This window comes from Pseudomonas sp. 273 (assembly GCF_029201425.1).
Lineage (GTDB): Bacteria > Pseudomonadota > Gammaproteobacteria > Pseudomonadales > Pseudomonadaceae > Pseudomonas > Pseudomonas delhiensis.
Genome location: NZ_CP116775.1, coordinates 2860390 through 2974377 on the forward strand (window position 1 = coordinate 2860390; position 113988 = coordinate 2974377).

Here is a 113988-nt window from a genome sequence, read left to right on the forward strand (position 1 = left end):
CTGCTGCGCCTGTGCGCCCGCGAGCCGCTGGACCACGAGGCGCACCGGGCCGCGGTGCGCCGCTCCGCCGCGTTCATGCTGCGCGGCATGCTGCCCTAGGGCGGGCGCGACGGCGCGCTTGATGCACATCAAGGGGCCGCTGGCGGTGAAGGCGCAGGCTTAGGGGCACAACCCCTGTCCCCCTCCGGAGGTCCCCATGAACGCCTACTCGCGCCTGCTGCTGATCTGTGATCCCCTGCTCCGTGACACCGCCGCCCTGGCGCGCGCCAAGGCCCTGGCCCTGGCCGGCGGCGCCCACCTGCACATGGTCACCCTGGATGCCCTGCCGGTGGGCCTGGGCGTGCTCGACAGCGTGCTGCAGACCCGCGCCCGCGAAGAGACGCGCCTGCGCCAGGAACGCTGGCTGGAGGCGCACGCCGCCGACCTGCGCGCCCAGGGCATCGAGGTCGTCGCCGAGGCAGTGTGGACGGAAGACCCGCTGAAGGAAGCGCTGCGCCTGGTGGAGCAGCACGGCATCGACCTGGTAGTGAAGGACAGCCAGTACGAACCGGCCCTGAGCCGCGCCATCATGACCCCGCTGGACTGGCAGCTGCTGCGCCAGTGCCCGGTGCCGCTGCACCTGGTCAGCACCGCCGACAACCCGTGCCCGCAGCGGGTGCTGGCCGCGCTGGACCTGTCCCAGGACGACGTGCTCGTCGACCAGTTGAACGACCATATCGTCGAGTCGGCGCAGGCCCTGGCCCACCAGTGCGGCGCCGAGCTGCACCTGCTGCAGGCCTACGACCTGGCCAGCGGCTACCTGGCCTATGCCGCGGGCCCCGTGGCCTGGTCGCCGGAAGTCGCCGAGCAGATGAGCGGCCGCTCGCGCCAGCGCATGGACCGCATCGGCGAACGCTTCGGCGTCGGCCGGCCCTACCAGCACCTGGTCAAGGGCCCGGCCACCCGCGTCATCAGCGATTTCGCCAACGAGAAGCGCATGGACGTGGTGGTCATGGGCACCCTCTACCACCCGGGCCTGGCGAAGATCATCGGCAGCACCACCGAACAGGCGCTGTACCGGGTGCATTCGGGCATTCTCGCGGTCCGGCCCTGAGGTCGGCGGCCATGAAGATGGTCGCGTTCCTCGCCCTGCTGCTGTCGATCTGGGCCATCGCTGTGGTGGCCGCGATGATGCTGCGCTACACCCCCGCCGGCGGCGACGCTCAGTACGTGTTCCTCTGGGACCGCTGGGAGAACCGCGTGTGCCTGGTGTCCATCGGCAACCCGTCGCGGGTCATCTGCGACCTGCGCTCGCTCTGGGTGGACGGGCAGCAGGGCGACGGGCCCACGGCGCGGCGGCCGTGACGGCGGCCGGTGGGTAGGGCCGCCGCGTCCGCTCAGCAGTCGCCCTGCAGGGCGGTCCTTTCCTGGCGGCGGCTGCTGGCCAGGGAGATCGACCAGAGCACGAAGCCACCGATGGCCAGCAGGCTGCCCACCCAGCCCGGCGAGGTCCAGCCGTAGCCGGCGGCCAGGGCCAGGCCGCCGAGGAACGGGCCCAGCGCGTTGGCGAAGTTGAAGGCCGAGTGGTTCAGCGCCGCGGCCAGGCCCTGGGCGTCCTCGGCCACGTCCATCAGGCGCGTCTGCAGCACCGTGCCCAGGGCGCCGCCGAAGCCGACGAAGAATACGCAGAGGGCGATGCTCCAGATATTGCCGGCGGTGAACGGGAAGATCGCCAGCACCACCGCGCTCCACACCAGCAGGCCGCCGGCGGTGGGCATCAGCGCGCGGTCGGCGAGCACCGGGATGAACATGTTGCCGAGGGTCATGCCGACGCCGAACACCGCCAGCACCAGCGGCACCACGGCGGGGGAGACGTGGGTGACCGCGCCGAGGATGTCGGCCAGGTAGGTGTACACCGCGAACAGGCCGCCGAAGCCGATGGCGCCGATGCCCAGGGTCAGCCACACCTGGCCGCGCTTCAGTGCGCCCAGCTCGCGCAGCGGGCTGGCGCCGGCCTCGGGCGGCGAGTAGGGCGCCAACAGGCGCACGCAGAGCATGGTGGTCACGCCCAGCGCTGCGACCAGGGCGAAGCTCCAACGCCAGCCCAGGGCCTGGCCCAGCCAGTTGGCCAGGGGCACGCCGACGATGGTGGCCACGGTCAGGCCGAGGAACATCCGCCCGACCGCCACCGTGCGCCGGTGCGGCGGCACCAGCGAGGCGGCCACCAGCGCGGCGATGCCGAAGTAGGCGCCATGGGGCAGGCCGCTGACGAAGCGGAACAGCAGCATCCAGTGGTAGGTCGGCGCCAGTGCGCTGAGGCCGTTGCCCAGGGCGAACAGCCCCATCAGCAGCACCAGCAGGGTACGCCGCGGCAGGCGCGCGCCGAGTACCGCCAGCAGCGGCGCGCCCACCACCACGCCCAGGGCGTAGGCGCTGATCACATGGCCCGCGGTGGGCGCATCGATGCCCAGGGCCGGGGCGAACAGCGGCAGCAGGCTCATGGTGGCGAACTCGGTGGTGCCGATGGCGAAACCGCCCACGGCGAGGGCGAATAGCACCAGGGCCGCACCGCGTCGCGGTTCGGTTGCAGAGGTAGTCATCAGGTGTCCTTGGTTCTTATGGAGTGCGCAGGCGCGCGGCTGTCATGCGGAGCACGGTCAAGGCTGGTGACCGACAGCGAAAGGACGCACAGGATAGCAGAAGGTTCCGCCGGCGTGGACGGAAGGCTCGGAATAGACGGGTAAGGCGTTGGTCGTTTGGACTGGGTAAAGCGGTATCTATGTCTGTAGGAGTGTTCCTGATAGGTGTGGCTATCAGGGCGATGGGTATCGCTTCGCTCCACCCATCCTACGTCAGGGGTTGCGCTGCTTTGCGGGCCGGAGGCTTGCTCGGGAATCGTTGGGGGAAGGGGGCTGAGCAGGGACGATACCTTGCTTGTCGGGCTGCGGGGACGGGCTGCTGGCGAGGCGATGACGGTTTTAGATACTGAGTAGTATGTTGATCGCAAGACGGGATTCCGGCTTGCCCGGGATTCGTCGTCACTTCCCGAAAACCTACTTGGTAGTATTCCCATGAGCATCATCTGGAGCCCACCGCTGACCGCTGACGAGCGCCGCTGGCAGGAGATCGCCCGGCTGCTCGGCGAGCGCCATTTCCGCCCGCTGGCCGCCGAGATCGACCGCGACCAGCGCTACCCGCTGGAACACCTGCCCGTGCTGCTGGAGAACCGCCTGAGCGGCATGTTCGTGCCCCGCGAACATGGCGGCGAAGGGGCGTCGCTGTGCGCGCTGGTGGCCGTGGTCGAGGAACTGGCGCGCGGCTGCGCTTCCACCGCCGCGATCATGGCGGCCTTGTCCCTCGGCGCGTTCCCCGTGCTGCTCGGCGGCAGCGACGCACAGAAGCGCCGGCTGCTGGGCGGCCTCGCCGAAACCGGGGCCGCGGTGAACTTCGCGCTCAGCGAGCGTGGCGCGGGCTCCGACCCCGCCGCCCTGCAGACCACCGCCACCCGCACGGGCAAGGGCTGGCGGATACGCGGCGAGAAATGCTGGCTGGGCAACGGCGGCCACTCCCGGCACTTCATCGTCTTCGCCGCCACCGGCGAGAGCGCCGGCAGGAAGGCCATCAGCGCCTTCGTCGTGGCCCGCGACGCCGAGGGCGTGGTGATCGACCACTACGAAGACAAGATGGGCATCCGTGGCACGACCACCACCAACCTGAAGCTGGATACCTACGTCGAGGGCGACGCCATCGTCGGCGAAGCCGGCAAGGGCCTTGGCCTGGCGCTGGCCACCCTCGCCGTGGGCCGCGTGGTCATCGCCGCCCAAGCCAACGGCATCGCCCTGGCGGCATTCGAGGAGGCCGCGGCCCATGCAGTGGAACGCAGCACCTTCGGGCGCCCGATCATCGACCACCAGGGCGTCGGCTTCAAACTGGCCGACGCCGTCACCTCGCTGTCCGCGGCCCGCATGCTGACCTACGAAGCCGCCCGCGCATACGACCGTGGCGACGACATAACGGCGTTGGGGGCGATGGCCAAGCTGTTCTCCAGCGAAGCTTCCCACTGCATTGTGGACGATGCCCTACAGATTCTTGGCGGCCGGGGCTACGTAAAGCCCAGCGCGATGGAACGTTATTATCGCGACCAGCGGATCACCGAAATCTACGAAGGCACTTCGGAGATCCAGCGAGTGGTCCTGGCGCGCCAGGTAAAACATTCGTTGTGTGGAAACCTGAACAAAAAGGAATGAAGTGTGGCCAATAAATCCGTCCGTTACGAAAACATGCCATTGCGCCAGTCGGCGATATTGGATGCCGCGGCAGAAGCTTTTTCCAGAATTGGTTATGAAGCGACTTCTATCGATTACGTGGCGGACCAGATACAGGCTACCAAGGGTAGTGTCTATTACTACTACCGAAGCAAGGGGACCTGTTCGCCGCTGTGCACCGGCGGGCCATGGAAATGAACCTGGAAAGCGTTGCGCCCATCGCCGCGGACGTAGCCCAGAGCGCGGACCAGCGGCTCCGGCGGATGGCGGTCGAGCATACCCGGCTGATGATGGAATACACGTCCTATCAGCGGGTGACCGTGCAGGGCGTCGAGATGCACCTCACCGGCAGCCTGACCGATGCCCAGCGCGCGGAGATGCAGCGGCTCATCGTCATGCGCGACGAATACGAAGCGTTGTTTCGCGAAGTGATAGAGGAGGGAATTGTCGCCGGCATATTCAAGTCCGTCGATTCGCACTTGTTGGTCAAGCCGCTGTTGGGGGCATTGAACTGGACGACCATGTGGTATCGCCGTCAGCCGGGCGAAACGGATATCCAGCGGATGAAAGTTGCAGAAGAGATTGCGGATTACGTCGTAGATGGTCTCAGGCAAACCTAAAACAACTAGAAGGTAGTAGAGATGAATACGGTAGTCGATAAAGAAACCAGCGAGGCATGGCATGCGGTAGCGCACTGGTACCATTCGTTCTTCACCGGCATGGTACTTTCCTCGGTGACCCGGCAAGGCACCTCCCGCGCGGCGGAACTGGTCTACCAGGTGTTCTGCCGCCAACGCTCGGAACGGTTCCTCCAGGGCCTGGCGAAACTGGGCATCGACGAGCTCCCGCCTGCGGTGGCCGCCGCGCAATATCACTACCTGTCGAACAACATCGGCGGCGTCTCGGTCGAGTACATGTACGAGAGCGACCGCAAGGCCTGGGTGCGCTACACGCCGCCGCGCTGGATCTGGTCGGGCACCGCGCTGTGCGCCATTCCCTCGGAGGTTTCCGCGGCCATGCTGCGTGGCTGGCATGCGCAGAACGGCGTCAGCCTGGGCAACCCGCGCCTGGGCTTCGTGTGCACCAAGCAGACCGCCGATGGCCAGTCCGGCCTGGAAGGCTACTACTACGAATACGACGAACCCCTGGCGCCCCACGAGCGGTTGCGCTTCGCCAGGCACGAGGACGCCCCGGACTTCGACCCGGCCGCCGCGCCCACGCTGCCCTCCAGCACCTGGCCCCAGGCGCGCATCGAGAAGGCCAGCCGCAACTATGCGATGGAATACGTCCGCTCGACCCTGCCCACCGCCGTCGACCTCTTCGGCCCCTGCGAGGCCGTGAACGTGCTGCGCCTCTCGGCGCGCCAGGTCGCCATGCAGTGCTATCACGAGACGGCGGCGCGCCTGGGGGTGGCGCAGGACAAGTCGCTGCACGCCTTCGTCGACTTCCTGGCCAGGCTGGCCCGGGCCCAGGGGGACGAAGTGTCTGTGCGGGAAACCGCCGAGGGTTACGCCATCACCCAGCGCGGCTGGACGCTGTTCGGCCAGTCCCGGGCCCTGCACCCGGCGGTCTTCGACATCTGGAACGGCCTGCTGGAAGGCGCCGCCGATGCGCACAACCACCGGCTGGCGCTGAGCGTCACGCAGAAGGACCTGGCGACCGGCCGCTTCGAGTGGCGGGTGGGCGAAGCGCCCAGGGGAGGTGCGTGATGGCCGGTGCACTGGACGGATTGCGCGTCATTGACGCCTCGCGGGTCCTCGCCGGGCCCTTCGCCGCGCAGATACTGGCGGACCACGGCGCCGACGTGGTCAAGGTGGAAGGCCCCGAGGGCGACGAATGCCGCGGATTCGGCCCGCCGTTCGTGGAGGGCAGCGCGGCCTACTTCAACGCGGTGAACCGCAACAAGCGGGCGATCACCCTGGACATGGGCTGCGAGGCCGGCCGCGAGGTGTTCTGGACGATGCTGGAAAGCGCCGACGTGCTCATCGAGAACTTCAAGGCGAGCACCCTGCGCGCCTGGGGCATCGAATCGCCGCTGGAGATCACCCGGCGCCTGCCCCGGCTCGTGCACTGCCGCATCACCGGCTTCGGCGACGACGGCCCGCTCGGCGAACTGCCCGGCTACGACGCCGTGGTGCAGGCGCTTGCCGGCCTGATGAGCATCAATGGCGAACCCGGGCGGCTGCCGGTCAGGCTGGGTTCGCCCATCGTCGACATGTGCACGGGTATGAATGCAGCGCTCGCGGCCCTGCTGGCGCTGCACGAACGCAACGGCACCGGCCGCGGGCAGATGGCCGACGTCGCCCTGTACGACAGCGGGGTGAGCATGGCGCACCCGTACCTGGCGAACTTCCTGGCCTCGAAAGTGCCGCCGAAGCCGGTCGGCAATGGCCACCCGAACATCGTGCCCTACGACCTGTTCGAGACGGCGGGCGCGCCGATATTCGTCGCTGTGGCGAACAACCGGCAGTTCCGCCTGCTCGCTCAACTGCTGGGGGCGCCCGGGCTGGCAGACGACCCGCGGTACGCCACGAACGGGTTGCGCGTCGAGAACCGGGCCGCGCTCGAAGTCGAGCTGAAAAGGCTGTTCGGGCAGGTCCGCGGCGAGGCGTTCGGCGAGGAACTGCTGCGCAAGGGCGTGCCGGCGGCGGCCATCCTCGACGTCGGGACGGTGGCGCAGGCGCCGCATACGTTGCACCGCCACATGGTCATGGACGAGGAGGGCTACAGCGGCCCGGGCATCCCGGTGAAGCTGGCGCGCACGCCGGGCGCCTTGCGCAGGCGGCCGCCCCGGCTCGACGAGCACCGCGACGAAGTACTCATGGCCTATGGCTTTTCCGCCGAGCAGATAAGGGCGCTCGCCGAGCGCGGCGTATTCGGCGCCGAACGGGAGCCTTGAGGCCTCCCGCTCCGGGCCGGCCGCGAGGCTGACCCCGCACTCACCAGCACGATCAATCGAATAGCGGCTGTCCCTCTGCGAAGAGCGGGCAAGGGCCTTTGCATGCCTTTCGCAGGCAGCCAACGGGTGGAGAACAACGATGCAATCAGCAACCCCCGCAATAACGCTGGCCGAACTGAACCCGTCGGACGTCGACGCGACCTATCGGAAACTGAACCTGAGGATCCTGCCCTTTCTCTTCATCTGCTACGTGCTCGGCTTCATCGACCGGGTGAACATCAGCTTCGCCCACCTGGAGTTCAGCGCCGACATCGGCCTCAGCGAAGCCGCCTACGGCTTCGGCGTGGGCCTGTTCTTCGTCGGCTACATCCTCTTCGAGGTGCCGAGCAACCTGTGCCTGCAGCGATTCGGCGCGCGGGTCACCATCTCCCGGATCATGATCCTCTGGGGCTGATCTCCACCTGCATGATGTTCGTGCAGACCCCCATGCAGTTCTACGTCGCGCGGATCGCCCTCGGCTGCGCGGAGGCAGGTTTCCTGCCCGGGGTGATTCTCTACCTGACGTATTGGTACCCGTCCGGGCGCCGCGCCCGCGTCACCTCCAGGTTCATCCTCGGCATCGCCGCGGCCGGCACCATCGGCGGCATCGTCTCCGGCTGGATCATGCACAACATGGGCGGCGTCTACGGGCTGAAGGCCTGGCAGTGGCTGTTCCTGCTCGAAGGCTCGCCGTCCATCGTCGCCGGCGTGATCGCCTACTTCTACCTGGCCGACAAGCCGGAGCAGGCGAAGTGGCTCAGCCCGGTGGAAAAGGCCATCGTTCAGGCGCATCTGGCCGAGGATGCCAGCGCCAAGGCCGCCGTCGAGAAGGGCCACGACTTCTCCGCGGCGCTGCGGAACCCCTGGGTCTACATCGCCGCCTTCGGCTACTTCGTCATTCCCTGGGCCGGCTCGGTGCTGAACTTCTGGGCCCCCACGCTGATCAAGCAGTCGGGCGTGACCAACGTCTGGTACATCGGCCTGCTCTCCGCACTGCCCTGGATAGTCGGCGCGATCGGCATGCTCATCGTCTGCTGGAACTCCGACCGGGTGGTGGAGCGCCGCTGGCACTTCATGGCCTGCATCCTGGTGGTGGCCGGGGCCGTCGCCGCCATCGGCTACCTGCCATCGAACTGGAGCCTGTCGATCGTCCTGCTGTCGATCATGTGCGTCGGCTATCTCTCGGTGACGGCGTTGTTCTGGACCATCCCCACCGCCTTTCTGTCCGGCACGGCGGCGGCCGGCGGTATCGCGCTGATCAGCAGCCTGGGGCAGGTGGGCGGGCTGACTGCGCCCATCGTCATCGGCTGGGTGCGTGGGGCGACGGGGAGCTTGTCGTGGGGGATGTATACGGTTGCCTTGGTATTGATCGCGGGGGGCTTGACCATTCTGCTGGGGATTCCCAGACGCATGCTGCGGGAGAACAAGGCGAAGTAGGAGCGAGCTTGCTCGCGAACGGTGTTCTGCCGGCTGGATTCGGGGCGTGTCCTGAAGAGCGCCCTCTCCCTAACCCTCTCCCTGAAGGGAGAGGGGACCGTTGGGCAGACGTTGATGTTCTGGAGTCAGCCGGCTAGCGCAGAGATTGCCGGCTGAAGCCATTCCTTCTCTCGGCACGGACTAGCCCCCTCTCCCTTCAGGGCGGGGCGCGCAGCCGAGGGCTGGGGAGAGGGAAAGGCGCTCCCCCAAAACACCGTAGCCACGGGTGAGCACCGTTCGCGAGCAAGCTCACTCCTACAGGGAGATCCCCCTCACCGCACCGGCAAATCACGCATCCGCAACTTCTGCGGCAAGGCAAACAAGACCAACGCAGCCGTAACCAGGCTGGTGACAGCAATCAGGTACAACGCCGGAGTGGTACTGCCAGTGAGATCGCGAATGCGGCCCACCAGCACCGGGCTGACGATGCCGCCCAGCTGGCCCAGGGTATTGATCAGCGCAATGCCACCGGCCGCGCCCGCTCCAGCGCCGGCCAGCAGCTTCGGCGGCAGGGCCCAGAAGCTTGGGATCGAGGCCACCACGCCGGCGCCGAGCAGGCCCAGGCTCAGGATCAGCAGCGGCGTGTGGTCGTCGAACAGGCCGGCGCAGAGGAAGCCCAGCGCGCCCAAGGCGATGAGCCCGGCGGTGAACCAGCGGCGCTCGCCGCTGGCGTCGGACAGCCGGCCACAGATGACCATGGCGATGGCCCCACAGATGTAGGGCACTGCGGTCAGCAGGCCGATCACCGAGGGGTTCTCGGTGCCGGCGCTGCGGATCAGCTGCGGCGCCCAGAAGTTCAGGCCGTAGGAGGCGACCTGGATGAGGAAGTAGATCAGCCCCAGGGTGAGGAAGCCGGAGATGCGGATCGCCTGCAGCAGCGAGCCCTGGCCGTGGGCGGCCTGGGGCGGGTCGATGCGCGACAGCAGCAGGCGCTTTTCCTCGGCGTTCAGCCAGGGCGCGTCTTCCACGCGGTCCTTCAGCAGGGCCAGCACCAGCAGGCCGAGGCCGACGCAGGGCAGGCCGCCGAGCAGGAACAGCCAGTGCCAGCCGCGCATGTCCAGCACGCCGTCGAGGTGGCCGAGCACCAGCCCGGACAGCGGCGCGCCGAACAGCCCGGAGAAGGCCGAGGCGAGGAACAGCAGCGAGGTGATGCGGCCGCGGAAGTGCCGCGGGAACCACAGCGTCAGGTAGTAGAGCACGCCGGGTGCGAAGCCGGCTTCCATGGCGCCGATGACGAAGCGCAGGCCGTAGAACTGCCATTCGCTGTTGACGAACACCATGGCCGCCGTGGCCAGGCCCCAGGAAATCATGATGCGGGCGATCCAGCGGCGCGCGCCGACCTTGTACAGCATCAGGTTGCTGGGCACCTCGAACAGCACGTAGCCGACCACGAACAGGCTGGCGCCCAGGCCGTAGGCGGTGTCGCTGAAGCCCAGGTCGGTCTGCAGCTGGAACTTGGCGAAGCTGATGTTGATGCGGTCGAAGAAGGCGAACAGGTAGCAGACCATGATCAGCGGCATCAGCCGCCAGGCTACCTTGCGGACCAGGGCTTTCTCGCTGTCGGCGCCGTCGGCGGCGCCCAGGTGCAGGGCATCGAGACTCATCGTTTTTCTCCAGTCGGGCCGCCGCGTGGGCAGCCCTGTTGTTCTTGTAGTCTGGCTGGGGCCTTGGCGCCCCGGTGTTTTTCGCCGGCTCAGGCGGGCAGGTCGGCCGGCAGCGGGTGCAGGTCGCAGTTGCGCCCGGCCTTGGCCAGTTGCCCCGGCACCTCATGGCCGAGCAGCGCCGGCAGCCGGCGCGACAGGGCCAGCAGGCCGGGCAGGTCGATGCCGGTGGGGATACCGGTTTCCTCGCAGAGGTTGACCAGGTCTTCGGTGCAGATGTTGCCCGAAGCGCCCGGTGCGAACGGGCAGCCGCCCAGGCCGCCGAGCGCGGCATCGAAGCGCCGCGCGCCGGCCTCGTAGGCCGCCAGCACGTTGCACAGGCCCAGGCCGCGGGTGTTGTGGAAGTGCAGGGTGAGCATGGCCGCCGGCAGGCGCTCCAGGCTGCGCCTGACCAGGCGCGCCACCTGATGCGGGTTGGCCATGCCGGTGGTGTCGGCCAGGGTCACGCCCTGCACGCCCAGCTCCAGGTAGGCGTCCAGCAGGCGCAGCACCAGGTCTTCATCGACCTTGCCCTCGAAGGGGCAGCCGAAGGCAGTGGCCACCGTGGCGTTGAGGCTCACCGTGCGGCCGCGCACCGCCAGGGCGATGTCGCCGAAGCCGGCCAGCGACTGCTCGCGGCGCATGCGCATGTTCGCCCGGTTGTGCGACTGGCTGGCCGAGAGCACCAGGTTCAGCTCGTCGGCGCCGGCGGCCAGGGCGCGCTCGGCGCCCTTGAGGTTGGGGATCAGCGCGACATAGACCACGCCCGGCTGGCGGCGGATGCCGCGGAACACCTCATCGCCGTCGCGCAACGCCGGAATGGCCTTGGGCGAGACGAAGGAACCCGCCTCTATGCGGCTGAAGCCAAGGCGCGAGAGGCCGTCGACCAAGTCGATCTTGTCCTGCGTGGGGACCCAGGTCGGCTCGATCTGCAGGCCGTCTCGCGGTGCGACCTCCTGGACCACCAGGAATTCGGGATTGTCGGGGATCATTGCACCACCCCCTGTTCGCGCAGGCGGGCGATCTCGCCGCCGTCCAGGCCCAGGCCGGCGAGCAGGGCGTCGGTATGCTCGCCCAACTGCGGCCCCTGCCAGTTGACCCGGCCGGGGGTGGCGGAGAGCTTGGGCACTATGCCCGGCATGCGCACCCGGGTGCCGTCCGGCAGGGCGCTGTCCAGCAGCATGCCGCGGGCCTGGTAGTGCGGGTCGGCGACGATGTCGGCCACCGAGTAGATGCGTCCGGCGGGCACCTCGGCGGTTTCCAGCGCGGCCAGCACCTGGTCGATGGAATGGCGGCGCGTCCAGGCCTCGATGGCGTCGTCCAGCAGCGCGGCCTGGGCGGCGCGGCCGTCGTTGTGGGCGAACCCGGGGGCCTCGCCCAGGTCCGGGCGGCCGATGGCCTGCATCAGGCGGCGGAAGATCGGGTCGCTGTTGCCGGCGATGACCACGAAGGCGCCGTCGGCGGTGCGATAGGTGTTCGACGGGGCGATGCCCGGCAGCGAGCCGCCGCTGCGTTCGCGCACGTGGCCGAGCAGGTCGTACTCGGGCACCAGGCTTTCCATCAGGTTGAACACGCTTTCCACCAGCGAGACGTCGACGACCTGGCCTTCGCCGCCGTTGGCGCGCACGTTGAACAGGCTGAGCAGGGCGCCCATCACCGCGTGCAGCGAGGCCAGCGAGTCGCCCAGGCTGATGCCGGCGCGCGCCGGCGCCGAGCCCGGCTCGCCGGTGGTGTAGCGGATGCCGCCCATGGCCTCGCCGATGGCGCCGAAGCCCGGGCGGTCGCGGTAGGGGCCGCTCTGGCCGTAGCCGGAGATGCGCACCAGGGTGAGCCCGGGGTTGATGGCGTGGAGCACGTCCCAGCCCAGGCCGAGCTTCTCCAGGGCGCCGGGGCGCAGGTTCTCGATCAGCACGTCGGTGCGCTGCAGCAGGCGCTTGACGATGGCCAGGCCCTCGGCGGCCTTGAGGTCCAGCGCCAGGGACTTCTTGTTGCGCGACTGCAGGTACCACCAGAGCGAGGTGCCCTGGTGCAGCTTTCGCCACTTGCGAAGGGGGTCGCCCTGGCCCAGGGCTTCGATCTTGATCACTTCGGCGCCGAACTCGCCGAGCAGGCGGGCGGCGAAGGGGGCGGCGATCAGCGTGCCTATTTCCAGGACCCTGATGCCTTCGAGCGGGGCAGTCATACCGCGGTACCTCGTTGTTCTTGGACTTTGCGCCGAGACTAGGGACCACGGGCGCCGCGCACCAACCCTGTGTCGGCAACAACCCTTCGCCAAACGCGAAGGCTCGGCGCAAAGGCCCGGGCTAGGGCGCGTCCCGCAGGTGCTCGAACAGCAGGCGGCTGACCGGCGACAGCGACTCCAGCTCGCGGGCCACCAGCAGCAGTTCGCGCTCGGCCCAGTCGTCGCTCAGCGCCACCGCGCGCAGGCCCAGGGCGCCGCCGAACAGCTCGAAGGCCTGGCGCGGCAGGATGCCCACGCCCATGTCGGCCTGCACCATGCGGCACACGGCGTCGAAGCTGGGCACGTGGATGCGCAGGCGCAGCACCTTGCCGGCGCGCCGCGGGGCCTCGTGGGTGCGCATGTTGATGGAACTGGCCGAATGCAGGCCGACGAAGTCGTTGTCCAGGGTGTCGGCGAAGGCCACCTGGCGCAGCCCGGCCAGCGGGTGCTCGGCGCGCAGCACCAGCACCAGTTGGTCGCGCTTGTAGCGCACCTTGAGCAGTTCGCGGGTGTCGCTGTCGGAGGAGCAGATGCCCAGGTCGGCCACGCCGTCGAGCACGCCCTGGACCACCCCGTTGCTGGGGCGTTCCTCCAGGTCCACCTTGATCCTCTCGTGGCGCGCGGCGAAGGCGGCGAGGTCCTCGGGCAGGAACTGGATGATCGCCGAGAGGTTGGCCAGCATGCGCACGTAGCCGCGCACGCCCTGCAGGTGCTCGCCCAGCTCCAGGCCGATCTTCTCCAGGTTGAAGAGCATGCGCCGGGCGTGGTGCAGCAGCGTTTCACCGGCCGGGGTGAGGCTCATGCCGCGTGCCTGGCGGGCGAACAGCGCGGTGCCGAGCGCGGCCTCCAGCTCGCTCAGGCGCTTGCTCGCCGCCGACATGGCGATGGCCTCGCGGGCGGCGGCGCGGGTCAGGCTGCCTTCCTCGTGGATGGCCACGAAGAGCTGCAGGGTGACCAGGTCGAGGCGGCGGATCAGGTTGTTCAGCTGCATGGGCGGTTACGCGTGGGGGATGGGGCATGGTAGAGCGGAATGGTGGGTGCTTTGAAGCTGCGCGGGGTTGCTTCTCGTAGGAGCGAGCTTGCTCGCGAACGGTGCTAGCTGGTTGCATGGGTGTTTCGGACCCACTCCGCCACCCTCTCCCCAGCCCTCTCCCGCAAGAGGGAGAGGGAGCCGTTCGGTGCGCTTGGATATTCCTGAGGCAGCCGGCGATACCGAGGGCTTCCGGTTGAAACCATCAGATTTCTCGGCACGGACTGGCTCCCTCTCCCTTCAGGGAGAGGGGGGCGTTCGGTGCGCTTGGATATTCCTGAGGCAGCCGGCAACACCGGGGGTTTCCGGCTGAAACCATCAGATTTCTCGGCACGGACTGGCTCCCTCTCCCTTCAGGGAGAGGGCTGGGGAGAGGGCGCTCTTCAGGGCGAGCACTGAACTCGCGAGTAGCTTGCTCGCGAACGGTGTAACCCGGTTGCATGGATGTTTCGGGTTGACCCCGTTCCCTCTCCCGCAAGCGGGAGAGGGAGCCGTCCCGAGCGACGCCGGATGCCGAGTCATCCTGGGCGAACGGGCACCTGTCTATCGATGTGAATTAATGATTATCATTTGCCATCTTTCGCCATGCCACCAGGAGACGACCCATGGCCATCGAGCCTGCAGCACCCGCGCCGACCCAGGGCACGCCAGGGCTGGCGCGCACCCGCGATGGCCGCGAGCTGTTCTACCAGGCGCTGCCGGGGCCGGCGGACGGGCGGGCGCCCACCGTGGTGTTCGAGAGCGGCCTGGCCGCCAGCCGTTCCTTCTGGGGGCTGGTGCAGCCGCTGGTGGCGCAGCGGGCCCGCGCGGTGGTCTACGACCGCAGCGGCCTCGGCCGCAGCCCGGCGGATGCCCAACCGCGCAGCATGCAGCGGATGGCCGACGACCTCAACGACCTGCTCGACCACCTCGACCCCGGCCCCTTCGTGCTGGTGGCGCACAGCGGCGGCGGCCCCCTGGTGCGCGCCGCCACCGCCGCGCAGCCGCAGCGCATCGCCGGGCTGGTGCTGGCGGACGTGTCCGACGAAGCCTGCGAGCTGATCTTCACCCCGGCCTTCCGCCGCCTGGAGAAGTTCGCCCATGTGGCCAGCTGGCTGCTGGCCCGCTGCGGCCTGCTGGAGCGCTGCTACCGCAAGGCGATCGCCGTGCTGCCCGAGGACGTGCTTGCCGACCTGCGCCGGGAAGGCTTCACCATGGCCGTGATGCGCACCCGCGGCGCCGAGCTGGCCGGCCTGGTGGCGGCGCTGCAGGCCTATCGCAGCCAGCCGCCGGTGCTGCCGGACATCCCGCTGACGGTCATCTCTGGCGCCCTGGCGGACTTCGGCATGAGCGCGCAGATCCGCGCGGCGGCCAACGCCGCCCATGCCCACCGTGCCCGGCAGTCGCCCCAGGGCCGCCACGTGCTGGCCGAGCGCTCCGGCCATGGGCTGATCCTCAGCGAGCCGGGGCTGGTCGCCGACGAGATCGCACGATTGCTCGACACGGCGAGCAACCGCGGCTGAGCCGTTCAGGGCCCTGGCCGCCAGACCGCCGGGGCGATGCTCACGGCGCGCGGCAGTATGCGGTTCGCGTAGAACAGGTCGGCGGTGCGTTGCTGTGCGGCGATGTCGGCATCGTTCAGCGGGCGGATCGGCGAGCTGGCCGGGCGGTGTTCGAAGGTGCGCCGGATGACGGCCTCCGGCAGGCCGGTGACGCGGGCCATGATCGCCACGCTGGCGGCCTCGTCGCTGCGGGTCAGGGCTTCGGCCTGGGTGAAGGCGTCCAGCACCTGGCGCAGGAAGGCGCCGTTGCCTTCCGCAAACGACCGCGAGGCCAGGTAGAAGGGCCCGGACAGGTCCAGGCCCTCGCCGTTGGCCAGCAGGCGCGCGCGGCCCTCCAGTTCCAGTTGCGAGTACCACGGGTCCCAGATGGCCCAGGCGTCCACCTGGCCGCTCTCGAAGGCGGCGCGGGCGTCGGCCGGGGTCAGGTACAGCGGCTGGATGTCGCGGATGCCCAGGCCGGCCTTCTGCAGCGCGCGCAGCAGGGTGTTGTGCGAGCTGGAACCCTTCTGGAAGGCCACGCGCTTGCCCTTCAGCTCGGCCACGGCGTGGATCGGGCTGCCCTGCGGCACGATGATCGTCTCCGCCTGCGGCTTGGCCGGCTCGGTGCCCACGTAGAGCAGGTCGGCGCCGGCGGCCTGGGCGAAGATCGGCGGGATGTCACCGCTGCCGCCCAGGTCGATGGCGCCCACGTTCAGCGCCTCCAGCATCTGCGGGCCGGCGGGGAACTCGACCCAGTCGATGCGGGTGTGCGGGAAGCGCTGCTCCAGCAGCTTGTGCTCCTTGGCCAGCACCTGGCTGGTGGAGGCCTTCTGGTAGCCGATGCGCAACTGGGCGGGGTCGTCGGCCCAGGCGCCGCCGGCCAGCGCGAACAGGGTGAGCAGGGCCGCCAGGCGGCCCTTCAGGTGCTTGGTCATGCGTCCTGCCAGTCGGTGGAGGGTTTTTCCCAGAGGTTGATCCCGCCTTCCACGGCGTGGCGGTCGATTTCCGCCAGCTCCTCGGTGCTGAAGGCCAGGTTGCCGAGGGCGGCGACGTTCTCGTGCAACTGGTCCGGGTGGCTGGCGCCGATCAGCGCCGAAGTCACCCGCGCATCGCGCAGAGTCCAGGCCAGGGCCAATTGGGCCAGGCTCTGGCCGCGGCGCGCGGCGATTTCGTTGAGCGCGCGGGCGCGGCGCAGGTTGTCCGTCGACAGGTGCTCGGGGCGCAGCGAGGCGCCGCCGGGGCGGTTGACCCGCGCGTCCTCGGGCACGCCGTCGAGGTACTTGCCGGTGAGCAGGCCCTGGGCCAGCGGGGTGAAGGCGATGACCCCGGCGCCGAGTTCGTCGGTGGTGGCCAGCAGGTCTTTCTCCACCCAGCGGTTGAACAGGTTGTAGGCCGGCTGGTGGATCAGCAGCGGCACCTTCCATTCGCGCAGCAGCGCCGCCAGTTCGCGGGTCTTGCCGGCGGAGTAGCTGGAGATGCCCACGTACAGTGCCTTGCCCTGCTGCACCGCGCTGGCCAGCGCGCCGGCGGTTTCCTCCAGCGGCGTGTGTGGGTCGAAGCGGTGCGAGTAGAAGATGTCCACGTAGTCCAGGCCCAGGCGCCGCAGGCTCTGGTCCAGGCTGGCCAGCAGGTACTTGCGCGAGCTGCCGCCCTGGCCGTAGGGGCCGGGCCACATGTCCCAGCCGGCCTTGGTGGAGATGATCAGTTCGTCGCGGTAGGCGTGGAAGTCCTCGCGCAGCAGGCGGCCGAAGTTGATCTCGGCGCTGCCGTAGGGCGGGCCGTAGTTGTTGGCCAGGTCGAAGTGGTTGATGCCCAGGTCGAACGCGGTGCGCAGCAGGGCGCGCTGGGTGTCCAGCGGCGTGGCGTCGCCGAAGTTGTGCCACAGTCCCAGGGACAGGGCCGGCAGCACCAGGCCGCTGCGGCCGACGCGGCGGTAGGGGATGCGCTGGTAGCGCTCGGGGGCGGCGAGGTAGGTCATGGGGTTCTCCAGAGTCAAGCGAATCGGTTGTGCGGGCGCGCCAGGCCCAGGTGCTCGCGCAGGGTGCTGCCGGCGTAGTCGCGGCGGAACAGCCCGCGGCGCTGCAACTCCGGCACCAGCAGGTTGGCGACGTCTTCCAGGCCGCCGGGCAGGTGCGGCACCAGCACGTTGAAGCCGTCGGCGGCGCCTTGTTCGAACCACGCCTGCAGCTCATCGGCGATGCGCTGCGGGGTGCCGACCCGGCTGTAGTGGCCGCGGCCACCGGCGATGCGCTTGCCGAGCTGGGCGAGGGTTAGGTTTTCCTTGCCGGCCAGTTCGGTGAGCAGCAGCTGGCGGCTGCGCTGGCCGCTGTCGGTCAGCGGCAGCTCGGGCAGCGGGCCGTCCAGCGGGTAGGCAGACAGGTCGAAGTTGCCGAGCATGCGCGAGAGCAGGGCGACGCCCACTTCCGGCTCCACCAGTTCCTGGAAGGCCTCGTGCTTCTCCTGGGCCTCGGCCTCGCTGTCGGCGACCACGACGAACACGCCGGGCATGATCTTCAGCTCGTCCGCCTGGCGGCCGTAGCGCGGCAGGCGGCCCTTGATGTCGGCGTAGAAATCGCGGGCGGCGGCCAGCGAGGTCTGCGCGGTGAACACCACTTCGGCGGTCTGCGCGGCCAGCTCGCGGCCGGTCTCGGAGGAACCGGCCTGGACCACCACCGGGCGGCCCTGGGGCGAGCGCGCCACGTTCAGTGGGCCGCGCACCTGGAAGTGTTCGCCCTCGTGGTTCAGCACGTGCAGCTTGGCCGGGTCGTAGTACTGGCCGCTGGCCTTGTCGCGCAGGAAGGCGTCGTCTTCCCAGCTGTCCCACAGGCCGGTCACCACTTCGTGGAATTCGCGGGCGCGGGCGTAGCGCTCGGCGTGGCCCAGGTGCTCGCTACGGTTGAAGTTCAGCGCTTCGGCGGCGTTGTCCGAGGTCACCAGGTTCCAGCCGGCGCGCCCACCGGACAGGTGGTCCAGCGAGGCGAACTTGCGCGCCACGTGGTAGGGCTCGTTGTAGCTGGTGGTGACGGTGGCGATCAGGCCGATGCGTTCGGTCACCGCGGCCAGCGCGCTGAGCAGGGTGAGCGGTTCGAAGTGATCGGAGCGCGCCATGCGGCTGGCGATGGGCGCGCTGGGCGCGGCCACGCTGTCGGCGACGAACACGGCGTCGAACTTCGCCGCCTCGGCCACCTGTGCCAGGTGCTTGTAGTGGCGGAAGCTCAGCCCGGCGTCGGCCGGCACGTCCGGGTGGCGCCAGGCGGCGACGTGGTGCCCGGTGGCCATGAGGAAGGCGCCGAGGGAAAGGGTGCGGTTGCTTGCGGTCATGCTGGAGTCCTCTGCGTGATGGTTGGCGCACGCCGGGCGGGACGGTTTCTTGGCAAGGGCCCCGCCAGCGAGGGCGGGGCCCGGGTTCGGCAGGTCAGAAGTCCTTGCGCAGCTCGAAGCCGAAGTAGCGGCCGTCGTCACGCGGCACCAGGCGGTACACGTAGCCGCCCCCGGTGGCCAGCAGCGGCGAGTAGGACTTGTCGGTGAGGTTCCTGGCCAGGAAGGCCACGCGCCAGCCGGCGTTGTAGTCGGCCAGGGCCACGCTGGCGTTCCAGATGCCGTAGGCACCCTGGATGGTGTCGGGGTTCTGGCTCAGGTCGTACTGCACCTTGTCCTGCCAGCTGTAGTCGGTGCCCAGTTCCACATCCAGGCCGTTGTCCAGCGGGATGTCGTAGTCGGCGCGCACGTAGCTCTTCCAGTCCGGCGAGAAGGGCAGCGGCTTGCCGTCGACGTTGCAGCTGGCGGCGGCGCCGGCCGGGCAACTGAACTTGTCGATGCGCGCGTGGGTGTAGGCCACCGAGCCGGAGAGTTTCAGCTGGCGGGTGGCCTGCCAGGCGACGTCGGCCTCGGCGCCCTCGGTCTTCACCGAGCCGGCGTTGATCAGGCGGGTCACCACCTGGTTGGCCACGGTGTCGTAGAAGTTCGCCTGGTAGTTGTCGTAGTCGGTGTGGAACACCGCGAAGTTGGCGCTCAGGCGCTTGTCCAGCGCGGTGGCCTTCAGGCCCAGCTCCCAGGAGTTGGAGGTTTCCGGCTTGAGCGCCTCGGTGTCGCGCGGCTGCATGTTGAAGAATACGTTGTAGGCTGGGCCCTTGTAGCCGCGCGAGTAGGTCAGGTAGCTGGTGAGGTTGTCGCTGAGGTCGTACTGCACGCCCAGGCGGCCGGACCAGCCGTCCTCGTCGGTGGAGCCGGAACTGCGGGTGGACGGCTGGATGCCGGTCACCGCGGTGGCCGAGGTGGATACCCGGCGGTGGTCGTACTCCAGCTCGTCGTGGGTGTAGCGCAGGCCGGCGATGCCACGCAACGCCGAGGTGAAGTTCAGGGTCGCTTCGCCGAAGGCCGAGTAGCTGTCGCTGGTGGTGCCGTAGTCGGCCACGCCGGTGTCGACAGTGCCGGTGGTGGTCAGGGTGCGGCGGTAGGTCTCGTCGTCCTTGGCGTGCATGTAGTACAGGCCGGTGACGTACTCGGCGAACTGGCCCTTGGGCGAGGCCAGGCGCAGTTCCTGGGAGTACTGGTCGTATTCCAGCTCGCCCTTGTCGTGGGAGCTGGGGAAGGCCGCGCTGACCTGCGAAAGGCGGTCGCCGTCCTGGTACTGGGTGTTGTCCCAGCCGCGCCAGGCGGTGATGGAGGTGAGGGTGTAGTCGCCCAGGTTCCAGTCGACCTGCCCGGACAGGCCCTTGTTGGTGTCGTCGACGTGGGTGCGGTAGTCGGCGTTGATCTTGTGGTTGTCGCTGTCGGCCACCACCGGGCGCAGGGCGTTGGCGAAGGCCGCGCTGCTGGTGCTGGTGATCACGCCGCTGGGGCTGTCGTCGTTGGCGTGCATGTAGTCGGCGATCAGCGTCACCTTCACGTCGTCGCTGGGCGTCAGCTCGAACTTGGCGCGCGCGCCCTGGCGGTTGTAGCCGTTGACCTGATGGCCGTTGTAGACGTTGTCGACGTTGCCTTCGTAGCTGCCCACCAGGCCGGTGACGCTGGCCTTGAGCTTGCCGGGGACGAGGGTGCCGCCGATGCCGAAGCTGGTGCGGTTCTCGTTGCCGCCGCCGAAGTGCGAGTAGTCGACGAAACCGCTGGTTTCGTCCGGCACCGCCTTGGTGATGATGTTGAGCACGCCGGCCGAGGCGTTCTTGCCGAACAGGGTACCCTGCGGGCCGCGCAGCACCTCGATGCGCTCCAGGTCCAGCAGGTCCAGGGTGGCCATGCCGGGGCGGCCGTAGACCACGCCGTCGACCACGGTGGAAACGCTGGGCTCCACGCCCGGGGAGGTGCTGATGGTGCCCACGCCGCGGACGAACAGCGAGGTGTCCTTGTTCGAGGCGCCGGCGCGGTAGTTCAGGGTGGGCACTTCGCTGACGATGGTCGAGACGTTGTTGCGGTTGTCGCGCTGCAACTGTTCGCCGCTGATCACGCTGACCGCCACCGGCACCTTCTGCAGCGATTCCTCGCGGCGGGTGGCGGTAACGGTCACGGCGTTGAGCGTGGGGGCTGCTTCCTCGGCCTGCGCCTGGTCGCCCTCGGCGGCCTGCGCCGGCAACTGCAGGCCGCCCACCAGCGCGGCGATGGCCAGCGCCAGCGCTCTGAGCCGGGGGAATTGTTCGTGGGCGTTCGCCCGGTACTGCTGAGTCATGGCCACTCCTGGATTGCCCTGGTCCGCCGCCGGCCTCTTGTGCGGGCCGCTGCGGCGCCTGTTCGCTGGAAACTTCACGAGCGCTCGCTCGTGCGAGTGGCCGATGGATGAAGAAAAAGTTGTTTGTTAGCGCTAACATCGGCGAGTATCCGGATCGCGCCTTAGAGCGTCAAATACTGAAAAATTACTTTTATATTCCTGAAGTGGAGGTCGACACTGGACAGTCCCCGCAAACGCCGCGGCGCCGGCCGCATCACCCTCAGCGCCGTGGCCGAGCGCGCCGGGGTGTCGGCCATCAGCGTGTCGCGCTACTTCAACCAGCCGGCGAGCCTTTCCGAGGTGCTGCGCGAGCGCATCGGCGAGGCGGTGGCGGCGCTGGGCTACGTGCCCAACCAGGTGGCCGGCGGGCTGGCCTCGGCGCGTGGGCGCATCGTCGGCATGGTGGTGCCGAACATCTCCGGGCCGATCTTCGCCGACACCATCCAGGCCTTCAGCGATGCCCTGGCCGCGGCGGGCTACCAGTTGCTGCTGGCCTCCAGCTACTTCGATGGCGAGAAGGAGGAAAGCGCCGTGCGCGCCTTCCTCGGCTGGAACCCGGCGGCCCTGGTGCTGACCAGCCACTTCCACACCCCGGCTTGCGAGAAGCTGCTGGAAGGCGCCGACGTGCCGCTGCTGGAGGTCTGGGACTACCAGCCTTCGCGCCGGCCCATCCAGGTCGGTTTCTCCCACTACCAGGTGGGCGTGGACGCCGCGCGCTACCTGCACGGCAAGGGTTACCGGCGCATCGCCTTCGTGCAGAACAGCGCGCCGGGCGACTACAGCGCCATGGACCGCCGCGACGGCTACGCCGATACCCTGCGCGAGCTGGGGCTGGAGCCCTGGATGTTCGTGCCCACCGCCAGCGCGCCCTTCGAGGCCGGCAAGCAGGCCATGGAGGCGCTGATGGCCCGCGCCGAGCGCCCCGACGCCATCGTCTTCGCCAACGACAACCTCGCCGCCGGCGGCCTGCTCGCCGGGCAGCGCGCCGGCCTGCGCATCCCCGGGGACTGCGCGGTGCTCGGCTTCGGCGACTACCCCTTCGCGCCCATGCTGTTGCCCAGCCTCACCACCCTCAAGCCGCCGGCCCGGGAGATCGGTGAGATCGCCGCGCAGCGGGTACTGCAGGCCATAGGCGCGCAGCCGGCGGAAGGCGGCGTGGAGCGCCTGAACCTGCTGCAGTGCCGGGTGGTGGAGCGGGAGAGCTGTTGAGCGGGGAGAATCCTTGTTCCGAGGCTCGCCGGCTTCCCGTAGGCGCGAGCCTGCTCGCGAACAAACGCGGTGCCATGCGGTTCGCGAACAAGAGCCAGGTGCCCCCTTGCGCCTACGAAAAGCGTTGTGTGCGCGAAATCGCGGACGGAGTCCGCTCCTACGGTGGTGCAACCGTAGGGCGAATAACCGTTCGCGGTTATCCGCCGTTGGCCGTGCTACCGGGGCGTTTGGCGTGGCCGGTGAATCCAATCGCGGACGGAGTCCGCTCCTACGACGGTGCTTCCTGGAACTGTTCCGTCCGCGATCATGGCGGATAACGCCGTAGGCGTTATGCGCCCTACGAAAAGCGCCGGCGGCATGTCCCTCAGCCCAACCCTTGCGCCCGCAGGTGCGCCCTCAACCCCTCGATGAACACCCGCACCTTGCGCGTGTTGCGCCGGTGCGGCAGGAACAGCACGTGGATGGTGGCGCCGAAGGCGCTCTGGTCGCGCCAGCAGTCCGGTAGCTGTTCCACCAGTTCGCCGCGTTCCAGGTAGGGCCGCGCGCTCCACTGCGGGAGGAACTGTACGCCCTGGCCGGCCAGCAGGCAGGCCAGCAGGAAGTCGTAGTTGTCGCTGGCCAGGCGCGGCACCGGCTGCTTCAGGCGGATGCGTTCGCCGTCGCGGTTCACCCACCAGAAGTTCCGGTTGAGCATGGGGTGGCGGAAGATCAGCCAGTCGTGCCCGGCGTAGTTCTCCAGGGTCACGTCCATGCCCTTGCGCGCCAGGTAGGCGGGGCTGGCGCAGAGCAGCAGGTGGTTCTCCAGCAGCGGCTGGGCGATCACCCCCGGCAGGTCGACGGGGCCGTCGCGCAGGGCCAGGTCGTAGCCGCCTTCCACCAGGTCGGCGAACTCGTCCTGCAGGTCCACCTCCAGGCGTACCTGCGGGTGCTCGTCGAGGAATTCGCGGCATACCTGGCCGAGGAAGGCCGGGGCGAAGGAGGGCGGGGCGGCGATGCGCAGGGTGCCGCGCAGGTCCTTCTGCAACTGCTCCACTTCCGCGCCGGCCACCTGCAGGTGCAGCAGCGCCTGGCGCGCGCCTTCCAGGTAGATCTGCCCGGCTTCGGTCAGCGCCATGCGCCGGGTGGTGCGCTCGAACAGCCGCGCGCCGAGTTCCGCTTCCAGCTGCGCCACGCCCTTGGTCACTGCCGAGGGCGTCTTGCCCAGGTGTTCGGCCGCGCGGCTGAAGCCGCCATGGTCGGCGGTGGCGACGAACATGGTCAGGGCGGTCATCTTGTCCATTCATCTATTCCTGTCAGGCACAGAAGTTGTGCAAAAAATCGGCGTTAAAGCCGCGCCGGGCTTTGGTTAACCTGCGTTCACACAACAAGAATCTAGGCGATCCCATGAAAATACTGATTCCGGCGCTGATGTCCATGGTCTGTGTTTTTTCCTCAGCGGAAACTATGGCCGCAGCCGACCTCATCCTCCACGGCGGCAAGGTCTACACCGCCGAACCCGGCCAGGGCCTGCAGCAGGCGGTGGCCATCGAGAACGGCAAGGTCCTGGCCGTGGGCAGCGACGAGCAGGTGTTGCGCCTGAAGGCCGCCGGCACCCGCGTCGTCGACCTGCAGGGCAGGGTGCTGATGCCCGGCTTCATCGATTCCCACAGCCACACCGTGAAGGGCGGCCTGCAGATGCTCCAGGCCAACCTCGACGGCGAGCTGCTGCCGGTGCCCGAGCTTGAGAAGAAGCTGCGCGAGTGGCGCGACGACGGCAAGGCGAAGCGTGGTGGGTTCCTTAGCGTCGGCGGCCTGCCGTCCACCTACTGGGGCGACATCCCGGCGCTGGAGAAGACCTTCAACCAGGGCGAATGGGCCCAGGTGCCGATCCTCTTCGTCGGCTGGGACCTGCACACCGGCTGGGCCAACCAGGCCATGCTGAAACTCGCCAAGGTGGATGCGGCGAAAGTCGCCTCGCTCAAGGGCGAGGAGAAAGCCACCCTCGGCGTCCACGCCGACGGCACCCCCAACGGCTTCCTGGTGGACGCCGGGCTCTACCCGCTGCAGGCCCTGCTGCCGCTGCCCAGCACCGAGGAGCTGACCCGCGGCGCCTACGCCGCGCTGAAGTACTACAACAGCCTGGGCATCACCGCCTGGATGGACCCGCTGGCCAACGAGATCCCCGGCGCCGACATCACCAACGCCTCCACCGGCGTGCTGCCGATCTACAAGGCGCTGGCCGAGAAGGGCGACCTTTCCTCCCACGTCGCCGCGCTGCTGATGGCCGATTCCAAGGCCACCCCGAAGGACCTCGACGAGCTGGACAAGGTGCGCCAGCAGTTCCTCGGCGTGCCCAACCTGACGCTGCCGGGCATCAAGGTCTTCGCCGACGGCGTGGCCGAGGTGCCGGCGCAGAGCGCGGCCATGCTCGAGCCCTACAAGAACTCGCACAAGTTCGGCGAACTGCTGATCGACCCCAAGCACTTCGGCGAGCTGGTCAGCGCCGCCGACGCCCGCGGCTGGCTGGTGCACGTGCACGCCATCGGCGACCGCGCCATCCACGAGGCGCTCAACGGCATGGCCCAGGCGCGCCGCGACCGCCACAGCGGCATCCCGCACTCCATCACCCACCTGCAGATGGTCAACCCCAAGGACTTCGACCGCTTCAGGCAGTTGGACGTGATCGCCTCCATGCAGCTTTACTGGGCCAGTGCGGATGAATCGAGCATCGACCTCGTCAAACCCTACGTGGACGCCATGGTCTTCATGTACACCTATCCGGCCCATTCCCTGCTCAAGCACGGCGCCACCATAGCCGGCGCCAGCGACTGGCCGATCACCACGCCCGATCCGTGGAAGGCCATCTACCAGGCGGTGACCCGCAAGGGCCCCAAGGGTGTGCTCAACGCCGACGAGGCCATCGACCGCCAGGTGATGTTCCAGGCCTACACCCTCAATGCCGCGCGCATGATCCGCCTGGAAGACCGCATCGGCTCGCTCAAGCCCGGCAAGCAGGCGGACATGGTGCTGCTGGACCGCGACGTGTTCACCGTGAAACCCGAAGCCTTGCGTGACACCCAGGTGCTGGCCACCTGGTTCGCCGGCCGCGAAGTCTACCGCCGGCCGCTGACGGCCCAGCGCTGATCGGCCGGGGCGGGGAAGCCCGCCCAGCGTTTTTCCAAATCGACAAAGGAGCCTTGCAGTGATCATCCATTCCTTCGTGAGCGAAACCCGCGAGCCGTTCGAGCGCGGGCGGCAGATTGGAGAGCGGTGGGCGGAACAGATTCGGCGCAGCGTGGCGCTGTACCTCGACTTCTTCCCCCGCGTGGGCGTGCCCGCCGGGCAGGCGCGCGGCATCGGCGAGGCCAGCCTGGCCGCGCTGGACGCCTGGTGCCCGGCCCTGGCCCGGGAGATCGAGGGCCTGGCCGCCGGCGTGGGGTTGCCGCTGTGGCAACTGGCGGCGCTGAATGCGCGCACCGAAATCCTCGCGGTGATGCCGGCGCAGCCGCTGGAAGGCGAGTGCTCCACCGCGGTCTACGCGCCCCATGGCGCCGCCGCGCCGCTGAGCATCCAGACCTGGGACTGGCACGACAGCCTGGTGCCCCACGGCCTGCTGCTGCAACTGGCCGCCGGCAGCGGCCTGACGGTCAAGCTGTTCACCGAGTTCGGCATGCTCGGCAAGATCGGCGTCAACAGCGCCGGCCTGGGCATGCACTTCAACATCCTCCACCACGCCGGCGACAACGCCGAGGCCGGGGTGCCGGTGCACGCCATCGCCCGCCGCGTGCTGGAAGAGGCCACCAGCGTGGCCGAGGCCATCGAACTGGTGGGTTCGGCCCGCGTCAGCGCCTCCACCGTGCTGACCTGCTTCAGCCGCGACGACGCCGAGCTGCGCGCCGCCAGCATCGAGATGAGCCCGGCGGCCACCGCCGTGGTGCCGCCGCGCGCCGATGGCTGGGTGCTGCACACCAACCACTTCGTCGACCCGCAACAGGCCAGGGGCGAGCGCACCGCCGACGTCTCCACCACCTACGCGCGCTTCGACCACCTGGCGGCCATGGCCCCGGGCATGGCCCGCGAGGACCTGGCGGCCCGCGCCGAGGCCTTCTGCGGCGACGCCGGCGAGCAGGCAGTGGTGTGCTTCCACCCGGACCTGTCGCAGCCGGACACCGAGCGCTGGGAAACCCTGCTGACCATCGGCCTGGACAGCGTCGGCTGCAACCTGGAGTACGTCGCCGGCAACCCGAAGGCCCTGGCCCGCGACGGCTTCCTGCGCTTCTGACCTAGCCCCGCGCCACCCGCGAAAGACACCCGGCGGCGGCCCCTTGGCCGCCGCACGGGCCACTGCTGCCACAAGAACAAGAGCAGACACCATGATCGATCACACCCCCGCACAGCCCGGCTCGCGCTCGGCGTTCAAAACCTTCTGCGTCTCCGGCATGGGCACCGCGCTGGAGTTCTACGACTTCGTCATCTACGGCTATGCCGCGGCACTGGTCTTCCCCAAGCTGTTCTTCCCCGGCATGGACCGCCTGACCGCGGTGCTGGTGGCCTTCGCCGCCTTCGGCGCCGGCTTCTTCGCCCGGCCCCTGGGCGGCGTGGTGTTCGGCCACCTGGGCGACCGCTACGGGCGGCAGAAGGCGCTGGTCGCCACCCTGCTGCTGATGGGCATGAGCACCCTGCTGATCGGCTTCTTGCCGGACTACGCCAGCCTCGGCGTAGCCGCGCCCATCCTGCTTGTGGGCCTGCGCCTGGTGCAGGGCTTCGCCGCGGGCGGGGAGTGGGGCGGCGCCGCGCTGTTCGGCATCGAGGTGGCGCCGCGCGGCCGCCGCGGCCTGTGGGGCAGCTTCACGAGCATGGGCATCGGCATCGGCGGCATCTTCGGTTCCGCGGTGTTCGCCCTGGTCAGCCTGGCCTTCGACGACGACCTGGGCGGCATCGCCTGGCGCATCCCGTTCTGGCTCGGCGGCGTGCTGGTGCTGGTCGGCCTCTACGCGCGCCTGCAGAACCCGGCGCCGGCGCAACCGGCCAAGGCCCGGCCCAAGGCCCGCCTGCCGCTGCTCGAAGCCCTGCGCCAGCACCCGCGCGAGCTGCTGCTGTGCACCGGCATCGCTTTCGGATACATCACAGTGGCCTACATCAGCACCTTCTTCCTCGCCTACGCCACCGACATCGGCTACAGCAGCAGCCAGGCGTTGCTGTTCGACTTCGCGCTGTCCATCGCCATCGTCATCTCGGCGCCGTTCTTCGGCCACCTGTCCGACCGCCACGGCCGCCGCACGGTGATGATCTTCGGCGCGGCCATCATGGCCCTGGGGCTGTTCGCCTTCTTCCCGCTGCTGGGCACCCACCACCTGGCGCTGGCCCTGCTGGGCTACCTGGTGGTGGGCTTCTTCATGGGCGCCACCCAGGGCCCGATCCCGGCCTTCCTCGCCGAACAGTTCCCGCGGCGGATGCGCTACTCGGGCATCTCCGCCAGCTACCAGCTGGGCGCGGCCCTGGGCGGCGGCACCGCCTCCAGCGCGGCCACCGCCATCCTCATCGCCAGCGGGCACCAGCCGGTCTACGTGGCGCTGTACGGCGCGGCGGCCATGGCCCTGGTGGCGGTCTGCTCGTTCGCCCTGCGCGAGACGGCGTATCTGGAGATGGAGGAGGTGGATAGCGGCGTGGCGCCGGTGGGGGAGGTGGCGCGTAGCTTGTCCTGAGGTGAAGGGCTTTTGTAGGAGCGAGCTTGCTCGCGAACGGTGTTCACTGGCGGCTTCGGTGTTTGGGGTGACATCGTTCCCTCTCCCCAGCCCTCTCCCTGAAGGGAGAGGGGGCTTGTCCGTGCCGAGAGAATGAATGGTTCCAGCCGGATATCACCGTGCTTGCCGGCTGACACCATGACACCAAACCCTGCCCAACGGTCCCCTCTCCCTTCAGGGAGAGGGTTAGGGAGAGGGAGCGGAGTTAATCCAAAATGCCACAACCACCGGCAAACACCATTCGCAAACAAGCTCGCCCCTACCATAACCTGAAGCCTGAAGCCTGAAGCCTGAAGTTCAACCCGCCCCCCGCCGCCGCACCCCAGGCACCAACCCCAGCACCAACGCACACCCCGCCAGGATGATCAGCGCCCCCAGCCCCTGCACCAGCGACAGCGGTTCGTGCAGCCAGAGCGCCCCCACCAGCACCGCCACCACCGTCACCACGAACTCCACGCTGATGGCGCGGGTGGCGCCGATGCGTGACACCAGGCGGAAGTACACCACGTAGTTGAAGGCGCTCATCATGCAGCCGCACAGCAGCAGGTAGAACACGTCCAGCGCCGAGGGCACGCCCGGTGGTGGCACCCAGTACAGCAGCGGCAGGGTCAGCAGCCCGCCCACCAGGAAGGCGCCGCAGGTCACCTCCCAGGAGCCCGCCGTGCGCAGGCGCAGCGCCGCGTAGTTGCTGCCGTAGGCCGCACACAGCGCGCCGAAGATGGAGCCGGCGCAGCCCAGCACGAAGGCGCGCGTCACCGGCACCGCCGGGAAGCCCACCAGCAGGAGCATGCCCAGCAGCCCCAGGGCCAGGCCGGTGAGCCCGGCCAGGGTGATGCGCTCCAGCCCCCACAGGCGGCCGATGACCATGGAGAACAGCGGGATGGCCGCCACGAAGATCGCCGCCATGGCGGTGCCGATCAGCGGGGTGGCGAAGGTCATGCCGATCAGCTGGCCGGCCACCGTGGTCGCGCCCACCACGCACAGCGGCCGCCACAGGCCGTGGAAGTCCAGCACCCGGCCGCTCAGCCGCGCCGCCGCCAGCAGGGTGAGGCTGGCGATCAGCGCGCGGAAGCTCACCGCGCCCACCCAGCCGAAGCCGGCTATCGCCTTGAGCAGCACCAGGAACGACAGGCCCCAGGCCAGCGCGAGATACAGGTAGGCGACGAGATCGCGAGGTTGCATGGGGCACCGGCAGCAAAGGGAAGGGGAGGCACGCGAAAGCGCCCCGGCGGGGCGCACCTATCTTGTCCGAACGGCCAGCTCGGCGGGAAGGGGGCTGTCGTTCCTGGCGGGTTGCATGCCGCAGCGGTGCCTGCCGGGCCTATTAGCAAAACTGATCGTGCATTCGCTGAAATCATCGGAATCGATATGGAACCCGCCCGCCCCGCGGTGCTAGAAAGGGCCCGCGTCATCCAGGTTTGGCGCGTTCGACTACCGACATGGAGACGCCACAATGCAACCCGTACTGCCCCGGATCGACCCCCGGGTCGCCACCCTGGCCCCCGGCTTCCGCGCCCTGAGCCTGACGGTGGAGGCCGCGCCCATCCTGCACCCGGCGGTGGCCGGCCAGGCCGTGGAGCGCGCCTGCCGGGTGCTGCTCGATGGCGGCCCGGCCTGGGCCGAAGCCCATATCGCCGCCTGGGCCGAGGTATTCCGCGGCTTCGGCGCCAAGCCCCAGCGCACCCCTGTTCGGTGGAGGCCCTGCGCAAGCGCGTGCTGCGCGACGGCAGCCTGCCGAGCATCGACCCGGTGGTCGACTTCTACAACGCCATCAGCATCCAGTACGCGCTGCCGGTGGGCGGCGAGAACCTGGCGGCCTACGTCGGCACGCCGCGGCTGACCCTCGCCGACGGCAGCGAGCCGTTCGACACTTTCAAGGAAGGCCAGCCGGCCAACGACCCGCCGCTGCCCGGCGAAGTCATCTGGCGCGACGACCTGGGCGCCACCTGCCGCCGCTGGAACTGGCGCCAGGGCGTGCGCACGCGCCTGAGCGTCGAGGCCCGGCAGATGTGGTTCATCCTCGAAAGCCTGCCGGCCATGCCGCTGGAGGCCCTGCACGAGGCCGGCGAGCGCCTGGCCGAGGGCCTGCGGCAGATGATGCCGGGGGTGCGGCTGGAGCGGCATCTCGTGGGCGCCGTCGAGCCGAAATGACCCGGCGATCGCCGACTTCATGAAGCCGAAGGCCGGGGCCCGCCACCTCCCGCAGGAGAAGTGCAGGCCCCGGCCTTTGGCCATGCGGGCAGGCAACCGGCGTGATCAGCCGGCGCCATGCTCGAGCCGCAGCTGGGCCAGCTCGTACAGGTGCCGCGCCTCACCGGCCAGCGGCACCAGCGCGGAAGCCAGCCGCGAAGTCTCCTGCACCAGCACGTCGTCGCCATCGTGGCACTCCAGCACGCGCAATAGGTCTTCCAGCGCCGCCAGGCGGCGCACGGCGGCATCGTACAGATGCGCCGCGGGCGCACCGGTATTCACGAACAGAACATCGTCGAAGGACTGATGGTGCAGCGGCACCAGTTTCCGATCAGCCATGGCACACCTCCAGGGCGGGGGCGCAGGGCAGGGGGGACGGCAAGGCGAACACAGCAAGGCAAGAGCGGCAGTGCATTTCCGTTGCTCCTTCTGGGAGGGAGAAACCGCCAACCCGGAAAGAGGGGCGGCGGATCGTGCGGGGGTCGCAGTACCGGGACGAAACGCGTAAAGAACCGGCCAGGCTTCGGGGCCTGCCCCGCACGACCCGCCATGACTGCACAATGCAACAGGCAAGAAAAAGCGCCTTTGCTGGTGCCGAGGCGCTTCGTGCACGCAATTCATCCGACGGGCTGCGACACCCGGCCACGGGATTGACCATGATATCGGAGGCGCTTACTGGTCTATGGACGTTTACGCGCTTCCCGTTTTTGTCCTGGCCTATACAGCCGCTGATTGGAAACTCGCACGCACGTCATATGGCCGAAGGCATCCTTCGTTGACCTGTGCAGGTCTGTGCGTTCTGGGCGTCGCCCTCTATTGGCCAGGCACCATGGCTGTTCTGTGGGGTGCCAGGTACCTCGCTTCATACGGATAGCAGTGGCTGGTCTGTCCTGTCGGCGATCGGTCTGTTCCGTGGAGCAGCCCCGTAGGATGGGTTGAGCGAAGCGATACCCATCGCCACAGCCGCGTGCGAAGTGCGCCCTGGCGCCCCTGGGGCGAGAAGTTCCGCCAGGCGGCTTGATTCGGAAAAGGCCTACAAAAGGGCGCGGGAAACCCTCAAGGCCCCACGCCATGCAGGGGAATAGAGTCCGTCGGGTCAAGGTCCACCCCCGTGCGAGCCCCCCGATATGGACATCCGTCGCCCCCTCCACCAGGCCATCGCCAGCGCCCTGGCCGGCCTCCTGTTCCTCAACCCGATAGTCGCCGCTGCCGCCCAGCTGGCGGTGGATGCGGCGGCGGGTGGCAACACCCAGCTCGGCGCGGCGGGCAACGGCGTGCCCATCGTCAACATCGCCACGCCCAATGGCGCGGGGTTGTCGCACAACAAATTCAGCGACTACTCGGTGGGCCAGCAGGGCCTGATCCTCAACAACGCCACCGGCAAGACCGCCAGTACCCAGCTGGGCGGGATCATCATCGGCAACCCCAACCTCAAGGGCCAGGCGGCGCAGAAGATCCTCAACGAAGTCACCGGCGGCAGCCCCTCGCAGCTCAAGGGCTACACCGAAGTGGCGGGGCAGGGTGCCCACGTCATCGTCGCCAACCCCAATGGCATCATCTGCAACGGCTGCGGCTTCATCAACACCCCGCGGGCCACCCTCACCACCGGCAAGCCGATCCTGGCCGGCGAACGCCTGCAGGGCTACGACGTGGACGGCGGCGAGATCGCCGTCGAAGGCGCCGGGCTCAACGCCAGCAACCTCGACCGGTTCGAGTTGATTACCCGCAGCGCCAAACTCAACGCCGACCTGTACGCCAAGCAACTGACCGTGGTGGCCGGGCGCAACCAGGTGGACGCCGAGACCCTGGCTGCCAGCGCCAAGGCCGACGACGGCCGCGCCAAGCCGCAACTGGCCATCGACAGCGCGGCATTGGGCGGCATGTACGCCAACACCATCCGCCTGGTGGGCACCGAGCAGGGCGTGGGCGTGAAGCTGGCCGGCAACATGGCCGCCAGCGCCGGCGACATCCGCATCGACGCCAACGGCAAGCTGGAACTGGCCCAGGCCGCGGCCAGCGGCGACCTCGCCCTGAAGGGCCAGGACGTGGCCCTGAACGGCCCGGCCTATGCCGGCGGCAATGCGAGCGTGCAGGCCGGTGGGGCGTTGAGCAATACGCAGAGCCTGGCCGCGGGCTCGACCCTCGAGCTGAAGGCGAACCAGCTCAGCAACAGCGGCGTGATCGAAGCCGGCGTGAATGCCGACAACAGCCGCAACGCCGCCGGCGATCTCTCGATCACTGCGCAGCACCTGCGCAACGCCGGCAGCCTGATCGCCTCGCGCAACCTGGATGCCCATGCCGCGCAGCGCCTGGACAACCGCCAGGGCAAGATCGGCGGCCAGCATGTCCGCGTCAGCGGCGGCACCCTGGACAACCGCCTCGGCCTGTTCGCCGCCGAACAGGGCCTGCGCCTGGACCTGGCCAGCCTGGACAACCGCGAGCAGGGCCTGCTGAGCAGCCAGGGGCGGCTCGAGGGGCGCGTCGGCCGGCTGGACAACCAGCACGGCGGCATCACCGCCCAGGCCGTCGAGCTGCAGGGCGATAGCCTCGACAACCGGGGCGGCCAGATATACGCCGAGGCCGGGCTGGCGCTGGACCTCGGCGCCAACCTGGACAACCGCGGCGGGCGCCTGGAAGGCAATGGCGTGCGGGTGCGCGCCACCCGCCTGGACAACTCCGCCGGCGGCGTTCTCGGCAGCGCCCGGGGCCTGCTGCAACTGACCGTCGGGCACTTCGACAACCGCGACGGCATCGCCCAGGGCGCGGCACTGCTGCTCGACGCCAACAGCGTCGCCAACACCGATGGGCACCTGGCGGCCACCCATGGCGACGCCCGGGTGAACAGCGCCGGCTTCGACAACCGCTCCGGCGGCCTCTTCGCCAGCCAGGCCCTGCGCCTGCATGGCGGCGACTTCCTCAACCACGGCGGCCAGGTCGGCGCCCAGGACATCGACTTCAGCCTGCGCGGTGCGCTGGACAACGCCCACGGCCTGATCGAGGCCGGCAACCAACTCACCCTTGCCGCCGCCGAACTGTCCAACCTGCAGGGCCGCGTACGCGCCCTCGGCCAGCAGGGTGCCACGCACCTGGGCATCGGTGGCCTGCTGGACAACAGCGACGGCCTGCTGGAAAGCGCCGCCGCCGACCTGCTGCTCGCCAGCGGCGAACTGCGCAACGACGGCGGCAGCGTGCGCCACCTGGGCAGCGGCGGATTCGGCATCGACCTGGTGCAGCTCGGCCAGGCCGGCGGCAGCTTCGTCACCAACGCCGCGCTGAGCCTGAGCGCGGCCAGCTGGAGCAACCGCAGCAGCCTGCAGGCGCGCGAACTGACCCTGGACATCGGCCAACTGCAACAGGCGGCCGGGGGACGGCTGCTGGCCAGCGAAAAGCTCGAGGGCAGCGGCGGCGACTGGAACAACGCCGGGCTGATCGCCAGCGACGGCGACCTGGCACTGCACCTGGGCGGGCGCTACAGCGGCAGCGGGCAACTGAGCAGCCTGGGCGAGCTGGGCCTCGATGCTGCCAGCCTCGCCCTGGATGGTAGCGCCAGCATCACCGGCGGCGCCGCCACCCGCATCAACGTCGGCGGCAGCCTGGACAATGCCGGCCGCATCACCGCGGCCGGCGACCTGCTGGCCCGCGCGGCGAACCTGAACAACACCGGCACCCTGGGCAGCGCCGCCAACCTGCGGATCGAAAGCGCGGAGCTGCGCAACGAAAACGGCCTGCTGTTCAGCGGCGGCGACATGGCGCTGCGCGTGCAGCGCTTCGTCAACCGCTACGCCGATGTCTACAGCCTGGGCGCCCTGGACATCGCCGCGGACGACCAGCAGGGGCGCGCCGGCGTGGTGGAGAACCGCTCGGCCACCCTGGAGGCGCAGGGCGACCTGGCGATCGCCAGCGACAGCCTGAAGAACACCCAGGACGGCTTCCGCCTCGGGCAGAAGCTGATCTCCGGGGAAATCATCGTCCGTTGCTACGACTGTTCCGGCGACCACTACAACGTCGACTACATCGCCCGGGAGGTCTACGCCAGCGAGGTGCAGGAGGCGTCCCCGGCCGCCTTCATCCAGGCCGGCGGCAACCTGCGGGTGGACGCCCAGGACTTCGAGAACACCGCGAGCACCCTGGCCGCCGGCGGCGACATCGCCATCAGCGCCGCCAGCTTCGTCAACCAGGGCATCAGCGGCGGCGAGAGCATCCGCACGCGGCTGTTCAACAGCGGGCGGGTCACCGACGGCACCATCGAGCGCTTCGTCGGCCATTACGTCCTGCCCTACAACCTGGCGAACAACGCCGACCCCTCGGTGTTCAGCTACTGGGACGACCTCATCGGCGGGCTCAACCAGGGCACGATAAGCCCCTTGGAACTGGCCAACGGCATGCTTCTGCATGTCTACCGCGACGCCAATGGCAACATCTACCGGCCGCTGCACGTGCCGGACTACCAGGCCAACCACTACGACCCGGACAACCTGCTGGAACTGCCAGCGGCGCTGTACGACCTCGGCCTGCTCAGCGACATCTGGGAATACCGGCCGGGCGGCGCCACCTCCGCCAACGCCGTCATCCAGGCGGCCGGCACGGTGGAAATCAGCGCCGGCGAGCGCCTGGACAACGGCGTCATCCACCCGGGCATCGCCTACGACGGCGGGGTGGCACGGGTCGAGGACGTGCAGGTCGACGGCCAGTCGCAACCCCTGGTGGTGGTGCTCAATCCACAGCTGCCGCCGGACCTGGCCCAGCAGGCGGTCAACCCCATCGCCCTGCCGGGCTTCCGCCTGCCCCAGGGCGAGCACGGCCTGTTCCGGCTCAACGCCCCGGACAGCGGCCACCCCTACCTGATCGAAACCAACCCGGCACTGGCCGGGCTCAAGCAGTTCCTCGGCTCCGACTACCTGCTGGCCCAGCTGGGCTACGACCCGGCCCGGGCGCAGCAGCGCCTGGGCGACGGCCTCTACGAACAGCGGCTGATCCGCCAGGCCCTGGTGGCGCGCACCGGCCAGCGCTTCATCGCCGGGCTCTCCAGCGACGAAGCGCTGTTCAGGTACCTGATGGACAACGCCATCGCCCACAAGGACAGCCTCGGGCTGAGCGTCGGCGTGGCCCTGAGCGCCGAACAGGTGGCGGCGCTGACCCACGACATCGTCTGGCTGGAAGAGGCCGAGGTGAACGGCCGGAAGGTGCTGGTGCCGGTGCTCTACCTGGCCCAGGCCGAACATCGCCTGGCGCCCAACGGCGCGCTGATCCAGGGGCAGGACCTGGCCCTGATCAGCGGCGGCGAGCTGAACAACGCCGGCACCCTGCGCGCCAGCAACGACCTCGGCGCCACCGCCGCCAACATCGGCAACAGCGGCCTGATGGAGAGCAACCGGCACCTGCAACTGCTGGCCACGCAAAGCATCCGCAACGCCGCCGGCGGCATCCTCAAAGGGCGCGACGTCAGCCTCGCCACGCTGACCGGCGACGTCGTCAACGAACGGACATTGACCCAGGTGCAGGGCCAGGCCAGGGGCGCCAGCCTGCAGACCAGCCTGCTCGACAGCGCCGCGTGCATCGAGGCCGACGACGACCTGTCGATCAGCAGCGGGCGCGACCTGCTCAACCTGGGCGGCCAGCTGCAGGCCAAGGGCGACATCCAGCTGCAGGCCGGGCGCGACGTGCTGATCGGCGCCGTCGAGTCCGTCGACGGCAATGCCCGTCGCGACAAGCGCCATCACTGGGAACAGACCGAGGTGCGCCAGCACGCCGCCGGCGTCCAGGCCGGCGGCGACCTGCAGGTCAGCGCCGGCCGCGATATCGGCGTGCAGGCCAGCCACCTGGAGGCCGGCGGCGACGCCAACCTGGCCGCCGCCGGCAACCTGCTGCTGGGCGCCGCGCAGGAGCAGAGCAACCGCGAATACCACTACCGGCGCAGCGGCAAGAAGATCGACAGCGAAGACAGCCGCGTCAGCCAGCGCGGCACGACACTGGACGCCGCCGGCGACGTCACCCTCAGCGCTGGCCAGAACCTGACCCTCGAAGCGAGCCGGGTGGACGCCGGCAAGGAAGCCTTCCTGGTGGCCGGCGACAAGCTCCAGCTGCTGGCCGGCCATGACAGCGACTACTCGCTGTACCAGAAGCAGAAGAAGGGCAGCCTCGGCAGCAAGAGCTTCAAGCGCGACGAAGTCACCGACGTGAAGGCCGTCGGCAGCCAGATCAGCGCCGGCGGCGACATCACCCTGCTCAGCGGCGGCGACCAGACCTACCAGGCCGCCAGGCTCGAAAGCGGCAACGACATCGCCATCGTCAGCGGCGGCGCGGTGACCTTCGAAGCGGTCAAGGACCTGCACCAGGAAAGCCACGAGAAGAGCAAGAGCGACCTCGCCTGGCAGTCCGCCAAGGGCAAGGGCCAGACCGACGAGACGCTACGCCAGAGCCAGTTGATCGCCCAGGGCGAACTGGCGATCAAGGCCGTGGACGGCCTGAAGATCGATATCAGGCACATCGACCAGAAGAGCGTCGGGCAGACCATCGATGCGATGGTGCAGGCCGATCCGAACCTGGCCTGGCTGAAGGAGGCCGAGGCGCGGGGGGATGTGGATTGGCGGCGGGTGAAGGAAGTGCACGATTCCTTCGATTACAGCAGTTCGGGTATTGGCACCGGGGCTGCAATTGCCATTGCCATCATCGTGGCTGCTGCAACCTACGGAGCTGCAACCAGTGCAGTAGGTTCTGCTGCAGGCGCTGGGGCCGGCTCTGGAACTACGATGGCGGCTGCAGGTAATGCCGCTCTGGTTGAAGCTGGTGCTGCGGTTGGCACTGCTGCCGCAGGTTGGGGGAACGCGATGGCGGCGACTGCTATTTCTTCTGTCGCTGGAACCGGGGCCGCCAGTTTTGTTGGGAACAAGGGCGATCTGAGGCAAACACTCAAGGACATCACCAGTGAGGACAGCCTGAAAGGTTTTGCCACTGCGGCACTTATTGCGGGATTCGGCGCTGGCTATACGGAGGGCTGGGGTAGGGAGTTGACTGCCGAGGGGAACTACAAACTGATCAGCTATGGCGACCGGATCAAGGCTTATGCTGCCAATACAGCACTAAAAGGCATCCTTAATGGGAGCGACAAGGATACGTGGCTGAGTATTGCTGCTACGGGAGCCTTGATGGAGTTGTACCAATATTCGGTTGGGCGAGGGCCAGATGCAAGGCCTGGTGTTGATCGACCTAATGGCTCGGCCTTTGATAGTGATGGTGGTTTTGTCCCGATGGTACTTGATCGAGAGGGAAAGAATATTGGGTTGAACCTGCCTCTAAATGATCTCGCTTGCTCCAGCTTTTATTCGATCTGTCATGGTACTCCTATAAGTGATGCCTTGAATCAAGTCCCAGGCTTCAATTCTTTTGCAACTTTGCATGACCAATGGATGATAAGTTTGGAAGCTCTGAAAGGGAGTAATATGAGTGTCCTTGAGAACTTGGGAAGTATGCCGCCGGCTATGCTGGTTAACTATGGGGCCTTGTATGATAAGTATCGAGAGATGATAAAGAGTATCCGAAATGCTGCCGATCATTAGTAAGTGGATGGTTGCTTCATTCTTAAGTGCCTTTTTGTTTTTAGGGCTTTCAGGGTGTCTGTCCTATGATGCTTGGGAGAAAAGCAGAGATACATTGATAGGAATGAAGTTCGATCCGAAAACATCATTGGTGGGAAAGGAGAGAGTCTATTTTGTTAGGGGGTCAATAGCAGACGGTCAATTGACTATTCAAAGGTTGAGAGTGGGGGGATTCGCTACTATATAACATATACAGTCCCATTTTGTCAGTACTCCATATTTGTATCCTCCGACGGTATTATACGCTCATGGCGTCGTGAGTCTGTCGACAGAAAAAGCTGTTATGTTTATTAGAAGGGTAAGCCTGTCCGATGGGCTGTAGAGAGTGTGCGTGATCTCTGATCGCTTTCCTTTGAGACAAGAGGGTAGCCTTCTAGATGTTTGAGGATGAAATGGGGCTGAAATGGAGCGAATTTATTTCGGTCATCCCAATTTTGGTCGGAGATAAGCTCGGTGTTCGCAACTAATCTCCCTGGCTGGCTGATTGTATGCTTTCGGGTCGCATTATTTATATGTTGTTTGGGGGCGTTACCTGGTCTTCTGAAAGCGTCGCGAAGAAGGGGCGATTTCGCTGCTGACCGGTTTCTGCTGCCAGTGAGCGATTTTCTTTCGACGCTAAACGAACGTCGAATCGGCGAGTGGGTGATATCCATCGCAGGCTGCGACAAGACCTACGACGTCTCAGCGCGCCATCTCAAGTGCCTCGCGTATTTCCTGTACGGCCAGCGCTTCGACACTTCCCTCATCTGACCCCGTCGAGAAAACTGCGCAGCAGGCGGCTGTTTCTCCAACTGCGCATCGATAGACCGCCACCACGCTTCCGGGGCCACACCCGGTATGCCCGGCCAGGGTCAGGCCGCCCTCGATCGTCCCTCGCATCAGGCCCAGGGCATATCCTGGCGTGACCCACGGCCGGCCGGGCATCGGGCCACCCAATGTCCGTGTCGCCTGCATTTCCTGAAGCAGGTTGGCAGGGAGCAGTTCTCCGGCGAGCAGGCGATCCAGGAAAAGGGCAGCCTGCGAAACAGGGCCCGTCAGCAATCCGTGGTAGACCCAGCCGGGGTCGTAATTCAACGAATTGCCGAGGTACGCCCCGTTCAGGTCTGCGCGTTCCGTTGCGAAGCGAACCGCCGAGATGCCGAGCGGGGCCAGGACTTGCTGCCTGAGCGCTTCTTCAAGCGGCAGGTCTGCGGCACGCTCGATGAGCCGGGCGACAAGCATGAAACCCACATTCGAGTAGCGCCAGCCAGCCCCAGGGCTGTAGCGGAGCCGGTGGCCATCCAGGCGCTGCATCATCTCGTCCGCGGGCCACGCCGGTTCATGATTGGCAACGGCGGCGTGGTACTCGGGAAGCTCGCCATAGTCAGCGAGGCCTGCTTCGTGGCGTAGAAGTTGACGCAAGGTGCAAGCGGTTTCAGGAAGCGCAGCATCCAGAGCGAGTCGACCGTCGCGTACCAAGGTCAGGGCGGTCGCGGCTAACACCGTTTTGGTGAAACTCCACCATGGCACACGGGGTTCGACCTTCGGGGAGGCTGTTATTGATCGACCGTTGGAAAGGGTGGAGATCAGCATCGAATACTCAAGCGATAATGGCGGGCCGGTGCGAAAGCGTAGAGGCAGCAACATACCCCATTCCCGGCGATGCAGGCCCAGTTGGCTTTCTTCTTCTACCGGGACGGGTTCGCGACGTCCGCACTTTGACGAAAGAGAACCATGGTTCGCTTATCCAGGACGAACCGTCGATCGTGACGCTTAACCTGCCCAACCCGACGCTCAAGGCGCCAGCACGATGCCGCCCCCAGGCATGGCATCACCAGCACTCCCCGCAGTGGCTGCACGCTCCAGCAGGTAGCGCGCCGGTGGCTTGCCCATCGCCTTGCGGAACATGGTCACGAAGCCGCTGGCACTTTCGTAGCCCAGGTCCAGTGCAACCGCCTGCACGCTCTCTCCATTGGTCAGGCGCCGCAGCGAAAGGATGATGTGCAGCTGCCGGCGCCACCGGCCGAAACTCATGCCGACTTCCTGCATCAGCAGGCGGCTCATGCTGCGTTCGCTCATGCCGATGCATTTGGCCCATTTAGCCATCGACGTCTTGCTCGAAGGATCGGCAAGCAGCATTTGCGCGAGCTGGCGCAGGCGCTGGTTTTGCGGCATCGGCAAATGCAGGTGCTCGATGGGCGCATCTCGCAGCTCGTCCAGCAACACGGCGATCAAGCGCGCCTCCGGGCCGTTCTCGGCGTACAGCTGCTCGAATCCCGTCGCTTTGAGCAGCAGCTCGCGCAGCAGGGGCGAGACCGAGAGGGTGCAGCACTGGGTAGGCAGGCCTTCGATCGCGTCCGGTTCGACGAACAGGCAATAGCACTCGGTTTCTCCCGAGCCCCGGGTCGAATGCGGCATGTCTCCGGGAATCCAGATTGCGCACTGTGGCGGAACGATCCACACGCCCCTGTCCACCTCGCAGTTGAGAATCCCGCGTACCGAATAGATCAACTGCGCCTTGCGATGGTGGTGAAGCGCATGTTCCCAGTCCTTGGCAACCTGCGATGCATTCAGCGCAGTGACCTGGCGCGCGATGCTATCGATGTCCCACGTGAGCGATGGGTCGTCAGCGGTAGTGGAGTCCATGACGCTTCCCCGAAGCTGTTGGCTGGAATGAGAAACAGTGTGGCTAGATTGTGCAATGACGCACTTCGGTCGGGCTAGTTATCTTGCAGGTGAATTGATGGCGCCCTGTGTCCAGGGCGCCACCCACCTCAACGCAGGGGACGGCTCGCATGGTTATCGATTCCACACACTTTCCGCTGGTCTGGATGAAGGTTGGCGCATCCGGGATTCACACCGACGACGAGGGGTTCAAGGCTTTCGAAGCATTGCTGGCGCGTTCGGAACCTTTCGTCCTGCTGGATGAGCGAGCGCAACAGGAGGAGCACGAACATTCCCACGAAGAAAGAAAACAGTTGTCCCTTTGGATGAAGCGCCACAAGGCCGCTTTGCGGTCGTTCGTCAAGGCGCAGATTTTCATCGAGCCGGATCTCGCCAGGCAGAAGGCAGCCGAACTGTTTGCGGGCAAGTTCGAAGCGTTCTGGGGCTACCCATTGCTGGTCGTCGCTACCCGGGAGGAAGGCCTGGAGTTGGCGCGCAAGTTACTGGGCCGGTAAGCGGCAGGAGATGACGTCCATGTGCCTAGTTGCAATCAGCACCGTCGAGATCAGACCAGCCAGCGGCTCGGCAGCGGTGCTGCGAACGAGATTGGAAGCGTTGCTGGCGAACTTGAACCGTACCTCTGGCTGTGCTGCCTACCGCCTGGCCTGCGAAAGCGGCCCTGGCGACACCTGGATCCTCACCGGGTACTGGGATTCGACCGAACGCATGACCGCGCACTTCGACCTGCCATGCCTGGCCAGGCTGTTCGAACTGCTGGTGCAGAGGCTGATTGTAGGGCTCCGGTTCGGGACATTCTTCGTGCCATCCCCAATCGAACGCGCTGGCGGGGCGGCAGTGCCGGGGCACCTTGAGTCTCCCAGGCCCGGATGACGGGCGGGTTCTGGCGTAAAGCGGTGCATGGTTCGTTTAGCCAGGGCGAACCATGGTCACCGGTAGCAATCGATCCATAGCGGACGTTAGTTGAGCCGCAGCTCTTGACTACCCGTCTACCAGTTCTGGGACAGACAACTCAGGACGACATCATCCCATGTGGCTGCTGCCTGAAGATGCTGGCGCAGTTGACGCTCAGTGAGTGGTAGTCCGGTACCGAGCCTCCAGGCCGTTACCGTTCAGGCCGTGCCGATGAGTTGGACTGAATCGCCGAACGGCAGGTTTCCAGAATTTCGTCAGCAAGCGGAGAGTCGTCGGGACAAGCCCGCGACAACACGAGCGCACCGACAGCATGCGCGATCACGCTGATGTTCCTGGCGCGCGCCTCACGCGACATAGCTTCATTCCCGGAGACATCAGGGCTCAGTGCCGCCAGCAGGCGCTCCAGTCCGGTGGCAAAGACCTCTTTGACAGACTCCGGCTGGCGCGCAGCATCCGAGCACAACGCTGCCATGGTGCAGCCCTGACCAGGGGCATCACGGTGCTGCCTGGATAAGTACTGCTGCAAAAACTCTCCGGGACCGGAACCCTCGGTCATTGCCACCGTCTGCGAGATACCACAAGCAGCAGCTTCCGCCATCAGGTCGGTCTTCGAGCCGAAATGCTTGTAGAAGCCGCCATGCGTGAACCCCGCAGCGGCCATCAGGTCGGCAATGCCGACACCGTCATAGCCACGCTCTCGAAATAGCTCAGACGCTGTTTCGACGATGTGAGCCCGGTTTGCCTGTGCTTGAGCCTTGGTGACCTTCATATCGAGCCGGGTGATTTCGCTATCTGCCAGAAGCCATCAGCATACATTGATTACGGCCATCATCAAAACGTTGACAGATTAAATTATGGTCATCATATTTTGAGCTCCTACTTGAAAGGACCTTGACCATGAGCCACACGCACCTACCCGGTTCATCGAGCTCGATGGCGACAAATTCGCCTACCGCCGCTGGGGCAACGCCTCCCGCTCGCAGCCACCGCTGTTCTTCGTGCAACACTTTCGCGGCGGTATGGACCACTGGGACCCGCTGTTGACCGACGGACTGGCCGAAGGCCGCGAGGTCATCCTCTTCAACGGCCGCGGCATCGCTTCGTCGACCGGAGCCCCGCGCAATCGCATCGAAGACATGGCCGACGACATCGCACTGGTGATCCAGGCGCTTGGCCTGGCCCAGGTGGACTTGCTGGGTTTCTCGCTTGGGGGCTTCCAGGTGCAGGAGGTGGCGCTGCGTCATCCGAAGCTTGTTCGCAAGTTGCTGCTGCTTGGCACTGGATTGCGTGGCGGTGATCCGACCATGGAGCCCGAGGTGCTCGAGGTCGCTCCGCGTCCGGTCCCCACGGCAGAGGACTTCCTCTACCTGTTCTTCGGGCGCTCCGAAGCAGCCAGGCAGGCCGGACTGGCTTTCTGGGAGCGCCGCCATCAGCGCGCCGACCAGGACCCGCCCAGTTCCGCCGCGGTCGCCCGGGCCCAGGGCGAAGCCCATGCCGCTTACCTGCCGCCACTGGCCGGTGAGCACCCCTACGCCTACCTGAATGCGATCCAGCAACCCACGCTGGTGCTCAACGGACGCAAGGACGTGATGATCCCGACGATCAACTCCTGGCACTTGGCACAGAACATCCCTGACGCTCAGTTGCTGATCTACCCGGACGCCGGCCACGGCGCGCAGTTCCAGTACCCCGAGCGCTTCCTCAAGCACGCCATCCAGTTCCTGGCGGAGTAATGGCGCGGGCGAGCATGCACTCCACCAGGCAATGACCTTCGTTCGTTGGCTGTCAGCCGCAACCCGCCCATCGACCATGCCTACCCAAATTCGAGAGAAGGAACACCAACATGAGTACGAACGCGCTCTTCGAGCCATACCAACTGGGAGCTCTGACGCTGGCCAATCGCATCGTCATGGCGCCGCTGACCCGCAACCGGGCAGGTGCCGGGCTTGTGCCCAGCGAGTTGGCCGCGACCTACTACTCCCAGCGCGCTTCTGCCGGCCTGATCATCACCGAGGCCACCCAGGTGTCCGCCCAGGCCCAGGGCTACCAGGACACTCCGGGCCTGTACACACCCGAACAGATCGCCGGCTGGCGCAAGGTCACGGACGCCGTGCATGCCAGAGGCGGGCGCATTTTCGTGCAGCTTTGGCACGTGGGCCGGGTTTCACACGTCGATGTCCAGCCGGGTGGCGCCGCGCCGGTCGCACCTTCGGCCATCCGGGCAGCGACCAAGACCTTCGTCAACAACGGCTTTGCCGACGTTTCCGAACCTCGCGCCCTCGAACTCACCGAGCTGCCAGGCATCGTGAACGACTTCCGCCAGGCTGCCGCAAACGCAATCGCCGCCGGCTTCGACGGCGTGGAGATCCACGGCGCCAATGGCTACTTGCTGGAGCAATTCATCAAGGACGGAGCCAACCAGCGCACCGACGCTTACGGTGGCTCCATCGAAAATCGCGCACGCCTGCTGCTGGAGGTCGCCGCCGCCGTGACGCAGGAAATCGGTGCTGACCGTACCGGCGTACGCATCTCGCCCGTGTCACCGGCCAACGGCATTTCCAGCAGCGATCCGCAGCCGCAGTACGACTACATCGTCGAGCAGCTCAGCACGCTGGGCATCGTCTATCTGCATGTGGTCGAGGGTGCGACGGGCGGCCCGCGCGACGTGGCCCCATTCGACTACGCCGCGCTGCGCCGCCGCTTCAGGCAGACCTACCTCGCCAACAACGGCTACGACCTGGAATTCGCCGCCGCCCAGCTTGATGCGGGCAAAGCTGACCTGTTTGCCTTCGGCCGGCCGTTCATCAGCAACCCTGATCTGGTCGAACGCCTGAAAAGCGGCGCGCCGCTGGCGCAGCTCAACCCGGCCACGCTCTATGGCGGCGGCGCTGCGGGTTACACCGACTACCCCACCCTGGCTGAAGCCAGATAAGCAAGCCGGCTCCGGGCCGAACGCTGCATTGTTCCGGCCTGGAGCCATCTGACCTGCAGAGAGCGCCCAGATGAGCAGTTTCAATCCAGACCCCCAGTCGGCGGTTTCCTATGCCAACGCACAGACCCATCTAATTGAAGCCGGCGGAACCCGGTTCGCCTTCCGCGAGCTGGGCCTGCGGGACGCTGTTCCAGTGGTGCTGCTCAATCACTGGGGCGCTGTGCTGGACAACTTCGACCCAGGCATTGTGGATGGCCTGGCACGCAAGCATCGCGTTATCGCCATCGACTACCGAGGAATCGGTGCATCGGGTGGCGATGCGCCGATGAGCGTGGGCGAGATGGCCAGTGACACCATCGCTCTCATCCATGCGATGGGTTTCGAGCAAGTCGATCTATTGGGCTTCTCGCTCGGTGGTTTCGTGGCGCAGGACGTGGTGCTGAAAGCGCCGGGCCTCGTGCGCAGGCTCATCCTCACGGGCACAGGCCCGGCGGGCGGTCAGGGTATCAACCGTGTTGGCGCTGTGTCCTGGCCACTGATACTCAAGGGCATGCTGACGCTGCGCGATCCCAAGACGTATTTGTTCTTCACCTCAACGGCCAAGGGGCGGCGGGCAGCGAGCGCCTTTCTGAAGCGCCTGAATGAACGCAGGACCGGTCGCGACAAAGGGCCGACACCGGGTGCATTCCTTCGCCAACTAAAGGCGATCAAGGACTGGGGGCAGCAGGCACCACATGACCTCTCCCGCATGCGCCTACCTGTCCTCATCGCCAACGGAGACAACGACATCATGGTACCCACCTCGCTGAGCCGCGATATGGCCCGGCGGATTCCGGGCTCGAAGCTTGTGATCTACGAAGATGCCGGGCACGGCGGCATCTTCCAGTACCACGAAGACTTCGTGGCACAAGCCTTGGCGTTCCTTGAGTAATGGCGCAACGAAAGCCTCTTGCGAACAGATCACGCACCCAGAACATGAGAAGACCATCGCCATGAAAGCCTTCATCATCGATCGCTACGGCAAGAAGGAAGTCGGCCGTATTGCCGAAGCACGAGAGCCCGAACTGCAGGATGATGACGTCCTGATCCAGATCCACGCAGCAGGCGTCAACATGCTCGATGTCAAGATCAGGAGCGGAGCGTTCAAGCTCGTCCTGCCCTATCGTATGCCCCTCGTGCTGGGGCATGACGTCGCCGGCACGGTCGTCAGGGTTGGCCCGGGCGTGCGCAAGTTCGAACCGGGTGATGAAGTCTATGCGCGGCCGGATGATTTCCGAATCGGCACCTTCGCCGAATACATCGCCGTCAGGGAAGGGTCGCTTGCGCACAAGCCTGCCAACCTGAGCATGGAGGAAGCGGCCTCCATCCCGCTGGTCGCCTTGACCGCTTGGCAGGTGCTGGTTGAAACCGCCAAGCTCAAAAAGGGGCAGAAAGTATTCATCCAGGCCGGCTCCGGTGGCGTGGGCTCCATCGCCATCCAGTTGGCCAGGCATCTGGGGGCATTCGTCGCGACGACCACCAGCACCAGCAACGTCGGGTGGGTCAAGGCGCTGGGCGCAGATGTCGTCATCGACTACAAGAAACAGGACTTCGCCACCGAGCTGCGCGACTACGACGTGGTGCTGAACAGCCTGGGAAGCGACGAGCTGGAAAAGTCGCTGCAGGTACTTAAGCCGGGCGGCCATCTCATATCCATCTCCGGCCCGCCCACGCCAGCGTTCGCGGTCGACCAGAAGCTGGCCTGGCCGCTGAAGCAGGTTCTGCGCCTGGTGAGCCATGGCATCAGGAAAAAGGCAAAGCGAAGTGGCATCCACTACACATTTGTTTTCATGCGGGCAAGCGGCAGTCAACTTGGCGAAATAAGTTCTCTAATTGAGTCCGGCGCCATCAAGCCAGCGGTAGATCGAATCTTCCCATTCGACTCGGTAGCAGATGCCTTGGCTTACGTTGAGACGGGGCGGGCGAAAGGCAAGGTGATCATCAAAGTGAAGTAACGAAGCCAAATTGAGCTGCGGAGGACAAACAGGAATTGTCGATGGTGCAGAACAATCGGCTGTAGATGATTCTGGCCCAGCATCCTGGAGTGGAAAGCCCGGGGTTCACCGTGCACTCTCCCGGAGAGGGTGGACAGATATGAACCGTCCCTGTTTTTGCGACACGCATTGTCCGTTCCTGGCCGAAAGCTACCGCTCACCTGCTAGAGGCTTTGCATCACTCGGCATCGGGGGAACCCCGAGCAACCCCAGAACTGCTGTCCCGCTTTCGGGCCAGATTTCACCGTGCGAATCACCAGCGCGCCACCACATTTCGGGCATTGCCGCTCGGCGCTCGGGTCGCTGCGGCGTTTGAGGTTCTGCACATGCTCTCGGTGAGTTGTGAACGAGGGGGCGCGGCGGCCGGTCTGCAGAGCTTTCAGCATGGCGTCGACGTCGGCCTCGTTGAATACCGGCTGCTGGAATGACTTGATGTACCTAATGAAGCCGATGCCCTGGGTCACGCAGGCCGGTACCTCGGTCTTGAAGGTGCTGCCGCCGACAAAGGCGATAACCGAGTGCAGGTATTCGGGACTAATACCCAGGGAGGCTTCCAGGGCCTTGAGGTGTTTGTAGTTCTGCCGCAGCGGGTTCTGGAATCTGTAGGTGCGCTTGTAGATCTTCTGCGTCCACTGCGCCTGCTTTTCGCTGCCGAAGATCCAGCCGCTCATGTTCTTCGTTTCCAGCACGAAGATGCCGTAGGGCGAGAGGAACACGTGATCGATCTGCGTGGTGCCGTCGGGCGTGTTCAGCGTGACGTTATGCAGGCGACGGTAGATCGACTTGTCCAGTTGCCAGTGGGCAAAGAGCCGCACCAGCAGTTCGCCAATATGCCCTTTGGCCCAAGGTGACTTGAGCAGGCCGATCAGCAGCATCAGCGGGATAAACCAGCCCAGCGTGCCCCAGACCTGAGCCATGATGGGGGTGAAGTCCATTTCCTGACCTTCGACAATCCTGAGTTGGCCGGATATTACCTAAGGCCGGCGCAAAGGGGCGAAAGTAAATGGCACCGCTTTTGTAGGCGCTCGATGTCCTCTCCTGGCCGGAAGCAGACATTCAAGGCAGAAAACCACCCCTCAGTGAAACGTCGGGAAACGCTCTTTCACCAATGCCTGAGCCTGATACGCCAACTGGTCGAGCAGGCGGTCGCGTTTGTTCTCGGCGTCGCTCATGGCCTTCTTGCCGCGTTGCTGCAGCAGGTAGGCGTGGATCTGCCGCACTTCCCTGGATTGGTAGATCGGGGCCAGGTCCTGTACCGCCACCATGCCGTCCGAGCGGTGGTCGCGGGTGTTCAGCAGCACCTGCGGCCCCTGCGCCGCCAGTACCTGGAAGCCCAGCGACTCGAAGACCGGCACCTTGCCCGCTACGCAGGCTAGTTCGGCGTGGGGCCGGTGCTCGACCATCTGCCGCAACATGGCCCGGGCAATGCCGCGGCGGCGGTGGCTGGCCTTGACGGCCAGGTAGGCCAGCGTGCAGGCCTCGGCGTCATCCAGGCTCGGCAGGTACAGGGCAAAACCCAGCACCTGGGAGGGATCGTCGTCGTCCAGGGCCAGGATCAGCCGCGCGGGGCTCTCCGGGGTGCCGTTCATGGCCTGCAGGTACAGGTGTACCTCGTAGCCGATCACGTACTGGTACAGCTGATAGAGCGGATTGCTGGGCGTCAGCGGCACCGGGCTGATGTCGCTGAAGTAGTCCACCACCATCTGCAGAACCTGGCTCTTCAGGGATTCGGGTGGCGATGTGTCGAGGTTTGCAAGGGTGAACATCTGAAGCTGGCTCCGGGCATGCCCGATCGGGAAATCGGCGTTGGCGCCATTGTAACGCCCGCGGGCAGCCGGCGTTCTCGCCGTATCTGCGTGGGCGCTCAACGAAGGGGAGGGCGGATCGATTGTTGCCGTTGGTTTTCGGCTCAAGTCAGTCGGTGGGATCCGGCAGACACCGGCCAGGAGCGGACACGCCCTTTCTTTGCGCTGCCTTCAGTGATCTACCTCAACACTGGCCCAGCCCGGATCCTGCAAAGTGCTTTTTCACTCTCCTGGAGAATCCTCATGTTTCCCGAATTCCGCGAAAAGATTTCCCGCCTCAAGACCGAGGATCCGCATTTTGCAAAGCTCTTCCATAGCCACAACGATCTCGACCAGGAGATCAAGAACATGGAAGCTGGCATCACTCCCGCAACCCACGACACCATCGAGTCGCTGAAGAAGCAGAAGCTGCAGCTCAAGGACGAACTCTACGAAATTCTGCGCAAGAAAGATGGCTGCCAATGTGGACATGGCTGCGGCGGTTGATTAGCCCTGGGGCATAGATCTCGGCCTTCGATGCAACGGCAGAAATGCCGTGCACACATGTAACGCCCGCGGGTATCCGGCGTTCTCGCCGTACCTGCGTGGGCGCTCAACGAAGGGGAGGGCGAATCGATTGTTGGCGTTGGTTTTCGACCCGCAGCGGACGTTCAGGCCTGGCAGCAGAGCCCTTCAAAGCGAAGCATCGCCTGCCGTGCATCGTCGAGAACTTCATCGAAGATGGCTTCCACCGGCTGTACGGCATCGGCAAATACCACTGATGGGCCATAGTCGAGCATGCCAAGGCTACTGTCGCCGGTCAGGTATGCCTGGGTGGTCAGCGCCCCCATGACATGCGGGCGGTAGCGTTCGAAGTCGCTGGTCCCTGTCGCATCAAGGGCTGCAACTGCTTTTGCGCTTTCGTTGTTCAGCACCCTGTGATGCTGCCGCAGCCCGGTCTTTACAACGACGCTATCGGTACCATCGCTTTCAACCAGCAGCTCCTTGTATCGGCGGTGAATCCACAGTTCCTCGGAGACCAGCATCCTCGAACCCATCAGGACGGCGTCCGCCCCATCATGAGCGTGGCAGCCAACTGGCGGCCGGTTCCCATTCCTCCGCCAATCACCAGCGGAATGGATATCTCCTTTGAGGCATGGGGCGCCTGGACCATGCTGCTGATGCCATAAGTACCCGGATGGCCTCCACAGTCATTGCCGACGACGATCACTGCATCCACGCCAAGCCGTTCAGCCGATCGCGCGTAACGGACCGCGGGAACCTTGTGCAGCACCTTGATACCCGCATCCCGCAGGGCTGGAAGAATACCTTCGGGACTTGCGCCAGAAGTCTCGACGCAGAGGACATCCTCTTCCGCGAGAATCTTCACTTGCTCCTGCAGGCGATCAGCCGACTTGGCTTGCCCTGAAATGTAGAGGTTCACGCCGAACCGCTTTCCGCAAGTCAGCTGGCGGCACTTCCGAAGCTGCTCACGAAATTCTTCCGGATCAGGGAAGCCGGCGGCAACGATAAATCCCATTCCGCCGGCGTTGACTACAGCCGCGACATAGGTCGCGTCGGAGAGACCAGGCCCCATGCCTCCGCAAAGGATGGGATGGCGAATGCCGAGCATTTCAGTGATACGGGTCTTGAACAATGGGCTTCGCATGGGAGCACTCCAGTTCATTCACGACACGGGGCGGGCAAGCCGAGCCGGGCAAAGGAAATCGACCCCACAGGGTGGTGCCGCGCAGAGCCGGAAGGTTGCGATCTTATAACTGAACAATTGTTCAGCAGTAAAGTGCCCTGCGACGCCAATCGCCCCAAAAAGGATGCGCAAGATACTCCTCGCACATCCTCCATGGCCTGGACCCAGCCCGTCAGGTACCCGTCTTGATCCTGGTCCACATGCGGGTACGCACGCGCTCGAGCCGCAGGGGCAGGGTTTCCAGCGGGTACAGGGTGCTCATGACTTCCTTGGACGGGTACAGCGCCGGGTTGTCGCGCAATTGGGCGTCGATCAGGGCGGTGGCGTCCTTGTTGCCGTTGGGGTAGCCCACGTAGTTGGAGTTCCTGGCGGTGATCTCCGGGCGCAGGATGTAGTCCATGAAGGCGTAGCCCTGTTGCGGGTGAGGCGCGTCCTTCAGCAGCACCATGTTGTTCACCCACACCGGCGCGCCCTGGCGGGGGATGCTGTAGGCGATCCTGATGCCGTTGTGGGCGCGCTCGGCGGTCTGCTTGGCGCCGTAGACCGAACCGCCCCAGCCGACCACGGCGCAGATGTTGCCGTTGGCCAGGTCGGAGGGGAATTTCGAGGAGTCGAAGTAGCGGACATAGGGGCGGATGTCGCGCAGCAGCGCCTCGGCCTTCTTGTAGTCGTCGGGGTTCTTGCTGTTGGGCGGCAGCCCCAGGTAGTGCAGGGCGATGGGGATGATCTCCACCGGCGCGTCGAGCATGGCCACGCCGCACTCGCTCAGCTTGCTGATGTTTTCCTTCTTGAAGATCAGGTCCCAGGAGTCCACCGGGGCATCGGGCCCCAGCCGTTGCGCGACCTTGTCCAGGTTGTAGCCGATGCCGGTGGTGCCCCACATGTACGGTACCGCGTAACGGTTGCCCGGATCGTTCACCTGCAGCTTGCGCAGCACTTCGGCGTCCAGGTGCGGCCAGTTGCCCAGTTGCGAGCGGTCCAGCTCCTGCAGCACGCCGGCCTTGGCGAAGTTGGGGATCAGGTCGTCCGGGATGATGACCACGTCGTAGCCGCTGCGGCCGGCCATCAGCTTGCTTTCCATCACCTCGGCATCGTCGAAGACGTCCTGGACCAGCGTGGTGCCGGTGGCGGCCTGGAACTCCTTGGCGGTTTCCGGGGCGAGGAAGTCGGACCAGTTGTACAGGTGCACGGTCGGCGGCTCGGCATGGGCATTGCCCAGCGCGAGCAGGGAGGCCAGGCCGAGCGAGAAAAGACGCAGGTGTTTCATGGGGGCTCCTGGCCGGCCTGTCCCAGGGGAGACGGCCGGCGGTGTGCTTTTGTTGGCAGGTAGCGAAAGGTGCTGGTGAGGTCAGGGAATCAGCAGTTCATGACGCCCATCGGCGTGCTCGATGCGTTCCCCGGGCAGGCGGAAGCGCTTTTCCGCGTGGTAGTCGTAGAGTCCGCGGGCGCTGGCGACCTGGCTGAAGTCCAGCTCGACGAAGTGCCGGCACTCGCGGTTGCCGGCCTCGAACAGGGTATGGCCGAAGGGGTCGACCACCGCGCTGCAGCCGGCGAAGGTGATGGCGTCCTCGCCTTCGCCCACGCGGTTCACCACCACGGCGAACACCTGGTTCTCCTGGGCGCGGGCGGCGATCGAGGTGCGGTGCACGTGGCCGAAGGGCTCCATGTTGCCGTCGCTGACCAGGATCAGCTCGGCGCCCAGCTCGGCCAGGGCGCGGGCGCTTTCGGGGAACTCGCTGTCGTAGCAGATCAGCAGGCCGATGCGCACGCCGCGCCATTGCAGCGTGGCGAAGCGGTCGCCAGGCAGCACCAGGCCCGGCTCGGAGACCCACAGATGGGTCTTGCGGTAGCTCAGCAGCAGGCCCTCGGGGGCGACGAATACCGTGGTGTTGTAGAACTTGCCGCCGTCGTTCTCGATCAACCCGACGACCACTGCCACGCCGCGCTCCCGTGCGGCACGCTGTACCGCCTGCAGGCTCGGGCCATCCAGCGGTTCGGCGTTGCCGGCGATGTTCTGCGCGTTGAGGAAGCCGGTGATCTGCGCCTCGGGGAACACCACGATGTCCGTGTCCGGCGAGCAGCCGGCGATGGCCTGCAGGATGCGGTGGAGGTTGTACGGGGTGTCGCCGTCGCGGGCGGCTTGTTGCACGAGTTCAAGCTTCATTGTTCGGACCTTGTTGATGAACCGGGGCCACAGTGGGAAAGTCGGGGACTTTTCCGAGGGGCCGCTGCAAGTATGCGAATCGCCACCGAATTTCCTATTCCGCCGATTGATTAACCCCGGGGTACCCGCATGAACCTGACACTCCTGGACGTGGGCTGGCACCGGGCCTTCGGGCAACTGGCCGAACGCCTCGACCAGCCCGATTTCTGGCGCGCCATGGCCCAGGTGCTGGGCGACCACATGGCGCTGGGCAGCTGGGTAGCGCTGCTGTTCAGCGACGACCGCCCGCGGATATTCGCCGAAAGCCCCTACGAGGGCGGCGGTCCCGACCCGCTGTTCCACGACTACGTGCAGGGCCTGTACCTGCTCGACCCCTTCTACGTGGCCAACCGCGAGAAGCCGGCAAGCGGCCTGTTCCGCCTCTGCGAGGTGGCCCCGGAATGCTTCCGCGACACGGAATACTACCGGCTGTACTTCACCCACAACGTGGTCGAGGACGAGGTGCAGTACAACGTTGCCCTCGATGGGGAGCGCAGCCTGTGTCTGTCGCTGGGCAGCCGCTCGCGCTTCGAACCGCAGCAGGTCGCGCTGCTCGAGCTGATACGCCCCTGGGTCTGCGCGCTGATGCGCCAGCGCCTGTTCTTCGAGGCCGGCGTCAACGAGCCGCCCTCACGGCCAAGCGAACGCTGGCAGGGCAACCTGGAGCAGATGATGGCGCGCCTGGGCACGCCCCTGACCGCCCGGGAACTGGACGTCATCCGGCTCGTCCTCAGCGGCTGCTCCAACAAGGAGGCGGCGGCGAAGCTCGACATTTCCGCCGAGACCGTGAAGGTCCACCGGCGGCATGTCTACGCCAAGCTCAAGATCAAGTCGCAGTCGGACCTCTTCAAGATCTTCCATAACGCGCAGAGCACTCGCTAGCCCGGGCCGATAGCGGAGGGGCACAACGGCGGCCATCGGCTGTACTTGCCTGGGCCGCCAGGCGTTCGAGAGGCGATGGATAGATTGCGGGGCAATCCCATTTTCCGTAATGGACGCCATGAGCTCCGGTCGACGACGCCGAGCCTCGACAACCGGTTCGACAAGGGCTGCCACCAAACCGTCGGCACTTCCGCCAACGGCAACCTCCACGGTGAACCGCGCAAGCCGGTGCTGGCCGTGCATGGCAAGTTCCGAGGAGGGCAGTTGCCTGGGTGGGGTGGGCCGGCGCCAAGGCTCGTCTCCGAGCCTCAGCGGACATTCCTTCGAAGCTTCGATTTCTTCATGGCGGATTGCTGGGTCGTTAAAAGCGGAAGTCGAGCGTCATGCCCAGCGCGAGCTTAGAGCTGTGCCTCCAGCGCCGCACGGTGTCGCGGGTGGGCGATTTCCAGCATGCATGCCACTCTTTCCCGAATAGTCTTGCCACGTAAGTCGGCGACGCCGAATTCGGTGACGATCAACCCGGCGTCACTGCGCGGGATGGTGGCGGGGCCGTTGAGTCGGGCGACGATGCGGCTGCCGCTGCCTGCGGTGGAGGGCAGGGCGATGATGGGCAGGCCGCCTTTGGCGCGAGCAGCGCCGCGCAGGAAGTCCAAGGCGCCGCCCACGGCGCCGACGTAGCTGCCGGCGGCGACTTCCGAGTTGATCTGGCCGGTGAGGTCGACCTCCACGGCGGAGTTGATCGCCACGAAGCGGTCCAGGCTGGCGAGCACGTCCGCGTCGTGGGTATAGGCGGTAGAGCGCAACTGGATGGCCGGGTTGTCGTGGGCGTAGTCGTGGATCACCCGGCTGCCCAGTAGCACCCCGCCTACGCTGACATGCCGGTCGCGGCTCTTGCAGGCGTTGGTGATCACGCCGGCCTGCATCAGTTGCGCGACGCTGTCGCCCAGGCTGCCCGAATGCACACCCAGGTCGCGATGGGCGCGCAGGGCGCCGAGCACCGCGTCGGGGATGGCGCCGATGCCGATCTGCAAGGTGGCGCCGTCGTCGATCAGCTCGGCTATGTGCGCGGCGATACGGGTGTCCGCTTCGCGGATGCGCGCCGGGGGATTTTCCAGTGGGGGCCGGTCGGTGTGCAGGATGGCGTCGAGGTCTGCCTCGCCCAGTGTGCGTTCGCCGAAGGTGCGTGGCGCCTACATGTACGACTTCCGCCACATCACCAGGGGAACAGGCGCGAGCGAGGGCGTGGAAGCCGGTGGGGAACTGCACATGCTGACAGTTGGCTTCGGCTACAGGTTCTAGCGATCCGCTTCGTTTCATGGACATCGGTGGATCGCACCGATGAACAGGAAGACCGCCGGCAGGAGGCCGGCGGGGCGACGCAACCCACCAGGTTCGACGCTGGAAACCATGCCAGGCCGGCATGTCATCGCCCGGTGCCACGACCGCCGGGCGATGCTCTTCGCCTTCATCGGGGCCCTACCACAAGCGGGGCTTTTCTCATGCCATCCGAGCAACGCATATCGCCCCTGGCGCGGTACGGAGCCTGGCTGGCCACGCCACATCATGGCAGGCTGGTTCCCTTCATGCCGCAACCAGGGAGTGGCCCCATGAGCTTCGATTGGCACAGCCAGCCGATCACCCGGCAGACCCCGGTCGACCCGGGCTACCGCAACACCCAGAACGTCCGCCGCTTCCTGCGCGAGCAGTGCGGCGAGGGCTTCCGTTTCGACCGTGCCTTCATGGCCTGGATACGCAGCGGCGCCCCGGCGACCATGGGCGAGGTGGTGGACGAATGGCTGCGGCGGCGCGGCCCGTAAAAGGCTGCCGCAGGAGAGCTGCCCGGCGATAACCGACCTGGTCTGCCGCAGTACCCGGCTCAGTCCAGCCAGCTGTGCCAGGCCAGGCGCACCGCGCCGTCGCGCAGCGGCAGTACGGTGAGGTTGTCCGTGCCGCGCAGTTCCGTCAGCACCCGTTCCCAGGCCTTGGCGTCGTCGCCGGGGACGCGCTGCAGGGTCAGGCCGGGGCGCTGGCGGGCGTCATGGGCGGCGATCTGGGCATTAACACGGGCAGCGAGTTGCTGGTAGGTGTCGGCGTGCATGGTGTCCCCCTGGTGTCTGGGAAGTGGCTGACGGGTACTGTGGAAAATACTGTATGCACATACAGTATTCCTGTAAAGCCTCTCCTGCGACGAAGGGATGGCCGGCATGGGCGGCGTCTACATCGCTGGTGCGGTGCCGGGGATGGCGAAATGCACCAGGGTGGTGACGTGGCTATCGGAAGCGGGAACAGCCAGCCGCTCTGGATCGAAGGCGCTCCCGGGTTGCATTCTTCCCTCTGACGGCCTAAAAGCGTGTCCCTTCAGCATGCCGCCGCTCCCGAGCGGCGGCCAGGTTCGGACGAAAAGAGGAAGCCAGCGCCATGACAGCGGTCAGCACCCGCGAACACTGGATCGATACCCCGCACGGCCGGCTCTTCGCCCGGCGCTGGACGCCGGTGGGGGCCGCCGCGGCGCCCATCGTGCTGTTCCACGATTCCCTGGGCTGTGTGGCGCTGTGGCGGGAGTTCCCCGGGCAACTGGCCCGGGCCAGCGGGCGCGAGGTGATCGCCTATGACCGCCTGGGCTTCGGCCAGTCCGATGCCCATCCGGCGCTGCTGTCGCGGGGGTTCGTCGAGGACGAGGCGCAGCAGGGCTTCGCCGCGCTGCGTGAGCGACTGGGCCTGGAGCGTTTCGTCGCCTTCGGCCACAGCGTCGGTGGCGGCATGGCGGTGGGCTGCGCGGCGGCCTTCGGCCCGGCCTGCGAGGCGCTGGTGCTGGAGTCGGCCCAGGCCTTCGTCGAGGATCGCACCCTGGAAGGTATCCGCGCCGCCGAGCGTGACTTCGCCCGGCCGGGCGAACTGGATCGCCTGGCGAAATACCACGGCGACAAGGCCCACTGGGTGCTGCGGGCCTGGGTGGATACCTGGCTGTCGCCGGCCTTCGCCGACTGGAACCTGGATGCCCAGCTGGCGCGCCTGCAATGCCCGCTGCTGTGCCTGCACGGCGAGCAGGACGAGTTCGGCTCGGCCCGCCACCCCGAGCGCTTCGTCGCCCACGCCGCCGGGCCAGCCAGCATGAAGCTGCTGGCGGACTGCGGCCACGTTCCGCATCGGCAGAAGGCCGACGAGGTGTTGGCGCAGGTGTGCGCCTTCCTGGGTTGAGGAACCTGCCTACCGCCGCCCCAGAGCCTTCGCGAGCCCCCGCCGTTGCGTTACAGGCCGCGCCAGCCGCGGGCTGCGGCGAAATCAATGGGAATGATCGGGGCATGGGGCGGTCTACAGACCCTGTGTAGCCGGCCGGCGCCGCGAATCGTCGCGGCACGCCAGGTGCCGGCGAGTGAGGTCGATATGCGCTGGACAGTCAGGGTAGCGTGCATCGTCGCCTTGCTGTTCGGCGCCCCGGCATTCGCCGGGCTGGCCGCTCAGAAGGCTGCGGTGGCGGAGAACAAGGCCGAGGTGCTCGAGGAACAGGCGGCCGAGCAGGGGGCGACCGGGACGGCCGCCCAGGTCAAGCCCATCACCCGCAGTGAGGCCCGCGCCGTGGACCCGGCCGGGGAAGCGCCGCTGGACGACGCCATCACCTGCCTGGCCCGCTCCGTCTACTGGGAGGCCAAGGGCGCCTCGCGCGGGGACATGGAAGCGGTGGCCAACGTGGTGATGAACCGGGTGGCCAGCAAGGACTTCCCGGACACCGTCTGCGCCGTGGTCAAGCAGGGCTCGGAGAAGAAGAGCTGCCAGTTCTCCTGGTGGTGCGACGGGCGTCCCGACCAGGTGGTGGAGGAAAAACGCTACGACCTGGCCCGCGACATCGCCCGCCAGGCGCTCAACCGCCAACTGCGCGACCGTACCGATGGCGCGCTGTACTTCCACGACCGCCATGTCAGGCCGTCCTGGGCAAGAGCCTACCTGAGGACGGCGCGCACCGAGCACTTCCTGTTCTACAAACCGCGCCTGGACGGCGAGCCGATAGCCCGCAGCGGGGCAGGGCGGCGGCCGTGAACGGGAGCGGCGGTGATGCCGGGGAGCGGAGTTTGTCTGCGATAGCCGGAGGTATCGGCGCGATTCGCGGATAAGATCCGCTCCGCCGCCATTCCCATGTAGGAGCGCGCCCTGCGCGCGAATCGCGGGCAGGGCCCGCTCCTACAGGGAGGCACGGTGCAAGGGGCCAAACCGTAGGAGCGGATCTTATCCGCGATCCGGCCGGCAGGCCGGCGTGTATCGCTGACCGCGGATCAGGGTACGAGCGAGCACGGCCTCTCGTAGGCGCGAGCAAGCTCGCGCCTACGAAGAGCAGCCTGCAAGACATTTGCTCCTGGCGTTACATGGAGTACTTGACGCTGAACATCAGGTTGCGCGGCTCGCCGTAGTTCAGGTTGCCGAAGCTGATACCGCTGTAATAGTACTTGTCGAAGATGTTGTTGAAGTTGACGCGGGTGTCGATGTTCTCGCTGACCCTGTAGCCGAGCATGGCGTCGACCACGGTGTAGCCGCCCTGCTGGAAGCCGGTCTCGTTGTCCTCGGTCTTGCTCTGGGTGGTCAGGTTGCCGCCCACGCGCCACTTGTGCAGGTCGCCCGGCAGGTTGTAGGTGGTGGCCAGCTTGAACAGGTGGCGCGGCTTGCTCGGGTCGAAGGGCTTGCCGACGTTGGATTCATCGGCGTCGTGCTTGTACTTGGCGTCGACGTAGGTGTAGCCCGCCATCGCCTGCCAGTTGTCGGTCAGCGCGCCGCTCAGCTCCATGTCCACGCCCTGGCTGCGCACCTTGCCGGAAGCGCGCTGGCAGTAGTCGAAGGAGCTGGGGTTGGCCGGGCACGGGTTGGGGCTGCTGGTGTCGTCGGTGGCGCGGTTTTCCTGGTCCACCTGGAACAGCGCGATCTGCGAGTTCAGCGCACCGCCGAAGTGCTCGCCCTTCAGGCCGATCTCGTAGTTCTTGCCGGTGATGGGGGTGAGCACGTTGCCGCTGGCGTCCAGCGTGTCCTGCGGTTTGAAGATGTCGGTGTAGCTGGCGTAGACCGAGTAGGTTTCGTTGAGGTCGTAGATCACCCCGGCGTAGCGGGTGACCTTGCGGGTGACCTTGAACACGTCGGTGTCGCCGTGGGCGTCGGCCTCGTACCAGTCCAGGCGGCCGCCGAGGATCACCTTCAGCGGGTCGGCGATGTTCAGGCGGGTGGTGACGTAGGTGCCTTTCTGCTCCTGGTCGAGCTTCATGCCCCACAGGTTCATGTCGATGTTCGGCTTGAGGGTCGAGGTCGGGTCCCACTGGGTCGGGTCCATCGCGCCCAGGGGCGTGCCGTCCTTCTTGAACAGGTCGCCCCAGCCGCCGTGGCCGTCGAAGCGTTCCTGGCGGTAGCTGGCGCCCACTACCAGCTCGTGCTCGCGGCCCAGCAACTGGAAGGGGCCGTTGGCGAAGGCGTCGTAGCTTTCGTGGTCGTCGGTGTAGTCGTACTTGCCGGCGCCCTGGGCCATGGTCGGGCAGTCGTAGGTGTAGTAGCAGCTGTTGTACAGGCCGAGCATGTTGATGCGCGCCCACAGCTTGTCGGCCGCCAGCTTCATCTGCCAGCCGTTGTCGAAGCGGTGTGTCAGGTCGCTGAACAGGTGGGTGGTCTTGGTATCCCAGTAGGACCAGTCGGCGCCGTAGTAGTCGGAGCGCTTCAGGTCCAGGTGGCGGCCGCCCAGCGGGGCGGGCAGGCCCACCCAGTTGTCGTTGCGGTTGTCGTCCTGGTAGGAGGCGCCGATGGCCAGGGTGGTGTCCGGGCTCAGGTCGGCCTCGGTGATGCCGTAGAGCACGCCGCGCTCGCTGCTGACGTAATCCTGGAAGCTGTCCTTGGTCTGGTAGGCCATCACGGCGCGGCCGCGGAGGGTCCCTTCGCTGTTCAGCGGGCCGGAGACGTCGGCCTCGCTGCGGTAGCGGTCCCAGGTGCCGGCGCTGCCTTCCAGGCTCATGTGGAAGTCCTGGGTCGGGCGCTTGCGCACCATGTTGATGGCCGCCGCCGGGTTGCCGGCGCCCTGCATCAGGCCGGTGGCGCCGCGCACCACTTCGACGCGGTCGAACATCGCAAGGTCCGCCGCGGAGATCACGTCCTGGGTGTAGGTGGAGATGCTGGTGGGCAGGCCGTCGTACATGATGTTGTCGACGTCGAAGCCGCGCGAGGCATAGCTCACCCGCGCCGGGCCGTACTGCTGCACGGTCAGGCCGGTGACGCCCTTCACCGCGTCGTTGAGGTCGTTCATGCCCTGGTCGTCCATGCGCTGGCGCGTCACCACGCTGACCGACTGCGGCGTCTCGCGGATCGACATGGGGATCTTGGTCGAGGTGCGCATGGCCTTGGTGGTGTAGGAACCACTGCCTTCGGTGGTGGCGGCCGCGGCGGCGTCCTGGGTGCCGAGCACCTCGGTGGCGCCGAGGTCCACGCGGTCATCCTTGGCCGCGGCCTGGATAGCCAGGGGGAGGGTGGAGAGGCCTAGCAGCAGGGCGCTGGATACTACTTGTCTCATTTTGCAGGGTCCTGGTCGGATGAAAGCCGCATGAGGCCGTGGCAGGGGCCGGCTGCGATTCTTGTTTACGTAGGAAATCGGAGAGGGATTTCTCCGTCGGCAAAATGGTATGTAAGGGTAAATATGTTGTAAATAAAAATAATTAGCATTTACAAATAATCACCGAGCAGTTCCTGAGAGGGGCGTTTCCGGCGACGGATAATCGCGGACGGAGTCCGCTCCTACGCCACCGGCTGGCAGCGCTCTTCGTGGGATGGGCTGAGCCTTGGCGAAACCCATGCGGCCATGGCGATGGGAGGAGTCCTGTAGGAGCAACTGTCTTGGAACCGAGGTACTTTTCGTTTCGTAGGATCGAGGGGGACGCCTGGTTATTGCTCGCGAACCTTGGCCACGTACCTCTCTGCCAATCGTCATTCCCGCGAACGCGGGACGCGGCTCCATCGCGAACAGCGCTTGCGCTGGCCCGAAGGGGTATAACCCAGAGACTTTTGGGTTTGGGCTCGGTGTAGCGCGCCGCACCGAGTGCGTTGATGTCTCTTGTTTCGCCCCCTCGGGCGAGTCCCTTTTGTCAAACGCCACAAAAGGAACCAAAAAGGCTTGCCCCGACATACGGGCCCGATGAAGCCGGGCTACCCTCACGAATTCCCCCGCCACGGAGGCCCGCCCCGAGGGTACGTCCCTGTAGCCCATCGGGGCTCTCGCGACATCCATGTCGCATGACCTCCTGAGCGCCGGTTTCGCTCGGCCTTCTGAAGGGGCGTTCTGGTGCGCGCGGAGGTTTCTCTGGAAGTCCCAAAGCAAAAGCCGCTTTTGCTCTTCGTAGGATCGAGGGGGGACGCCTAGTTCTTGCTCGCGAACCCTGGCCCCCGCGTTCGCGATCGTTCGTAGGGCGGATAACGCCTACGGCGTTATCCGCCATGATTGCGGACAAAGTCCGCTCCTACAGATCACTGTGAGGCACGGTATCTCCCGCATCCGTAGGAGCGGACTCCGTCCGCGATTGGCCCCGGCCGCGCGAATCGTCGGGCATTGGTGTTCCGGATGGCGGCGGATAACCGCGAACGGTTATTCGCCCTACGCGCGATCCTGGTAGGCGTGTCAGAGGCGTGATGTTCCCTGCGACCGGGCTTTCATTTCCTGCTGAAGGGGAACGTCGTAGGAGCTTGGCGTGGGGCAGGGCGGCTGCTCAGAGCAAGGTCGCGCGTGGCCTGGCGAACTCGAAGCGATACTCGGTGCGGAACTTGATGGGCGTGTCTTTCAGCGGGGCCGATACGGCGGACACATGGGCTCTCAGCGCGGCGCGCCTGACTGCCTCGGCGAGTTGATCGTCTGGGCTCTGCACGATATCGACGGCGGTGGGGCCCCCGGTAGCGCCGGAAGTGCGCAAAGCGTGGCCAGGGCGAGCGTCTTTTTGCCGTTCATCGTCCGTTCGTCATCCTTGTTTCGATGCCGTCCCGTATCAGGCAGAGCCGACGTCTGCGCGCCGGCCCTGCCCGTGCCCCGTCAGCCTTGCGCCAGCGGCGGGGTGCGCGGCGGGATCATGCGGCGCTTGCCGGTCGACTCGAAGGCCGCGGCGTAGCGCAGCAGGGCCGAGTCGTCGTAGGCGCGGCCGGCGAAGGTCAGGCCCACCGGCATGCCGATGTCCGCCATCACGCCCATGGGCACCGTCACCGTGGGCACGCCCAGGTGGCGGATGGCGAGGTTGCCGTTGGCCACCCACACGCCGTTGCTCCAGGCGATGTCGGCGGATGCCGGGTTGACGTCGGCGTCCGCCGGGCCCACGTCGGCCACGGTGGGGAAGAGCACGGCGTCGAGGCCGTGCTGGTCCATCCAGTCTTCCAGGTCGAGCTTGCGCGTCTTCTCCAGGCCGCGCAGGCCATCGGGCAGGCTGGCGATCTGGTCCCAGGGCCTGATGCCGCGCTGGGCCATGCGCACGTACTCGTCCATGCCGGCGGCGAGGTCGCCCTCGCGGTTGGGCAGGGTGCCGGGGTCGTGGGGGAAGATCAGCTCGCCCTGCACGTCGGCCAGGCGGTTCAGCCTGGGATCGCCGTTGGCCTGCAGGAAGTCGTCGAAGGCCCAGCCGCTGAGCTCCCAGAGCTCGTCGTGGAGGAACTGCTCGGACACCAGGCCGCGGTTGAACACGGTCGGCGCGCCGGGGCGGTCGCCCTCGCAGTTGGAGACCAGCGGGAAGTCCACCTCGACCACTTCGGCGCCGGCTGCCTCCAGGGCCTTGCGGGCTTGTTCCCAGAGGGCGATCACCGAGGGCCGGGTATCGATGCGTTGCCCGGTGGGGCCGCCGATGCCGGGGTGCTCGCTGGTGCCGGCCGCGTCATCCTTGTTGATGAACATGCGTGGCACGCCGAGGCGCTTGCCGGCCAGGGCGTCGGCCTGGGCGGCCAGTTCCAGGTAGGACGCAGGGCGTACCGAGGCGACGCCAGGGATCGGCACCCAGGGCTGCAGGCGCCACAGGTCGCCGCGTTTGTCGGCATCCTCTGCCACCACCACGTCCAGCACTTCCAGCAGGTCGGCCATGGTCCGGGCGTAGGGCACCACCACGTCCATGGTCGGCGTCAGCGGCCAGTTGCCACGCACCGAGATCACCCCGCGCGACGGGGTGTAGGCGCACAGGCCGTTGTTCGAGGCTGGGCCGCGGCCGCTGGACCAGGTCTCCTCGGCCAGGCCGAAGGCGGAGAAGCTGGCCGCGGTGGCCGTGCCCGCGCCGTTGGACGAACCGGAGGCGAAGGGCGCGGTGAGGTAGGCGGCGTTGTAGGGGCTTTCGGCGCGGCCGTAGACGCCGCGCTGCATGCCACCGTTGGCCATGGGCGGCATGTTGGTCTTGCCCAGGCAGATGGCGCCGGCGGCGCGCAGGCGCTCGATGGTGAAGGCGTCGCGGTAGGCCACCAGGTCCTTGAAGGCGGGGCTGCCGGAGGCCGCGGTCAGGCCTTTCACCAGGTAGCTGTCCTTGGCGGTGTAGGGGATGCCGTCCAGCGGGCCCAGTGTCTCGCCACGGGCGCGGCGGGCGTCGGATGCTTCGGCCTCCGCCAGCGCATCGGGGTTGCGTACCACGACCGCGTTCAGGGCGGTGAGGGTGTCGGCGCCGTCGTAGGCGTCGATCCGCGCGAGATAGGCCTCGACCAGCTCGACCGCGGTGGTGCGGCCGGATTCGAGCGCGTCGCGCAGCTCGGCAATGGAAACCTCGGTTACCTCGATCATGCTGTCACCGCCGCTTGCAGGTGGGTGGTCGCGAAATCGGCTTTCATACTGTCCTCGTTCACTTCTTGTTCGCTGCCCCGGCGTCCGGGGTGGGCCGCCGGGCACCGGGCCGGGGGCAGTTGAGCAGTGTATCAGTTCGCCCGGGAGGCGGCTGGGGCCGGCGGCGGCCGTCATCCACTCGTGTCCCCGCGCCCACCTGCAGTACCCTGGCCACCCGCTTTGTGAACGAGAACACCGCGATGCCCGAAGACGACCGCAACCCGTTGCTGATCGATGGCCCGGCCGGAAAGATCCAGCTGCTGATCGACGCCCCCACAGGCCCGGCCCGTGGCGTGGCGATGATCAGCCACCCGCAACCGCTGCTCGGCGGCAGCCCGCGGCACCTGGTGCCGCTGACCTTGGCGCGGCGCCTGAGCAAGGCCGGCTGGCTGGCGGTGCGGCCGAGCTTCCGCGGGGTGGACGGCACCGAGGGCGAATACGCCGAGGGCGTCGGCGAGGCGCAGGACAGCCAGGCGGTGGCCGCTTACCTGCGCGAACGCGACCCGGACCTGCCGCTGGCGCTGGTGGGCTTTTCCTTCGGCGCCTACGTGTTCGCCCGCGCCGCCCGCGACCTGGCGCAGCCACCCGCGGCCACGGTACTGATGGGGTTGCCGGTGGGCACGGTGCCCGGCGGCCGCCACTACGAGCCCATGGCGCTGCCGGCGGACTGCCTGCTGCTGCACGGCGAGGCCGACGAGATGGCGCCGCTGGCCAACCTGCTGGACTGGGCGCGCCCGGAACAGCGCGCGGTGAGTCTGTTCGCCGGCGCCAACCACTTCTTCAAGGGCTGCCTGGACCGCGCGGCGGACCAGGTGCTGGCCCACCTGCGCGGTGTGGAGCGGCCGCTGGGCTGAGGTCGGTAGCCGGCCGCCGTTCACTGGGTCGGTGACACCCGTATACCCCGAGGCGAGCCGGAGCCATTGCGCCTTTGCACGGATATGCAGATATGAGGATGGGGGAACTTGTTGCCGTAGCGCTGTCTACAGAAGCGATTCCCCCGCCTCGCCGGCATCGGGCGATGCTTCAGCGGTGGGGTGGGGGAATCAGCCCTGCGGCCCTGTTTCCCGCTGGCCCCGGCGCCTGTCGGTGGAGCTGCGGTAGACGCGCAGCAGTTCCAGTGCCAGGGCTGCCAGGCAGATGAATGCGATGATCTTGATATCCATATCCAATGTTCCTTGGAAAAGCCGATAGAGATGTGGCGGCCGCCCGGAGTCCCTCTTGGCGGTGCCGCCGGGCATGCTGCCGCGACGCCGGCGATCAGGCAAGGGGCAGGCGACCAGCTGTGCTGCAACGCCAGTGCTCTATATAGAGTGGGCGTCTGAACCGGCTTGGCCTCTGTCGAGAAACATCGTTTTGAAAGAGGGTGTTGACAGCTGTTCGGATGTCTATATAATTCGCCGCCCGTCAACTGGTAAAGCCCATTGGGTTTTACATAAGACGCTGAATTTAAAGAAAATATTTTTTAAATTAGGTGTTGACGGAAAGAGAGGTTGCTGTAGAATGCGCGGCCTCGGTTGAGACGAAAGAATCAACCACTGCTCTTTAACAAGTTGAATCAAGCAATTCGTGTGGGTGCTTGTGAGCTAAGACTGGTGATCGCAAGATTATCAGCATCACAAGTAACACTCGTGAATTCGAGAGTTTTTTGCGATTGCTGAGCCAAGTTTAGGGTTTTCTCAAAACCCGATCAGTATTGAACTGAAGAGTTTGATCATGGCTCAGATTGAACGCTGGCGGCAGGCCTAACACATGCAAGTCGAGCGGATGAAGGGAGCTTGCTTCCGGATTCAGCGGCGGACGGGTGAGTAATGCCTAGGAATCTGCCTGGTAGTGGGGGACAACGTTCCGAAAGGGACGCTAATACCGCATACGTCCTACGGGAGAAAGTGGGGGATCTTCGGACCTCACGCTATCAGATGAGCCTAGGTCGGATTAGCTAGTAGGTGGGGTAATGGCTCACCTAGGCGACGATCCGTAACTGGTCTGAGAGGATGATCAGTCACACTGGAACTGAGACACGGTCCAGACTCCTACGGGAGGCAGCAGTGGGGAATATTGGACAATGGGCGAAAGCCTGATCCAGCCATGCCGCGTGTGTGAAGAAGGTCTTCGGATTGTAAAGCACTTTAAGTTGGGAGGAAGGGCTGCAAGTTAATACCTTGTAGTTTTGACGTTACCAACAGAATAAGCACCGGCTAACTTCGTGCCAGCAGCCGCGGTAATACGAAGGGTGCAAGCGTTAATCGGAATTACTGGGCGTAAAGCGCGCGTAGGTGGTTTGGTAAGATGGATGTGAAATCCCCGGGCTCAACCTGGGAACTGCATCCATAACTGCCTGACTAGAGTACGGTAGAGGGTGGTGGAATTTCCTGTGTAGCGGTGAAATGCGTAGATATAGGAAGGAACACCAGTGGCGAAGGCGACCACCTGGACTGATACTGACACTGAGGTGCGAAAGCGTGGGGAGCAAACAGGATTAGATACCCTGGTAGTCCACGCCGTAAACGATGTCGACTAGCCGTTGGGATCCTTGAGATCTTAGTGGCGCAGCTAACGCGATAAGTCGACCGCCTGGGGAGTACGGCCGCAAGGTTAAAACTCAAATGAATTGACGGGGGCCCGCACAAGCGGTGGAGCATGTGGTTTAATTCGAAGCAACGCGAAGAACCTTACCTGGCCTTGACATGTCCGGAATCCTGCAGAGATGCGGGAGTGCCTTCGGGAATCGGAACACAGGTGCTGCATGGCTGTCGTCAGCTCGTGTCGTGAGATGTTGGGTTAAGTCCCGTAACGAGCGCAACCCTTGTCCTTAGTTACCAGCGGGTTATGCCGGGCACTCTAAGGAGACTGCCGGTGACAAACCGGAGGAAGGTGGGGATGACGTCAAGTCATCATGGCCCTTACGGCCAGGGCTACACACGTGCTACAATGGTCGGTACAGAGGGTTGCCAAGCCGCGAGGTGGAGCTAATCCCACAAAACCGATCGTAGTCCGGATCGCAGTCTGCAACTCGACTGCGTGAAGTCGGAATCGCTAGTAATCGTGAATCAGAATGTCACGGTGAATACGTTCCCGGGCCTTGTACACACCGCCCGTCACACCATGGGAGTGGGTTGCTCCAGAAGTAGCTAGTCTAACCTTCGGGGGACGGTTACCACGGAGTGATTCATGACTGGGGTGAAGTCGTAACAAGGTAGCCGTAGGGGAACCTGCGGCTGGATCACCTCCTTAATCGAAGATCCCGGCTTTCTCATAAGCTCCCACACGAATTGCTTGATTCACTGGTAAGCGACGGTTAGGCAACCCTATATGGGTCTGTAGCTCAGTCGGTTAGAGCGCACCCCTGATAAGGGTGAGGTCGGCAGTTCGAATCTGCCCAGACCCACCAATCGTTGGAAAAGAGGGGGCCATAGCTCAGCTGGGAGAGCGCCTGCTTTGCACGCAGGAGGTCAGGAGTTCGATCCTCCTTGGCTCCACCATCTATCGAATCGTCGAAAGCTCAGACATGAATGTTCAAGGTGTTGAACGAACATTGATGTCTGGTCTTTGTACCAGAACCGTTCTTTAAAAATTTGGGTATGTGATAGAAGTAGACTGAATGATCTCTTTCACTGGGGATTGTTCAAGTCAAGGTAAAATTTGCGAGTTCAAGCGCGAATTTTCGGCGAATGTCGTCTTCACGTTCGAGACGTATGACCAGATTGCTTGGGGTTATATGGTCAAGTGAAGAAGCGCATACGGTGGATGCCTTGGCAGTCAGAGGCGATGAAAGACGTGGTAGCCTGCGATAAGCTTCGGGGAGTCGGCAAACAGACTTTGATCCGGAGATCTCTGAATGGGGGAACCCAGCCAGCATAAGCTGGTTATCACACACTGAATCCATAGGTGTGTGAGGCGAACCAGGGGAACTGAAACATCTAAGTACCCTGAGGAACAGAAATCAACCGAGATTCCCTTAGTAGTGGCGAGCGAACGGGGACTAGCCCTTAAGCTTCTTGGAATCTAACAGAACGCTCTGGAAAGTGCGGCCATAGTGGGTGATAGCCCCGTATGTGAAAGGTTCCAGGAAGTGAAATCGAGTAGGACGGCGCACGTGAAACGTTGTCTGAACATGGGGGGACCATCCTCCAAGGCTAAATACTACTGACTGACCGATAGTGAACCAGTACCGTGAGGGAAAGGCGAAAAGAACCCCGGAGAGGGGAGTGAAATAGAACCTGAAACCGTATGCGTACAAGCAGTGGGAGCCCACGTTGTTGGGTGACTGCGTACCTTTTGTATAATGGGTCAGCGACTTATATTCAGTGGCGAGCTTAACCGAATAGGGGAGGCGTAGCGAAAGCGAGTCTTAATAGGGCGTTTAGTCGCTGGGTATAGACCCGAAACCGGGCGATCTATCCATGAGCAGGTTGAAGGTTAGGTAACACTGACTGGAGGACCGAACCCACTTCCGTTGAAAAGGCAGGGGATGACTTGTGGATCGGAGTGAAAGGCTAATCAAGCTCGGAGATAGCTGGTTCTCCTCGAAAGCTATTTAGGTAGCGCCTCACGTATCACTCCAGGGGGTAGAGCACTGTTTCGGCTAGGGGGTCATCCCGACTTACCAAACCGATGCAAACTCCGAATACCTGGAAGTGTCAGCGTGGGAGACACACGGCGGGTGCTAACGTCCGTCGTGAAAAGGGAAACAACCCAGACCGTCAGCTAAGGTCCCAAAGTTATGGTTAAGTGGTAAACGATGTGGGAAGGCTTAGACAGCTAGGAGGTTGGCTTAGAAGCAGCCACCCTTTAAAGAAAGCGTAATAGCTCACTAGTCGAGTCGGCCTGCGCGGAAGATGTAACGGGGCTCAAACCATACACCGAAGCTACGGGTGCATCGCAAGATGCGCGGTAGAGGAGCGTTCTGTAAGCCTGTGAAGGTGAGTTGAGAAGCTTGCTGGAGGTATCAGAAGTGCGAATGCTGACATGAGTAACGACAATGGGAGTGAAAAACTCCCACGCCGAAAGACCAAGGGTTCCTGCGCAACGTTAATCGACGCAGGGTTAGTCGGTCCCTAAGGCGAGGCTGAAGAGCGTAGTCGATGGGAAACAGGTTAATATTCCTGTACTTCTAGTTACTGCGATGGAGGGACGGAGAAGGCTAGGCCAGCTTGGCGTTGGTTGTCCAAGTTTAAGGTGGTAGGCCGAACACTTAGGCAAATCCGGGTGTTCAAGGCCGAGAGCTGATGACGAGCTTTCTTTTAGAGAGCGAAGTGGTTGATGCCATGCTTCCAGGAAAAGCTTCTAAGCTTCAGGTAACTAGGAACCGTACCCCAAACCGACACAGGTGGTCGGGTAGAGAATACCAAGGCGCTTGAGAGAACTCGGGTGAAGGAACTAGGCAAAATGGCACCGTAACTTCGGGAGAAGGTGCGCCGGTGAGGGTGAAGTATTTACTGCGTAAGCCCACGCCGGTCGAAGATACCAGGCCGCTGCGACTGTTTATTAAAAACACAGCACTCTGCAAACACGAAAGTGGACGTATAGGGTGTGACGCCTGCCCGGTGCCGGAAGGTTAATTGATGGGGTTAGCGAAAGCGAAGCTCTTGATCGAAGCCCCGGTAAACGGCGGCCGTAACTATAACGGTCCTAAGGTAGCGAAATTCCTTGTCGGGTAAGTTCCGACCTGCACGAATGGCGTAACGATGGCGGCGCTGTCTCCACCCGAGACTCAGTGAAATTGAAATCGCTGTGAAGATGCAGTGTATCCGCGGCTAGACGGAAAGACCCCGTGAACCTTTACTGTAGCTTTGCACTGGACTTTGAGCCTGCTTGTGTAGGATAGGTGGGAGGCTTTGAAGCGTGGACGCCAGTTCGCGTGGAGCCAACCTTGAAATACCACCCTGGCATGCTTGAGGTTCTAACTCTGATCCGTTATCCGGATCGAGGACAGTGTATGGTGGGCAGTTTGACTGGGGCGGTCTCCTCCTAAAGAGTAACGGAGGAGTACGAAGGTGCGCTCAGACCGGTCGGAAATCGGTCGTAGAGTATAAAGGCAAAAGCGCGCTTGACTGCGAGACAGACACGTCGAGCAGGTACGAAAGTAGGTCTTAGTGATCCGGTGGTTCTGTATGGAAGGGCCATCGCTCAACGGATAAAAGGTACTCCGGGGATAACAGGCTGATACCGCCCAAGAGTTCATATCGACGGCGGTGTTTGGCACCTCGATGTCGGCTCATCACATCCTGGGGCTGAAGCCGGTCCCAAGGGTATGGCTGTTCGCCATTTAAAGTGGTACGCGAGCTGGGTTTAGAACGTCGTGAGACAGTTCGGTCCCTATCTGCCGTGGACGTTTGAGATTTGAGAGGGGCTGCTCCTAGTACGAGAGGACCGGAGTGGACGAACCTCTGGTGTTCCGGTTGTCACGCCAGTGGCACTGCCGGGTAGCTATGTTCGGAATAGATAACCGCTGAAAGCATCTAAGCGGGAAACTAGCCTCAAGATGAGATCTCACTGGGGACTCGATCCCCCTGAAGGGCCGTCGAAGACTACGACGTTGATAGGTCGGGTGTGTAAGCGCTGTGAGGCGTTGAGCTAACCGATACTAATTGCCCGTGAGGCTTGACCATATAACACCCAAACAATTTGTGTGTTGATTGGTGAAGTCGACGAACCGAAAGTTCGTGAGAACCGCAAAGACCTGTCACATACCCGAATCGGGATGAGCGTGAGCGCAAGCCACGGGCATCCGAAAGAATTGCTTGACGACCATAGAGCGTTGGAACCACCTGATCCCATCCCGAACTCAGTAGTGAAACGACGCATCGCCGATGGTAGTGTGGGGTTTCCCCATGTGAGAGTAGGTCATCGTCAAGCACCTATCCCAAAACCCCTGATCAGCCTGGCTGGTCGGGGGTTTTGCTTTGGCGCGGGGAAAACCAATCGCGGACAAGGTCCGCTCCTACGCCATGCCCCCTCCGGCTCCCCCTGTAGGAGCGCGCCCTGCGCGCGAATCGCGGGCAGGGCCCGCTCCTACAGGTTGCCGGAAGGCGTGGCATTTCCCTGTAGGACTCCATCCGCGATCCGGCCGGCAGGCCGACGATGCCGTTGGGCCTCCGGCGGATAACCGCGATGGCAATCCCCAGGAAATCGGAACTTCGCCTCGCTGCACAGCGCCTATAGTCAGAAACAACAGGTAACAAACTCCCAGCCACCGCACGGCTTCACCGGGAGTCCACCGTCTGCAGGACGCGCTCTCGAGGATGGGGAGGCCCGTTCGTGGAGTCGGGTGCCAGGGCCAGGAGGGCCGGCGCCGATCTGGAGAAAGGTAGCCGCCATGAGCAAGAAACCCTTCTACAAGAGCCTCTACGTGCAGGTACTGATCGCCATCGCCATCGGTGTTGCCCTGGGCCACTTCTATCCGCACACGGCGGTGCTGATGAAACCCCTGGGCGATGGCTTCGTCAAACTGATCAAGATGGCCATCGCCCCCATCATCTTCTGCACCGTGGTCACCGGCATCGCCGGCATGCAGAGCATGAAGGCGGTGGGCAAGACCGGCGGCATGGCGCTGCTGTACTTCGAGGTGGTCTCCACCGTCGCGCTGATCATCGGCCTGGCGGTGGTCAACATCGTCCAGCCGGGCGTCGGCATGCACGTCGACCCGGCCAGCCTGGACGCCAGCAAGGTCGCCACCTACGCCTCGGCCGGCGAGAAGCAGAGCACCATCGAGTTCCTGCTCAACATCATCCCCAACACCGTGGTCGGCGCCTTCGCCAACGGTGACATCCTCCAGGTGCTGTTCTTCTCCGTACTGTTCGGCTACGCGCTGCACCGCATGGGCAGCCTGGGCCAGCCGATATTCCTGTTCATCGAGCGTTTCACCCAGGTGATGTTCAACATCATCAACGTGATCATGCGCGTAGCCCCTATCGGCGCCTTCGGTGCCATGGCCTTCACCATCGGCGCCTACGGCGTGGGTTCGCTGGTGCAACTGGGCGAGCTGATGGCCTGCTTCTATCTCACCTGCATCCTCTTCGTGCTCCTCGTGCTGGGCAGCATCGCGCGCTTCCATGGCTTCAACATCCTGCGTTTCATCAACTACATCCGCGAGGAACTGCTGATCGTGCTCGGCACCTCTTCCTCGGAGTCGGCGCTGCCGCGGATGATCGCCAAGATGGAGAAACTGGGCTGCGACAAGACCGTGGTCGGCCTGGTGATTCCCACCGGCTATTCCTTCAACCTCGACGGCACTTCCATCTACCTGACCATGGCCGCGGTGTTCATCGCCCAGGCCACCGACACGCAGATGGACATCATCCACCAGGTGACCCTGCTGGCGGTGCTGCTGATCGCCTCCAAGGGAGCCGCCGGCGTCACCGGCTCGGGCTTCATCGTCCTGGCCGCCACCCTGTCCGCTGTGGGCCACCTACCGGTCGCCGGCCTGGCGCTGATCCTCGGCATCGACCGCTTCATGTCCGAGGCTCGCGCGCTGACCAACCTGGTGGGCAACGGCGTGGCCACCGTTGTGGTAGCCAAGTGGTGCAAGGAACTGGACGAGGAAACCCTGCATCGCGAACTGGCCGCCGGACCCTCGGCGCTGGAAGCATCGATGGATCATTGAAAGCTTCACGCGCTACCCTCTACGGCGCCCCTGCACGGGGCGCTGTCGTTTCCTGAAGCCCGTCATGCAGGCAGTGGAGAAAGCCATGACCGAACGCAAGTCGAACTACCCGCTGTACACCCACTATTCCGGCCCGGCGCTGCTGGAGATGCCGCTGCTGAACAAGGGCAGCGCCTTCACCCCGCAGGAACGCATCGATTTCAACCTCAGCGGCCTGCTGCCGCAGACCGTGGAGACCATCGAGGAACAGGCCGAGCGCGTCTACCAGCAGTACCTGCAATGCGCCTCCGACCTCGACCGGCACGTCTACCTGCGTTCCATCCAGGACAACAACGAGACGCTGTTCTTCCGCCTGCTCGAAGGCCACCTGGAGGAAATGCTGCCGATCATCTACACCCCCACGGTGGGCCAGGCCTGCCAGGACTTCTCGAAGATCTACCGCACCCACCGCGGCCTGTTCGTCTCCTGGCCGGACCGCGAGCGCATCGACGACGTGCTGCGCAGCGCCACCAAGGACAAGGTGAAGATCATCGTGGTCACCGACAGCGAGCGCATCCTCGGCCTGGGCGACCAAGGCATCGGCGGCATGGGCATTCCCATCGGCAAGCTGTCGCTGTACACCGCCTGCGGTGGCATCAGCCCGGCCTACACGCTGCCCATCGTGCTGGACGTGGGCACCAACAACCAGGCGCTGCTGGACGACCCGCTGTACATGGGCTGGCGCCACCCGCGCATCAGCGGCAAGGACTACGACGACTTCGTCGAGCTGTTCATCCGCGCCGTGCAGCGCCGCTGGCCGGGCGTGCTGCTGCAGTTCGAGGACTTCGCCCAGACCAACGCCATGCCGCTGCTGGAGCGCTACCGCGACCAGCTGTGCTGCTTCAACGACGACATCCAGGGCACCGCCTCGGTGGCGGTGGGCACGTTGCTGGCGGCGTGCAAGGTCAAGCAGCAGAAGCTCAGCGAGCAGGTGATCACCTTCGTCGGCGCCGGTTCCGCCGGCTGCGGCATCGCCGAGCACATCATCGCCGCCATGCAACTGGAGGGGCTGAGCGAGGCGCAGGCGCGCCAGCGCATCTTCATGGTCGACCGCCATGGCCTGCTGGTGGAGGGCATGGACGGCCTGCTGGAGTTCCAGCGCAAGCTGGCGCAGAAGGCCGGCGACGTGGCCGACTGGCAGCGCGGCGAGGACGGCATCGGCCTGCTGGAGGTGGTGAGCCGGGCGAAACCGACGGTGCTGATCGGGGTTTCCGGGCAGCGCGGGCTGTTCAGCGAGGCGGTGGTCCGCGAGATGTACAAGCACTGCCCGCTGCCGCTGGTGATGCCGCTGTCCAACCCGACCTCGCGGGTCGAGGCGACCCCGGCGGAAATCCTCCAGTGGACCGAGGGCCGCGCGCTGGTCGCCACCGGCAGCCCGTTCCAGCCGGTGGAGCACGGCGGGCGCAGCATCCACATCGCCCAGTGCAACAACTCCTACATCTTCCCCGGCATCGGCCTGGGGGTGATCGCCGCCGGCGCCCGGCGCGTCACCGAGGCGATGCTGATGGCCGCCTCCAACGCCCTGGCCGAATGTTCGCCGGTGGTGACCGGGGAGGGCGACGCGGTGCTGCCGCCGCTGCGTGACATCCAGCAGGTCAGCCGGCGCATCGCCTTCGCCGTGGCCAAGCAGGCCCAGGCCGAGGGCGTGGCGCTGGAAACCCCGGACGCCATGCTCCACGCTGCCATCGAGCGCAACTTCTGGGCACCGCGCTACCGGGAGTATCGTCGCCGCTCGCTGTAAGCGGGCCACGCATGGCCCGGTGCCCGGGCCGGCGAGGCGCTAGCGCTTCCGGTGCTCGCCGGTGCGGGCCGGGCGCCCGGCGCGGCGCTCCTGCAGGGTGAGCTGCAGGGCCTTGGCCACGCCGGCGCCGAGCAACCCGCCCAGCAGGGTGGCGACGACCTGCAGCAGCAGGCCCAGCGCGCTGGCGGCGTTCGTCTCGCGCAGGAAGGTCGCGACTTCCGGCCAGAGCGCCAGCCACAGGCCGACGAAGCCCAGCACCAGGTCGTACCAGAAGGCACCGACCCCGGCGGGGCGATAGCCGCGGACGAAAAGGATGAAGGCGCTGAAGGCCAGCGCCAGGAGCAGGGTGCCCAGCGTCTGGCTGAACGCATCCGGACCGGACATGGCCATCAGCTCCCCGGATCGCGAAGGCGCAGGCACTGGCGACGGTGCAGCCCCAGGCGCACCTCGTCGAGCAATGCCTCGGCACAGGCCAGCGCCTGCTGGCTCGCGACGTCGACGGGCGCGGCGGTGCGGTTGAAATCGTCGATGCGCAGGCCTTCGACCAGGGCCGGCGCTTCCACCAGCGTCCAGTCCAGCCCGCTCACTTCCAGGCTGCGGGCCAGGCCGGCGCCGAGTTGATCGTCGGCGGCGTCTTGCGGCGCCACCAGCCATTGCCAGTGGCCCACCAGGAACAGCCGCGGCACGCCGTCGATGAGCGCGCCGTCGATGAGCGCGCCGCACTGCGGTGGCAGTTGTTGCGGCGGCTGGTCGCCGAGCATGGCGAAGATCACGTCGAGCCCCATTACGGCCTCGCTGACCTCCACGGACGACGCCAGGCCACCCAGCTTGCAGCGCAGGCCGGGGCGAGCACGCAGGCTGTTGAGGTCTTCCACCAGGGCGCTGACCTCGTGCTGCCGGTGCAGTGCGGCAGCGACCAGGGCCTGGCCGAGGCTGTCGACGGGGCGGAACACGCCCAGCTTCAGCGTGGCTGTCTCGAGGTTGTGCATGGCGCTTCCTCCGCTTGTGTGGGCAAGGCGAACCTATGCATATCGAAGCCCCGGCGAGGGCCGAGGTTCCACCCGCGTGGCGACCGGTCGGGCCCGGTGTGGAGCCGCCCTTGCGCGGGCGGGTTCTTTCCGGGGGGCTTTTCCTCTATCTTCTGCGTTTGCGCCTTTCTTTCTCACGCAGACCCGTCGCATGCCCGTCCCGTCGTCCCTTTCGCCATCCCTCGCCGCCGGCATCGCGGCGTTGACCCGTCACTACGCCGATACCGTCCTGCCGCTGTGGCGTGCCGCCGGCTGGAACGACGCGCTGCAGTTGCCCTACGAGGCGCTCGACGACCGCAGCGGGCAGCCCCTGGCGGCGGTGCGCTACCGCACCATGGCCTGCGCCCGCCAGTTGTTCATCTTCAGCCACGCGGGGCCTGCCGACGCGGCCCGGGCCGAGGCGTTGTTCGCCGCGCTGCAGCGCCATTTCGGCGATGGTCGCGGGGGCTGGCTCTACAGCATCGACGCGGCCGGGCAGCCGCTGGACAGCCGCCGCGACCTCTACACCTTCGCCTTCGTGGTGTTCGCCTGCGCGCAGTATCACAGGCTCAGCGGCAGCGCCGCCGCGCTGGAACTGATGACGCGCACCACCGAGCTGATCGAGCAGCGCTTCGCCGACGGCGAGGGGCTGTACCTGTCCGCGCTGGCCGAGGATTTCGCCGACGATGGCGCGCCTGTGCTGCAGAACCCGATCATGCACCTCACCGAGGCCTACCTGGCGGCCTACGCCATCGACGGCGACGCCTGGTACGGGCAGCGCCTGCGGGAGATGGGCCAGGCGCTGCTGGCGCGCTTCGTCGACCCGGCCAGCGGCTGTGTGGCCGAGTTGCCGCAAGGCGAGGCGGGCAACCGCATCGAGCCGGGGCACCAGTTCGAATGGTTCTCGCTGGTCATGGGCGCGCCGGCGTTGTTCGCCGGTTCCGCCCTGGAGGCCGCGCTGCGCCGTGCCTTCGTCTTCGCCCAGCGGCATGGCGTGGCCGCCGGCACCCTCGGCGTGAGCGCCGCACTGGCGGCGGATGGCATCCTGCAGGACGCCACCCAGCGCATCTGGGCGCAGACCGAGTTCGCCCGGGCCCTGGCCGTGGAGGGCAGTGCCCAGTCCCTCGACACCCTGGCGCTGTGGACCGAGCGCTTCCGTTCGCGCTTCCTGCACGACGGCGGCTGGCACGAGGTGCTGGGGCCGGACGGCGCGGTCTTGCGCGCGGACATGCCGTCCACCACACCCTACCACCTGCTGGGTGCCTACCAGGCGCTGCAGGCCCTGATCGAGCGCGCCTGAAGCCCGCGGCCGCCTGGCTACCGCCTGGCGGCCATGCCTTCGGCAGGGGCGATCCGCCGGAACCGCTGGCAAGCTGGAGAGTCCGTGAAAGGGTGGGCGACCGTCCGCCACCTTGCGCAACTCCAACCATCTGCACGGCCTGCCAGCGGGCCGGGGGGAACGATGCATGCAACAGCACACCAGCGAGCCGAACTTCATGCCGCCCAGCGAGTACACCACCTCCAGCGGGGTGGCGGTGCTCATCTCGCCGCGCTACATAGGCCCCGGCAAGGTCGCCGAGATGCTGCTTTCGCTGGCGAACATGCCGGCGAGCGTATCGCCGCTGGACGTCGTCATCGGGCCCTGGGAATCCCACGAGGCCGCCTTCGAGGCCTCCTTCGCCGCGGCCGAGCGCTGGGTAGGGCAACTGGACGGCCACGCCTGACGCGGATCGATGGGCAACGGCCGGCGCGGGTGCGTGCCGAGGCATTCACCCGGCCGCCGGCGCTTGCCGTCGGCGCCGTTCCCGAGCGCCTGGCCAGGGGCGTAAAGACGGAAGCTGGGCGGTGTGGCAATGCGACCGATCGTCCAGAATCGCGGCGCGGAAAAGAAAATGCTGTCCAAATCCGCTGAACCCTGTATCCTGCCACCACTGCCTGCCCGGTTTAGCGGCTCCGTATTGATGCTCAGCCAGTTCTGATTTCCATCTCCTCGGTTTCTCTTCACTCTGCATTCAGTTCCAGCCAGGCATGTCGCCTGTGCTCGTTCCTACCTTGGAGATCTACATCATGGCAAACCGCCAAACTGGTACCGTCAAGTGGTTCAACGCTGAGAAGGGCTTCGGCTTCATCACCCCGGAAAGCGGCCCGGACGTCTTCGTTCACTTCCGCCAGATCGAATCCACCGGCTACAAGTCCCTGGACGAAGGCCAGCGCGTCAGCTTCCTCGTGACTGCCGGCGCCAAAGGCCCGCAAGCCGAGCAGGTTCAAGCCCTGTAAGAGCACTCTCGAGTGCCCGAAGCCCCGCATCGCATTGCGGGGCTTTTCGTTTGTGCCCGGAAAATTCCCGCCTTCTCCCTTCTCCCTTCTCCCTTCTCCCTTCTCCCTTCTCCCTTCTCCCTTCGCTCGCCAGCCAGGCATTCCCGCCCCGGCGTCATCGCCTTCCTCGCTCCGAACCGAGCGCTGCACACCACTGGGCAGTCGCTGAGCCACTGCGCCTGATCCCGCCCCACCGAGGCGCCTGCCTCCTCGCCCCGCCGTCGATGTCGCTTTCATGGCACCGCCAGCCCCGGCCCTGGGCGCTCGCGGGCGGGGCCATGTCGTTTTTGCTCATGCCCATGGCGATCCTGGGCAAATGCCCGGGCGACGCCCTGGAATAGGGTTGTGCCCGCGTCCGGCAGTCTCCGGCGCCCGCCAGGTGGCGCCGTGCCACCTCATAACAAGTTCAATAAAAGGCCGACCGATGAGTATTCCAAGTGCCAAAGGCGCCAGTGGCGAACTGGTCCAGGGCTTCAAGCCGCGCCACGTGACCATGCTGTCCATCGCCGGGATCCTAGGCGCGGGGCTGTTCGTCGGCTCAGGCCACGCCATCGCCGCCGCGGGGCCCGCCGCGATCCTCGCCTACGCCCTGTCCGGGCTGCTGGTGGTGCTGGTGATGCGCATGCTGGGCGAGATGGCGGTGGCCAACCCCGACACCGGCTCCTTCTCCGCCTACGCCGACCAGGCCATCGGCCGCTGGGCCGGCTTCACCATCGGCTGGCTGTACTGGTGGTTCTGGGTGCTGGTGATCCCCATCGAGGCGATCGCCGCCGGGGTGATCTTCAACAGTTGGTTCCCCCAGGTGCAGACCTGGGTGTTCGCCCTGGTGATGACCCTGCTGCTGACCGTCACCAACCTGTTCAGCGTGGCCAAGTACGGCGAGTTCGAATTCTGGTTCGCCATGCTCAAGGTGGGCGCCATCGTGCTGTTCATCAGCCTGGGCGCGGCGGCGCTGCTCGGCGTGCTGCCGGGGCACCAGGTCAGCGGCCTGGGCAACCTGATGCGCGGGCACGGCGGCTTCCTGCCCAACGGCTGGGGTGCCATCTTCACCGCGCTGATCACCACGCTGTTCAGCTTCATCGGCACCGAGGCGGTGACCATCGCCGCCGCCGAGTCCAGCGACCCGCGGCGCAACATCGCCAAGGCCACGCGCTCGGTGATCTGGCGTATCAGCGTGTTCTACCTGCTGTCGATCCTGGTGATCATCTCGGTGGTGCCCTGGGACGACCCCATGCTGACGACCCAGGGTTCCTACCAGCGCGCCCTGGAGCTGATGAACGTGCCCCACGCCAAGCTGATGATGGACCTGGTGGTGCTGGTGGCCGTGGCCAGCTGCCTGAACTCGTCGATCTACATCGCCTCGCGGATGATCTACTCGCTGAGCCGCCGCAACGATGCGCCGGCCTTCATCCAGCGCACCTCGGCGGCGGGCGTGCCGCGGGCGGCGGTGATCGCCAGCACGCTGATCGGCATGCTCACCACCGTGCTGAACTTCATCGCCCCGGCGCGGGTGTTCGACTTCCTCCTCGCCAGCTCCGGCTCCATCGCCCTGCTGGTGTACCTGGCCATCGCCGTCTCGCAGCTGCGCATGCGCGCCACCCTGCAGCGGCGCAACCAGGCGATCGCCTGCCGCATGTGGCTGTTCCCCTGGCTGACCTGGGCGGTGATCGCCTTCATCAGCGGCGTGCTGGTGGTGATGTTCATCCTGCCGGAGCACCGCATCGAGGTGAGCTCCACCCTCGGCCTGACCGTGGCGACCGTGCTCTTGAGCTTCACCACCCGGCGCCAGGGCGCCCAGGCCGGCGGGCGCCTCGATCCGCTGCGTTCGGCCGGCTGACGGCAGGAGTCGCGATTGGTGGAACGGCGGCAATTCAGCGGTGCCATGCAGGGCCGCAACCTCAGGTTCGTTTCCGCGCCCCGGGCGGGCACGCAACGCCAGGGGCGGGTGGGCTTCCTGCTGCTGGAGCACTTCTCCCTGCCGGCCTTCACCCAGGCGCTGGACACCCTGGTCACGGCCAACCTGATCCGCGCCGACACCTTCGCTACCGGGACCTTCAGCCTGGACGGCGAATCGGTCACCAGCGACCTGGGGCTGGTCATCTGCCCGGGTACGGCCCTGGCGCCGGCGGCGCTCGCCGGGCTGGACCTGCTGGTGCTCTGCGGCGGCCTACGCACGCCGCTGCGCACTACGCCGGAACTGACGCGCCTGCTGCAACTGGCAGCGGAGAAGGGCGTGGCCCTGGCCGGGCTGTGGAACGGCGCCTGGTTCCTCGGCCAGGCCGGCCTGCTGGACGGCTACCGCTGCGCGGTGCATCCGGAGAACCGCGCAGCGCTGGCGGAGATCGCCCGGCACAGCGAAGTCACCAGCGAGAGCTACATGGTCGACCGCGACCGCTTCACCGCCGCCAGCCCGACCGGGGCCTTCAACATGGTGCTGGAATGGATGGACGCGCTGCACGGCCGCGAACTGGTGGACGCCGTGGCGGACATCCTGGCCTTCGAGGAATCGCGCTTCCGCCGTGCCCGCCCGGCGCTGCACGAGAAGCTCAGCGAACCGCTGCGCGAGGCCATCAACCTGATGAGCGCCAACATCGAGGAGCCCCTTAGCCAGGACCAGCTGGCGAGCTACGTCGGCCGTTCCAAGCGGCAGATCGAGCGGCTGTTCCAGCAGCAGTTGGGCACCACGCCGGTGCGCTACTACCTGGAGCTGCGCATCACCGAGAGCCGCCGCCTGCTGCAGCACTCGGACCTGCCGATGTTCGAGGTGAGCCTGGCCTGCGGCTTCGTTTCGCCCAGCCATTTCAGCAAGTGCTACACATCCTTCTACGGCTATCCGCCGTCGAAAGAGGTGCGTTACGGGTGCGTGAAGTCGGCGAGGTAGGGCGTGCCGGCGAAGACCCCAGCCACGTCATTCCCCTGTAGGAGCGCGCCCTGCGCGCGAATCGCGGACGGAGTCCGCTCCTACGGGTGGAAGATGTGCGTAGGGCGGAACACCGGTGCCCAGGAAAATTGTGGTGGTTGGCGGATAACGCCGTAGGCGTTATGCCCTACGGGTTGGAAGGGGCGGCGTAGGAGCGGATTCCATCCGCGATCCGCGCCGGTGTTCCCGGCAATCGCGGACGGCGTCCTACGGGAGAATGCCGGCGCCGAGGTATCACCCGGCGCGATACCTGCCAGCGGCAAACGCGCTCCGTCGGCGGCGGCGCGCGGGGTATAAAGCGCCCATGCGCTACCGACGTCTGGACCTCAACCTGCTGGTGGCCCTGGCCGCGCTGCTCGACGAATGCAGCGTCAGCCGGGCCGCCGAACGCCTCAACCTGGGCCAGTCGGCCACCAGCGCGGCGCTGGCGCGCCTGCGCGAGCACTTCAACGACCCGCTGCTGGTGCCCCTGGGGCGGGGCCTGGCGCCCAGTGCCCTGGGCCGCCAACTGCTGCCCAAGGTACGCGAGGCCCTGGCCCTGGCGGGGGAAGTGGTGGATGCGGCGGTGCTCTTCGACCCTTCGCAGTGCGACCGGCGCTTCACCCTGGTGGCCTCGGACTATGTGGTGGCGACCCTGTTGCCCGCGGCCAGCCGGGCTCTGTCGCAACGGGCGCCGGGCGCCTCGCTGGTGCTGCGCGACCTGCCGCTGCCGCGCGACGGCGACGTGGTGGCCGAAGCCCTGGAATACCGCCGCAGCGACCTGGTGATAGTGCCGCAGCGCCGGGTGAACCCCCGCTACCCGCAGATGCCGCTGCTCGGCGACGAGCTGTGCTGCATCGTCTGCGCCGGGCAACCGGCCTTCGCCGGCGGCCTGAGCCTGGCCGACTACTGCGCCGCCGAGCACGTGCTGCGCGAGTTCGCCGACGGCCAGAACCTGGCCATGGACGCCCTGCACCTGCGCGAACTGGGCATCGAGCGGCGCGTGGCCGTCGCGGTGCAGAGCTTTTCGCTGATGGCCGAGTTCATCGTCGGCACGCCGCGGGTGGCCACGCTGTTCCGCCGCCAGGCGCAGGCCCTGGCGCGGCGCTACCCGCTGCGCGTGCTGCCGGCGCCGTTGGCCTTTCCGACGGCGCCGCAGGTGCTGCAGTGGCACCCGCAGCAGGACCTGGACCCGGCGCTGGCCTGGCTCCGCGCCTTGCTGGCGGAGCAGGCCGCGGGGCTGGGTCAGGCCTGAGGGTCGCCGGTGTCGCCGCGCAGGCCCAGTTCCTCGATGGCCAGCAGGGCGCAGCGCTCGTCGTTGTCGGAGGTGTCGCCGCTGACGCCGATGGCGCCGAGCAGGTTGCCGGCGTCGTCGCGCAGCAGGATGCCGCCGGGCACCGGGATCACCTCGCCTCCGGTCAGGCTGTTGATCGCATCGAAGAACGCCGGCATGGCCTGGGCGCGGCGTGCCAGTTCGCGGCCGCCGAAGCCCATGCCGAGGCAGCCGCGGGCCTTGCCGCTGGCGATCTGCGGGCGCAGGAAGCTGGCCCGTTCGTCACGCAGCACGGCCAGCGGATGGCCGGCGGCGTCCAGTACCGCGGCGGCCAGCGGGCGCACGCCCAGCTCGCGGGCGTGGCGCAGGGTGGCGGCGGCCAGGCGCGTGGCGTGCTCGAAGTCGAGGGTGGTCATGCTCACAGGCTCCATTTGCCGAGTTGGGCGACGCGGTCGCGGGTATAGAGGTCGGTCCATTTCAGCGAATTGAAGTCCGAGACCTGCCTGGGGTCGTAGGCCGTGCGCTGCAGGCGCACCGGCTCGCCGGCCTTGTACACGGCGAGCAGGCGCTGGCGGTCCTGGAGGACGCGGATGTCGTCCAGGGGCGAGCCGTCGAGCACCAGCAGGTCGGCCTGCCTGCCCGCTTCCAGCGTGCCCAGGGTTTCGCCGCGCGGCATCAGCCGGGCGCCGACGTTGGTGGCGGCGTACAGCGCCTCGGCGGGGGTGAAGCCCAGGCGCGTCACCAGCAGTTCCAGCTCGCGGGCGTGCCATTCGCCGTAGGGGGTGACGGCGAAGCCGCTGTCGCTACCGCAGGCGAAGGGGATGCCGGCGGCCTTGGCGCGGCGCAGCACCGGCGTGCCCAGCTCCAGGGTGCGCGCGCAGTAGCCGGCGTAGCCGGTGGCGATGGCCGGGTCGTGGGCCTGGCAGAAGTCCACGGTGTTCTGCGGGAAGGTCATGGTCGGGGCCAGCACGCTGCCGGCTTCCAGTAGCGCCTCGATGCAGGCGTCGTCCATGTAGAAGGCGTGGAACACCAGGTCCACGCCGGCCTTCGCCGCATACATCACCGCCTCGCGGCCATAGGCGTGGGTGGCCACCCGGCAGCCCAGGCGGTGGGCTTCCTCGACCATCTCGCGGGTCTCTTCGGCGGTGAAGGCGGCGATGATCTCGCCGTTGGGCCGGCGATGGGTTCCGTCCATGGCGATCTTGATCAGGTCGACGCCGTCCTTGGCCTGCCGGCGGATCTCGGCAATGGCCTCGGTACGGCTGGTGACCAGGGCGGCGGTGAAGTATTCGGGGGCGCCGACGCGGCTGGGGAACCAGTCGTTGAGGCTCTGCCGGTTGGTGATCACGCGGCTGCTGGCGGCGATGCGCGGGCCCTCGAACAGGCCGGCGTTGACGGTGTTGCGCACGGCGATGCTGAGCTGGCCGCTGTCGCCGGGGCAGACCATGGAGGTGACCCCGGCGGCGAGCACGTGCTGGGCGAAGAACAGCCCGCGCAGGGCGCGGAACTCGTCGCTGGTCCAGAGATCGATGTCTTCCTCGCTCTGGGCGTTGCCGAAGGCCAGGTGGGTGTGCACGTCCACCAGCCCGGGCATGACGAAGGCGGCGCGCTCCTCGCGGTCGCCCGCTTGCGGGCGCGGCGCCGTGGCGCTGGGGCCGACGTGGCGGACCAGGCCGTTGTCGATGATCAGCGTCTGTTCGTGGCGGGCCTGCAGGCCGGTGCCGTCGAACAGGGTGGAACAGTGCAGGTGCAGGGCGCCCATGGGCGGTTTCTCCTCGGCTTCTTGTTGTGCCGGCAGGCTAGGGCGCTGCGCCCCGGCTGACCAACAGATGCTGTCGATGCCCGGCCATCGATACCGTCGATACCTGGCGCGGGCGCATGGCGCCTGGGTTCCGGGCAGGGGGCAAGCGATGCGGGGCAGGTATCGGCAGTGGCGATGCCAGGCATGGCCAATGGCGATTTTTCCCGCCGGGGCGGGCAGGGCGAGGATGCCGCCGCCATCAACCCACGAGGAAACCACCATGAACGACATCCGTACCGAACTGCTGGCCCTGGAGCAGGAGCGCCAGTGCGCGCTGGTGGAGGAGGACCACGCCGGCCTGGAGCGACTCTTCGCCGACGACCTGCTCTACGTGCACACCACCGGCCTGGTGCAGGACAGGGCGCAGTACCTGGACTACGCCCGCCACGCGGTGCGCTACCTGGCGGTGGAGCGCGGCGAACTGCGGGTACGCCTGTTCGGCGACGCCCTGGCGCTGATGAGCGGGCCGCAGTGCAACCTGCTGCAGAAGCGCGGCGGCGGCGAACCGGTGCGCGCCGAGGGCTTCGCCACGCAATTGTGGGTGAGGGAGGACGGTGGTTGGCGGATCGCTGCCTTCCATGGCACTCGCACGCCAGCATGAGGTGGCGCGGTAATTTTGCCTTTGCCCGCTAGCTTGTGCGTCCGGGCTACTGGAAGCGTCGATGGAGGTCCGGGAATATCTCCTGGGCGAACCAGGCCGGCAACCCTGGCTGCACGCTGCGGGATTTCGGCGTCGGGCTGAGTACCACGCCCAGGCGTACCAGGCGGCTCAGTTCATCGATCGCCGGGCGCGGCGTCAGGCCGGTGAAGGTCTTGAAGTCACTGCGTGGCATCTCGCCCTGCACCAGCAGGGCATGGACCGCCGCTGCGCTTTCCTCCCGGGCGCCGGCCGCGCGTAGCTGGGCGTTATAGCGGAATGCCCGCACCACTCGCTCGCGCAGGGCTGTCGGGTCGACGGCCTGGGTCATGTAGTCGATCTGATCGTGGCAGACGTCCAGCATGAACTCGATGAAAGCGAAGTAGTGCTTGCGGCTCAGCTTGCCGCGTCCGTCCAGGTCGCCTTCGCGAGGGCGGTCGGCCAGCGCCAGCATCCGATAGTAGTCCTGGTGCTGGCGCGCCAGGCCGCGAGACAGGGACCAGAGCGTCGGCCGCAGGCCCAGGGCAACGAGGTGGATATGGGTCATCAGCCGTGTGGTGCGCCCGTTGCCGTCGAGGAACGGGTGCACGAAGGCCAGCCGGTGATGGTAGGCAAGGGCGCCGATCAGCCGGCGGCGTGGGTCGCGGGCGCGTCCGAAGCCATCGCGCAGGTGACGCAGCATCGGCAGCACGACAGAGGCGGCCGGCGCGGGCCTGCCGCCGATGGCGACTTCCTCGTCCGGCCTGGCGCGCAGCTGGCCCGGTTGCAGGAAGCGGCCGTCGTCGAGGCACCGGCTGGCATCATCGGTATCGTCGAACAGGCGTTCGTGCACGCGCTGCACCAGCGCCGGTTCGAACAAGTCGCTCCATTGCGCGGTGGGGAAGCGCCGCAGGGCCCGTTCGAACACCGCCTGCGCCTGCATGTGCCTGATGGCCAGGTCTTGCAGCAGGAGACGCTCGCGGCGTGGCGCGGCCTGCGCCTGCTGCATCATTGCGATCTCGGTATAGCGGCCCTCGATGAGGTTCGAATAGTAGCTGTTGGTTATCTGCAGCAGTTGCCCGAGCTGCTCGCTCGTTTGCCTGGCCAGGCGGCCTGCCAGGAAGGCCGCCTTGCCCGGCAGGGCGTCAGCCCGTTCGATGATCGAGGCCGGCAACTCTTCCGGCAGTATCGGGTCCAGCCAGCCCTTGTCGGTGATCAGCGGCATTGCTGCTTTCCTGGGTGAATTTCTTCACATTTAAATTCACATTTCGTAAGGCTGCAAACCCTTATGTATTGCGGCTTGTATTTGGTTTTAGAGAGTCATTAAGAAAGTTTTTCTTCATATTTTTACCGGCAGGGCGCCGGCACGCCCGGCAGCGGGGAACGGCACCGTGATCCGGTGCCGCAGCAAGGAACACCCCGGAGCCCTCAGGCCGTACGCCCACCCAGCGTCTCCGCCACCCAGTCCGCGATGTACTGCCCGGCGTTGATGCTGTTGTCGAAGCTGGAGTGCTGCACGCCGCCTTCGCGCTCGGTGAAGATCTTCAGCTCGCGCCTCGGGCTGTTCACCAGTTGCTCGTAGGTGCGGTGCGCCCATTTCAGCGGAATCTGCGAGTCCTTCTCGCCGTGGGTGACCAGGAAGGGCACGCGGATGCGTTCGAGCACGCCGTCCAGGTGGACGTTCTCGGCGATTCCCATGAATTCGTCGATGTCCTTCGCGCCCCAGACCCATTGCACGTGGGCCCAGTAGTGCGGCACCGGGAAGTCGCCTTCCTTCTCCAGGCGGCGCTTCTGCACGTCGCGCCAGTCGTGGTTGGCGCCCCATACCACGCCGCAGGCGAAGCGTGGTTCGAAGGCCACCGCGCGCGGGCAGTAGTAGCCGCCCAGGGACACGCCTTCCAGGCCGGTGCGCTTGGCGTCGACGTCCGCGCGGGTTTCCAGCCAGTCGAACACGCGGCTGGCCCAGTGCTCGCTGTCGTAGCGCGCGGTCAGGCCGTGCAGGCGCAGGGCCTCGCCGGTGCCGGGCTGGTCGATGATCAGCGAGGCCACGCCGCGCTTGGCCAGCCAGGCGGGCAGGCCGACGCGGTATTTCATTTCCTTGGTCGAATCCAGGCCGTTGACCTGCACCAGCAGCGGCGCCGGGCCCTCCACGCCCTCGGCGCGCACGTACAGGCCGGCGATGTGCTTGCCTTCGTAGGGGATCTCCACGCGTTCGCAGTTCTCCTTCGACAGCGCGACGCCGCGGGCGAAGGTGTCGAGGAAGCGCCGGTACAGCGCCTCGCGGCCCGGGGCGCCGTGGGCCTGCAGGCGTTCGCAGGTGAGATAGTAGGTGGCGGCGCGGTTGTACTTCTCGCCGGCGGAGAACAGGCGGCCGGCGCCCTCGTCTTCCTCGGCCAGGCCGCAGAGCTTGTCGGCCATTTTCGACCAGGTCTCGCGGAAGGCCCGGGTGCCGGCGGCGTCGGGCTGCCTGGCGGCCTCCTGCAGCGGGGCGCACATTTCCTCGATCTCGCCCAGGCGGGCGCCCATCTCGATGGCCAGGTCCACCGAGAGGTTCCAGACGTAATTGGTGGGGAAGTAGCGGAACATTCTTGTTGTCCTTCTGCGGTCGGGTTTTCCGGCGCCCGGGAATGGCGGCAGGCACGCAGGGCGCGGTTCGACGGCAAGGTACGCAGGCGGGGCGGTGCTGCGCCAATCGCGAGTGGGGATGCGAGGTATCGCCAAACGCGATGCCCCGGCGCCCTGGCGGCGGCCGGGGGCGATGGGGCGGGGTCAGCCGGTGTGGCGCAGGGCTTCGGGCTGCTGGTCGAGGCTCTGGATGAAGTCGCGGATGCGCTCGCGCAGCCAGCGGTGCATGGGGTCGCCTTCCATGCTGCGGTGCCAGAGCATGTATTCGCGCATCACCGGGATCTTCACCGGCGGCGGCAGGATGCGCAGCGGCAGGTAATGCGCGTACAGCTCGGCCAGGCGGCGGTGCATGGTGGCCACGCGCTGGGTGCCGACCAGCAGCTGGGGCAGGGTGTTGAAGTCGTTGGTGATCACTTCCAGGCGGCGGTTGAAACCGTACTGGCTCATGAACCAGTCCTCGATGCTCAGGTGCCGGTTGCGCCCGAAGCCCACCGAGATGTGGCCCATCTGCATGTACTGCTCCAGGGTCAGGCTCTCGCCCACCGCCGGGTTGTCGCGCCAGACCACGCAGACGTGGTCCTCCTCGAACAGCAGCTGCGCCGGGTGGCCGTCGATGATGTAGCGCTCGGGCACGATCATCATGTCCACCTCGCCGCGCATCAGCAGCTCGGCGCTGTTGTCGCCGGGGCTGAGCATCTCGAAGGTGATGTGCGGGGCCTGCTGGTGGATCTTCTGGATCACCTGGGCGAAGAGCACGCTGATCAGGTAGTCGGAGGTCACCAGGCGGAAGTGGCGCTTGCTGCTGGCCGGGTCGAACACCGGCTTGGCGGTGATCGAGGAGCGGATGGTCAGCAGTACCTCGCGCACGGGCCCCGCCAGTTCCAGGGCGTAGGGGGTGGGCTGCATCTTGCGGCCGACCTGCACCAGCAGCTCGTCCTCGAAGAAGGTGCGCAGGCGGCCGAGCACGCCGCTGGTGGCCGACTGCGTCATGTGCAGGCGTTCGGCGGCGCGGGTGATGTTCTGCTCTTCCAGCAGCACATCCAGCGCCACCAGCAGGTTCAGGTCCAGGTGGTGGAATCGCATGGCAGATGGCTCAGGCTTGTTGTAGTTATTTTCGCGATACCTTCCCGCCGCATCCCCGATACGTCAAGACCGCTGCGCCATGAGTGGGCGGCAAACGCCCGCCGCCATGGGCCCGCGCCCAGGTATCGCATTCGGCGATGCCTCGCATCCCCACATGCGATTGGTCAGGGCGCCATGGCGCCCGCCAACCTGCGCCCCAGTCGAGCGGCCCCCGTGCCGCGGCGACCCACCACCGGCGGCCCCCTGCCCGGCGCCGAATCATAATTTCAATGGAGTGGTAGCCATGAACATCCTTGGCCTCGACGCCCTGGTCTTCGGTGTCGACGATATCCAGGCCTGTGCCGATTGCCTGCGCGACTACGGCCTCGCGGCCACGCAACTCACCGCCGACGGTGGGCGCTTCGAAGCCCTCGACGGCACCGCCATCGTCATCCGCCACGGCGACGATCCGAGCCTGCCGCCGGCCCTGGGCCCGACGCCTTCCCTGCGCGAGACCGTCTACGGCGTGGCTGGCGCCGCCGACCTGGAAGCCATCGCCGACGAACTGGGGCGCGACCGCGAGGTGCGCCGTGATGCCGCCGGCGCGCTGCACTGCGTCGACGACCTGGGCTTCGCCATCGCCTTCCAGGTCAGCTGCCGCCGTCCGTACGAGGCCCCCGCCGACCTGACCAACGCCCCTGGCAGCGCGCCGCAGCGCCCGCTCAACCAGCTGGGCATCACCCCGGACATGCCGGCGTTGCCGCGCACCTTGTCCCACGTCGTGTACTTCGTGCCCGACGCCGCCAGGGGGGAGGCCTTCTACCGCGAGCGCCTGGGCTTCGTCACCACCGACAGCTTCGTCGGCGTCGGCCCCTTCATGCGCACGGCGGGCATGGACGACCACCACTGCCTGTTCATGATCCAGACGCCGCCGCACATGCAGGGCTGCGAGCACTTCACCTTCCACCTGGGCAGCGGCACCGAAGTGCTGCTGGCCGGCACGCGCTTCCAGAACAAGGGCTGGACCAGCTTCTGGGGCCCGGGCCGGCACCTGCTGGGTTCCAACTGGTTCTGGTACTTCAACAGCCCGCTGGGCTGCCACATCGAGTACGACGCCGACATGGACAAGCACGACGACGCCTGGGCCGCGCGCCAGGCGCCGATGTCGGCGGACAACTCGCAGCTGTTCCTCTTCACCTCGCGGGAGAAGTGGGCCCCCAGCGGCCCGCCGCCAAAGCAGGGCTGAGCCGTGGAGTGCATGGCGCTGTGCCGGCTCGACGAGCTGGCCGAGGGCCAGGCGCGCGGCTTCGACCCGCAGGGCAGGGGGCGGACGGCCTGTTCGCCCTGCGCCACCGCGGCCAGGTGCGCCTGTACCGCAACCGCTGCCCGCACCTGCTCGTGCCGCTGGAGTACCGCAAGGACAGGTTCCTCAGCGCCGACGGCCAATGGGTCGTCTGCTACGCCCACGGCGCGCGCTTCCGCCCGGACAGCGGCGAGTGCGTGTACGGCCCGTGCCGTGGCCAGGCGCTGGAAGCGCTGGCGCACGAGGAGAAGGACGGCTGGCTGCTATTGCCGCTGGCGCAACTGCAAGGCTGAGGTATCGCGCCGCGCGATAGGTCGCATCCGCGGACTCGATTGGTCAAGGCCCGACCCCGCCGGGAAGCTGTGCCCCGGGGCACGCAGAACGGCCGCACCGCTCGCCGGTGCGGACAACAAGAACAAGACGTGAGAGATGCCATGAATACTGTGAGCAACGTGCTGATCGTCGGCGGCGGCATCGGCGGGCTGTGTGCCGCCATCGCCCTGCGCCGCAAGGGAATCGCCGTCGACCTGGTCGAGCTGAAGAGCGAATGGACCGTCTACGGCGTCGGCATCATCCAGCAGAGCAACGTGGTGCGCGAGATGCACCGCCTGGGCCTGCTGGATGCCTACCTGGACGCCGCCTACGCCTTCGAGGACGTAGCCATCTACACCACCGCCGGTCAGCAGCTGGCGCGCATCCCCGGCCAGCGCCTGGCGGGGCCGCAGTACCCGGCCAACGTCGGCATCTCCCGCCGCGCGCTGCACAAGGTGCTGAGCGAGACCGCCATCGAACTGGGCACCCGGGTGCGCCTGGGTACCTCGGTGGAAAGCTTCGAGCAGGACGCCGGCGGTGTCGGCGTGCTGTTCAGCGACGGCAGCCAGGGCCGCTACCAGCTGCTGGTGGGCGCCGACGGGCTGTACTCGCGGGTCCGCGGGCTGCTGTTCGGCGACAGGTACCAGCCGCGCTTCACCGGCCAGTCGGTGTGGCGCCACAACTTCCCGCGCGCCGCCGGCATCGACCACCTGGCCAACTACCAGGGCCCCTCGGGCAACGCCGGCCTGGTGCCGCTGGCCGACGACCTCATGTACCTGTTCACCACCTCCCACGAGCCGGGCAACCCCTGGATGGACCCGGCCGGCCTGGCCGAGGGCCTGCGCCAGCGCCTGGCCGGGTTCGGCGGGCTGATCGGCGAACTGCGCGAGCAGGTCACGGACAGCGCCGAGGTCGTCTACAAGCCGCTGGAGGCGGTGTTCGTCGACGAGCCCTGGTACCGCGGCCGGGTACTGCTGATCGGCGACGCCGCCCACGCCACCACCCCGCACCTGGGGCAGGGCGCCGGCATGGCCATCGAGGACGCGGTGGTGCTGGCCGAGGAACTCACCGCCGGCGGCAGTCTGGCCGAGCAGCTGCAGCGCTTCATGGGCCGGCGTTTCGAGCGCTGCAGGTTCATCGCCGAGAAGTCCCTGCTGGCCGGGGAGAAGGAGATCGCCCGGGACCCGTCCTTCGACCGCATCGGCCTGGTCCGGCAGATGCTGGAGGTCACCGCGCGCCCCATCTGAGCCCATGTACCCGGCGCGCCTGCCCTGGCCGCGCGCCGGCGCCAACACGAATGCACAAGAACAAGAACGAGGTGACCTCGATGTCCACTGACAAGCGTGCAACCGCGCGGCCGCTGCCGCCGCTCAAGCCCCTCACCCTGGCGCTGCTGGCCCTGGCCGCCGGCCACGCCCAGGCCTTCGAATTCGACACCGGCAACCCCGACCTGCGGGCGCGCTGGGACAACACCCTGAAGTACAGCGCCGCCTGGCGCACCCAGGACGCCAGCAGCAAGCTCACCGAAGGCCAGACCGCGCTGAACCTGGACGATGGCGACCGCAACTTCGACAAGGGCCTGATCTCCAACCGCCTGGACCTGCTCTCCGAGCTGGACGTGACCTACGGCGACGTCGGCGCGCGGGTCAGCGGCGCGGCCTGGTACGACGACGTCTACAACCGCGGCACCGACGCCAGCGACCCGAGCCGGGCCAACAGCTACTCGGCGGACTACGACGAATTCACCGACGACACCCGCACCCTGCACGGGCGCAAGGGCGAGCTGCTCGACGCCTTCGTCTTCGGCAAGACCGAGCTGGCCGGCATGCCGCTGTCCGGGCGCCTGGGCCAGTACGCCATGCAGTGGGGCGAGAGCCTGTTCTACGGCATGAACGGCATCGCCGGCGGGATGGCGCCGATCGACGTGGTCAAGGGCCTGTCTGTGCCCAACACCCAGTTCAAGGAGCTGATCCGCCCGGTGCAGCAGGTCTCCGGCCAGCTGCAACTGACCCCGGATGTATCCATCGGCGCCTACTACCAGTTCGAATGGGAGGCCAACCGCCTGCCGGCCGCCGGCAGCTACTTCTCCACCGACGATTTCTTCGGCGACGGCGCCGAGCGCATGTTCGTCGGCGCGCCGGTGATGCCCGGCGGCCAGCCGCTGGCCTTCTACCACGGCAACGACAAGGAGGCGAAGGACTCGGGGCAGGGCGGCGTGCAGCTGCGCTGGCGCACCGAGACGGTGGACTGGGGCCTGTACGCCATCCGCTTCCACGACAAGTCGCCGCAGCTCAACGTGCGCACCGACTTCGCCAACCTCGACCCGCTCACCGGCAAGGCCGGCGAGTTCTACTGGGTGTACCCCGAAGGCATCGAGGCCCTGGGCGCGAGCTTCTCCACCACGGTGGGCAACTTCAACCTGGCCGGCGAAGTCTCCACCCGCTGGAACCAGCCGCTGGCCTCCACCAACCAGCACGCCCTGGCCGTCGGCGAGGCCATCGACAACAGCGACGACCCGCTCTACGCCACCGGCCGTACCCTGCACGCCAACTTCTCCTGGCTGGCGAGCCTCGAGCCGAACTTCATCGCCCAGGAGGCGAGCTTCCTCGGCGAGATCGCCTGGAACCGGGTGATGAGCGTGAGCAGGAACCGCGACGCCATCGACCCCAATGCCGACCGCGACGCCGCCAGCCTGCGCCTGGTGTACGAGCCGATGTACCGGCAGATCTACCCCGGCCTGGACCTCTCGGTACCGATCGGCGCCAGCTACACCAACGGCGCCTCCGAGGCCCTCGGCACCGGCTTCGGCTCCGACCACGGCGGCGACATCAACGTCGGCCTCAAGGGCAACTACCTCAACACCTGGAGCCTGGGCCTGACCTACACGCACTACTACGGCCCGGAGAACACCTTCCTCGACGCCGACAACCACTACACCTTCGAACAGTCGCTGAAAGACCGCGACTTCATCGCCTTCACCGTCAGCCGCACCTTCTGACCGAGGACTGCCCGATGAAACACAACAAGAAACTCGCCTGCCTGCTCACCGCCCTGAGTGCCTCCCTGCTGTTCGCCCACGGCGCTCTGGCCGCCGTCTCCGCCGAGGAGGCGGGCAAGCTGAAGACCACCCTGACGCCACTGGGCGGCGAGCGCGCCGGCAACGCCGACGGCAGCATCCCGGCCTGGACCGGCGGCTACACTCAGGCCGACCCGGCCTACAAGGACGGCGGCAAGCGCGGCGACCCCTTCGCCGCCGACAGGCCGCTGTTCACCATCACCGCGCAGAACATGGAGCAGCACGCCGCGCAGCTCACCCCCGGGGTGCAGGCGATGCTGAAGAAGTACCCGGACAGCTACCGCCTGGAGGTCTACCCGACCCACCGCAGCGCCGCCGCCCCGCAGTCGGTGTACGACGCCACCTTCGCCAACGCCACCAGCGGCAAGCTGGTGGACGGCCCGGCCGGGCCCATGCCCGAGGGCGCCGCCGGCGGCATCCCGTTCCCCATCCCGGCCAGTGGCGCCGAGGCCATCTGGAACCACCTGCTGCGCTGGCGCGGCGCGTCCTGGCACGCCAGCTTCACCCAGTACCTGACCACCGCCGACGGCAAGCACGTGCTGACCAACGACTCGCGCTCGGACCTGCAGATGCCCTGGTACCTGCCCGGCGGCGCGGGCGAGAAGGGCGTGTTCTGGTCCATCCGCATGATCAACGACGGCCCGCCGCTGCGCGCCGGCGAGGCCATCACCGGCCTTGAGAACCTCAATGCCGACAAGGCCTCGGTGTGGACCTACCTGCCCGGCCAGCGCCGCGTGCGCCGCCTGCCCAACGCCTGCTGCGACACCCCGACGCCGGCCACCGCGGGGGTCATGAGCTTCGACGAGCTGTACGTGTTCAACGGCCGCATCGACCGCTTCGACTGGAAACTGGTGGGCAAGCGGGAGATGTACATCCCCTACAACGCCAACAAGGTGTTCACCGCCGCCGGTCCCGAGGCGTTGCTGGACGCGCACCACCTGAAGTCCGACGCCATCCGCTGGGAGAAGCACCGCGTCTGGGTGGTGGAAGCGACCCTCAAGAGCGGCCAGCGCCACGTGATGCCGAAGAGCACCTACTACCTCGACGAGGACACCTGGGCCGCCGTGCTCGGCGAGCGCTACGACGCCCGCGGCCAGCTGGCCAAGGTGCTCTGGACCTCGCCGGTGGTGCTGCCCGACCTGCCCGGCGTGGTGACCCTCACCAACGGCTTCTACGACCTGCTCTCCGGGGCCTGGTTCGCCGGCGACCTGTTCGCCGGCAAGAGCGAGCAGTACCGCATCGTGCCGCCCTACAAGGACTCGGTGTTCACCGCCGACGCCATGGCGGGCGAGGGTGTGCGCTGAGCGTTAGCACCGGGGGGCTGTAGGAGCGCGCCCTGCGCGCGAATCGCGGGCAGGGCCCGCTCCTACGGGAGACCTCGCTGTACCCGGCCTAGTCAGGCCCGACTACAAGAAAAACCAAGGTTGCGTGCGATGAAGAAGATGCTTTCCGGCCTGCTCCTGGCGGCCTGTTGCGCGGCGCCGCCGGTCCACGCGGCGAGCGTTGCCGATGTCCTGGCGCAGCCCGCCGTGCAAGGCCCCCAGGCCCTGCGCGCGGTACTGCAGGACGTGACCCGCGCCGGCCCGCGGCTGGTGGCGGTGGGCGAGCGCGGCGTGGTGCTGCTTTCCGACGACAACGGCAGCAGCTGGCGCCAGGCGAGCGTGGTGCCGGTCAGCGCCAGCCTGAGCGCCGTGCAGTTCGTCGATGCGCGCAACGGCTGGGCCGTGGGCCATGCCGGCGTGGTGCTGCACAGCGACGATGGCGGCGAGCACTGGCGCCTGCAACTGGACGGCAAGCGCGCCGCGGCCCTGGAGCTGCAGGCCGCCGAGGCCACCGCCGACGCCGGGCGCGTCGCCGCCGCGCAGCGCCTGGTCGCCGACGGCGCCGACAAGCCGCTGCTGGCCCTGCATTTCAGCGATGCCCGCCACGGCCTGGTGCTGGGCGCCTACGGCCTGGCCCTGGCCACCCACGATGGCGGGCTCAGCTGGCAGTCATGGATGGGCCACCTGCCCAACCCGAACGGCCTGCACCTGTATGCCGTGGCGGGGCAGGGCAGCGCGCTCTACCTCGCCGGCGAGCAGGGCCTGCTGCTGCGCTCGCGCGATGCCGGCGAGCACTTCGAGGCCCTGCAGGGCCCCTATGACGGCAGTTACTTCGCCGCCGCCATGCTGCCCGACGGGCGCCTGCTGGTGGGCGGCCTGCGCGGCAAGCTGTTCGCCTCCGACGACGGCGGCGCCAGCTTCCGGGCCCTGGCCAACCCGGTGCCCGCGTCGCTCAACGGTATCCGCGTGGCCGGCGGCCAACTGCTGCTCGCCAACCAGGCCGGGATGCTGCTGCGCAGCGGCCTGGGCGACTTCGCCCCAAGGCCGCTGGCGGTCTCCGACGGCCTGCCGCTGACCGCCGCCACCCTCGCCGCCGACGGCGCCCTGGTGGCCGTCGGCATGGCCGGCGCGCGCCGCCTGGCGCCTTCTTCCTCCTCCAGCACAGCGGACTGAGCCATGCACGCCCCGACTTCCCCCGCGCCGTCCAGCGGCCGCCTCGACGACTTCGACAGCGCCTCCGGCTCGCTGCTGGAACGCGCCCTGTTCAACCACCGTGGCCTGGTCCTGCTGCTGTGCCTGGCGGCGACCCTGCTGCTGGGCTGGCAGGCCACGCGCCTGACGCTCAACGCCAGCTTCGAGAAGATGATCCCCCGGGAGCACCCCTTCATCCTCAACTACCTGGCGCACCGCCAGGAGCTGGCCGGCCTGGGCAACGCCGTGCGCATCGCCGTGGCCAACCCCGCGGGCAGCATCTACGACAAGCATTACCTGCAGGTGCTGCAGCAACTCAACGACGAGGTGTACCTGCTGCCCGGCGTGGACCGCGCGGCGATGAAGTCCCTGTGGACGCCCTCCACCCGCTGGACCGGCGTCACCGAGGAGGGCCTGGAAGGCGGCCCGGTGATCCCCGACGGCTACGACGGCGGCGCCGAAAGCCTCGCCGCGCTCAAGCGCAACGTCGAGCGCTCCAACGAGATCGGCCAACTGGTGGCCTTCGACCAGCGCTCCAGCATCCTCTACGTGCCGCTGCTGGAGAAGACACCGGACGGCCAGGCGCTGGACTACACCGCCTTCGCCCATGAGCTGGAGGCCCTGCGCGGCAAGTACCAGGCCCGGGGCGTGGACATCCACATCACCGGCTTCGCCAAGGTGGTCGGCGACCTGATCGACGGCCTGCGGCAGATCCTGCTGTTCTTCGCCGCCGCCATCGCCATCACCGCGGCGGTGCTCTACTGGTACACCCGCTGCGTGCGCAGCACCGCGCTGGTGGTGGTGTGCTCGCTGGTGGCGGTGGTCTGGCAACTGGGCCTGCTGCCCTTGCTGGGCTACGAACTGGACCCGTACTCGGTGCTGGTGCCCTTCCTGGTGTTCGCCATCGGCATGAGCCACGGCGCGCAGAAGATGAACGGCATCATGCAGGACATCGGCCGCGGCATGCACCGCCTGGTGGCGGCGCGCTTCACCTTCCGCCGGCTGTTCCTCGCCGGGCTCACCGCGCTGCTGTGCGACGCGGTCGGCTTCGCGGTGCTGATGATCATCCGCATCCAGGTCATCCAGGACCTGGCGGTGATCGCCAGCCTGGGCGTGGCGGTGCTGATCTTCACCAACCTGATCCTGCTGCCGGTGCTGCTGTCCTACGTCGGCGTCAGCCTCAGGGCGGCGCGGCGCAGCCTGCGCGCCGAAGAGGCCGAGGCGAGCGGGGCGGACAAGCATGCCGTGTGGCGCTTCCTCGACCTGTTCACCCGCCGCCGCTGGGCCGCGCTCTGCATCGCCGTGGCCGCGCTGCTGGCGGCCGGCGGCTACGCGGTGAGCCTGAACCTGAAGGTCGGCGACCTCGACGCCGGCGCCCCGGAGCTGCGCCCGGACTCGCGCTACAACCGCGACAACGCCTTCGTCACCGCGCACTACGGCGCCAGCAGCGACGTCTTCGCGGTGATGGTGCAGACCCCGGCCGGCGCCTGCTCGGCCTACGACACCCTCAAGCGCGTCGACGACCTGGACTGGCAACTGCGCGGCCTGCCGGGCGTGGACTCGACCAACTCCCTGGCGCTGCTCGAGCGCCGGGTGCTGGTCGGCCTCTCCGAGGGCAGCCCGAAGTGGTACGAGCTGGTGAACAACCAGGCCACCCTCAACATGGTCACCGCCAACGCCCCGCGAGGCCTGTACAACGACGATTGCAGCCTGCTGACGCTCTACGCCTACCTCACCGACCACAAGGCCGACACCCTGGCGCGGGTGGTCGACAGCGTGCAGGCCTTCGCCCGCGACAACGACGGCGATCAGGCGAAATTCCTCCTGGCCGCCGGCAGCGCGGGCATCGAAGCGGCCACCAACATCGTGGTCAGGCAGGCCAACCACGACATGCTCTGGTGGGTGTACGGCGCGGTCGTGCTGCTTTGCCTGGTGACCTTCCGTTCCTGGCGCGCGGTGCTCTGCGCGGTACTGCCGCTGGTGCTCACCTCGATCCTCTGCGAGGCGCTGATGGTGGCGCTGGGCATCGGCGTGAAGGTCGCGACCCTGCCGGTGATCGCCCTCGGCGTGGGCATTGGCGTGGACTACGCGCTCTACGTCATGAGCATCGTCCTGGCCCAGCTGCGCCAGGGCGCCAGCCTTTCCACCGCCTATTACCGGGCGCTGCTGTTCACCGGCAAGGTGGTGATGCTCACCGGCGTGACCCTGGCCATCGGCGTGGGCACCTGGATCTTCTCGCCCATCAAGTTCCAGGCCGACATGGGCGTGCTGCTGGCCTTCATGTTCGTCTGGAACATGGTCGGCGCACTGGTGCTGCTGCCGGCGCTCGCCTACTTCCTGCTGCCCCGGCGCCAGGCGCAGCCCGCCGTGCCGGCGCACCATCTGGAGGAAATCCAGCACGACCGCGACTGCTGCCAGCCGAACACCAACCAGAGGACCGCCCGATGCCATGCCTGAACGAATCGACTGTCGGATCCACTTGTAGGAGCGCCCCCTGGGCGCGAATCGCGGGCAGGGCCCGCTCCTACAGGTGCGCTGGGAACGCCGCCGTAGGATGGGTATCGCGGAGCGATACCCATCGCCACGATCCCATGGGTTTCCGACGCGGAGGTGCGCAATGACCGCCCCACGCCCCGCCGGCAGCGCCCAGGCCCTGCTACTGCTGTTCGGCAGCTGCCTGCCGGTGCTCGGCGCCGTGCTCATAGCGCCGGTGCTGCCGCGCATGCAGGCGCACTTCGCCGAAACCCCGGGCGCCACCGTGCTGGTGCCCGTCGCCCTGACCCTGCCGGCGCTGGTGATCGCCTTCCTGGCACCCCTGGCCGGGCTGCTGGCCGACCGCGTCGGGCGCCGCCCGCTGCTGCTCGCCAGCATGCTGCTGTACAGCCTGTGCGGGGTGCTGCCGCTGTGGCTCGACTCGCTGGGGGCGATCGTCGCCAGCCGCGCCGGCATCGGCCTGGCCGAAGCCGGCATCATGACCTGCTGCACCACCCTGATGGGCGACTACTTCGACGGCCCGCGCCGCGAGCGCCTGTTCGCCCTGCAGATGGTCGCCACCTCGCTGTCCGCCGCGCTGTTCATGGGCCTGGGCGGGGCGCTGGGGGAGAGCGGCTGGCGCACGCCCTTCGCGCTCTACGCGGTGGGCCTGCTGTGCCTGCCGCTGATGGCGGCGCTGCTGTGGGAGCCTCGAGGCCATCGGGACGAGTGCGTCCAGCCCGCCGCCGGGCGCTTCCCCTGGGCCGCGCTGGCGCCGTTGTACCTGCTGACCCTGCTGGCCGGTGTCAGCCTGTTCATCGTCCCGGTGCAGGCCGGCTACCTGCTGCAACTGCTGCACGTGGACGCGCCGCAGCAGGTGGGCATGACCATGGGCGCCAACCAGCTCGGCGTGCTCGCCGGGGCCCTGGCCTTCCGCCTGCTCGCCGCGTTGCCGGCGCGGCGCCTGCTGGCCCTGGGCTTCGCCACCGCCGGCTTGGGCGGTGCGCTCATGGCCCTGGCCGGCAGCCACGCACCGGTGGTGCTGGCGGTGCTGGTCAACGGCCTGGGCGTGGGCCTGCTGCTGCCGACGCTGATCACCCAGGTGATGCTGCAGGTCGGCTTCGACCAGCGCGGCCGCGCCACCGGCGGCTTCACCGCGTCCATTTTCGCCGGCGAGTTCCTCAGCCCGCTGCTGGTGCTGGCGCTGACTGGCGGCGACAACCCACGGCTGCCCCAGGCCCTGCTGCTGGTCGCCAGCGCCCAGCTGGTGCTGGCCCCGCTGTGCCTGGTGCTGCTGCGCCGCGGCCGGCCCGTGCCGGTGGTGGAGGCGCTATGAGCGAGCTCTTTTCCCTGGCCGGCAAGGCCGCGCTCGTCACCGGCGCCACCCGCGGCATCGGCCTGGCCATCGCCCGCGAGTACGGCCGCGCCGGCGCGCGCCTGGCGATCAGCAGCGAAAGCGCCGCGGACTGCGAACGCACCGTGATGCTGCTGGCGGAGGAGGGCATCGAGGCCATCGCATTGCCCGCCGACCTGCGCGACCGGCGAGCCGTGGACGAGCTGGCCGGGCAGGCCCTGGCGCGTCTCGGCGGTCTCGACGCGCTGGTCTGCAATGCCGGCGTGGCGCCCCACATGGGCCCCATCGCCACGGCCAGCGACGCCGACTGGGAGCTAACCCTCACCGTCAACCTGCGCAGCGCCCTCTGGCTGGCCAACGCGCTGCTGCCGGCCATGGCCGCGCGCGGCGGCGGCAGCGTGGTGCTGATGGCCAGCATCGCCGGCGTGCGCGGCAACCGGGGCCTGGGCCTGTACGGCCTGGCCAAGGCCGGCCTGGCCCAGCTGGCGCGCAACCTGGCGGTGGAGTGGGGGCCGGCGAACATCCGCGTCAACGCCATCAGCCCGGGGGTGATCCACACCGAGTTCGCCCGCCCGCTCACCGACAACCCCGAAGTCATGCAGCGCCGCCTGGCGCTGACGCCGCTGCGCCGCGTCGGCCGCCCCGAGGAAGTGTCCGCCCTGGCGCTGCTGCTGGCGGCGCCCGGGGGTGCCTTCATCAGCGGCCAGAACCTCATCGTCGACGGTGGCACCACCATCGGCGACGGCAATTGAAAGGAGATGCCATGCACCCGCTTCCCGAATTCAAACGTATCGTCACCGGGCACGACGCCCAGGGCCGGGCGGTGGTCGCCAGCTGCGGCCCGACGCCCAACGTCTTCCCGCTCAAGGCCGTGCCCGGCACCGTCTTCCATGAGATATGGAGCAGCGCCACCAGCCCGGCGCCGCTGGACGACGGCGACGACCCGACCGACCAGCCGCTGCAGCTGAGCCCCGGCCCGCTGGGCAGCGTGATCCGCGTGGTGGACATCCCGCCGGACAGCGTGCAGAACCAGGTCAGCGCCGAAGAGGCCGCGGCCGCCTTCGCCGAGATCGGCCAGGCCCATGCCGGCACCGGCAAGGCCGATTCGAGGCACAGGCTGATGCACCGCACCCGGACCCTCGACTACGGCATCGTCACCGAAGGCGAGGTGTGGCTGGTGCTCGATGACGGCGAGGTGCACCTCAAGCGTGGCGACATCGTGGTCCAGCGCGGCACCAACCACGCCTGGAGCAACCGCACCGAGCAGATGGCGCGGATGGTCTTCATCCTGCTCGACGGCCGCTACGCCGAAGCGCTGGAGGCGCTGCTGCCATGAAGCTCGCGACCCTCGACGACGGCAGCCGCGACGGCCGCCTGCTGGTGGTTTCCCGCGACCTGCAACGGGCGGTGGAGGCCGGTGGCATCGCCGCCACCCTGCAGGCGGGGCTGGAACACTGGGAGGCCGTCGAACCCGGCCTGCAACGCCTCTACCAGCGCCTGAACGCCAACGAACTGGCCGACGCCTTCGCCCTCGATCCCACCCGCCTGGCCGCGCCGCTGCCCCGTGCCTGGCAGTGGCTGGACGGCTCCTGCTTCCTCAGCCACGGCGAGCTGATGCAGAAGGCCTTCAATCTCGAACCCATCGCCGGCGCCGACAGCATCCCGCTGATGTACCAGGGCGCCGGCGACGACTTCCTCGGCTCGTGCGCGGACATCCCGCTGCCCAGCGAGGCCCACGGCATCGATTTCGAAGGCGAATTCGCCGTGCTGGTGGACGCGGTGCCCATGGGCTGCCCGGCCGAATGCGCCCTGGCCCACGTACGCCTGGTCCTGCAGCTCAACGATGTCAGCCTGCGCGCCCTGGCGCCGCGGGAGATGAAGACCGGCTTCGGCTTCCTCCAGGCCAAGCCCGCCAGCAGCTTCGCCCCGGTGGCGGTGACCCCGGACGAGCTGGGCGAGGCCTGGCGCGACGGCCGCGTGCACCTGCCGCTGCAGGTGGAATGGAACGGCGAATGGTTCGGCCACCCCCATGGCGGGGCCATGCATTTCGGCTTCCACCAGTTGATCGCCCACGCGGCCCTGACGCGACGGTTGAGCGCCGGCACCCTGGTCGGCTCGGGCACCGTCTCCAACGCCGACCGCAGCGTCGGCTCGGCCTGCATCGCCGAGCGCCGCGCCATCGAGACCATCGCCCAGGGCGCACCGCGCACCGGCTTCATGCGCTTCGGCGACCGCGTGCGCATGGAGGCCCGTGGCCCGGACGGCGAGGTGCTGTTCGGCGCCATCGACCAGCGCGTGGTGCAGGGGGGCTGGCCATGCGCGTGATGGTCAGCGGGGCCAACGGCTTCGTCGGCCGCGAGCTGGTCGGGCGCCTGCTGGCGCAGGGCGAACTGCGCGGGCAGCGAATAGAGGCGCTGCTGCTGCTCGACCAACAGCTGGACGGCCTGCCGGACGACCGCCGCCTGCGCCGCCACTTCGGCAGCATCACCGATCCGGCGCTGTTGCGCCGGGTGCTGGCCGACGGCATCGACGTGGTCTTCCACCTGGTCAGCGTGCCCGGTGGCGCCGCCGAGGCGCAGTACGAGCTGGGCTACCAGGTCAACCTGCAGGCCAGCCTGGAGCTGCTGCAGCAACTGCGCAACCGCGAACGCCCGCCGGTGCTGGTGTACGCCAGCAGCGTGGCGGTATACGGCGGCGAGCTGCCGGCGCGCATGGACGAGGCGCAGCCGGCCCGCCCGCAGCTGTCCTACGCGGCGCACAAGCTGATGGTCGAGACTGCCCTGGAGGACCTGGCCCGCCGCAGCGAGGTGGACGGCCGCGCCCTGCGCCTGCCCGGCATAGTCGCCCGGCCGCGGCAGCTCAACGGCCTGCGCTCGGCGTTCATGAGCGACCTGCTGCACGCCTATGCGGCAGGGGAGCCCTACACCTGCCCGGTGTCGCCGCAGGCCACGGCCTGGTGGATGTCGGCGCGCTGCTGCGTGGACAACCTGCTGCACGCCGCCGAGCTGGAGAGCCCCGGCGAGCGGCGGGTATGGCAGCTGCCGGTGCTGCAGCTGTCCATCGCCCAGGTGCTCGACGCCCTGGCCGCCAGCTTCGGCGAGGCCCACCGCGAGCGCATCGCCTTCGAGCCCGACGCGCAGCTGGAGGCCCTGTTCGGCCGCTTCCCGCCGCTGCGCACGCCCCACGCCCGCGCCCTGGGCTTCCGCCACGACGGCACGGCCGCCGCGCTGCTGCGCAATGCCCTCGACCTCACGCCGCGCCGCAGCCGCGCGGCTGCCCGCAAAGGAGTTTCCGCATGAACCTGAGCAAGCGCCGCCTGCTCGACCTCTCGGTGAGCCTGGACAACAACCCCTACAGCGACCCGCCGCCGCTGCTGCCGAGGATCGACTACATGGACCACCAGCAGGGCTGGGCGGAAATGGCCGCGATGTTCCCCGGCCTGCGCAAGGAAGACCTGCCGGGCAACGAGGCCTGGGCCGCCGAGCGCCTGCAGGTCACCACCCACAGCGGCACCCACATGGACGCGCCCTGGCACTACGCCTCCACCACCGACGGCGGCAAGCCGGCCTTCGGCATCGACGAGCTGCCGCTGGAATGGTGCCTGCAGCCGGGGGTGAAGCTGGACTTCCGCCACCTGCCCGACGGCCACGTGGTGACGGCGGCGCAGGTGGAGGCGGAACTGGCTCGCATCGGCCACACCCTGCAGCCACTGGACATCGTGCTGGTGAACACCCGCGCCGGCAGCCTGTTCGGCCAGCCGGGCTATCTCGATGCAGGCATCGGCATGGGCCGCGAGGCCACGCTCTACCTGCTGGAGCGCGGCGTGCGGGTGGTGGGCACCGACGCCTGGAGCTGGGACGCGCCTTTCACGTACACCCGCGAGCGCTTCGCCGCCAACAGCGACGCCTCGATCATCTGGGAAGGCCACAAGGCTGGGCGCGACATCGGCTACGGGCAGATGGAGAAGCTGGCCAACCTGGAACAGCTGCCGGCCCATGGCTTCCTGGTCAGCTGCTTCCCCTACAAGATCCGCCACGCCTCGGCGGGCTTCGTCCGCGCGGTGGCGATTTTCGAGGGCTGAGGGTCCGCATCAGCGGATGCCCAGCAGGCGGTCCAGCGACAGCCTGCCGCCGCCGCGGGCGACCAGCAGCAGGAGCAGCCCGGCCCAGGACAGGTGGGTGGGCCAGGCGTCGGGGTAGACGAAGACCTCGATCACCGTGGTCATGCCCAGCAGCGCCAGGGCCGAGAGACGGGTGCCCAGGCCCAGCACCAGCAGCAGCGGGAACAGGTGCTCGGCGTAGGTGGCCAGGTGCGCGGCCAGGTACGGCGAAACCAGCGGCAGCGCGTATTCGCTGCGGAACAGCTCGTAGGTGCCCGGGGTGATGCTGAGGAAGCCCTCGACCTTGGTGCGCCCGGAAAGGAAGAAGATCGAGGCGATGCCCAGCCGCGCCACCAGGCACAGGAAGCTGTCGCCGAGCAGGCGCTGCAGGGTGTCGGCCAGCCGGCTCCAGTGGTGCAGCAGGCCGTGGCGGCTGGCCGGGGAATGGGTGATGTCCATGGCGGGTTCCTCAGTGGGGCAGGATGAGCGGGGCGAAGGCCGCGGCGGCCAGCAGGCGGCCGAGCAGGGCGGTGAAGTCCAGGTCGGGCTGGGCCTGCAAGGCCAGGTTCGATGCCAGGTCGAGGTCGTGCCCGGCAGCGCAGGCGTCGAGGAAGGCGCAGCCGCCGATCTCCAGCGGCTGCCAGGCCACGCCCGCGGCGCTGCCCACCAGCAGGGCGCCTTCGCCGTGCCAGGGGAGTTCCTCGGGCAGGGCCAGGGCCTGGCGGTTATGGCGCCACAGGCTGTAGATCGGCTGCCCGGCGAACCAGCGCCAGCGCACGCAGGCCCGCGGGCGCAGGCGGCAGCGGGCGAGGTCGCTGGCGGTCATGCCGGCCAGTTCGGCCAGGCCGAGGGCGGGCTCCTGCTCGGCGGCGAAGGCCTCCAGCCAGAGCCGGTCCAGGCGCGCCACCTCGGCCAGGTAGGGCAGTGGGCGGGCCGGCTCGAAAGCGCCGAGGAAGTCGGCGAAACCTTCGCCATAGAGAACCAGCCGCGCATCGGTTGGCGGGGCCTGCCGGGCATACAGCGCCGCGGCGCCTTCCAGCCAGTCGCGGCCGACCAGGCGCTCGACGGCGGGGAAGTTGTCGCACAGGGCGTCGACGCAGCCCTTGAGCACGGTGTTGCGGTAGACCGCGAAGCCGGGCTGGGCGGCCAGCGCCGCCAGGTCGCCCGCCGGGCGCTGGTGGAGCGCTTCGACGAAGGTGTCCTGGAAGCGTCCGAGGGAGCTGTTCATGGGGCCCTCCGTTGCAGGTCGAGGATGGCCTGGGCGCGTTCGCGTTCGGCGAGCAGCGTGTCGAATGCGGGTATGTGGCCGTCGCGCTCGATCAGTGTCGGCCGCGGGCCGATGCGCCGGACCAGGCGCTGGTAGAGTGTCCAGACCGCATCGGCGACGGGGGCGTCGTGGGAGTCCACCAGCAACTCGCCACCGTCGTCGCGGCTGTGCCCGGCGAGGTGGATCTCGACCACGGCCTCGGCGGGAAAGCGGTCCAGGTAGGCGCCGGCGTCGAAGCCGAGGTTGTGGGCGCTGACGTGCACGTTGCTGACGTCCAGCAACAGGCCGCAACCGGTGCGCCGCGCCAGTTCGGCGAGGAAGTCGATCTCGTCCCGCTCATGGCCGTCCAGGTGCAGGTAGTGGCTGGGGTTCTCCACGGCGATGCGCCGGCCCAGCGCGTCCTGGGTACGCTGGATGTTGTCGGCGATGCGCGCCAGGGCCTCGTCGCTGCGCGGGAAGGGCAGCAGGTCGGGGTGGTAGTGGCCGCGCCAGGCGGACCAGGCCAGGTGTTCCGAGACCAGCACCGGCCGTACGCGCTCGGCCAGGGCGCGCAGGCGCTGCAGGTGCGCCGCGTCGGGCGGGGCGTCGGCCGCCAGGGACAACGAGACCCCGTGCAGCGACAGCGGATGGCGCTCGGCGATGCGCTCCAACCAGGCGAGGCGCGGGCCGCCGACCATGTAGTTCTCCGGGTGGACTTCGAACCAGAGCCCTTCGGCGCCGCAGCCCAGGGCCTGGGCATAGTGCTCGGCCTTCAGGCCGAGGCCGGCGCCTGGTACGTAGGTGGCGTTCATGGTCGGCAGCCTTGGCTCAGGACTTCATCGGGGTCAGCGAGCCCATGCCGTGGGGCGTCTTGATCGAGGTGCAGGTGCCGGCCGGGACGTTCTTCCAGTGCATGGCGTCATAGTCCTTCTTGGCGCTGCCGGCGCAGGTGGTGCCGGCGCCGGCCTTGCAGTCGTTCTTGCCGGCCAGGGCCACGCCGTAGCATTTCTCCATGGCCGCGCCTGCGCCGGCCTGGGTGTTCATGTCGTCGGCCAGGGCGGCGCCGGCGAGGGAGGCGAGGGCCAGGGCTGCGCTGGCGAGGGCGATGCTTTTCATGGTGCGGTCTCCGGAAGGTTGGGATGGCCGGCGGAGGGTTACCGTCGGCTCATGAACCAGTTCGTCGCCTGCGATCGTCCGGTTACAGCGCAGCGAAAATTTTTTTGAGGTTTCTCGCCCGCCGCCCTAACGTATTGAACGACGGCCGTTTTTTTCAGGCGGTCCGAGGGCGTGTTCGGCCCTGGGGAAAATTTCATCCGCGGTGTAACCAGGGCGACCGATGCAGCGAACTACCAGCCAGGAGCAGTTGAACGCACGCGAGGCGCAGCTCCAGGCCTTGCTGTTGCGTGGCCTGGCCGGCGACGCCACGGCCTACCGTGACTTCCTCGGCGCCCTCGGCGTGCACCTGCGGGCGTTCCTGCGCCGGCGCCTGGCGCAGCGCCCGGCGGAGGTAGAGGACCTGCTGCAGGAAGTGCTGCTGGCGGTGCACAACGCCCGCCACACCTATCGCGCCGAGCAGCCGCTGACCGCCTGGGTGCAGGCCATAGCGCGCTACAAGCTGGCCGACCATTTCCGCGCCTTCGCCCGCCGCGAGGCCCTGCAGCAGCCCCTGGAGGAGGACGACGGGGATCTGTTCGCCGGCGAGGACGACGAACCGGCCCAGGCCAGCCGCGACCTGGGCCGGCTGCTGCAGCAACTGCCCGAGCGGCAGCGCCTGCCGATCGTCCATGTGAAGCTCGAGGGTCTGTCGGTGGAAGAGACCGCGCGGCTCACCGGGCTCTCCAGCTCCGCGGTGAAGGTCGGCATCCACCGCGGGCTCAAGGCCCTGGCGGGCATGATTCGAGGTAAGCGCAACGATGAAGACCGATGAACTGATCGACCTGCTCGCCGCCGGCGAAACGGCGGTGGACCGGCACGCCCTGGCGCGGCGCTTCGCCCTGGCCCTGCTGGGCGGCGGCCTGGGCGCGCTGCTGCTGGTGGCGGTGCTCTACGGCGTGCGCGAGGACCTCGCCGAGGTGGCGCGCACGCCGCTGTTCTGGGCCAAGCTGGCGCTGCCGGGCAGCCTGGCGCCGCTGGCGCTGTGGCTGTGCGGCCGCCTGGCGCGCCCCGGTGTGCGTGGCGGCGTGGCCTGGGCCGCGCTGTGCCTGCCGGTGCTGCTGGTATGGCTGGGCGGCGCCCTGGCGCTGGCCGGTGCGCCACTGGAGGCGCGCGCCGACCTGGTGTTCGGCCGCACCTGGCGCACCTGCCCGCTGAACATCGCGCTGCTCTCGCTGCCAGCCTTCGTCGGCGTGTTCTGGGCCCTGCGCGGCCTGGCGCCGACGCGCCTGCGCCAGGCCGGCGCTGCCGGCGGCCTGCTGGCCGGGGCCACCGCCACCCTGGCCTACTGCCTGCACTGCCCGGAAATGGGTGTGCCGTTCTGGGGCATCTGGTACCTGCTGGGTATGCTCCTGCCGACGCTGCTGGGCGCCATGCTGGGCCCGCGCCTGCTGCGCTGGTGAGGCGCCGGAGCCGGCAATAGCCACCTGGGCCCCTGTCGCCGGGGGCCAGGCGTGTCGTGATTGGCGAAGTCCGGGCACTGCCGGTTGTCGGCTCGTCCGCTGGCCGGGCGAAATCGGAGCTATTCCTGCACTGCTCCAGCCGACGATGGAGGAGGAAATGGAACGACTAAGGAAGGTGTTGCTGGCCTCTGCCATCAACGAGACTTCCGCCGTGCAGGTCTTGCGGCAGGCCGCGGCGGAGATCGCTTCGCCCGATACCGCCGCGGCCCTGCTCACCGCCGCGAAACGCCTCGAGGAGAGTGCCGATGCGCTGCTGCAGGCCGCGCACCGGATCGAACTGACATTGCACCCCGACGCCCGGGAGGAGAGTGGGGTCGGACTCGCGCCACTGGAATGAGCCCGCCTGGGCGGGGAGGGCGGCGGTGGCGCTGTTCAGGCGGCCGTCGTCGAGGTTCCCCGGCCACGGACCATCACCCGGTTCCGGCCGGCCTGCTTCGCCTGGTAGAGCAACTCGTCCGCCTCCTTGAGCGTGGCGGCGACGTCGGGCTGGTCCGGCGTCCAGCAGGCGACCCCCGCCGACAGGGTGACCTGCCCGGCCGGGGGGACGACGGCGTCGGCCATCGAGCGCCGGATCCGTTCCGCCACTTCCGCGGCGTCGGCCAGGCCCGTCAGCGGCAGCAGCAGGATGAATTCCTCGCCGCCCACCCGGCAGGGCACGTCGCCGTCGCGGCAGTTCTGCCGCAGCAGGTCGGCGAAGGCCTGCAGCACCTTGTCGCCGACGTCGTGGCCGAAGGCGTCGTTGACCCGCTTGAAGTGGTCGATATCCATGCTGATCACGGCGAAACGCTTTTCCAGCACGGCCCAGTCGCGCAGGCAGTCCTCCAGCATGCGCCGGTTCGCCAGGCCGGTCAGCGGGTCGCTGAGCACCTGGTGGTTGAGCTTGCCGATGCGCTCCTGGGTCAGCAGCGCGCCCTGGACCAGGGCACGGCGGATGCGCCAGGCCTCGTAGTACCAGGCGCGCACCTTGCCGATGCCCTGGGAGTCGTCCAGCTGCTCGGCGTAGTCGGCCAGCCGGCTCAGGGGGTGGCTGATCCGCGAGGCGGCCCACCAGAGCAGGATGAACCCCAGCAGGGCCATGGGCACTATGCCTTGCACCACCTCCAGCATCAGCGCCCGCAGGGCGGCGAGGGGAACGCTCAGCGGTTGCTGGGAAACCACGCCCCAGCCGCTGCTGGACACCGGCGCGAAGCCCGCCAGCATCTCCACCCCTTCGTCGTCGGTGACCGGCATGGCGCCGCTCTCGCCGCGCAGCACGGCGTCCACCGCCGCGTTCGGGCCCACGGCCTTGCCGATGCGGTCGGTATCGGGGTGGAACAGCAGGTGGCGGTTGCCGTCCACCAGGTAGAGGTAGGAGGCGTCGGTCTGGAAGTGCTTGCTGACGATCTCGTTGAGCGCGTTGTTCTTGCGCAGGTAGATGGTGCCCCCGACCAGCCCCAGGTACTCGCCCTGGGGACTGTGGATGGGGTGGGAGACGAACACGATCAGGTTGCCCACCAGCGAATGGAAGGCCGGGCTGATCATCGCCTGCTTGCGCTCCAGCGGCTCCCGCGAGCGCAGGCTCTGGCCGGCCAGGCTGAGCGCCGGCGGGTAGGAGGCCAGTATGCGGCCCTGGGCATTGGCCACCACCAGGGTGTTGAAGCTCTGGTCCTGCTCTGCCAGGCGCCGGGTTTCCGCTTCCAGCGTTGCCCGGGAAGCGAAGTCCCCGCCCATCACCTGGGCGCTGTAGCGCAGCCGGCCGAGGTCGGCGTCCAGGCTCTGGCCGAGGGTCAGGGCGACTTTCGCCGCGTAGGCGCGGTTGGTTTCCAGCGAGTTGCGCACCAGCGTCTCGCGCTGGATCCGGTAGGTGGCATAGAGGTCGTTCAGCAGGGTGGCGAGGATGGCCACCGAGGTGAACAGCAGGATCAGCGTGCGCAGGTTGAGCTTGGGAATGGCCCCGGCTGGCATGGGTGTATTCCAGTGGCACGTGGTAGTTGGCGGCCCGCGACGGCCGGGCCGCCGGCTTCCGGCAGGCAGCGACCTGTCAACGGTCGGTCCTTCGGTGCTGCATCGGCATATCCTGCCAAGGTTCATGGTAGGTGAAAATTTGGTGGCATATGGCCATTATTTGACCAGTGGTGCGCGACGGGTCGTCTGGCCCTGGCCTGGGGCGGTTTCCTTGTCCGCCTGCAGGTTGACTATTTCTCGATAATCCCTGGCTGACCCTTCTGGCGTTTCCTGCTGACCGTCGCCTTCGCCAAGGTCGCCCGCTACTGCGTGCTCTACACGATGACACTGGTCTGGGCCTCAGCCGATCAGGAAAGTCGAGTACCGCCCGGCATGAGCTTAGAACCGGCAGCGATTTGTCGGCGGGCCCGGGAAACCTCAGGATAGACCGGCGAGGGTGACGAAGGCTCCCCAGCCGGCCTACGCTTGGCAAGAACCACGGCATTGGAAGTAGCGATACATGCACGAGATCGGCAAACAGAACGAAAACAACCCGGTGAGCTGGCAACTGGAGCGCATCGTCGAAGAACTGCGCGCGGCGCGCAGCGAGTGGCGTAGCCGCAGCGGCCGGCCGCGCGAGCAGGGTGGGCGCGAGCTGCCCTCGCGGCGTTCCATCGAGGAAATCGTCGAGCGCCTGGCCAGCGCGCTCTTCCCCATGCGCCTGGGGCCCAACGACCTGCGCGAGGAGAGCGAGGACTTTTTCGTCGGGCGTACCCTGGATAGCGCCCTCAACGCGCTGTTGGTCCAGGCGCGCCTGGAACTGCGTTATGGCGCACGCCAGCGCGGCGAGCCGGACGACGGTATCGAGGCGCGGGCGCAGGACATCGTCCGCGACTTCGCCCTGGCCTTGCCGCTGCTGCGCCAGTTGCTGGATTCCGACGTGCTGGCCGCCTACCAGGGCGACCCGGCGGCACGCAGCGTCGACGAGGTGCTGCTGTGCTACCCGGGCGTGCTCGCCATCATCCACCACCGCATGGCGCACCACCTGTACCGCGCCGGCCTGCCGCTGGTGGCGCGGATCATCTCGGAGCTGGCGCACTCGGCCACCGGCATCGACATCCACCCCGGCGCACAGATCGGCGGCAGCTTCTTCATCGACCACGGCACTGGCGTGGTGATCGGCGAAACGGCGATCATCGGCGAGCAGGTGCGCATCTACCAGGCGGTCACCCTCGGGGCCAAGCGCTTCACCGCGGACGAGACCGGCCAGTTGCACAAGGGCCAGCCGCGCCACCCCATCGTCGAGGACGAGGTGGTGATCTACGCCGGCGCCACCATCCTGGGGCGCGTCACCATCGGCAAGGGCTCCACCATCGGCGGCAACGTCTGGCTGACGCGCAGCGTGCCGCCGGGCAGCCAGATCAGCCAGGCCAGCCTGCAGCAGCAGGCCGGCGACGCGGGGCTGGACTAGGAGCCGCCGTTTCCAGCGGCGGATGATCGCGGACGGAGTCCGCTCCTACGGTTCCAGGGAAGCACGGCCGTAGGAGCAACTGTCTATTGGGTTTAGGTGTAACGCGCCGCTCCGAGTGTTCGGATGTCTCTTGTTTCGCCCCCTCGGGCGAGTCACTTCTTTCAAACGCCAAAGAAGTAACCAAGAAGGCTTGCCCCGACATACGGGCCCGATAAAGCCGGGCTACCCTCACGAACTCCCCCGCCACGGAGGCCCGCCCCGACAGCACGTCCCTGTGCTGATCGGGGCTCAAGCGACATCCATGTCGCATGACCTCCTGAGCGCCGGTTTCGCTCGGCCTTCTGAAGGGGCGTTCCGGTGCGCTCGGATGTTTCTCTGGAAATCCCAAAACCAGAGCAAGAGCCGCTTTTGCTCTTCGTAGGAGCGAGCTTGCTCGCGAACCCTGACTCCCCACGTTCGCGATAGTTCGTAGGGCGCATAACGCCTACGGCGTTATCCGCCGTCATCCTCGGATAACCGCGAACGGTTATTCGCCCTACTCAGCATGCGCCATGCCGCGCCCGGGCCTACGCAGGCCCAGGTGCTCGCGCAGGGTGCGGCCCTGGTACTCGCGGCGGAACAGCCCGCGCCTCTGCAGTTCCGGCACCACCAGTTCGACGAAACGGTCCAGGCCATCCGGCAGCAGCGGCGGCATGATGTTGAAGCCGTCGGCGGCGCCGCTGGTGAACCATTGCTCCAGGTGGTCGGCGATCTGCCTGGGGTCGCCGACCAGCGTGCAGTGGCCGCGGGCGCCGGCGACCTTCAGGTAGAGCTGGCGGATGCTCAGGTTCTCGCGCCGGGCCAGGTCGATGAACAGCGCCTGGCGGCTCTTCATGGCGTTGCTCGGCGGCAGCTCCGGCAGCGGGCCGTCCAGCGGGTAGGCGGAAAGGTCCAGGCCGCCGGCCATGCCGGAGAGCAGGGCGAGGCCCAGCTGGGGCTCGATCAGGTCCTGCAGCTCGGCGTAGAGGTCTTCGGCCTCGGCCTGGGTACGGCCGAGCACCGGCGACAGGCCGGGCATGATCTTCAGCTCGTCCGGCTCGCGGCCGTAGCGGGCCAGGCGGGACTTGAGGTCGGCGTAGAAGGCCTGGGCGTCCTGCAGCGTCTGCTGCGCGGTGAACACCACCTCGGCGGTGCGCGCGGCCAGTTCCTTGCCGGGCTCGGAGGAGCCGGCCTGCACCAGCACCGGGTGACCCTGGGGCGGGCGCGGCTGGTTCAGCGGGCCGCGCACGCGGTAGTGCTCGCCCCGGTGGTCGGCGATGCGCAGCTTCGCCGGGTCGAAGTAGCGGCCGCTGGCCTTGTCGCGCAGGAAGGCGTCGTCGGTGAAGCTGTCCCACAGGCCCAGGGCCACGTCGATGTATTCCTCGGCCTGGGCGTAGCGCTCGGCGTGGTCGAAGTGCTGGTCGCGGCCGAAGTTGTGCGCTTCCTGGTCGGTAGCCGAGGTCACCAGGTTCCAGCCGGCGCGGCCGCCGGACAGGTGGTCCAGGGAGGCGAAGCGGCGGGCCAGCAGGTAAGGCGCGTTGTAGGCGGTGGAGACGGTGGAGATCAGGCCGATGCGCTCGGTGGCCGAGGCCAGGGCGGCCAGCAGCATCAGCGGGTCGAGCACCTCGGCGTGGGTGGTGTGGCTGGCCAGTTCGGGCGTGCCCAGCAGGGCCAGGTTGTCGGCGAAGAAGATGGCGTCGAACAGGCCGCGCTCGGCGGTCTGCGCCAGGCGCCTGAAGTGCGCGAAATCGAGCGCGCCGGCGGGGGCCCGGGGTGGCGCCAGGCGGCCAGGTGGTGGCCGCTGCCCATGAGGAAGGCGCCGAGGCGCATCTGTGCTTGGCTCATGTTCACCTCAGAAGTCGTAGCGCAGGGTCACGCCGGCCATCCGGCGCTGTCCGGGGTAGCCCACGTAGAGGCCGTTGGAGGAGGCGATGACCGCCTGGTAGAACTCCTTGTCGAAGGCGTTCTTCACCCACAGCGAGCCATCCAGCAGGCCGTCGCCGACCTCGTGGCGCAGGCCCACGGAGAAGTTGGCGATGCCGTAGCCGGGGATCTTCGACAGGTCGGAATTGTCCAGGGTGCCCTCGGCCTCGGAGCGGTACGCATAGCTGGCGGTGACGTAGGGCTCGAAGCGGTCGGCCAGCTGCCACTTGTATTCGCCGTTGAGGTTGGCGATCCATTTCGAGGCACCCATCACCCGCTCGCCGCTGAGGTCGCAGGTGGCCGGGGCGCCGGGCTGGGCGCTGACCTCGGCGGGGCAGGGGGCGTCCTTGAACGACAGGTAGCTGACGTCGTTGTAGGAGCCGTTGAAGTTCAGCGTCAGGCCGCGGACCGGCAAGGCCGTGGCCTCGAACTCCAGGCCGCGCGAGCGCAGCTTGCCGGCGTTGGCCAGCACCTGGAAGCCGGTGACCGAACCGGCCGGCTGGTAGTAGGTGGTGGCCTGGTAGCCGTGGATGCCGGTCCAGAACAGGTTGGCGTTGAGCAGCAGGCGGCGGTCGAACAGCGTGCTCTTCAGGCCCAGCTCGGCGTCGTTGGCGCGCTCCGGGCCCACCAGCAGGGAGTCCGCCCCGGCGCTGGGGGCGCTGCCCACCGTGAGGTTCACCCCGCCGGATTTCTCGCCGTGGGACAGCGAGGCGTAGCCCAGCAGGTTGTCGTCGAACTTGTAGCTCAGGCTCAGCAGCGCCGAAGGCGCGGCGTTGTGCAGGCTGAGGTCGCCGGAGTCGTAGGCGCCGGCCTGGCTTGCGCGCACCGCCGCCGGCAGGCCGCCGACCGCAGCGCCGCCTTCGGGTGCGTAGCGTTGCACCCGTGCCTGCTTCTCCTCGTAGGTGCCGCGCAGGCCGGCGGTGAAGTCGAGCCTGTCGGTGAGGTGCCAGGTGCCCTGGGCGAACAGCGCGTAGCTCTCGGTTTCGATCCTGCCCTTGCTGGTGCTGCTGACGTTGTTCAGCGCATTGAGGTTGGCGCCGATCAGGTTGAGGTCGGCCAGCGGTCCCAGGTCGACGAAGTAGCGGTTGTTCAGGTCCTGCTTGAAGGCATAGGCGCCCAGCACGTAGTCGAAGGCGCCGCCGGTGGGCGAGGCCAGGCGGATTTCCTGGGAGAACTGGCGGTCGTGGATCTCGTAGCCGAGGTCGCGGATCACCGGCACCTCCAGCTCGTCGGAGTCGTTGGCCGGGTTGAAGTGCCAGTAGCGGTAGGCGCTGATGGATGTCAGGGTGTAGCCGCCGCCCAGTTTCCAGTTGGCCTCGAGCGAGGAGGCGTTCTGGTGCACGCTGACGTTCTGCCGGCCGTCGATGTTGGACTTGCCCAGCACCGGGTGCGCGCCGACCAGGCTGGCGCGCTTCCAGAACAGGTCGGAGGCGCCGTAGATCACGCCGCTGCCCTGGCTGGAGTTCTCGCTGTTGTACTCGTTGATCCAGCGCAGGCTGAAGTCGTCGTTGGGCTGGAACAGCAACTGGCCGCGCGCGCCCTCGCGCTCGCCGCCCAGCAGGGTACGGTGGTCGGCGAGGTTGTTCAGGTAGCCGTCGTCGCGGCTGCGGTACACCGACAGGCGCCCGGCCAGGGTGTCGGTCAGCGGCCCGGAGAAAGTGCCCTTGCCCTGGAAGTAGCCGTTCTCGCCCCCGGAGGCCTCGACGCTGCTTTCCGGGGTGAAAGTCGGCTTGCGGGTGCTGATGTTGAGCACGCCGGCGGTGGTGTTCTTGCCGAACAGGGTGCCCTGGGGGCCGCGCAGCAGGTCGAGCTGCTCGATGTCCATCAGGTCGAACACCGCCATGCCCGGGCGGCCCAGGTAGACGTTGTCCAGGTAGATGCCGGCGGAACCTTCCAGGCCGTCGCTGGCCGGGTTGTTGCCGATGCCGCGCACGGCCAGGCTGGACTGGCGCGCATGGATGTAGGCGACGTTGACGCTGGGCAGCGCCTGCTGCAGGTCCTGGATCTTGTAGATGCGCTGCTTCTCCAGGGTTTCACCGGCGACCGTGGTGATCGGCGTGGGCACGTCCTGGGCGTTTTCCTCGCGGCGCCGGGCGGTGACCGTGACCTTCTGCAGGGTATCCGCCTGCGCTTGCGGCTCGGTTTCGGCGGCTGTGTCCTCATCGGCCGCCTGGGCGGCGCCGGCGGCCAGCAGCAGCGCCAGGGCCAACGGATGCAACGCCAGGCCCGCCCGGGCGGCGTGGGAAAGGGTCTTGCTCATGGCTTGTCCTTGCAGCAGAGCCGTGGCACGCACGGCGGGTTTCGGCTTGACGGGGGCTCATGCCCCTCTGGTTGCCGATGCTAGGCGCGCCGGGCGCGCAAGGACGGGCTTTTGCGGACAATCCATGGTCCGTTGCGGACAGCGCCTCACACCGCCAGCGCCAGGACCGATGTCCGCGGCGCCGGCGACGGGACGGCGCCCTGGCCGAGTTCGCGCTGGCGCCACTGCCCCGGGCTCAGCCCGGTCCAGCGGCGGAAGGCGCGGTTGAAGCTGCTGGGCTCGTTGAAACCCAGGCGGTAGCAGACCTCGCTGACCGAGCAGCGGGATTGCCGCAGGTAATCGAAGGCCAGCCGCCGCCGGGTGTCCTCCAGCAGTTCGCTGAAGCTGGTGGCGTGGCGCAGCAGGTGGCGGTGCAGGTTGCGCACGCTCATGCCCAGCTCTTCGGCCACCAGCGCCTGCTGTACCTCGCCACGCGGCATCTGGCGGATGATCGACTGCCGCACCTGCTCCGGCAGGTCGTGCCGTGCCAGGCGTTCGAGGTAGTCGCTGAGGCTGCCGTCGAGGGTGCGCGCCAGCTCGCTGTTGCCGCTGCGCAGGGGCACCTCCAGCAGGCGCGGGTCATAGTCCACGGCGTTGTGCTCGGCGCCGAAGCGCAACGGGAAGCCGAACAGGTGCTCCCAGCGCTGGGCATCCGCCGGGCAGGCGCGCGCCAGGTGCACGCGGCGCACCACCCCCAGGCCCCAGATCGGCGCGGCATGGCGCAGCCCGGAAGCCAGCAGGGCCTCGGTGGCCATCTGCTCGACCTGCACGCCGGCGATGCGCCGGTAGACCAGGCGGCAGGCCTCCGGCGTACGCTCCAGGCTGACCTGGCCGGAGGTGCTGACCACCGACGAGAAGCGCACCACCCGTTGCAGCGCCTCGCCCACGGTGGGGCTGCTCTGCAGGGCGAACAGCAGGCCATGGAAATCGGTGGGCAGGCTGTGCGCCGCCACCTGAAGGCCGAAACTGGCATCGCCGGTGGTGCGCTCCACCGCCC

91 protein-coding genes, 2 tRNA genes, 3 rRNA genes and 3 pseudogenes (2 of these 99 cut by a window edge) are annotated in these 113988 nt (G+C 67.3%); 59 read left to right on the top strand and 40 right to left on the bottom strand.

What is annotated here, in order from left to right:
• The 3 genes from PKO50_RS13530 to PKO50_RS13540 form a co-directional block, all read left to right on the top strand.
• Nucleotides 1–99, top strand: the 3' end of a protein-coding gene (locus PKO50_RS13530; RefSeq protein ID WP_109936685.1) for a TetR/AcrR family transcriptional regulator. The gene continues 522 nt to the left of window position 1, outside the view; 99 of the gene's 621 nt are visible here — the last part of the coding sequence; its start codon lies off the left edge, out of view; the stop codon is at nt 97–99.
• Nucleotides 100–196: 97 nt separating this feature from the next.
• On the top strand, nt 197–1093 hold the full coding sequence (locus tag PKO50_RS13535; protein WP_275629994.1) for a universal stress protein: 897 nt from the start codon (nt 197–199) through the stop codon (nt 1091–1093).
• An 11-nt stretch (nt 1094–1104) separates the two neighbouring features.
• Nucleotides 1105–1344, top strand: coding sequence for a hypothetical protein (locus PKO50_RS13540; protein WP_109936683.1), 240 nt, complete (start codon nt 1105–1107; stop codon nt 1342–1344).
• A 32-nt stretch (nt 1345–1376) separates the two neighbouring features.
• On the opposite strand, the gene PKO50_RS13545 is transcribed toward PKO50_RS13540, so the two are convergent.
• Entirely contained in the window at nt 1377–2579 is a 1203-nt protein-coding gene (locus tag PKO50_RS13545; RefSeq protein WP_275629995.1) for an MFS transporter, read from the bottom strand.
• 471 nt (nt 2580–3050) lie between these two features.
• Between PKO50_RS13545 and PKO50_RS13550 the strand changes: the two genes are divergently transcribed.
• From PKO50_RS13550 to PKO50_RS13580, 7 genes are all read left to right on the top strand, one after another.
• Nucleotides 3051–4226: an acyl-CoA dehydrogenase family protein gene (locus tag PKO50_RS13550; RefSeq protein WP_275629996.1), complete on the top strand. Its 1176-nt coding sequence runs from the start codon at nt 3051–3053 to the stop codon at nt 4224–4226.
• Between the two features lie 3 nt (nt 4227–4229).
• A complete protein-coding gene (locus PKO50_RS13555; RefSeq protein WP_275629997.1) occupies nt 4230–4442 on the top strand; it encodes a TetR/AcrR family transcriptional regulator in 213 nt (70 codons plus the stop codon).
• Nucleotides 4433–4864, top strand: a complete 432-nt coding sequence (locus PKO50_RS13560) for a hypothetical protein (protein WP_275629998.1) — start codon at nt 4433–4435, stop codon at nt 4862–4864. The genes PKO50_RS13555 and PKO50_RS13560 overlap by 10 nt, the downstream gene beginning before the upstream one ends.
• Nucleotides 4865–4885: 21 nt before the next feature.
• Nucleotides 4886–5953 (top strand): hypothetical protein, encoded by a 1068-nt coding sequence (locus PKO50_RS13565; protein ID WP_275629999.1) that lies wholly within the window; start codon nt 4886–4888, stop codon nt 5951–5953.
• Nucleotides 5953–7143 carry a CoA transferase gene (locus tag PKO50_RS13570; RefSeq protein WP_275630000.1) on the top strand — a complete coding sequence of 397 codons (1191 nt, stop codon included), beginning with the start codon at nt 5953–5955 and terminating at the stop codon, nt 7141–7143. Before PKO50_RS13565 ends, PKO50_RS13570 begins: the two co-directional genes overlap by 1 nt.
• A gap of 139 nt (nt 7144–7282) precedes the next feature.
• Complete coding sequence (locus tag PKO50_RS13575; RefSeq protein WP_275630001.1) at nt 7283–7597, top strand: hypothetical protein; 315 nt, start codon at nt 7283–7285, stop codon at nt 7595–7597.
• Between the two features lie 32 nt (nt 7598–7629).
• On the top strand, nt 7630–8619 hold the full coding sequence (locus PKO50_RS13580) for an MFS transporter (RefSeq protein ID WP_275630002.1): 990 nt from the start codon (nt 7630–7632) through the stop codon (nt 8617–8619).
• A 311-nt stretch (nt 8620–8930) separates the two neighbouring features.
• Here the strand turns inward: PKO50_RS13580 and PKO50_RS13585 are convergent, their stop codons facing one another.
• The 4 genes from PKO50_RS13585 to PKO50_RS13600 all read right to left on the bottom strand — a co-directional run bounded on the left by PKO50_RS13585 (nt 8931) and on the right by PKO50_RS13600 (nt 13510).
• Nucleotides 8931–10262 carry an MFS transporter gene (locus PKO50_RS13585; RefSeq protein WP_275630003.1) on the bottom strand — a complete coding sequence of 444 codons (1332 nt, stop codon included), beginning with the start codon at nt 10260–10262 and terminating at the stop codon, nt 8931–8933.
• Between the two features lie 89 nt (nt 10263–10351).
• Nucleotides 10352–11290, bottom strand: a complete 939-nt coding sequence (locus PKO50_RS13590; protein ID WP_275630004.1) for a hydroxymethylglutaryl-CoA lyase — start codon at nt 11288–11290, stop codon at nt 10352–10354.
• Nucleotides 11287–12480, bottom strand: a complete 1194-nt coding sequence (locus tag PKO50_RS13595) for a CaiB/BaiF CoA-transferase family protein (RefSeq protein WP_275630005.1) — start codon at nt 12478–12480, stop codon at nt 11287–11289. The genes PKO50_RS13590 and PKO50_RS13595 overlap by 4 nt, the downstream gene beginning before the upstream one ends.
• Before the next feature lie 121 nt (nt 12481–12601).
• Nucleotides 12602–13510 (bottom strand): LysR family transcriptional regulator, encoded by a 909-nt coding sequence (locus PKO50_RS13600; RefSeq protein WP_275630006.1) that lies wholly within the window; start codon nt 13508–13510, stop codon nt 12602–12604.
• Between the two features lie 644 nt (nt 13511–14154).
• Between PKO50_RS13600 and PKO50_RS13605 the strand changes: the two genes are divergently transcribed.
• Nucleotides 14155–15051 (top strand): alpha/beta hydrolase, encoded by an 897-nt coding sequence (locus PKO50_RS13605; RefSeq protein WP_275630007.1) that lies wholly within the window; start codon nt 14155–14157, stop codon nt 15049–15051.
• A gap of 5 nt (nt 15052–15056) precedes the next feature.
• Here PKO50_RS13605 and PKO50_RS13610 read toward each other — a convergent pair whose 3' ends face one another.
• The 4 genes from PKO50_RS13610 to PKO50_RS13625 all read right to left on the bottom strand — a co-directional run bounded on the left by PKO50_RS13610 (nt 15057) and on the right by PKO50_RS13625 (nt 20731).
• Complete coding sequence (locus PKO50_RS13610) at nt 15057–16004, bottom strand: aliphatic sulfonate ABC transporter substrate-binding protein (RefSeq protein ID WP_109936680.1); 948 nt, start codon at nt 16002–16004, stop codon at nt 15057–15059.
• Nucleotides 16001–17047, bottom strand: a complete 1047-nt coding sequence (gene mgrA / locus PKO50_RS13615; RefSeq protein ID WP_275630008.1) for an L-glyceraldehyde 3-phosphate reductase — start codon at nt 17045–17047, stop codon at nt 16001–16003. The genes PKO50_RS13610 and mgrA overlap by 4 nt, the downstream gene beginning before the upstream one ends.
• A gap of 14 nt (nt 17048–17061) precedes the next feature.
• Entirely contained in the window at nt 17062–18390 is a 1329-nt protein-coding gene (locus PKO50_RS13620) for an LLM class flavin-dependent oxidoreductase (RefSeq protein WP_275630009.1), read from the bottom strand.
• Nucleotides 18391–18484: 94 nt separating this feature from the next.
• On the bottom strand, nt 18485–20731 hold the full coding sequence (locus PKO50_RS13625; protein WP_275630010.1) for a TonB-dependent receptor: 2247 nt from the start codon (nt 20729–20731) through the stop codon (nt 18485–18487).
• A 198-nt stretch (nt 20732–20929) separates the two neighbouring features.
• Here PKO50_RS13625 and PKO50_RS13630 point away from each other — a divergent pair, with 198 nt between their 5' ends.
• On the top strand, nt 20930–21979 hold the full coding sequence (locus PKO50_RS13630; protein ID WP_275630475.1) for a LacI family DNA-binding transcriptional regulator: 1050 nt from the start codon (nt 20930–20932) through the stop codon (nt 21977–21979).
• 364 nt (nt 21980–22343) lie between these two features.
• Here the strand turns inward: PKO50_RS13630 and PKO50_RS13635 are convergent, their stop codons facing one another.
• Nucleotides 22344–23258 (bottom strand): LysR family transcriptional regulator, encoded by a 915-nt coding sequence (locus PKO50_RS13635; RefSeq protein WP_275630011.1) that lies wholly within the window; start codon nt 23256–23258, stop codon nt 22344–22346.
• A 104-nt stretch (nt 23259–23362) separates the two neighbouring features.
• Here PKO50_RS13635 and PKO50_RS13640 point away from each other — a divergent pair, with 104 nt between their 5' ends.
• The 3 genes from PKO50_RS13640 to PKO50_RS13650 all read left to right on the top strand — a co-directional run bounded on the left by PKO50_RS13640 (nt 23363) and on the right by PKO50_RS13650 (nt 27663).
• On the top strand, nt 23363–25102 hold the full coding sequence (locus PKO50_RS13640) for an amidohydrolase (protein WP_275630012.1): 1740 nt from the start codon (nt 23363–23365) through the stop codon (nt 25100–25102).
• Between the two features lie 58 nt (nt 25103–25160).
• Nucleotides 25161–26240, top strand: coding sequence for a C45 family peptidase (locus PKO50_RS13645; protein WP_089391308.1), 1080 nt, complete (start codon nt 25161–25163; stop codon nt 26238–26240).
• A gap of 91 nt (nt 26241–26331) precedes the next feature.
• Nucleotides 26332–27663: an MFS transporter gene (locus PKO50_RS13650; RefSeq protein WP_275630013.1), complete on the top strand. Its 1332-nt coding sequence runs from the start codon at nt 26332–26334 to the stop codon at nt 27661–27663.
• Between the two features lie 336 nt (nt 27664–27999).
• On the opposite strand, the gene PKO50_RS13655 is transcribed toward PKO50_RS13650, so the two are convergent.
• Nucleotides 28000–28884: a DMT family transporter gene (locus PKO50_RS13655; RefSeq protein WP_275630014.1), complete on the bottom strand. Its 885-nt coding sequence runs from the start codon at nt 28882–28884 to the stop codon at nt 28000–28002.
• A gap of 271 nt (nt 28885–29155) precedes the next feature.
• Here PKO50_RS13655 and PKO50_RS13660 point away from each other — a divergent pair.
• Nucleotides 29156–29853, top strand: a pseudogene (locus PKO50_RS13660) (B3/4 domain-containing protein).
• A gap of 105 nt (nt 29854–29958) precedes the next feature.
• On the opposite strand, the gene PKO50_RS13665 reads toward PKO50_RS13660, so the two are convergent.
• Nucleotides 29959–30231, bottom strand: a complete 273-nt coding sequence (locus PKO50_RS13665) for a hypothetical protein (RefSeq protein ID WP_275630015.1) — start codon at nt 30229–30231, stop codon at nt 29959–29961.
• Between the two features lie 788 nt (nt 30232–31019).
• On the opposite strand from PKO50_RS13665, the gene PKO50_RS13670 reads away from it, so the two are divergent.
• The gene (locus PKO50_RS13670; protein WP_275630016.1) at nt 31020–37448 is read left to right on the top strand and encodes a filamentous hemagglutinin N-terminal domain-containing protein; all 6429 of its coding nucleotides are present in this window, start codon (nt 31020–31022) and stop codon (nt 37446–37448) included.
• 720 nt (nt 37449–38168) lie between these two features.
• Here the strand turns inward: PKO50_RS13670 and PKO50_RS13675 are convergent.
• Together PKO50_RS13675 and PKO50_RS13680 are read right to left on the bottom strand one after the other, a co-directional pair.
• Nucleotides 38169–39059 (bottom strand): serine hydrolase domain-containing protein, encoded by an 891-nt coding sequence (locus PKO50_RS13675; RefSeq protein ID WP_109933086.1) that lies wholly within the window; start codon nt 39057–39059, stop codon nt 38169–38171.
• A gap of 201 nt (nt 39060–39260) precedes the next feature.
• Entirely contained in the window at nt 39261–40112 is an 852-nt protein-coding gene (locus tag PKO50_RS13680; protein WP_275630017.1) for a helix-turn-helix transcriptional regulator, read from the bottom strand.
• 149 nt (nt 40113–40261) lie between these two features.
• On the opposite strand from PKO50_RS13680, the gene PKO50_RS13685 reads away from it, so the two are divergent.
• Nucleotides 40262–40645, top strand: coding sequence for a hypothetical protein (locus PKO50_RS13685; RefSeq protein WP_109933084.1), 384 nt, complete (start codon nt 40262–40264; stop codon nt 40643–40645).
• 608 nt (nt 40646–41253) lie between these two features.
• Here PKO50_RS13685 and PKO50_RS13690 read toward each other — a convergent pair.
• Nucleotides 41254–41832: a TetR family transcriptional regulator gene (locus tag PKO50_RS13690; protein ID WP_275630018.1), complete on the bottom strand. Its 579-nt coding sequence runs from the start codon at nt 41830–41832 to the stop codon at nt 41254–41256.
• A gap of 154 nt (nt 41833–41986) precedes the next feature.
• Here PKO50_RS13690 and PKO50_RS13695 point away from each other — a divergent pair, with 154 nt between their 5' ends.
• From PKO50_RS13695 to PKO50_RS13710, 4 genes are all read left to right on the top strand, one after another.
• Nucleotides 41987–42796, top strand: coding sequence for an alpha/beta hydrolase (locus tag PKO50_RS13695; protein WP_275630476.1), 810 nt, complete (start codon nt 41987–41989; stop codon nt 42794–42796).
• Nucleotides 42797–42906: 110 nt separating this feature from the next.
• Nucleotides 42907–43995, top strand: coding sequence for an alkene reductase (locus PKO50_RS13700; protein ID WP_275630019.1), 1089 nt, complete (start codon nt 42907–42909; stop codon nt 43993–43995).
• Between the two features lie 70 nt (nt 43996–44065).
• A complete protein-coding gene (locus PKO50_RS13705; RefSeq protein ID WP_275630020.1) occupies nt 44066–44926 on the top strand; it encodes an alpha/beta hydrolase in 861 nt (286 codons plus the stop codon).
• Between the two features lie 61 nt (nt 44927–44987).
• A complete protein-coding gene (locus tag PKO50_RS13710; RefSeq protein ID WP_275630021.1) occupies nt 44988–45989 on the top strand; it encodes an NADP-dependent oxidoreductase in 1002 nt (333 codons plus the stop codon).
• Between the two features lie 203 nt (nt 45990–46192).
• Here the strand turns inward: PKO50_RS13710 and PKO50_RS13715 are convergent, their stop codons facing one another.
• The gene (locus tag PKO50_RS13715; RefSeq protein ID WP_275630022.1) at nt 46193–46963 is read right to left on the bottom strand and encodes an NERD domain-containing protein; all 771 of its coding nucleotides are present in this window, start codon (nt 46961–46963) and stop codon (nt 46193–46195) included.
• A 141-nt stretch (nt 46964–47104) separates the two neighbouring features.
• Complete coding sequence (locus PKO50_RS13720; RefSeq protein ID WP_275630023.1) at nt 47105–47794, bottom strand: GNAT family N-acetyltransferase; 690 nt, start codon at nt 47792–47794, stop codon at nt 47105–47107.
• A gap of 282 nt (nt 47795–48076) precedes the next feature.
• On the opposite strand from PKO50_RS13720, the gene PKO50_RS34110 reads away from it, so the two are divergent.
• Nucleotides 48077–48319 carry a YdcH family protein gene (locus tag PKO50_RS34110; RefSeq protein ID WP_058488385.1) on the top strand — a complete coding sequence of 81 codons (243 nt, stop codon included), beginning with the start codon at nt 48077–48079 and terminating at the stop codon, nt 48317–48319.
• Between the two features lie 164 nt (nt 48320–48483).
• Here the strand turns inward: PKO50_RS34110 and PKO50_RS13730 are convergent, their stop codons facing one another.
• The 4 genes from PKO50_RS13730 to PKO50_RS13745 all read right to left on the bottom strand — a co-directional run bounded on the left by PKO50_RS13730 (nt 48484) and on the right by PKO50_RS13745 (nt 51684).
• Entirely contained in the window at nt 48484–48858 is a 375-nt protein-coding gene (locus PKO50_RS13730) for a hypothetical protein (protein WP_275630025.1), read from the bottom strand.
• An 11-nt stretch (nt 48859–48869) separates the two neighbouring features.
• Nucleotides 48870–49481, bottom strand: a complete 612-nt coding sequence (locus tag PKO50_RS13735) for a nitronate monooxygenase (RefSeq protein WP_275630026.1) — start codon at nt 49479–49481, stop codon at nt 48870–48872.
• A 211-nt stretch (nt 49482–49692) separates the two neighbouring features.
• Nucleotides 49693–50787: a polyamine ABC transporter substrate-binding protein gene (locus tag PKO50_RS13740; protein WP_275630027.1), complete on the bottom strand. Its 1095-nt coding sequence runs from the start codon at nt 50785–50787 to the stop codon at nt 49693–49695.
• Between the two features lie 81 nt (nt 50788–50868).
• On the bottom strand, nt 50869–51684 hold the full coding sequence (locus PKO50_RS13745; protein ID WP_109933070.1) for a carbon-nitrogen hydrolase family protein: 816 nt from the start codon (nt 51682–51684) through the stop codon (nt 50869–50871).
• A gap of 129 nt (nt 51685–51813) precedes the next feature.
• Here PKO50_RS13745 and PKO50_RS13750 point away from each other — a divergent pair, with 129 nt between their 5' ends.
• Nucleotides 51814–52605 carry a helix-turn-helix transcriptional regulator gene (locus tag PKO50_RS13750; protein WP_023436190.1) on the top strand — a complete coding sequence of 264 codons (792 nt, stop codon included), beginning with the start codon at nt 51814–51816 and terminating at the stop codon, nt 52603–52605.
• 398 nt (nt 52606–53003) lie between these two features.
• Here the strand turns inward: PKO50_RS13750 and PKO50_RS13755 are convergent, their stop codons facing one another.
• Nucleotides 53004–53636, bottom strand: coding sequence for an acetyl-CoA hydrolase/transferase C-terminal domain-containing protein (locus PKO50_RS13755; RefSeq protein WP_275630028.1), 633 nt, complete (start codon nt 53634–53636; stop codon nt 53004–53006).
• Between the two features lie 576 nt (nt 53637–54212).
• Here PKO50_RS13755 and PKO50_RS13760 point away from each other — a divergent pair.
• Entirely contained in the window at nt 54213–54422 is a 210-nt protein-coding gene (locus PKO50_RS13760) for a DUF6434 domain-containing protein (RefSeq protein WP_109934609.1), read from the top strand.
• 59 nt (nt 54423–54481) lie between these two features.
• Here the strand turns inward: PKO50_RS13760 and PKO50_RS13765 are convergent, their stop codons facing one another.
• Nucleotides 54482–54703 (bottom strand): DUF1654 domain-containing protein, encoded by a 222-nt coding sequence (locus PKO50_RS13765; RefSeq protein WP_089391266.1) that lies wholly within the window; start codon nt 54701–54703, stop codon nt 54482–54484.
• 320 nt (nt 54704–55023) lie between these two features.
• Here PKO50_RS13765 and PKO50_RS13770 point away from each other — a divergent pair, with 320 nt between their 5' ends.
• Together PKO50_RS13770 and PKO50_RS13775 are read left to right on the top strand one after the other, a co-directional pair.
• Entirely contained in the window at nt 55024–55803 is a 780-nt protein-coding gene (locus PKO50_RS13770) for an alpha/beta hydrolase (RefSeq protein WP_275630029.1), read from the top strand.
• Between the two features lie 186 nt (nt 55804–55989).
• On the top strand, nt 55990–56640 hold the full coding sequence (locus tag PKO50_RS13775; protein ID WP_275630030.1) for a cell wall hydrolase: 651 nt from the start codon (nt 55990–55992) through the stop codon (nt 56638–56640).
• 319 nt (nt 56641–56959) lie between these two features.
• Here the strand turns inward: PKO50_RS13775 and PKO50_RS13780 are convergent, their stop codons facing one another.
• Together PKO50_RS13780 and PKO50_RS13785 are read right to left on the bottom strand one after the other, a co-directional pair.
• Complete coding sequence (locus PKO50_RS13780; protein WP_346770507.1) at nt 56960–59134, bottom strand: TonB-dependent siderophore receptor; 2175 nt, start codon at nt 59132–59134, stop codon at nt 56960–56962.
• 1503 nt (nt 59135–60637) lie between these two features.
• Nucleotides 60638–62347 (bottom strand): amidase, encoded by a 1710-nt coding sequence (locus PKO50_RS13785; RefSeq protein ID WP_275630031.1) that lies wholly within the window; start codon nt 62345–62347, stop codon nt 60638–60640.
• Between the two features lie 239 nt (nt 62348–62586).
• Here PKO50_RS13785 and PKO50_RS13790 point away from each other — a divergent pair, with 239 nt between their 5' ends.
• From PKO50_RS13790 to PKO50_RS13825, 8 genes are all read left to right on the top strand, one after another.
• Nucleotides 62587–63240 (top strand): alpha/beta hydrolase, encoded by a 654-nt coding sequence (locus PKO50_RS13790; protein ID WP_275630032.1) that lies wholly within the window; start codon nt 62587–62589, stop codon nt 63238–63240.
• An 841-nt stretch (nt 63241–64081) separates the two neighbouring features.
• Nucleotides 64082–65617: ribosomal RNA gene (locus tag PKO50_RS13795) — 16S ribosomal RNA — on the top strand.
• 80 nt (nt 65618–65697) lie between these two features.
• Nucleotides 65698–65774, top strand: a tRNA-Ile gene (locus PKO50_RS13800).
• A gap of 15 nt (nt 65775–65789) precedes the next feature.
• A tRNA-Ala gene (locus tag PKO50_RS13805) sits at nt 65790–65865 on the top strand.
• A gap of 238 nt (nt 65866–66103) precedes the next feature.
• Nucleotides 66104–68994, top strand: a 23S ribosomal RNA gene (locus tag PKO50_RS13810).
• Between the two features lie 131 nt (nt 68995–69125).
• Nucleotides 69126–69241, top strand: a 5S ribosomal RNA gene (gene rrf / locus PKO50_RS13815).
• Together the 16S, 23S and 5S rRNA genes with 2 tRNA genes alongside form the textbook arrangement of a ribosomal RNA operon.
• A 460-nt stretch (nt 69242–69701) precedes the next feature.
• A complete protein-coding gene (locus tag PKO50_RS13820) occupies nt 69702–70988 on the top strand; it encodes a dicarboxylate/amino acid:cation symporter (RefSeq protein ID WP_275630033.1) in 1287 nt (428 codons plus the stop codon).
• Between the two features lie 85 nt (nt 70989–71073).
• Entirely contained in the window at nt 71074–72768 is a 1695-nt protein-coding gene (locus PKO50_RS13825) for an NAD-dependent malic enzyme (protein WP_275630034.1), read from the top strand.
• 39 nt (nt 72769–72807) lie between these two features.
• Here PKO50_RS13825 and PKO50_RS13830 read toward each other — a convergent pair whose 3' ends face one another.
• Both PKO50_RS13830 and PKO50_RS13835 read right to left on the bottom strand, forming a co-directional pair.
• The gene (locus PKO50_RS13830; RefSeq protein ID WP_275630035.1) at nt 72808–73152 is read right to left on the bottom strand and encodes a hypothetical protein; all 345 of its coding nucleotides are present in this window, start codon (nt 73150–73152) and stop codon (nt 72808–72810) included.
• 5 nt (nt 73153–73157) lie between these two features.
• Nucleotides 73158–73757, bottom strand: a complete 600-nt coding sequence (locus PKO50_RS13835) for an NAD(P)H-binding protein (RefSeq protein ID WP_275630036.1) — start codon at nt 73755–73757, stop codon at nt 73158–73160.
• Between the two features lie 190 nt (nt 73758–73947).
• Here PKO50_RS13835 and PKO50_RS13840 point away from each other — a divergent pair, with 190 nt between their 5' ends.
• From PKO50_RS13840 to PKO50_RS13865, 6 genes are all read left to right on the top strand, one after another.
• The gene (locus PKO50_RS13840) at nt 73948–75075 is read left to right on the top strand and encodes an AGE family epimerase/isomerase (protein WP_275630037.1); all 1128 of its coding nucleotides are present in this window, start codon (nt 73948–73950) and stop codon (nt 75073–75075) included.
• Nucleotides 75076–75241: 166 nt separating this feature from the next.
• A complete protein-coding gene (locus PKO50_RS13845; RefSeq protein WP_109935740.1) occupies nt 75242–75499 on the top strand; it encodes a hypothetical protein in 258 nt (85 codons plus the stop codon).
• Between the two features lie 343 nt (nt 75500–75842).
• Nucleotides 75843–76052: a cold-shock protein gene (locus PKO50_RS13850; protein ID WP_009620169.1), complete on the top strand. Its 210-nt coding sequence runs from the start codon at nt 75843–75845 to the stop codon at nt 76050–76052.
• 463 nt (nt 76053–76515) lie between these two features.
• Entirely contained in the window at nt 76516–77928 is a 1413-nt protein-coding gene (gene gabP / locus PKO50_RS13855) for a GABA permease (protein ID WP_275630038.1), read from the top strand.
• A gap of 18 nt (nt 77929–77946) precedes the next feature.
• The gene (locus tag PKO50_RS13860; RefSeq protein WP_275630039.1) at nt 77947–78972 is read left to right on the top strand and encodes a GlxA family transcriptional regulator; all 1026 of its coding nucleotides are present in this window, start codon (nt 77947–77949) and stop codon (nt 78970–78972) included.
• Nucleotides 78973–79315: 343 nt separating this feature from the next.
• Nucleotides 79316–80245, top strand: coding sequence for a LysR family transcriptional regulator (locus PKO50_RS13865; protein ID WP_275630040.1), 930 nt, complete (start codon nt 79316–79318; stop codon nt 80243–80245).
• Here PKO50_RS13865 and PKO50_RS13870 read toward each other — a convergent pair.
• Both PKO50_RS13870 and PKO50_RS13875 read right to left on the bottom strand, forming a co-directional pair.
• Nucleotides 80236–80679 carry a heme-binding protein gene (locus PKO50_RS13870; RefSeq protein WP_275630041.1) on the bottom strand — a complete coding sequence of 148 codons (444 nt, stop codon included), beginning with the start codon at nt 80677–80679 and terminating at the stop codon, nt 80236–80238. The two genes, PKO50_RS13865 and PKO50_RS13870, sit on opposite strands and share 10 nt — an antisense overlap.
• 2 nt (nt 80680–80681) lie before the next feature.
• Nucleotides 80682–82025 carry an amidohydrolase family protein gene (locus PKO50_RS13875; protein ID WP_275630042.1) on the bottom strand — a complete coding sequence of 448 codons (1344 nt, stop codon included), beginning with the start codon at nt 82023–82025 and terminating at the stop codon, nt 80682–80684.
• A gap of 259 nt (nt 82026–82284) precedes the next feature.
• Between PKO50_RS13875 and PKO50_RS13880 the strand changes: the two genes are divergently transcribed.
• Complete coding sequence (locus tag PKO50_RS13880) at nt 82285–82665, top strand: nuclear transport factor 2 family protein (RefSeq protein WP_275630043.1); 381 nt, start codon at nt 82285–82287, stop codon at nt 82663–82665.
• Between the two features lie 46 nt (nt 82666–82711).
• Here the strand turns inward: PKO50_RS13880 and PKO50_RS13885 are convergent, their stop codons facing one another.
• The 3 genes from PKO50_RS13885 to PKO50_RS13895 form a co-directional block, all read right to left on the bottom strand.
• Nucleotides 82712–83905 (bottom strand): Fic family protein, encoded by a 1194-nt coding sequence (locus PKO50_RS13885; RefSeq protein WP_275630044.1) that lies wholly within the window; start codon nt 83903–83905, stop codon nt 82712–82714.
• A gap of 203 nt (nt 83906–84108) precedes the next feature.
• Nucleotides 84109–85266: a prolyl oligopeptidase family serine peptidase gene (locus PKO50_RS13890; RefSeq protein ID WP_275630045.1), complete on the bottom strand. Its 1158-nt coding sequence runs from the start codon at nt 85264–85266 to the stop codon at nt 84109–84111.
• Nucleotides 85267–85449: 183 nt separating this feature from the next.
• Nucleotides 85450–86388 carry a LysR family transcriptional regulator gene (locus PKO50_RS13895; RefSeq protein WP_089393275.1) on the bottom strand — a complete coding sequence of 313 codons (939 nt, stop codon included), beginning with the start codon at nt 86386–86388 and terminating at the stop codon, nt 85450–85452.
• Nucleotides 86389–86671: 283 nt separating this feature from the next.
• Between PKO50_RS13895 and PKO50_RS13900 the strand changes: the two genes are divergently transcribed.
• The 13 genes and pseudogenes from PKO50_RS13900 to PKO50_RS13960 all read left to right on the top strand — a co-directional run bounded on the left by PKO50_RS13900 (nt 86672) and on the right by PKO50_RS13960 (nt 101478).
• Complete coding sequence (locus PKO50_RS13900) at nt 86672–87613, top strand: VOC family protein (protein WP_109935731.1); 942 nt, start codon at nt 86672–86674, stop codon at nt 87611–87613.
• 3 nt (nt 87614–87616) lie between these two features.
• Nucleotides 87617–87963 (top strand): annotated as a pseudogene (locus PKO50_RS13905) (Rieske 2Fe-2S domain-containing protein).
• Between the two features lie 141 nt (nt 87964–88104).
• Entirely contained in the window at nt 88105–89229 is a 1125-nt protein-coding gene (locus tag PKO50_RS13910; protein WP_275630046.1) for an FAD-dependent oxidoreductase, read from the top strand.
• Between the two features lie 80 nt (nt 89230–89309).
• Complete coding sequence (locus PKO50_RS13915; RefSeq protein ID WP_275630477.1) at nt 89310–90980, top strand: DUF1302 domain-containing protein; 1671 nt, start codon at nt 89310–89312, stop codon at nt 90978–90980.
• A gap of 14 nt (nt 90981–90994) precedes the next feature.
• Nucleotides 90995–92362, top strand: coding sequence for a DUF1329 domain-containing protein (locus PKO50_RS13920; RefSeq protein ID WP_275630047.1), 1368 nt, complete (start codon nt 90995–90997; stop codon nt 92360–92362).
• Between the two features lie 129 nt (nt 92363–92491).
• Nucleotides 92492–93553, top strand: coding sequence for a YCF48-related protein (locus PKO50_RS13925; RefSeq protein WP_275630048.1), 1062 nt, complete (start codon nt 92492–92494; stop codon nt 93551–93553).
• Between the two features lie 3 nt (nt 93554–93556).
• Nucleotides 93557–96028 carry an MMPL family transporter gene (locus tag PKO50_RS13930; protein WP_275630049.1) on the top strand — a complete coding sequence of 824 codons (2472 nt, stop codon included), beginning with the start codon at nt 93557–93559 and terminating at the stop codon, nt 96026–96028.
• Nucleotides 96029–96188: 160 nt separating this feature from the next.
• The gene (locus tag PKO50_RS13935; protein WP_275630050.1) at nt 96189–97379 is read left to right on the top strand and encodes an MFS transporter; all 1191 of its coding nucleotides are present in this window, start codon (nt 96189–96191) and stop codon (nt 97377–97379) included.
• Entirely contained in the window at nt 97376–98149 is a 774-nt protein-coding gene (locus PKO50_RS13940; RefSeq protein ID WP_275630051.1) for an SDR family oxidoreductase, read from the top strand. Before PKO50_RS13935 ends, PKO50_RS13940 begins: the two co-directional genes overlap by 4 nt.
• 11 nt (nt 98150–98160) lie before the next feature.
• Complete coding sequence (locus PKO50_RS13945; RefSeq protein ID WP_275630052.1) at nt 98161–98733, top strand: cupin domain-containing protein; 573 nt, start codon at nt 98161–98163, stop codon at nt 98731–98733.
• Nucleotides 98730–99722, top strand: coding sequence for a fumarylacetoacetate hydrolase family protein (locus tag PKO50_RS13950; protein ID WP_109932396.1), 993 nt, complete (start codon nt 98730–98732; stop codon nt 99720–99722). The genes PKO50_RS13945 and PKO50_RS13950 overlap by 4 nt, the downstream gene beginning before the upstream one ends.
• A complete protein-coding gene (locus PKO50_RS13955) occupies nt 99713–100696 on the top strand; it encodes an NAD-dependent epimerase/dehydratase family protein (protein ID WP_275630053.1) in 984 nt (327 codons plus the stop codon). The genes PKO50_RS13950 and PKO50_RS13955 overlap by 10 nt, the downstream gene beginning before the upstream one ends.
• Complete coding sequence (locus tag PKO50_RS13960) at nt 100693–101478, top strand: cyclase family protein (protein WP_275630054.1); 786 nt, start codon at nt 100693–100695, stop codon at nt 101476–101478. The genes PKO50_RS13955 and PKO50_RS13960 overlap by 4 nt, the downstream gene beginning before the upstream one ends.
• Before the next feature lie 9 nt (nt 101479–101487).
• Here PKO50_RS13960 and PKO50_RS13965 read toward each other — a convergent pair whose 3' ends face one another.
• Genes PKO50_RS13965 through PKO50_RS13980 form a run of 4 tightly spaced genes read right to left on the bottom strand, consistent with a single transcriptional unit; the run spans nt 101488 to nt 103858 of the window.
• Entirely contained in the window at nt 101488–101955 is a 468-nt protein-coding gene (locus PKO50_RS13965; RefSeq protein WP_109932392.1) for a DoxX family protein, read from the bottom strand.
• A gap of 10 nt (nt 101956–101965) precedes the next feature.
• Nucleotides 101966–102724 (bottom strand): DNA-binding domain-containing protein, encoded by a 759-nt coding sequence (locus tag PKO50_RS13970; RefSeq protein WP_275630055.1) that lies wholly within the window; start codon nt 102722–102724, stop codon nt 101966–101968.
• Entirely contained in the window at nt 102721–103554 is an 834-nt protein-coding gene (locus tag PKO50_RS13975) for a DUF692 domain-containing protein (RefSeq protein WP_275630056.1), read from the bottom strand. Before PKO50_RS13975 ends, PKO50_RS13970 begins: the two co-directional genes overlap by 4 nt.
• A gap of 16 nt (nt 103555–103570) precedes the next feature.
• Complete coding sequence (locus PKO50_RS13980; RefSeq protein ID WP_275630057.1) at nt 103571–103858, bottom strand: DUF2282 domain-containing protein; 288 nt, start codon at nt 103856–103858, stop codon at nt 103571–103573.
• A gap of 220 nt (nt 103859–104078) precedes the next feature.
• Between PKO50_RS13980 and PKO50_RS13985 the strand changes: the two genes are divergently transcribed.
• From PKO50_RS13985 to PKO50_RS13995, 3 genes are all read left to right on the top strand, one after another.
• On the top strand, nt 104079–104669 hold the full coding sequence (locus tag PKO50_RS13985; RefSeq protein ID WP_275630058.1) for a sigma-70 family RNA polymerase sigma factor: 591 nt from the start codon (nt 104079–104081) through the stop codon (nt 104667–104669).
• The gene (locus PKO50_RS13990) at nt 104656–105297 is read left to right on the top strand and encodes a DUF1109 domain-containing protein (RefSeq protein WP_275630059.1); all 642 of its coding nucleotides are present in this window, start codon (nt 104656–104658) and stop codon (nt 105295–105297) included. The genes PKO50_RS13985 and PKO50_RS13990 overlap by 14 nt, the downstream gene beginning before the upstream one ends.
• 157 nt (nt 105298–105454) lie before the next feature.
• The gene (locus PKO50_RS13995; RefSeq protein WP_109932380.1) at nt 105455–105694 is read left to right on the top strand and encodes a hypothetical protein; all 240 of its coding nucleotides are present in this window, start codon (nt 105455–105457) and stop codon (nt 105692–105694) included.
• 35 nt (nt 105695–105729) lie between these two features.
• Here the strand turns inward: PKO50_RS13995 and PKO50_RS14000 are convergent, their stop codons facing one another.
• Nucleotides 105730–107301, bottom strand: a complete 1572-nt coding sequence (locus tag PKO50_RS14000) for a sensor domain-containing diguanylate cyclase (RefSeq protein WP_275630060.1) — start codon at nt 107299–107301, stop codon at nt 105730–105732.
• Between the two features lie 499 nt (nt 107302–107800).
• Here PKO50_RS14000 and epsC point away from each other — a divergent pair, with 499 nt between their 5' ends.
• On the top strand, nt 107801–108751 hold the full coding sequence (gene epsC, locus PKO50_RS14005) for a serine O-acetyltransferase EpsC (protein ID WP_275630061.1): 951 nt from the start codon (nt 107801–107803) through the stop codon (nt 108749–108751).
• A 535-nt stretch (nt 108752–109286) separates the two neighbouring features.
• On the opposite strand, the pseudogene PKO50_RS14010 reads toward epsC, so the two are convergent.
• The 3 genes and pseudogenes from PKO50_RS14010 to PKO50_RS14020 form a co-directional block, all read right to left on the bottom strand.
• Nucleotides 109287–110620, bottom strand: a pseudogene (locus PKO50_RS14010) (LLM class flavin-dependent oxidoreductase).
• A 1-nt stretch (nt 110621) separates the two neighbouring features.
• Nucleotides 110622–112952: a TonB-dependent receptor gene (locus PKO50_RS14015; protein WP_346770508.1), complete on the bottom strand. Its 2331-nt coding sequence runs from the start codon at nt 112950–112952 to the stop codon at nt 110622–110624.
• A 146-nt stretch (nt 112953–113098) separates the two neighbouring features.
• On the bottom strand, nt 113099–113988 hold the 3' portion of the coding sequence (locus tag PKO50_RS14020; RefSeq protein WP_275630062.1) for an AraC family transcriptional regulator. The gene runs 163 nt beyond the window's last position; the window shows 890 of its 1053 coding nt (coding positions 164–1053); its start codon lies off the right edge, out of view; its stop codon occupies nt 113099–113101.

Bases quoted from the DNA above. Each gene is read 5' to 3' on its own strand.
- PKO50_RS13550 (WP_275629996.1), top strand. From the start codon at position 3,051: ATGAGCATCATCTGGAGCCCACCGCTGACCGCTGACGAGCGCCGCTGG.
- PKO50_RS13825 (WP_275630034.1), top strand. From the start codon at position 71,074: ATGACCGAACGCAAGTCGAACTACCCGCTGTACACCCACTATTCCGGC.
- PKO50_RS13995 (WP_109932380.1), top strand. From the start codon at position 105,455: ATGGAACGACTAAGGAAGGTGTTGCTGGCCTCTGCCATCAACGAGACT.
- PKO50_RS13780 (WP_346770507.1), bottom strand. From the start codon at position 59,134: ATGAGACAAGTAGTATCCAGCGCCCTGCTGCTAGGCCTCTCCACCCTC.
- epsC (WP_275630061.1), top strand. From the start codon at position 107,801: ATGCACGAGATCGGCAAACAGAACGAAAACAACCCGGTGAGCTGGCAA.
- PKO50_RS13760 (WP_109934609.1), top strand. From the start codon at position 54,213: ATGAGCTTCGATTGGCACAGCCAGCCGATCACCCGGCAGACCCCGGTC.
- PKO50_RS13665 (WP_275630015.1), bottom strand. From the start codon at position 30,231: ATGGCTGATCGGAAACTGGTGCCGCTGCACCATCAGTCCTTCGACGAT.
- PKO50_RS13580 (WP_275630002.1), top strand. From the start codon at position 7,630: ATGCAGTTCTACGTCGCGCGGATCGCCCTCGGCTGCGCGGAGGCAGGT.
- PKO50_RS13675 (WP_109933086.1), bottom strand. From the start codon at position 39,059: ATGCTGATCTCCACCCTTTCCAACGGTCGATCAATAACAGCCTCCCCG.
- PKO50_RS13820 (WP_275630033.1), top strand. From the start codon at position 69,702: ATGAGCAAGAAACCCTTCTACAAGAGCCTCTACGTGCAGGTACTGATC.
- PKO50_RS13590 (WP_275630004.1), bottom strand. From the start codon at position 11,290: ATGATCCCCGACAATCCCGAATTCCTGGTGGTCCAGGAGGTCGCACCG.
- PKO50_RS13655 (WP_275630014.1), bottom strand. From the start codon at position 28,884: ATGCAACCTCGCGATCTCGTCGCCTACCTGTATCTCGCGCTGGCCTGG.
- PKO50_RS13900 (WP_109935731.1), top strand. From the start codon at position 86,672: ATGAACATCCTTGGCCTCGACGCCCTGGTCTTCGGTGTCGACGATATC.
- PKO50_RS13765 (WP_089391266.1), bottom strand. From the start codon at position 54,703: ATGCACGCCGACACCTACCAGCAACTCGCTGCCCGTGTTAATGCCCAG.
- PKO50_RS14015 (WP_346770508.1), bottom strand. From the start codon at position 112,952: ATGAGCAAGACCCTTTCCCACGCCGCCCGGGCGGGCCTGGCGTTGCAT.
- PKO50_RS13890 (WP_275630045.1), bottom strand. From the start codon at position 85,266: ATGTTCCGCTACTTCCCCACCAATTACGTCTGGAACCTCTCGGTGGAC.
- PKO50_RS13685 (WP_109933084.1), top strand. From the start codon at position 40,262: ATGGTTATCGATTCCACACACTTTCCGCTGGTCTGGATGAAGGTTGGC.
- PKO50_RS14000 (WP_275630060.1), bottom strand. From the start codon at position 107,301: ATGCCAGCCGGGGCCATTCCCAAGCTCAACCTGCGCACGCTGATCCTG.
- PKO50_RS13720 (WP_275630023.1), bottom strand. From the start codon at position 47,794: ATGTTCACCCTTGCAAACCTCGACACATCGCCACCCGAATCCCTGAAG.
- PKO50_RS13970 (WP_275630055.1), bottom strand. From the start codon at position 102,724: ATGAACAGCTCCCTCGGACGCTTCCAGGACACCTTCGTCGAAGCGCTC.
- PKO50_RS13880 (WP_275630043.1), top strand. From the start codon at position 82,285: ATGAACGACATCCGTACCGAACTGCTGGCCCTGGAGCAGGAGCGCCAG.
- PKO50_RS13650 (WP_275630013.1), top strand. From the start codon at position 26,332: ATGATCGATCACACCCCCGCACAGCCCGGCTCGCGCTCGGCGTTCAAA.
- PKO50_RS13955 (WP_275630053.1), top strand. From the start codon at position 99,713: ATGCGCGTGATGGTCAGCGGGGCCAACGGCTTCGTCGGCCGCGAGCTG.
- PKO50_RS13595 (WP_275630005.1), bottom strand. From the start codon at position 12,480: ATGACTGCCCCGCTCGAAGGCATCAGGGTCCTGGAAATAGGCACGCTG.
- PKO50_RS13985 (WP_275630058.1), top strand. From the start codon at position 104,079: ATGCAGCGAACTACCAGCCAGGAGCAGTTGAACGCACGCGAGGCGCAG.
- PKO50_RS13730 (WP_275630025.1), bottom strand. From the start codon at position 48,858: ATGCTGGTCTCCGAGGAACTGTGGATTCACCGCCGATACAAGGAGCTG.
- PKO50_RS13940 (WP_275630051.1), top strand. From the start codon at position 97,376: ATGAGCGAGCTCTTTTCCCTGGCCGGCAAGGCCGCGCTCGTCACCGGC.
- PKO50_RS13925 (WP_275630048.1), top strand. From the start codon at position 92,492: ATGAAGAAGATGCTTTCCGGCCTGCTCCTGGCGGCCTGTTGCGCGGCG.
- PKO50_RS13965 (WP_109932392.1), bottom strand. From the start codon at position 101,955: ATGGACATCACCCATTCCCCGGCCAGCCGCCACGGCCTGCTGCACCAC.
- PKO50_RS13975 (WP_275630056.1), bottom strand. From the start codon at position 103,554: ATGAACGCCACCTACGTACCAGGCGCCGGCCTCGGCCTGAAGGCCGAG.
- PKO50_RS13775 (WP_275630030.1), top strand. From the start codon at position 55,990: ATGCGCTGGACAGTCAGGGTAGCGTGCATCGTCGCCTTGCTGTTCGGC.
- PKO50_RS13850 (WP_009620169.1), top strand. From the start codon at position 75,843: ATGGCAAACCGCCAAACTGGTACCGTCAAGTGGTTCAACGCTGAGAAG.
- PKO50_RS13575 (WP_275630001.1), top strand. From the start codon at position 7,283: ATGCAATCAGCAACCCCCGCAATAACGCTGGCCGAACTGAACCCGTCG.
- PKO50_RS13560 (WP_275629998.1), top strand. From the start codon at position 4,433: ATGGAAATGAACCTGGAAAGCGTTGCGCCCATCGCCGCGGACGTAGCC.
- PKO50_RS13875 (WP_275630042.1), bottom strand. From the start codon at position 82,025: ATGGGCGCCCTGCACCTGCACTGTTCCACCCTGTTCGACGGCACCGGC.
- PKO50_RS13540 (WP_109936683.1), top strand. From the start codon at position 1,105: ATGAAGATGGTCGCGTTCCTCGCCCTGCTGCTGTCGATCTGGGCCATC.
- PKO50_RS13870 (WP_275630041.1), bottom strand. From the start codon at position 80,679: ATGACCACCCTCGACTTCGAGCACGCCACGCGCCTGGCCGCCGCCACC.
- PKO50_RS13785 (WP_275630031.1), bottom strand. From the start codon at position 62,347: ATGATCGAGGTAACCGAGGTTTCCATTGCCGAGCTGCGCGACGCGCTC.
- PKO50_RS13570 (WP_275630000.1), top strand. From the start codon at position 5,953: ATGGCCGGTGCACTGGACGGATTGCGCGTCATTGACGCCTCGCGGGTC.
- PKO50_RS13840 (WP_275630037.1), top strand. From the start codon at position 73,948: ATGCCCGTCCCGTCGTCCCTTTCGCCATCCCTCGCCGCCGGCATCGCG.
- PKO50_RS13710 (WP_275630021.1), top strand. From the start codon at position 44,988: ATGAAAGCCTTCATCATCGATCGCTACGGCAAGAAGGAAGTCGGCCGT.
- PKO50_RS13640 (WP_275630012.1), top strand. From the start codon at position 23,363: ATGAAAATACTGATTCCGGCGCTGATGTCCATGGTCTGTGTTTTTTCC.
- PKO50_RS13790 (WP_275630032.1), top strand. From the start codon at position 62,587: ATGCCCGAAGACGACCGCAACCCGTTGCTGATCGATGGCCCGGCCGGA.
- PKO50_RS13680 (WP_275630017.1), bottom strand. From the start codon at position 40,112: ATGGACTCCACTACCGCTGACGACCCATCGCTCACGTGGGACATCGAT.
- gabP (WP_275630038.1), top strand. From the start codon at position 76,516: ATGAGTATTCCAAGTGCCAAAGGCGCCAGTGGCGAACTGGTCCAGGGC.
- PKO50_RS13705 (WP_275630020.1), top strand. From the start codon at position 44,066: ATGAGCAGTTTCAATCCAGACCCCCAGTCGGCGGTTTCCTATGCCAAC.
- PKO50_RS13545 (WP_275629995.1), bottom strand. From the start codon at position 2,579: ATGACTACCTCTGCAACCGAACCGCGACGCGGTGCGGCCCTGGTGCTA.
- PKO50_RS13565 (WP_275629999.1), top strand. From the start codon at position 4,886: ATGAATACGGTAGTCGATAAAGAAACCAGCGAGGCATGGCATGCGGTA.
- PKO50_RS13930 (WP_275630049.1), top strand. From the start codon at position 93,557: ATGCACGCCCCGACTTCCCCCGCGCCGTCCAGCGGCCGCCTCGACGAC.
- PKO50_RS13600 (WP_275630006.1), bottom strand. From the start codon at position 13,510: ATGCAGCTGAACAACCTGATCCGCCGCCTCGACCTGGTCACCCTGCAG.
- PKO50_RS13865 (WP_275630040.1), top strand. From the start codon at position 79,316: ATGCGCTACCGACGTCTGGACCTCAACCTGCTGGTGGCCCTGGCCGCG.
- PKO50_RS13845 (WP_109935740.1), top strand. From the start codon at position 75,242: ATGCAACAGCACACCAGCGAGCCGAACTTCATGCCGCCCAGCGAGTAC.
- PKO50_RS13670 (WP_275630016.1), top strand. From the start codon at position 31,020: ATGGACATCCGTCGCCCCCTCCACCAGGCCATCGCCAGCGCCCTGGCC.
- PKO50_RS13740 (WP_275630027.1), bottom strand. From the start codon at position 50,787: ATGAAACACCTGCGTCTTTTCTCGCTCGGCCTGGCCTCCCTGCTCGCG.
- PKO50_RS13770 (WP_275630029.1), top strand. From the start codon at position 55,024: ATGACAGCGGTCAGCACCCGCGAACACTGGATCGATACCCCGCACGGC.
- PKO50_RS13610 (WP_109936680.1), bottom strand. From the start codon at position 16,004: ATGACCAAGCACCTGAAGGGCCGCCTGGCGGCCCTGCTCACCCTGTTC.
- PKO50_RS13585 (WP_275630003.1), bottom strand. From the start codon at position 10,262: ATGAGTCTCGATGCCCTGCACCTGGGCGCCGCCGACGGCGCCGACAGC.
- PKO50_RS13835 (WP_275630036.1), bottom strand. From the start codon at position 73,757: ATGCACAACCTCGAGACAGCCACGCTGAAGCTGGGCGTGTTCCGCCCC.
- PKO50_RS13750 (WP_023436190.1), top strand. From the start codon at position 51,814: ATGAACCTGACACTCCTGGACGTGGGCTGGCACCGGGCCTTCGGGCAA.
- PKO50_RS13920 (WP_275630047.1), top strand. From the start codon at position 90,995: ATGAAACACAACAAGAAACTCGCCTGCCTGCTCACCGCCCTGAGTGCC.
- PKO50_RS13950 (WP_109932396.1), top strand. From the start codon at position 98,730: ATGAAGCTCGCGACCCTCGACGACGGCAGCCGCGACGGCCGCCTGCTG.
- PKO50_RS13745 (WP_109933070.1), bottom strand. From the start codon at position 51,684: ATGAAGCTTGAACTCGTGCAACAAGCCGCCCGCGACGGCGACACCCCG.
- PKO50_RS13735 (WP_275630026.1), bottom strand. From the start codon at position 49,481: ATGCGAAGCCCATTGTTCAAGACCCGTATCACTGAAATGCTCGGCATT.
- PKO50_RS13895 (WP_089393275.1), bottom strand. From the start codon at position 86,388: ATGCGATTCCACCACCTGGACCTGAACCTGCTGGTGGCGCTGGATGTG.
- PKO50_RS13690 (WP_275630018.1), bottom strand. From the start codon at position 41,832: ATGAAGGTCACCAAGGCTCAAGCACAGGCAAACCGGGCTCACATCGTC.
- PKO50_RS13635 (WP_275630011.1), bottom strand. From the start codon at position 23,258: ATGGACAAGATGACCGCCCTGACCATGTTCGTCGCCACCGCCGACCAT.
- PKO50_RS13830 (WP_275630035.1), bottom strand. From the start codon at position 73,152: ATGTCCGGTCCGGATGCGTTCAGCCAGACGCTGGGCACCCTGCTCCTG.
- PKO50_RS13605 (WP_275630007.1), top strand. From the start codon at position 14,155: ATGGCCATCGAGCCTGCAGCACCCGCGCCGACCCAGGGCACGCCAGGG.
- PKO50_RS13945 (WP_275630052.1), top strand. From the start codon at position 98,161: ATGCACCCGCTTCCCGAATTCAAACGTATCGTCACCGGGCACGACGCC.
- PKO50_RS13980 (WP_275630057.1), bottom strand. From the start codon at position 103,858: ATGAAAAGCATCGCCCTCGCCAGCGCAGCCCTGGCCCTCGCCTCCCTC.
- PKO50_RS13620 (WP_275630009.1), bottom strand. From the start codon at position 18,390: ATGACCGCAAGCAACCGCACCCTTTCCCTCGGCGCCTTCCTCATGGCC.
- PKO50_RS34110 (WP_058488385.1), top strand. From the start codon at position 48,077: ATGTTTCCCGAATTCCGCGAAAAGATTTCCCGCCTCAAGACCGAGGAT.
- PKO50_RS13960 (WP_275630054.1), top strand. From the start codon at position 100,693: ATGAACCTGAGCAAGCGCCGCCTGCTCGACCTCTCGGTGAGCCTGGAC.
- PKO50_RS13915 (WP_275630477.1), top strand. From the start codon at position 89,310: ATGTCCACTGACAAGCGTGCAACCGCGCGGCCGCTGCCGCCGCTCAAG.
- PKO50_RS13990 (WP_275630059.1), top strand. From the start codon at position 104,656: ATGAAGACCGATGAACTGATCGACCTGCTCGCCGCCGGCGAAACGGCG.
- PKO50_RS13935 (WP_275630050.1), top strand. From the start codon at position 96,189: ATGACCGCCCCACGCCCCGCCGGCAGCGCCCAGGCCCTGCTACTGCTG.
- PKO50_RS13910 (WP_275630046.1), top strand. From the start codon at position 88,105: ATGAATACTGTGAGCAACGTGCTGATCGTCGGCGGCGGCATCGGCGGG.
- mgrA (WP_275630008.1), bottom strand. From the start codon at position 17,047: ATGACCTACCTCGCCGCCCCCGAGCGCTACCAGCGCATCCCCTACCGC.
- PKO50_RS13625 (WP_275630010.1), bottom strand. From the start codon at position 20,731: ATGACTCAGCAGTACCGGGCGAACGCCCACGAACAATTCCCCCGGCTC.
- PKO50_RS13700 (WP_275630019.1), top strand. From the start codon at position 42,907: ATGAGTACGAACGCGCTCTTCGAGCCATACCAACTGGGAGCTCTGACG.
- PKO50_RS13535 (WP_275629994.1), top strand. From the start codon at position 197: ATGAACGCCTACTCGCGCCTGCTGCTGATCTGTGATCCCCTGCTCCGT.
- PKO50_RS13885 (WP_275630044.1), bottom strand. From the start codon at position 83,905: ATGCCGCTGATCACCGACAAGGGCTGGCTGGACCCGATACTGCCGGAA.
- PKO50_RS13715 (WP_275630022.1), bottom strand. From the start codon at position 46,963: ATGGACTTCACCCCCATCATGGCTCAGGTCTGGGGCACGCTGGGCTGG.